This is a genomic window from Streptomyces sp. NPDC050738 (assembly GCF_040654175.1).
GTDB lineage: Bacteria > Actinomycetota > Actinomycetes > Streptomycetales > Streptomycetaceae > Streptomyces.
The window spans coordinates 55,187-170,529 of record NZ_JBFAHN010000001.1 but is presented as its reverse complement, the minus strand read 5'-3'; the positions used below and the strand labels follow the sequence as shown (position 1 = coordinate 170,529).

The window sequence follows — 115,343 nt, the reverse complement described above, 5'->3', positions numbered from 1 at the left end:
AACGAGATCGGCACCCACTTCAACGGGCACTTCTGCGGGCCCGACGGCGGGGTCGGCACCTGGTCCGTACCGGAGTGGCAGAGCGAGATCCGCCAGGCCAAGTCCTTCGTGAAGACCTGGAAGTCCACCACCGGCCTGAAGCACGAGAAGCCGCTGCCCTTCGACTACGAGCGGGAGCTCGTCGGCGGCCGCACCCCCTGCCTGGAGGGCCAGCAGAACGAGATGCGGGCCGCCCGGACGCTGGGCTTCCGCTACGACTCCAGCGGCGTCGGCACCCAGATCTGGCCGCAGCGGCGCGAGGGCATGTGGGACATCCCGATGCAGACGGTCCCTGTGCCGGGACGGGCCTTCGAGACGCTCTCGATGGACTACAACTTCATGTTCAACCAGTCGGGGACGGTGCACGGCGACCCGTCGAAGCACGCCTACTGGGGCAACCAGATGCGCGACGGCCTGCTCCAGGCCTTCGACCGCGCGTACACCGGGAACCGCGCCCCGCTGATCATGGGCAACCACTTCGAGTCCTGGAACGGCGGCACGTACATGCGCGCCGTCGAGGAAGTGGTCCGCACGGTCTGCAAGAAGAAGGGCGTGCGCTGCGTGTCCTTCAAGCAGCTGGTGAACTGGATGGAGGCCCAGGACCCGGCGACGATCAAGAAACTGCAGCAACTCGCCGTGGCCCAGCAGCCGAAGGAGGGATGGGCGGCCTATCTGGCCGCGCATCCGCACCAGTTGGACGTCAAGAAGTCGCAGCACCACTGAACTCGACGAGTTTCCTTCGGGGTGCTGCGCCGGCCTCCGGCCGTCGGTTCGGGCCGACGGCCGTGGTGGTCATGACGCTTGTGCGGCCAGCAGTTTCTCGCCCAGCATGAACGCGGGGTCGACCTGGGCAGCCAGGCAGGTTCCTCTTTTTGCACCCCTCGCACTGTTCGGCGCTGAGGCGCCTCACAGGCTTCGGGGTGCTGCGCCGGCCTCCGGCCGTCGGTTCGGGCCGACGGCCGTGGTGGTCATGACGCTTGTGCGGCCAGCAGCTTCTCGCCCAGCATGAACGCGGGGTCGACCTGGGCAGCCAGGTCGGCCCCCGTTTTCTCGTTGCCCCAACTCTCCGCGTTCTTCAGGTGGAAGTGCACCATCTGGCGCGTGTAGCGCTCCCAGTCGCGCTGCTCGTACGAATCCTCCGCGGCGTCCTGAAGTGCCTGCAGGGCCAGCCTGTTGCCCGCCTCCAGGAGTTCGAAGCGGGGCGGGCGGCCCTTCTCCATCGCGCGCACCCAGTCGGAGTGGGCGACGGTGACCAGGAGGTCGTCGCCGACCTCGGAGCGCAGGAAGTCCAGGTCGTCCTTGTCGCGCACCTTGTTGCCGACGACCTTCAGCGCGATGCCGAAGTCCCGTGCGTACTCCTTGTACTGGCGGTACACCGAGACTCCCTTCCTGGTCGGTTCCGCCACCAGGAAGGTCATGTCGAAGCGGGTGAACATCCCCGAGGCGAAGGAGTCGGAGCCCGCCGTCATGTCGACGACCATGAACTCCTCGGGCCCGTCGATCAGATGGTTGAGGCAGAGCTCGACCGCGCCGACCTTGGAGTGGTAGCAGGCCACACCCAGGTCGGACTCGGTGAAGGGCCCCGTCGCCATCAGCCTGATCACGCCGTCGTCGAGCTGGACGGGGCGCGCGCAGGCGTCGTACACCGGATTGCTCCCGGTGATTTGCAGCAGACGCGAGCCCTCGCCGGGCGGCGTCGTCTTGATCATCGTCTCGGCGGAGGCGATCCGGGGGTTGGAGCCGCGGAGATAGTCCTTGATGAGGGGGAGGTGCGCGCCCATCGCGGGCAGCGCGGCGGTCTCCTCGTCGCTCAGGCCGAGCGCGGCGCCCAGGTGCTGGTTGATGTCGGCGTCGACGGCGACGACGGGGGCTTCATTGGCGGTGAGGTGGCGGATGAAGAGCGATGACAGCGTGGTCTTGCCGCTGCCGCCCTTCCCCACGAAAGCGATCTTCATGTTCACGAAGGGTAGCCGGATGACTGCGGTGCGTGGGTGCCCTCAGTGAAGAAGACCACTCCAAGGTGGGGCGGGTGGTAGGGGCGCGTAGCCTCCCTACTTATGAGTACGTCTTCATCGGGTCCGACGGATCCCCTTGCCGCCCTGGGTTCGCTGCCGGGTGTCGGCGAAGCTGTCGACTCCGTGCGCAAGGCCGTGGACCAGGTCTACGGGCACCGCGTCATGCGGCGCCGCAGCAACGAGGTCACGGCGGAGGCGGCGCTGCGCGGTTCGCGCGGGTCGGCCGCACTTTCGGGAGCGGACTGGGCGCTGGAGGAGGTACGGCGGCGCACCGACTTCAGCGGTGAGGACGAGGCCCGTACGGTCGGCGCCGCCTTGCGGCTGACCGCCGAGGCGGGTCAACTGCTCTCCATCTGGCGGCAGTCGCCCCTTCGCGTCCTCGCGCGGCTGCATCTGGTCGCCGCCGGCGGAGTGAGCCCGGAGGGCACCGTGGGCCGCCCCCGGCTCGCGGGCGAACCGGTGGACGAGCCGCTGGTCGAGCTCGCGGTGCCCGACTCGGCCGAGGTCGCGGGACGGCTGGACGGGCTCGCGGAGCTGATCATCGCCGGGAGTTCCGCGCCTGCGCTGGTCACGGCCGCGGTCGTACACGGTGAACTGCTCGCGCTGCGGCCCTTCGGTTCGCACAACGGCCTCGTCGCGCGTGCTGCCGAGCGGATCGTGCTGATCGGCAGCGGCCTGGACCCGAAGTCCATCTGCCCGGCCGAGGTCGGCCACGCGGAACAGGGGCGGGCGGCGTACGCCGCGGCGCTCGACGGCTATGCGTCGGGGACCCCGGAAGGTATGGCGGCCTGGATCGCGCACTGTGGTCGCGCGGTGGGTCTCGGGGTGCGGGAGTCGACTGCCGTCTGCGAGGCGCTGCAGCGGGGCGCGGCCTGACAGGTTCCGTGTCCGGGGATCAGGCCCCGGAAAGGGTTGCGGCGGTACCGGATTCGGTACCGCCGCTGGCATGTCTGCCGAGTTACCAAGCGTCCTCGAATATTGCCCATCAGGTCGGGTTCTTTATGCCCGTTACCTGGTGCGGCTGGCCCGTAATCGACGGGTCGACGTCGCGTGGGTGCTCAACTTCCATGCTCGGTCCGTGGGGCCTTACTGCGTCTTCAGGTGATCCTCTCGGATGTCCTTGGTCTCGCGGGCCGTTGAATCCTTTGTACTCCTGATGCCGGGGAAGCGGAACCCCTGGCCGCACTTCTTTACTTTTAGGTTCAAATACGGGCAAATGCACTGCGTCGCCGACCTGCCCGGTTCACGTACCAGACAAGGCCTGCGGTTGCCGCGGCAGCACCGACCGCGGCAGCCGCGACGAGGGCCGGCCGGGGCGGGATCCGGAAGCCGGGCAGTCGCTGCTTCAGCCTGACCGGACGGTTGAAGACGAGAATCGGCCAGTCGCGGGCCGTCGCTTCGCGGCGCAGCGCGCGGTCGGGATTGACCGCGTAGGGATGGCCGACCGATGCGAGCATCGGGACGTCGGTGGCCGAGTCGCTGTACGCGTAACAGCGCGCCAGGTCGTAGCCCTCGGAGGCGGCGAGCTCCTTGACCGCCTCCGCCTTGGTGGGCCCATAGGCGTAGTACTCCACCTCGCCGGTGAAGCAGCCGTCCTCGCCGACGACCATCCGCGTGGCCACCACGCGGTCGGCGCCGAGGAGATCGCCGATCGGCTCGACGACCTCGGCGCCGGAAGTCGAGACGATCACCACGTCGCGGCCGGCGGCGTGGTGCTCCTCGATGAGGGAGGCGGCCTCGTCGTAGATGATCGGATCGATGAGGTCGTGGAGCGTCTCGGCGACGATCTCCTTGACCTGCTGGACGTTCCAGCCTTTGCAGAGCGCGGAGAGGTACTCGCGCATCCGCTCCATCTGGTCGTGGTCGGCGCCTCCCGCGAGGAAGACGAACTGTGCGTACGCGGTGCGCAGCACAGCCCTTCGGTTGATCAGTCCGCCTTGGTAGAAGGACTTGCTGAAGGTCAGCGTCGACGATTTGGCGATGACCGTCTTGTCGAGGTCAAAGAAGGCTGCGGTACGCGGAGAGGAGTGGTTTTCCACGACGCCGAGCATAGGCGCCCACCATTCGGCGTACTCTGTGGCGCGTGGGTTTGCCTGAGAAGGCCTTCGGGTACACCATGGAAGTCACGGATCGTTCGCGACCGTGCTACCCCGGTTCGGCTCCTCCCCCCCCGAGTCGACCGTGGGGACGACCCCAGCTCTCCCCCCCGGCTGGGGTCGTCGCATGTCCGGACGCATTTTCGGCTCCGGTATCTGATCTCGTCCTGTCGGGTCCCCTCCTTGCGTGCCGCGCCGGCGTCTTCCTCTGACCACCAAGACTCGTCACCGTGTGTAGTGGTTGCGCTGCGCTCCGGAAGTCACTGGTATGAGTGGCGGACATATTCACAACCGTTCGCTTGTCCACAGTTTTTAAGCAAGATCCACTCAATTTCCCGGATCCCTGCACGGTGATTGCGAGCCCGAACTTCGCGGCTCGAATCAATCGCAGTGAGAAGGGGGGCGGAGATCGTGGCTGGATCCTTCACGCCTGATCGTCTGTCGACTGCCGGGGAACGCAGGGGCGGACCGCTGATCGTCACCGAGGATGCGGAACTTCTCGACGACCTGCTTCGCCTGTGCGCCGCGGCCGGAGCGGAACCGGAAGTCCATCACGGGGTGCCGGACCGGAAGGGTGGCTGGGAGGGTGCGCCGCTGATTCTGGTCGGCGGCGACGCGGCGCCCCGGGTGCGCGGTGCCGTGCGCAGACCCGGGGTGTATCTCGTGGGCAAGGACCAGGACGACCCCGATGTCTGGCGTCGTGCCGTGGAGATCGGCGCCGACCATGTGCTGATGCTGCCCGACGCGGAGAGCTGGCTCGTCGAGCGCATCGCCGATGTGGCCGAAGGGGTGGGGAAGCAGGCGCTGACCGTAGGGGTGATCGGAGGGCGGGGCGGGGCCGGGGCTTCGACACTTGCCTGCGCGCTGGCGGTGACCGCCGCACGCGGTGGGCAGCGCACCATGCTGATCGACGGGGATCCGCTCGGCGGCGGTCTGGACGTACTCCTCGGCGGAGAACAGGCCAAAGGGCGGCGCTGGCCGGATTTTGCCCGGTCCAAGGGGCGGGTCGGCGGGGTCGCGCTCGAGGAGTCGCTGCCGCAGATGCACGCCCTGCGTGTGCTGAGCTGGGACCGCAGGGATGCCGTGACGATCGCGCCGGATGCGATGCGCACGGTGCTGGCCGCCGCGCGCAGGGGTGGCGGGGTGGTCGTGGTGGATCTGCCGCGGCGGGTCGACGAGAGCGTGGCGGAGGCGCTGGCGCAGCTGGATCTGGGGCTGCTCGTGGTGCCGGGCGAGCTGCGGGCCGTCGCCGCCGCGGGGCGCGTGGCCTCGATGGTGTCGATGGTGCTCACGGATCTGCGGGCGGTGGTGCGCGGCCCTTATGGGGCGGGGCTCGACGAGGAGTGGGTCGCCCGGGCGCTTGCGCTTCCTCTTGCGGGTGAACTTCCGTTGGAAGAGGGCTTGTTGGAGGCGCAGGGCAGTGGTGCCCCGCCGGGCAGCAGGGTGCGGGGGCCGCTGGCGCGCTTCTGTACGGCCTTCTGGGAGCAGGCGCTGGCGGGCGGTGGGGTGGCATGAGTGCGGGGCTTCTGGAGGCCGTACGGCAGCGGCTGGCGGAGAGCGGGGCCGAACCGACACCGGCCAGGGTGGCCGCGGCGTTGCGCGAGCAGGGGCGGCTGCTGGGGGACGCCGAAGTGCTGGGCGCGGCCGACGAGTTGCGCTCGGAGCTGGTGGGGACGGGGCCGCTTCAGGCGCTGCTCGCCGATCCATGCGTGACGGATGTGCTGGTGGCAGCACCTGACCGGGTGTGGGTGGACCGGGGTGCCGGGCTCGAACTGACCGGGGTGGTCTTTCCGGACGCGGCCGCCGTACGGCGCCTTGCGCAGCGCCTGGCGGCGGTGGCGGGGCGGCGGCTCGACGATGCGCGGCCGTGGGTGGATGCGCGGCTGCCGGACGGGACACGGATGCATGCGGTGCTGGAGCCGGTGGCCGTCGGGTCGACGTGCCTCTCGCTGCGGGTGGTGCGGCGACAGGCTTTCACACTGGGCGAGTTGGTGGCGGCGGGGACGGTCCCGCCGGCCGGCGAGGAGGTGCTGCGGGCGCTGATCGGGGCCCGGCTCTCCTTCCTGGTCAGCGGCGGGACGGGCAGCGGGAAGACGACGCTGCTGTCGTCGCTGCTCGGTCTGGTCGGCCCGCAGGAGCGGATCGTGCTGGCCGAGGACTCGGCGGAACTGCGGCCCGATCACCCGCATGTCGTGCGCCTCGAGGCGCGGCCGCCCAACCAGGAGGGCGCAGGGCGGGTGACGCTGCAGGATCTGGTGCGCCAGGCGCTGCGGATGAGACCCGACCGGCTGGTGGTCGGGGAGGTCCGGGGAGCCGAGGTGACCGAGCTGCTGGCCGCTCTGAACACGGGCCATGAGGGCGGTTGCGGGACGGTCCATGCCAATGCGGCGGCGGACGTGCCGGCGCGGCTGGAGGCGCTGGGGACGGCGGCGGGGCTCGATCGGGCAGCGCTGCACAGCCAGTTGGCGGCCGCACTGGCTGTGGTGGTCCATCTCGTACGGGACCGGGCCGGGCAGCGGCGGATCGCGGAGGTCCGGGTGCTGGACCGGGATCCGGCGGGGCTGGTCGTGACCGTACCGGCGCTGCGGTGGGGTGCGGAGGGCTTTGTGCACGAGCGGGGCTGGGAGCGGCTGCGCTCGATGATCGCGGGAGGTGCGGGATGAACGGGGTGATGTTCGCAGCGGTGTTGTGTTCCGGGCTGGCCGTGTGGCTTTTCGCGGGGCGTGACCAGGGGTTGCGGAGAGCCCGGCTGCTGTTCGCCGACGGGGCGGCGGTGGCGGCTGCGGGGCCGGTGCGGAAGGCGCCGGTGTGGGCGGACTGGCGACGGCTGCCTCGCGAGTGGCTGTGTCTGCCGGTGGCGGCGGTGGTGGCCGTACTGGGCGTGTCCGTACTGCCGTTGATCGCGGGAGCGGTGGCGGTGCCTCTGGTGGGGCGGCGGTTGAGGAAGGCGGCTGCGGCGCGGATACGGCTTCGGCGGACCGATGCGGTGATCGCCCTGTGCGGGGCCGTGGCGGGCGAGCTGCGGGCGGGGCGGCAGCCGGGGCAGGCGCTGCTCGCCGCCGGGCGGGGCTCGGGGGCGTTCGGCGGGGCGGAGGCCGCGGTGCTGGCGGCGGCCCGGTTCGGCGGCGACGTGCCCGGTGCGCTGCGGCTGGCGGCGCTGGAGCCGGGGGCCGAGGGGCTGGTCGGGGTGGCTGCCTGCTGGCGGGTCTCGGTGGACGGCGGGGCGGGTCTCGCTGCCGGGCTGGACGGTCTGGAGCGGGCGCTGCGCACGGAACGGGACCAACGTGCGGACCTGCATGCCGAATTGGCGGGGGCGCGCTCGACGGTCGTGATCCTTGCGGTGCTGCCGGTGATGGGGCTCCTGCTGGGGACGGGGCTGGGCGCGGACCCGCTGCGGACGCTGCTGCACTCGCCGGCGGGCCTCGGTTGCCTGGTGGCGGGCGGGGTGCTGGAAGGGGCCGGTCTTGTGTGGGCCGGGCGGATCGTACGAGCGGGGGAGGGCGCGTGAGCGGCGAAGTTGTCCACAGGCTGGGGGCGGTCGTGTGCGTAACGTCCGCGCTGGGGTGGCTGGCCTTCGAGGTGGAGGCGCGCCGCAGGGACCGGCGGGTGCGCAGGCGGGTTGCCGCTCTGCTGGCCATGGAGCGTGCGAGGCGGTCGCGGTGGCGGCCCGCGTACGGAGTGTGGGGGCGCCGCTGGGGCGGACCGGCGGGGGCCCTGGTCACCGGCTATGTGCTGGTGGGCGGTGTGGCCGGGGTCGTGGTGGGTCTCGGCGCAGCCTGTGGGGTGTGGCGCTGGCAGCGGCGGCGCAGGCCGTCCGCGGGCGCGGACAGGCTCGTTAGCGGTGAACTCCCTCTTGCCGCGGATCTGTTGTCGGCCTGTGTCGCAGCCGGGGCGAGCCCGCGCGAGGCGGCCGAGGCGGTGGGGGAGTCGCTCGGGGGCCGGGTCGGCGAGGTGTTGGCCAGGGCGGCAGCGGAGCTGCGGCTCGGCGGTGAACCGGCCCAGGCGTGGGGGCGGTTCGGGGCGATACCGGGGGCGTCCGCGCTGGCCCGCTGTCTGGAGCGATCCGGGTCCACCGGGGCTCCGGCCGCCGAAGCGGTGGCCCGGCTGGCCTCGGGTCTGCGGGCCGAGCAGGCGCGGGCGGCCAGGGCCCGGGCGCAGCGGGCATCCGTACGGATCACGGCTCCGGTGGGGCTCTGCTTTCTGCCGGCCTTCCTGGCGGTGGGGGTGGCGCCGGTGGTGATCGGTCTGGCGAGTCATCTGCTGCGCGGCAACTGAAGCAGGACAACTGAGGTTCGAATTCAAGGGGGTTGATGGCATGTGGAACTGGATGCGGGCCCGTGTGAGCGCGGGCGCCAGGGACGCGGGGATGTCCACTTCGGAGTACGCCATGGGGACGATCGCGGCGTGCGCCTTCGCCGCGGTGCTCTACAAGGTGGTCACGAGCGGGCCGGTGGCGGCCGCGCTGCAGGCGGTCGTGGAGAAGGCCCTCCATGCGCAGTTCTGAGGCGGACAGGGGCTATGTGACCGCGGAGGCGGCGATGGTCGTCCCGGCCCTGGTGATGTTCGTCCTGGCGCTGGTGTGGGCGTTGATGGCGGCCGCCGCGCAGATCCAGTGCGTGGATGCGGCGAGGGCCGGGGCGAGAGCGGCGGCGCGGTCGGAGCCGGAGGCCGCTGCGGTGGCCGCCGCTCGGTCGGCGGCGCCGCGGGGCGCTTCGGTCACGGTCGCGCGGGCCGGGGACCTGTGGCGGGTGCGGGTCGCTGTGCGGACTCCTGGGCCGGGGCCGCTGGGACTGACCCTGAGCGCCGGGGCCGCGGCGCTGGCGGAGGACGTGGTGGGGGTGGAGCGGTGACCGGGGAAAGTCGGTCCCGATGCGCGGGGGACCAGGGTTTCGCGACCGTGTGGGGCGTCATGGTGACCACCGCGCTGGGCGCCGTGTTCGCCGTCGTACTGACCATGGGCCAGGTGGTCGTCACCCGGCACCGGGCCGGCGGAGCCGCCGATCTGGCGGCGCTCGCCGCGGCCGACCGGGCGCTGCGGGGGCAGGTGGATGCCTGTGCTGCCGCCGGGCGAGTGGCCTCGGCACAGGGGGCACTGGTGGTGCGGTGCGCGGTGGACGGGGAGATCGCCGATGTGACCGTAGGGGTCGGGTTCGGTCCGTACGCACCCGAGGTCAGGGCCCGGGCGGGGCCTCCTTCAGCAGTTCCGTGAGGAGGCGGATGGCGCCCCGCTTGTGCAGGGGGTCGTTGCCGTTGCCGCACTTGGGGGACTGGATGCACGACGGGCAGCCCGCGTCGCACTCGCAGGAGGCGATGGCCTGGCGGGTCGCGGTGAGCCACTCCCGGGCCGTGTGGAAGGCGCGTTCGGCGAATCCGGCGCCGCCGGGATGGCCGTCGTAGACGAAGACCGTGGGCAGGAGGGTGTCGGGATGGAGCGGGATGGAGACGCCGCCGATGTCCCAGCGGTCGCAGGTCGCGAAGAGCGGGAGCATCCCGATGGAGGCGTGTTCCGCGGCGTGCAGGGCGCCGCCGAGGATCTCCGGGTTGATGCGGGCGGCGTCGAGCTGGTCCTCGGTGACCGTCCACCAGACGGCGCGGGTGCGCAGGGTGCGGGGCGGGAGGTCGAGCTTGGATTCGCCGAGCACTTCGCCGGTGATGAGTTTGCGGCGCAGGAAGGAGACGACCTGGTGGGTGACCTCGACGGAGCCGTAGCAGAGACGGCCTGAGCCCCAGGGGATCTCGGTGTCGGTCTCCAGGACGGAGATGGCGGTGGTGTCGCGGGCGGTCGTGGAGTACGGCGGGTTGGCCTCCTCGACCAGCGCGGCGGAGTCCTCCAGGTCCAGGTGCTTCACCAGGTACGTACGGCCCTGGTGGAGGTGGATCGCGCCGTCGTGGACGGCGGTGTGGGCGGAGCCTTCGTCGACGGTGCCCAGGAGACGGCCCGTGGCGGCTTCGACGATCTGGACGGGGCGGCCGCCGTCTCCCCGGATGTCGGTGAGGTCGGCGGCCCGCTCGCGGCGGGTCCAGTACCAGGACGGGCCGCGGCGGCGGAGCAGTTTCGCCGCTTCGAGCTGCGGCATCAGGTCGGCGCTCGCCGGGCCGAACAGCGCGAGGTCGGCCTCGGTGAGCGGGATCTCGGAGGCGGCCGCGCAGAGGTGGGGGGCCAGCACGTAGGGGTTGTCGGGGTCCAGGACGGTGGATTCGACGGGCTGGTCGAAGAGCGCCTCGGGGTGGTGGACCAGATAGGTGTCCAGGGGATCGTCGCGGGCGATCAGGATCGCCAGCGCGCCCTGGCCTGCCCGGCCCGCCCGGCCGGCCTGCTGCCAGAGCGAGGCACGGGTGCCGGGATAGCCGGTGATGATCACGGCGTCCAGGCCTGAGACGTCGATGCCGAGTTCGAGTGCGGTGGTGGCGGCCAGGCCCAGGAGTTCGCCGGAGTGCAGGGCGCGTTCCAGGGCGCGGCGTTCCTCGGGGAGGTAGCCGCCGCGATAGGCGGCGACGCGGCGGGCCAGGCCCCGGTCGATCTCGGAGAGGCGTTCCTGGGCGATGACGGAGATCAGTTCGGCGCCGCGCCGGGACCGTACGAAAGCGACCGAGCGGACGCCCTGGACGGTCAGGTCGGTGAGGAGGTCGGCGGTCTCGGCGGTGGCGGTACGGCGTACGGGGGCGCCCTGCTCGCCGTGGAGATCGGTGAGCGGGGGCTCCCAGAGGGCGAAGACCAGCTCGCCGCGCGGCGAGGCGTCGTCGGCGACCTCCTTCACCGGCAGGCCGGTGAGGCGGCCCGCGGCGATCGCAGGGTCCGCGGAGGTGGCCGAGGCGAGGAGGAAGACGGGGTCGGAGCCGTAGCGCGCGCAGAGGCGGCGCAGGCGGCGCAGGATCTGGGCGACGTGGGATCCGAAGACGCCCCGGTAGGTGTGGCACTCGTCGATGACGACGTAGCGCAGCGCGCGCAGGAAGGAGGCCCAGCGGGGGTGGGAGGGCAGGATCCCGCGGTGCAGCATGTCCGGATTGGTGAGGACGTAGTTCGCGTACTGGCGCACCCATTCGCGTTCTTCGACGGGGGTGTCCCCGTCGTACACCGCGGGGCGGATCGCGTTGCCGAGCGGGGCGGCGAGCTCCTTGACCGAGCGGCGCTGATCGGCGGCCAGCGCCTTGGTGGGAGCGAGGTAGAGGGCGGTCGCACCCCGGCCGTTGGGCGCCTCGGAGCCGTCGAGGAGGGCCGAGAGCACCGGGGCGAGGTAGGCGAGGGACTTGCCGGAGGCGGTGCCGGTGGCGATGACCACGGATTCGCCGTCCAGCGCATGCTCGGCGGCGGTCGCCTGGTGGGTCCAGGGGTGCTCGATGCCACTCGACTGGATGGCGTTGATCACTTCCGGCCGGATACGGTGCGGCCAGACGGCATGGGTTCCCGTACGCGGGGGCAAGTGCTCCGTATGAGTGATGCGCGCAGACCGGCTCGGCCCCGACGCGAGCCGGTCGAGAACCTCACGGGGGGTAGGGCGAACGCCTGTGCCCGCAGTGGGTCGTCTGGGACGGTGATTCGTGGCCATCGGCACCGAGTGTGTCACTGGCGTGACGGACAATGGTCCCAAGGCGTCGTGCATGGCTGCTGGTAAGTGATTGAATGCCATCGCGGCTGGCGATCCGTTCCCTGGCTCCGCCGGGGAGTTCCTTAGGGGACGGCCGCTCGATAGCAAGGTGCTGGAGGATCCGTGGACCTGTCCCTGTCGACTCGCAATGTGTCCGGCCCTGGTGGCGACCGTACGGTCGTCGAGGTCGGTGGCGAGATTGATGTATATACCGCGCCCAAGCTGCGCGAGCAGTTGGTCGAGTTGGTGAACGACGGCAGCTACCACCTGGTCGTCGACATGGAGGGCGTGGACTTCCTCGACTCCACCGGACTCGGCGTGCTCGTTGGCGGCCTGAAGCGTGTGCGTGCCCATGAGGGCTCGCTGCGCCTGGTCTGCAACCAGGAGCGCATTCTCAAGATCTTCCGCATCACCGGTCTGACCAAGGTGTTCCCCATTCACACCACGGTCGACGAAGCCGTCGCAGCTACTGACTGACGGCTTCCGGAAGAGAACGCAGGGGTGCCGGGCTTCCAGCCCGGTCCCCTGGGATGCACTTTCGTACCACCCGCACGTCGGGACGTCCGCAGGTCTGAGGGGGATCGCATGGCAACCGTTGAACTCCGCTTCAGCGCCCAGCCCGAACACGTCAGGACCGCCCGTCTGGTGGCGGCCGCCGTGGCACGCAGGGCAGGGGTGGACGAGGCGGTCCTCGACGAGGTCAGGCTCGCGGTCGGAGAGGCGTGTTCCCGAGCGGTGGGGTTGCACCGTTCCCACGGCATCACGGCGCCCGTACGGGTCGTGCTGACCGAGGAGGAGAAGACGTTCTCCATCGAGGTCGGGGACGAAGTCCCGGACCACGCCGGAGAGTCCGCCTCGGTCCCCGGTGCGCGCACCGCCTCGGATCCCTCCGCGCCCGACGCGGACGTGGACGAGGACGGCGAGGACGAGATGGGTCTCGCGGTCATCAGCGGTCTCGTCGACGACGTGGAGGTCACCTCCGGTGAGTCCGGGGGCGTCATCCGCATGAGCTGGCCGACAACTCCTGCGACGGTTCTTCCGTAAACCCCCACGTTTCTTGATTCTTTTTATGGCCCTGCTGAGCAGGGCCTTTTTCTTTTCTCCTAGATCCTTAATGGGTGGGAATGGTTCTGGCCCATTAAGTCGAAGGTCAATTCCATTTGCAGCACACTGTTTTGATCAGGATCCGCTCCCTACAATCCGTCCACATCTTGAGCTTCGCGCGTCAAGCGTCAAGGAGGACGAATGGCGGTACTGACCCACGACAACCGCATCATCGTGATCGTCATCGCTGTGGTGGCTGTGGCGGCCCTGCTCGTCGCCCAGCTGCTGGTGCGCCAGGTGCTGGCGGCAGGCGAGGGCACCGACTCCATGAAGAAGATCGCGGCAGCCGTGCAGGAAGGCGCGAATGCCTATCTGGGACGGCAGTTGCGCACACTCGGCGTCTTTGCCGTGGTGGTGTTCTTCCTGCTCTTCCTGCTCCCCTCGGACAACTGGTCGCAGCGCATTGGGCGTTCGCTGTTCTTCCTGGTGGGCGCGGTATTCTCCGCCGCCACCGGCTACATCGGCATGCGTCTGGCCGTACGGGCAAATGTGCGCGTGGCCGCTGCCGCGCGAGAAGCGACCCCCGGGGAGGGTGAGCCGGAAAAGGATCTCACCGCCGTTTCCCACAAAGCGATGAAGATCGCTTTTCGTACGGGCGGCGTGGTCGGCATGTTCACGGTGGGCCTCGGTCTGCTCGGTGCCTCCACCGTCGTGCTCGTGTACGCGGCCAACGCCCCCAAGGTCCTTGAGGGCTTCGGTCTGGGAGCCGCCCTCATCGCCATGTTCATGAGGGTCGGCGGCGGCATCTTCACCAAGGCCGCAGACGTCGGAGCCGACCTGGTCGGCAAGGTCGAGCAGGGCATCCCCGAGGACGATCCGCGTAACGCCGCCACCATCGCCGACAACGTGGGCGACAACGTCGGGGACTGCGCGGGCATGGCGGCCGACCTCTTCGAGTCGTACGCCGTCACCCTCGTCGCCGCCCTCATCCTCGGCAAGGCCGCCTTCGGCGACTACGGTCTCGCCTTTCCGCTCATCGTCCCGGCGATCGGCGTGGTCACCGCGATGATCGGCATCTTCGCCGTCGCCCCCCGGCGCGCCGACCGCAACGGAATGTCCGCCATCAACCGCGGATTCTTCATCTCCGCCGTGATCTCGCTCGTCCTGGTGGCGATCGCGGTCTTCGTCTATCTGCCGTCCTCCTACGCCGACTTGAAGGGCGTCACCGACACCGCGATCAGCGGCCACAGCGGCAACCCGAGGGTTCTCGCGCTCATCGCCGTCGCCATCGGCATCGTGCTGGCCGCCCTGATCCAGCAGCTCACCGGATACTTCACCGAGACCAGCCGGCGCCCGGTCAGGGACATCGGCAAGTCCTCGATGACCGGTGCGGCGACCGTCGTGCTCGCCGGGGTCTCCCTCGGGCTGGAATCCGCCGTCTACACCGCGCTGCTGATCGGCCTCGGGGTGTACGGAGCCTTCCTGCTCGGCGGTACGTCGATCATGCTCGCACTCTTCGCCGTGGCCCTGGCCGGCACCGGCCTGCTCACCACCGTCGGCGTCATCGTCGCCATGGACACCTTCGGACCCGTCTCCGACAACGCCCAGGGCATCGCCGAGATGTCCGGGGACGTCGAGGGCGCGGGCGCGCAGGTGCTCACCGACCTGGACGCCGTCGGCAACACCACCAAGGCCATCACCAAGGGCATCGCCATCGCCACGGCCGTGCTCGCCGCCGCGGCGCTCTTCGGTTCGTACCGAGATGCGATCGCCACCGCGGTGCAGGACGTGGACGCCAAGTCCGGCGAGATGGGGCTGAGTCTGGACATCTCCCAGCCCAACAACCTGGTGGGGCTGATGTTCGGCGCCGCGGTCGTCTTCCTCTTCTCGGGGCTCGCGATCAATGCGGTGGCGCGCTCGGCGATGGCCGTGGTCTACGAGGTGCGCAGGCAGTTCCGCGAGCACCCCGGGATCATGGACTACAGCGAACAGCCGGAGTACGGACGCGTCGTCGACATCTGCACCAAGGACGCGCTGCGCGAACTCGCCACGCCCGGCCTGCTCGCCGTGATGGCGCCGATCGCGGTCGGATTCACGCTGGGCGTGGGCGCGCTCGGCTCGTTCCTGGCGGGCGCGATCGGCGCCGGCACCCTGATGGCCGTCTTCCTGTCCAACTCCGGTGGCGCGTGGGACAACGCCAAGAAGCTCGTCGAGGACGGGCACCACGGCGGCAAGGGCAGCGAGGCCCATGCGGCGACCGTCATCGGAGACACGATCGGCGACCCCTTCAAGGACACCGCGGGCCCGGCGATCAACCCGCTGCTGAAGGTGATGAACCTGGTGGCGCTGCTGATCGCGCCCGCGGTCGTCAAGTTCAGCTACGGCACGGACTCCAGCGCCGGGGTACGTGCGGTCGTGGCGACCGTCGCCATCCTCGTCATCGTGGGCGCGGTGTACGTGTCCAAGCGGCGCGGCATCGTCGTGGGTGACGAGGGCAACAGCGAGCGGGTGGCCAAGTCACCGGACCCGGCGGTGGTTTCGTAGCCTCGCCGGCCTCTTCGCACCCTCACCTCACCACCATTCCGCGGCAGCACAGCGGGGTGGTGGTGAGCCTTGTCTCCCCCCATTCGCTTGGTGCAAATGGCTGCAATACCGGACGGAACGGGTGTGCGACACGCGAATGCAGCCCACTTGGCGTGTATGTTCCGGGGCCGAGAGCCTTGGAAGGGACCAATCCGGTGAACAAGAAGCTTGCTGCCGCACTGTCCGGCGGTGCGGTACTCGTCCTGTCGCTGTCTCTGTCGGGATGCAGCAGCGATGACGGCAACAAGAAACTCGACGACTGGGCCAAGTCGCTCTGCGGGCAGATCCAGCCGCAGTTGGCGAAGAGCACGAAGGCGAACCAGGCGATCGTCTCCACCGCGGCGGACGGGAAGCCCGCGGACATCCAGAAGGCCGACGCGGCCGCGTTCCAGGATCTGTCCGACGCCGACAAGGCCATCGCCGCGGCTCTGGACAAGGCGGGCCCGCCGCCCGTCGACGACGGCGAGACCCTCCAGAAGAACGCCGTGAAGGAGCTGAACACCGCTTCGGCGGCCTACGCGGCGCTGGTGAAGCAGGTCAACGCGCTGGACACCGGCGACCAGCAGAAGTTCGCCGACGGTCTGGCCAAGGTCTCCGACGGCCTGGACGCCATCAACAAGTCCGGCAGCGGAGCGGTCGAGAAGCTGCAGCAGGGCGACGTCGGCAAGGCGCTCGCCAAGCAGCCCGGCTGCAAGGTGCAGACGTCGTCGGCCTCGCCGTCGGCCTCCAAGTCGTAGCGGCTTTCTCCGTACGCCCACACGTCCACGGCCCGGCACCCATGGGGGGTGCCGGGCCGTGGTGCTGTGCCTGTCCGCCGTTGTCAGTGCGTGCGGACACAATGGAGTGGTGAGTACGACCAGCAGTCTTCCCGCGTCCGACCGTTCCTCCGAGCTGCGCGAGGCCCTGCTCGCCGCCGCGTTCACCGCGGACGGGCTGCTCGATCTGCTCGGGGCGCCCGCGTACGCCGCGCTGGCGCGCAGCGAGACGGTGCCCGCGCTGCGCGCCACGCGCGGCGACAGCCCGCTGGAGACGCTGGTGCGGCTGTTCCTGCTGCAGGAGTCCGTGGAGGCCGGGCGGGCCGCCGCGGCGCTCCCGCTGGAGCTGTGTCTCGACGGTGGGTGGCTGGCGCGGGAGGAAGGCGGGGGCGCGGGTTCCGGTGTCGTACGGGCGACCGTGGACGTGCGTCCGTACGGCGGGCCCGAGGGGCAGGACTGGTTCATCGTCTCCGACCTGGGGTGCGCGGTCGGCGGGGCCGGCGGGGCGAGCGGGCATGGCGAAGGGGTCGTGCTCGGCGTCGGCGGGGCGTCCACCACACTCGCCGGAATCACCGTGCGTACGCCTGTCGGGAGGGCCCTCGACCTCGGTACGGGCTCCGGGATCCAGGCGCTGCACGCGGCCCAGCACGCGACGAGCGTGACGGCCACGGACCTCAATCCGCGGGCGCTGGACTTCACCCGGCTCACGCTCGCGCTGTCGGGGGCCGGGGAGGCCGATCTGCGGACGGGCTCGCTCTTCGAGCCGGTCGAAGCGGAGACGTACGACCTGATCGTCTCCAACCCGCCCTTCGTGATCTCGCCGGGAGCCCGGCTGACGTACCGGGACGGCGGGATGGGCGGGGACGATCTCTGCCGCTCGCTCGTTCAGGGGGCAGGGGAGCGGTTGAACGAGGGGGGCTATGCGCAGTTCCTCGCCAACTGGCAGCACGTGGACGGCGAGGAGTGGCAGGAGCGGCTGCGGTCGTGGGTGCCGCGCGGGTGCGATGCGTGGATCGTGCAGCGCGAGGTGCAGGACATCACGCAGTACGCGGAGCTATGGCTGCGCGACAGCGGGGATCACCGGACGGATCCGGCTCAGTACGCGGCGCGGTACGAGGCGTGGCTGGACGAGTTCGAGGCGCGTAAGACCAGGGCCGTGGGCTTCGGGTGGATCACGCTGCACAAGTCGGGCGCCGAGCAGCCTTCGATCGTGACGGAGGAGTGGCCGCATCCCGTGGAGCAGCCCCTGGGCGATGCCGTACGCGCCCACTTCGCGCGCCAGGACTATCTGCGGGCGCACGACGACGCGGCGCTGCTCGCGGACCGGTTCCGGCTCGCGGAGGAAGTGGTCCAGGAGCAGGTCGGTCTTGCGGGGGCGGAGGACCCGGAGCATGTGATCCTCCGTCAGAACCGCGGTATGCGGCGGGCGACGAAGGTGGACTCGGTCGGTGCCGGTTTCGCCGGGGTGTGCGACGGCACGCTGACGGCCGGGCAGATCCTGGACGCCATCGCGCAGTTGCTGGAGGAGGACCCGGTGGTGCTCAGGGACCGGACGCCTCAGGCGATCCGGCTGCTGGTGGAGGAGGGCTTCCTGGAGTCGGTGGGAGGAGCGGGGGTGGAGTGAGCTGGTTTGCCCGCGCAAGGGGTCCTGTGAGGGGTGGCTTCGCGGCTACCTTCGTAGAGACGCGGGGAGCGACGCGCGGAGTGCTGCCTCGGGGGAGGCGCCATGGTGGGGGAGACGCCGTATCAGGGTGAGGGCAGGATCGTCGCCGGGCGCCACCGGCTGCTGCGCAAGCTCGGTTCGGGCGGGATGGGGCGGGTTTGGCTCGCGTACGACCAGGAGTTGGCGTGCGAGGTCTCCATGAAGGAGATCGCCGTGACGGACGGCGTGGTCATGGACGCGGGCGAGCTGGACTCGCGGATCGCGCGGGCCCGCAGCGAGGCCCGGCACGCGGCGCGGCTGCGCGGGCATCCGTTTGTCGCGACTGTCCATGATGTGGTGATTCACGATGAACTCCCTTGGATCGTCATGGAGTTCGTGCCCGAGGCAGTCGATCTGCAGGCGCTGGTGCGGCAGTCGGGGCCGCTGCCGCCCGCGGAGACGGCCAGGATCGGACTCGCTGTTCTTGACGCGCTGATGGCCGGGCGCCGGATCGGGATCCTCCACCGGGATGTGAAACCGGCCAATATTCTGCTGGCACCCGATGCATCGGGTGTGCCGCACGGGCGGGTGCTGCTGACCGACTACGGAATCGCGCTGCAGCCCGAGTCGCGGGAGCCCAGGCTGACTTCGACCGCGGGGATCCTCGGTACACCGGGCTTCCTGGCCCCGGAACGGGCACGCGGTGAGCCGCCCACGCCCGCGGCCGATCTCTTCTCGCTCGGCGCGACCCTGTATCTGACGGTCGAGGGGCGCGGCGCCTTCGACAGGGACGGCCAGTTCGCCACCCTGAACGCGCTGCTCACGGAGGATCCGGCCCCGCTGGTGCGCGCCGGTGAACTCGGTCCCGTACTGCACGGCCTGCTGAACAAGGATCCGGTGCGGCGGCTCGCGCCCGAGGCGGCGGCGCGGGAGCTGGAGCGGGTGGCGCGGGGCCCGTCGTGGGCTTCGGACCCGCGCCGCCGATGGGGATGCCGCCACCCGGTGCCGGTGCGGTTCCTGGCGCCGGGACGCCGCCTGCGAGTACACCGGCGGGCACCCCGCCGCAGGGGCTGCCACCTGCGGTGACACCACATGCGGCGTACGACGGTTGGAATCCGTACCGGGCGCCGGCCGTGCCGCCGGAATCCGCTCGTCCGGCACGGCGGAGGCCGATCCGGGTGGGGGCGGGGGTGGCGACGCGGGCGCGCAGGGCGGCAAGTCGCCCAGTGGCGGGGCCGGTTCGGGGTCGGCCTCCGCTTCGGCTTCGGCCACCGGCCCCGTCTTTCCGTACGGGAGCACGACAGGGCTGACCGGCGCGCTCTCGGCGTGCCAGTGCGTCAGCGCGGTCTGGCCGGGCGAGGCCTTCAAGGGGACGCCCAATCCGGGGGTGGTGAATTGCGCGGATGCCTGGCCGGACGGTCAGGCGATGGCGCTGGAGAAGTTCGCCGACGCCGACGCCGACGCCGACGCCGCCGCCGCGGGCCGGGAGGGGGCCGACCGCTGCAGGACCCGGACCGCCAAGGATGTGGCGGCACTTCCCGACGCGGGCGTCTACGCGCTCATACCGACGACGGACGGCTTCGACGCGGCCGGCGGGCAGGTCGTCTGCCTGGTTCTCGGCCGCCACGCGGCGATCGGCAGCGAGGTCGGGGCCTTCCGCGATCCGGGGCTCGACCTGCCGCCGCAAGAAGGCCGTCGACAGCGGCACCAAGCTCTGCGGCAATGCCTACGAATCCAGCTGGGCACCCGGCGCGGACAAGGTGATGCTCGGCTGGCTGCCGTCGGAGGACGACTGGAACGCCGGGTTCACCAAGGTGATCTGCACGGTGGCGCGGGCGGACGGGAAGAACGCGACGGTGGCGCAGGCGCAGGCGCAGGCGCAGGCGAAGGCGCAGGCGCAGGCGCAGGCGCAGGGGTGAAGGGGCTATGACTTCGGCGCCTGTCGTTCACCCGCAGTTCGTGCCTGCGCCGCCTTGTCGTGTCCCTGGCGCGTCCCTGGGCTGTCAGCCTCGCGTTCCTGGGCATCAGGGGGACGGGACGGATGGGGTGGGACAGATCATGGAGAGCACGCCAGCGATCTTCGCCGGAACGGTGTTCGTGCTGTTCGGCGGCGCACTTCTGCTGTGGACGGGGGCGCGCACACTGCACCGTGCGCCGGTGGCACACGGAGTGAGCCCTGCGGCCTCCGCCGTACTCGCCGCGCTCTTCGGCGTGGCCTTTCTCGCCCTCGGAGTGTGGTGTTTCGCCCGGATCTGAGACAAGGGCCTCTCCGGAGCGTCGATACTGCGGGCACGGGGTGTCACCTGAGGCGGTGGATCGGTCCGGGCGGCAGAAATGGCGGTAGTCGGGTTACCGTTCGAGTGGCCGTTGCGGGCTTTAGCCGTTTGACACGGGGGCGGGTTGTACCGTCACACTCCGCAGCGTCACCGCACGAATGACCGCAGAGTGCCGACCGGAGAGAAGAGCCACGTTGTCCCCGACCAGCGAGACCGCACACGGCGGACGCCGACTCGTCATTGTCGAGTCGCCCGCCAAGGCGAAGACGATCAAGGGCTATCTCGGCCCGGGTTATATCGTCGAAGCGAGCGTCGGGCACATCCGCGACCTCCCGAGCGGCGCCGCCGAGGTGCCGGACAAGTACACCGGTGAGGTACGCCGCCTGGGCGTGGACGTCGAGAACGACTTCCAGCCGATCTACGTCGTCAATGCCGACAAGAAGGCCCAGGTCAGGAAGCTCAAGGAGCTCCTTGCCGAGTCCGACGAACTCTTCCTCGCCACCGATGAGGACCGCGAGGGCGAAGCCATCGCGTGGCACCTGCAGGAAGTCCTCAAGCCCAAGGTCCCCGTCCACCGGATGGTCTTCCACGAGATCACCAAGGACGCGATCCGGGAGGCCGTCGCCAACCCGCGCGAGCTGAACACGCGCATGGTCGACGCCCAGGAAACCCGCCGTATCCTCGACCGCCTCTACGGCTACGAGGTCTCGCCGGTCCTGTGGAAAAAGGTCATGCCGAAGCTGTCCGCCGGGCGTGTCCAGTCCGTCGCGACACGACTTGTCGTCGAGCGGGAACGCGAGCGCATCGCTTTTCGTTCTGCTGAGTACTGGGACCTGACCGGGACGTTCTCAACAGGCCGTACGGGCGATGTATCCGACCCGTCGACCCTTGTCGCCAGGCTGAATACGGTGGATGGCCGCCGGGTCGCCCAGGGCCGCGACTTCAACTCAACAGGGCAGCTCAAGAGCGAGGTGCTCCACCTCGACGAAGCGAATGCCCGCGCGCTCGCCGCCGCGCTGGCCGATTCCTCCTTCGCCGTGCGTTCGGTGGAATCCAAGCCGTACCGCCGCTCGCCGTACGCCCCCTTCCGTACGACGACGCTGCAGCAGGAGGCCTCCCGCAAGCTGGGCTTCGGGGCCAAGGCCACCATGCAGGTGGCGCAGAAGCTGTACGAGAACGGCTTCATCACCTACATGCGTACGGACTCCACGACGCTCTCCGAGACGGCGGTCTCGGCGGCCCGTGCGCAGGTCACGCAGCTGTACGGCGCCGAGTACCTCCCGGACAAGCCGCGCACGTACGCCGGGAAGGTCAAGAACGCCCAGGAGGCGCACGAGGCGATCCGTCCTTCGGGCGAGCGTTTCCGCACTCCGGCCGAGACCGGGCTCAGCGGGGACCAGTTCCGCCTGTACGAGCTCATCTGGAAGCGGACCGTCGCCTCCCAGATGAAGGACGCCGTCGGCAACTCGGTCACCGTCAAGATCGTGGGCACCTCGAACGACGGCCGGGTCGCGGAGTTCTCCGCCTCCGGCAAGACGATCACCTTCCACGGCTTCATGAAGGCGTACGTGGAGGGGGCCGACGACCCGAACGCGGAGCTCGACGACCGCGAGCGGCGGCTGCCGCAGGTCGCGGAGGGCGACGCGCTGTCGGCCGGCGAGATCTCGGTGGACGGGCACGCCACGAAGCCGCCGGCCCGCTACACGGAGGCTTCGCTCGTCAAGGAGCTCGAGGAGCGCGAGATCGGGCGTCCTTCGACGTACGCCTCGATCATCGGAACCATCCTCGACCGCGGGTATGTCTTCAAGAAGGGCACGGCGCTGGTGCCGTCCTTCCTGAGCTTCGCCGTGGTCAACCTCCTCGAGACGCACTTCGGGCGCCTCGTCGACTACGACTTCACCGCCAAGATGGAAGACGACCTCGACCGCATCGCGCAGGGCGAGGCGCAGGCGGTGCCGTGGCTGAGGCGCTTCTACTTCGGTCAGGGCGACGCGGACGCGGGTGCGGCTTCCGCCGCCGGCAACGGTGACGGGGACCACCTGGGCGGGCTCAAGGAGCTCGTGACCGACCTGGGCGCCATCGATGCCAGGGAGATCTCCTCCTTCCCGGTGGGCGACGGGATCGTGCTGCGGGTCGGGCGTTACGGCCCGTACATCGAGCGCGGCGAGAAGGACTCCGAGAACCACCAGCGCGCCGACGTCCCCGACGACATGGCGCCCGACGAGCTGACCGTCGAGTACGCGGAGGAACTGCTCGCCAAGCCGAGCGGTGACTTCGAGCTGGGCGCCGACCCGGTCACCGGGAACCAGATCGTGGCGAAGGACGGCCGGTACGGGCCGTATGTGACCGAGGTGCTGCCCGAGGGCACGCCGAAGACCGGGAAGAACGCGGTCAAGCCGCGGACGGCCTCGCTCTTCAAGTCGATGTCGCTGGACACGGTCACCCTCGACGAGGCGCTGAAGCTGATGTCGCTTCCGCGGGTGGTCGGGACCGACGCCGAGGGCGTCGAGATCACCGCTCAGAACGGCCGGTACGGCCCGTATCTGAAGAAGGGCACGGACTCGCGGTCGCTGACCGAGGAACCGCAGCTCTTCACGATCACCCTCGACGAGGCGCTCGCCATCTACGCCCAGCCGAAGCAGCGGGGCCGGGCCGCGGCCAAGCCTCCGCTCAAGGAGCTGGGTACGGACCCGGTGAGCGGGGCGCCGGTCGTGGTGAAGGACGGACGCTTCGGCGCGTACGTCACCGATGGCGAGACCAACGCCACCCTGCGGACCGGGGACAGCGTCGAGGAGCTCACGCCCGAGCGCGGGTACGAGCTCCTGGCCGAGAAGAGGGCCAAGGGTCCGGTGAAGAAGAAGACCGCCGCCAAGAAGGCTCCGGCCAAGAAGGCGACCGCCAAGAAGACCGCGGCGAAGAAGACCGCGACGGCGACGGCGGCCAAGAAGACAGCGGCGAAGAAGACGACGGCCAAGAAGGCTCCGGCCAAGAAGGCGGCCGCGAAGGCGACGGCGTCCGCGGCTTCGTCCGCTGCGGACGAGTAGTAGGGCGTACGTCACGTCCTGGCTGCGGGCCGGGGGCCTGGGGGATCGCTCCCGGCCCCCGGCTCGCGGCTTGATCGGGCTTGGTTTGCACAGTCGTTGAGGACAACTGTTCGGGTGCGCCCCACAGGGAGGTGCACGCTCCGGATAGGCTGGGCGGATGACGCGAGCCGAGCAGCCAACGGTCGTGAGCCCCAACTCCGACGAACTAGCCGCAGACTCACGCGAGCGCGCCGTACGGGCACTGCTGCGCTTCCCCCCGCTCAGGCGGTTGTGGAGTGCACACCTCGTCGGCGCAACCGGCGATGCCCTCGCCCTTCTCGTGCTGCTGCTGCTTTCGTTGCAGGCGGCCATCACGCAAGGATCATTCGGGGGCGGATACCGCGGTGTCGCCCTCGCCGTCACCGCCGTCTTCGGCGCCCGCGTGCTTGCCACGCTGCTCTTCGGGGCGGTGCTGCTGGGACCGGTCTCCGCGCTGACCGCGCCGGGAGGGCCGCTGGACCGGCGCTGGACCATGATCGGCGCCGACGGGATCAGGCTCGCGCTGCTCGTCGTCGCACCGCTGTGGATCGACTGGACCCCGGACAAGGCCCTGGCCTTCCTCCTGGTCACGGTCTTCGTCGGCGGAGTCGCCGAACGCTTCTGGACGGTGGCCAAGGAGAGCGCGGCACCCGCCCTGCTCCCGTCCCCGCCGATAGAGGGCGCCGCCGTGCGCCCGCTCCCCGACCACCTGGACGCGCTGCGCCGGCTGTCCCTCCGTACGGCCTTCGCGGCGATCCCTCTCGCGGCCGCGGCCCTTCTTGTCGCCACGCTGATCGGGCGGCTGCTGGGGACGGGCATCGACTGGTTCTCGCTGCACCAGGCGGCGCTCGGCTCCTATGTCGCGGCGGGACTCTTCGGGGCCTCCGTATCGACCCTGTACTTCCTGGAGCTTCCCGGCGGCCAGACGCCCCGGCCGCGCTCCCCGCTGGAGGGCCTGCGCCGGCCGTCGACCGGGAACGGCCCCGACTCCGGCCGCACCGGCGCGACCCCGCTGCTCGTGCTGGCCGCCGCGGCCGTTGCCGGTGCGATCGCCTCCGCCGCGGCCGTCTCCGTGCTGCACGCCATCGACCTGGGCGGCGGTCCTGTCGCCTTCTCGCTGCTGGTCCTGGTGCTGACCGGCGGCGTGGGCGCGGGCATCCGCAGCGCGGCCGCCGTGCTGCCCGCGCTCTCCCGCCGCCGCCTGCTCGCCATCGCCATCGCGCTCACCGGTGTGGCGCTCCTCGCCATGGGTCTCGTACCCGACCTGGCGACGGTGCTGCTCATCGCGGTGCTCGCCGGTTACGCGGCCGGAGTCGCGGCCGCCACCGCGCACACGCTGATCGACCTGGAGACCGAGGAGTTCCGCCGCGCGCGGACCACCGAGCACCTCCAGGCCGTCGTACGGGTCGCGATCGCGCTCGGCGCGATCGTCGCCCCGCTGCTCGCCGCCGCGATCGGCCCGCACCACCTCGGCAGCGGCACGTTCGTCTTCGCCCACGGTGGGGCCGCGTTCACGCTGATGCTGGTCGGCGCACTGCTCCTGCCGGTCGCCGCGCTCGTACTCTCCAAGACGGACGACCGTTCGGGCGTTCCGCTCCGCCGCGATCTGCGCGATGCGGTGCGCGGCGGCGACGACCCGGCGCAGGCCCTGTCGTCCACCGGCTTCTTCATCGCCCTGGAGGGCGGCGACGGGGCGGGCAAGTCGACGCAGGTCGAGGCGCTTGCGGAGTGGATCCGGGCCAAGGGCCACGAGGTCGTGGTGACGCGGGAGCCGGGTGCGACGCCGATCGGGAAGCGGCTGCGGTCGATCCTGCTCGACGTGTCGAGCGCGGGTCTGTCGAACCGGGCCGAGGCACTGCTGTACGCCGCCGACCGGGCCGAGCACGTCGACTCCGTCGTGCGCCCCGCCCTGGAGCGCGGCGCGATCGTCATCAGCGACCGCTACATCGACTCGTCCGTGGCGTATCAGGGTGCGGGCCGCGATCTGTCGCCGACCGAGATCGCCCGGATCAACCGCTGGGCGACGCATGGTCTCGTACCGCATCTGACGGTGCTGCTGGACGTGTCGCCCGAGACCGCGCGAGAGCGCTTCACGGAGGCGCCGGACCGGCTCGAGTCGGAGCCGATGGAGTTCCACCAGCGGGTGCGGACCGGGTTCCTGACCCTTGCCGCCGCTGATGCGGGGCGCTATCTGGTGGTGGACGCGGGGCAGGAGCCGGAGTCGATCACGACCGTCGTACGGCACCGGCTCGACCAGCTCCTCCCGCTCTCCGAGGCCGAGGTCAAGGCCAAGGAGGACGCGCGCAAGGCCGCCGAGGCGGAGGCCAAGCGCCTCGCCGACGAGGAGGCCGCGCGCAAGGCCGAGGAGGAGCGCCTGGAGCGCGAGCGCCAGGCCCAGCTGGAGAAGCTCCGCGCCGAGGAAGAGGAGCGCAAGCGCCTCGAGCTGGAGGAGGCGCGCCGCCGCGAGGAGGAGCGCCAGGCCGAGGAGGCCAGGCTGCGGGCCGAGGAGGCACGTCGTCTCGCCGAGGAGGAGCGGCTGCGCCGCGAGGCCGAGGAGCGGGCGCGCGCTGCAGAGCAGGAGCGGCTGCGTCGGCAGAAGGAAGAAGAGGAGCGGCTGCGCGCGGAGGCGGAGGAACGCCGCCGCGAGAAGCAGCGCAAGGCCGAGGAGGCGCTCCTGCGGGCCGAGGAGGCACGGCGTCTCGCCGAGGCTGCTGCTGCCGCTTCGGCGGCGAAGGCCACGGCAGCCACGGCCGCTGTGGAGGCCTCGGCCGCCGAGACCACGGTCGAGACGCCGGTGGTCGGTGCGAACGAGGTCACCCAGCCGGTGCGGAGTCCTGCGGGCGACGCGGAGGAGACCACGGTCATGCCCCGGATCGTGGACGCCGAGGAGACCACGGTGATCCCCAAGATCCAGGACGCTCCGGCTGTTCCGGATGTTCGGGACGTGGAGGAGACCGCGGTGCTCCCGCCCGTACGGCAGGAGTCCGCGCCGGAGTCCGCGAACGAGCGCACCCGGGAGATCCCCCAGGTCGACCCGAGCAAGCCGCGGCCCCGCTCGGACTGGGCGGAGGAGACTCCGCTGGACGATCTGCCGTCGCTGGCGGACGAGTTGCTGGGTGAGCACGACGAGGACGAGGGCGACGGACGGGGCGGACGCGGGGGCCGGCGGCGCTAGCCGGGGCGGGGCGGAGCCCCACCAGGGCTCCGCCCCGGACCCGTTGTCAGACCTCTGCCTCACAATGGGTCCGTAGCACCGCACAAGCCACCACCAAAGGGGCGACCACCATGGCCGTATGGGACGACCTCGTCGGGCAGGACCGGGTTCAGGCGCAGCTGGCCTCCGCCGCTCGCGATGCCGACGCGCTCGTCACCGCCGCGGCCACCGGCGGCGACGCCCCGGACGTGTCCAAGTCGACGATGACCCACGCCTGGCTCTTCACCGGGCCTCCGGGGTCGGGGCGCTCCACCGCCGCCCGTGCCTTCGCCGCCGCGCTGCAGTGCGTCAGCCCCGACCGCGCGCTGGGCGGCGCCCCTGGCTGCGGTTTCTGCGACGGGTGTCACACCGCCATGGTCGGCAGCCACGCCGATGTGCAGGTGGTCCGCACCGACCTGCTCTCCATCGGTGTGAAGGAGACCCGCGACCTGGTCCGCCGTGCCCAGCTCTCCCCGGCCACCGGCCGCTGGCAGGTCATCGTCCTGGAGGACGCCGACCGCCTCACCGAGGGCGCGGGCAACGTCCTCCTCAAGGCCGTCGAGGAGCCCGCTCCCCGCACGGTCTGGCTGCTCTGCGCGCCCTCGCTGGAGGACGTGCTGCCCACCATCCGCTCACGCTGCCGCCATCTCACCCTCCGTACGCCACCCGTCGAGGCCGTCGCCGACCTCCTCGTGCGCCGTGACGGCATCGACCCGCAGGTGGCGCTGTCCGCATCGCGCGCCACCCAGGGGCACATCGGCAGGGCCCGCCGCCTGGCCACGGACGACCGTACGAAGGCCCGACGCGCCGCCGTGCTCAAGATGCCGCTCCGCATCGACGACATCGGCGGTTGTCTCAAGGCGGCCCAGGAGCTGATCGACGCGGCGAGCGACGACGCCAAGCAGATGGCGGAAGAGGTCGACGGGAAGGAGACCGAGGACCTCAAAGCGGCGCTCGGCGCGGCTGCGGGCGGGCGGATGCCGCGTGGCACCGCAGGGGCGATGAAGGAGCTGGAGGACCGGCAGAAGCGCCGCAAGACCCGTACGCAGCGCGACAGCCTCGACCTCGCGCTGACCGACCTCACCGGCTTCTACCGCGATGTCCTGGCCCTGCAGTTCCGCTCCCGGGTGGCCATCTCCAACGAGGACCTGCGCGACGCCCTCGACCGGATCGCCCGCGCGTCGGGTCCCGAGCGCACCCTGCGCCGCATCGAGGCGATCAGCGCCTGCCGCCGGGCACTGGACAGGAACGTGGCCCCGCTGCTGGCCGTCGAGGCGATGGCCGTGGCCCTGCGCGCGGGTTGACCGTCTCACTCGTACGAGCGCGGGAGCACACCGCCCGTCAGCGGCCGACTACGCTCCGGGGATGGACACCAGGCGCCTGCTCTCCACACTCGCGACCACGCTGGCCACCGCCGGCCTGCTCATTTCGGGCTGTACGTCGGGGAGTTCGGCCCCCAGCGCCTCGGCGTCCTCGACCGCCGCGTCGTCCAAGGCGGCTCCGGCCGCCGCCCTCGCCACGTACTACGCGCAGAAGCTGACCTGGCGCTCCTGCGGGGCGCCCGGTTTCGAGTGCTCGACCATGAAGGCCCCGCTCGACTACGCCAATCGCTCCGCGGGCGACATCAAGCTCGCCGTCTCCCGCAAGAAGGCCACCGGACCCGGCAAGAGGATCGGCTCACTGCTGGTGAATCCGGGCGGCCCCGGCGGTTCCGCGGTCGACTATCTCCAGGGGTACGCGGGGATCGGCTACCCCGCCCAGGTCCGGGCCCGCTACGACATGGTGGCCGTCGACCCGCGCGGTGTGGCCCGCAGCGAGCCCGTCGAATGTCTGACGGGCAAGGAGATGGACGCGTACACCGAGGTCGACCAGACCCCCGACGACGCCGCCGAGACCGCTCGACTCGCCACCGCGTTCAAGGACTTCTCGAAGGGCTGCGAGAAGCGCTCCGCCACCGTCCTGCCCCATGTCTCCACGGTCGAGGCGGCCCGCGACATGGACATCCTCCGGGCCGTTCTCGGCGACGAGAAGCTCAACTACCTCGGCGCTTCCTACGGCACCTTCCTCGGCGCGACCTACGCCGGGCTCTTCCCGAACCGCACAGGGCACCTCGTCCTGGACGGCGCGATGGACCCCTCGCTCTCCGCCGTCGACATGAACCGCGACCAGACGGCCGGCTTCGAGACCGCCTTCCAGTCGTTCGCCGCGGACTGCATCAAGCACAAGGACTGCCCGCTGGGCACCACGTCCGTGGCGGACGCCTCCGCCGACCTGAAGAAGTTCTTCACCACGCTCGACGCGCACCCCGTTTCGACCGGCCAGTCCCGCAAGCTCGGCGAATCGCTCGCCACCACCGGCGTGATCGCCGCGATGTACGACGAGGCCGCCTGGCCCGAGCTGCGCGCCGCCCTCACCCGCGCGATGAACAACGACGGCGCGGGCCTGCTCTCCCTCGCGGACTCCTACTACGAGCGCCAGGAGAACGGCAGTTACTCGAACCTGATGTACGCCAACGCGGCCGTCAACTGCCTCGACTCGCCCCCCGCCTTCACCGGCCCCGACGCCGTCACCCTCGCCCTGCCCTCCTTCGAGAAGGCCTCCCCGGTCTTCGGCGAGGGCTTCGCCTGGGCCTCCCTGAACTGCACGTACTGGCCGACTCCCGCCACCGGAACCCCGCACCGCATCGCGGCCGACGGAGCCGCCCCGATCGTCGTGGTCGGCACGACCCGCGACCCGGCGACCCCGTACAAGTGGGCCAAGTCCCTTGCCTCGCAGCTCTCTTCCGGCACGCTGCTCACGTACGAAGGGGACGGCCACACGGCGTACGGCCGCGGCAGCGACTGCATCGACACGGCGATCAACACCTACCTCCTGGAAGGCGCGGTTCCGGCAGCAGGGAAGACCTGCCGGTAAACGGCGGCCTGCGGGCCCCCGACATTCTCCGGAACTCCCGTGTCCAGGGCCTTCGTTGCCCCTGGTGCGGGAGTTCCCGCGGTTACCGTCAGCCCTCCGGTCCTCGGGGGGATGGCAGATGTCGACGGAACTCACCCAGGCGCTCTGGGCGGTCATCGCGACCGTCCTCGCCTCGGCCTGCACCGGCCTGTGGCAGTACTACCGCCTGCGCCACCGCATCGCGTACCGCATCCAGCTCAACATCCCCATCAGCATCGTCCGTGACGGCCCCGGCGGCGCGGTCCGCCTCCGCCCGCCCGGCACGGGCCCCTCCGACGGATCGCCCGGCGAGTCCGCCAGCCTGGTTCTCCTGCGCATCGAGAACGTCGGCTTCCAGGAGCTGCGCACCGAGGACATCGAGCACGCGCTGTACGTACGCTTCCCCGGCCGCACCCTCATCCACGTCGAGCCGGTCGAGGTCGAGCGCGACGTCCTCCTCGACACCCTGCGCCGGCCGCCCGGCCTGCACGCGACCGGCGAACGCCTGCCGATCCCGCGCTTCGCGATGAAGCGCAAGGACCACTTCAAGCTCCTCATGCTCCTGGACGGTCCGCATGGCAGCGACATCCGCCTCAACGGCCACATAGGCGGCGGCGACATCGTCCGCGGCCACGCCCGCCTGGAGCGCGCCAAGGCCTTCCGCAACTCCGCCCTGCTCCTCACCCTGGGCCTGGGTTTCCTCGCGGGTTACGTGGCCGCCCCGCGCACCTCCTCCCCGGCGTCCGCCGCCGCCTGCCCCTCCGGCCCCCTCACGGTCACCGGCTCCACCGCCTTCGAGCCTGTCCTCGACCGGGCGGTGAGCTCCTACCGCTCCGCCTGCCCCCGCGCCGCGAAGATCAAGGTCGAGCTCGACGGCAGCGCGGCGGGCACCCGGTCGGTCACCTCTTCCGCCCGGATCGCCTTCAGCGACACCCGGCTGCCCGGCGACGAGTCGGGCCTGACCGGCGCCCCGGTGGCGGTCACGGTCTTCCGGGTGGTGGTGAACCGTTCCGCCAAGATCGACAACCTCACCCTCGCCCAGCTCCGCGACCTCTACGCGGGCCGTATCCGGAACTGGTCGGCGCTGGGCGGAGCCGATCTGCCCGTACGCCTGGTGGGCCGCAACGGCGACTCGGGCAGCCGCCAGATCTTCGAGTCCAAGGTCCTCGCCGACCATCCGGAACCCCCGACCAACTCGGGCGACTGCCGTACGGCAGACCGCGGCCTCTCCACCCCCACGATCCGCTGCGAGCGCCCCACCACCGGCGAACTCCTCACCGCCGTCGACACGACCCCCGGAGCCGTGGGCTACGCCGACGCCGGAGCCGCCGCCTCCACCGCGCACGGCAACACCCTCGCCGTCCCCCTGGACCACGTCACCCCGACGCTCGACGCCCTGAAGTCCGGCCGCTACCCGTACTGGTCGGTCGAGTACGCGTACACCCGCGGCCGCCCGCCCGCCGGCTCCCCGGCCGCCGCCTTCCTGGACCACCTGGCGGGCCCGCACGGCGCGGCGGCGATCACCGCGGCAGGCAATTACCCGTGCGATCCGGGAGCCCGGGGCCTCTGCGGCTGACCTGGGGCGGAGGCGGTCCGGAGGCGATCGGGAGGTGATCCAGCGGTGATCCGGGGGTGGTCCGGAGCACGGTGCTAAACCCTGTAGACTTGGCTCCGCTGCTGACCGCACCATGGGTCGTACAGCATGCCGCCTTAGCTCAGCTGGCCAGAGCAACGCACTCGTAATGCGTAGGTCTCGGGTTCGAATCCCGAAGGCGGCCCGGATCAGCCCCAGGACTCACTCGCCGTGACCTGGGGCTTTTTCATGCCGGAACGTGGCGAGGCCGGAACGCGATGATCTTCGCATCCTCGTGTGCGGGTGCTGCCCCGCGATGACGCGGACGAGTGCATGCGCGGCGTGCGGCGCGGAACGATGGCGGCCGTCGCCTCGGCGGCATTGCGAGCAGCCTTCGGTCGGTTCCCGAACACCTTTCAATATGGGCAATCCACATTGTGGTCTTGACGCGCAAGGGGAACAAAGGTGTCGCACGGCTTCGAATGTGGAGACGAGGGCTCTGGGGTGTGCGGAAATGCTGCCATGAAAGACTACTTGGCCCGGCTCAAGGCAGCCCGATAGGATTCCGGCAGTTTTCCCTCCCATAAGGATCTGCGCGCATGACCGACCCGCTGACCCGAGCCATGCTGGACACCGCGTTCGAACCGCACGAACTGCTCACCCCGCCGGTCGACATCCTCGGACCCGCGACAGACCCGGACGCCAAGGAAGTACTGCACACGCTGGGCATCCCGTCCTGGGACAATCCATGGTTCGACGTGGACGACGAGATCGGCCGGCGACTCGAACCGGTCTCGGAGTGGGACTACGAGCTCTCCGACGTCTACCAGGACGTTCCCGAGGGGGCGGAGAACTGGGTCGCCCTGGGAATGGTCCCGTACGACGACATCGCATTCGATCCGGCCACGGGAAAGGTCTACTGCCTGCCCCAGGACGCCGAAATCTATCTGCTCAACAGCTCACTGCGGAGCTTTGTGTATTTCCTTTATCTCCTCAAGGTCGACTGCCCCCGCATGGACTCCGGGGACGACCAGAGCGAATGGGCCGGATATACGGCGGCCGAGCACGAGGAAATCAGGCTCCACATTTGCGAGAAAATGAGCGCCGTCGACCCGGTGGCTCTGGAGAATCCGAAATCCCTGTGGTTCGGTATCCTCACCTACATCGTGGACCCGGAAGCTCACTTTGGTCGAGGCTGAGCCGATCTGGCGCAGCACGCGGCGCACCTGAGCGCTCGTGTCGTGTACGAGCACGGCATACGCCGAAGGTGTGCTCACCGGCGAGCAACAGACCGCGGTCGGCGGCCCGGAGGATCGCCTCGGATACCGCGCCACTCGCCGTGGACTGGGGCTTTCGCGTGTTTCGGTGTGGCGCAACAGGCCCGGCGCGGTGCTCAGTTCGAGCGCTGCAGGGCGGGCAGGTCCGCGCACAGCGCGGACGGGAAAGCGGGCTCGCTGCGGTGTACGTCGGTGCAGCCGGCCGCCGTACCGCGGGCGATGGGCTTCCAGCCCGACTTCTCGGCCCGGAAGAACCACCGGTCGCCGAGGCTCGCCCCGCAGCCCGGTGTCTCGCCCTCGGAGCAGGCCGGGCCCATGCGGGAGGAGACGTCGAACACCAGCCACTTCCCGTCGCATTGCTCCTCGCCGCGGGAGGTGTGGTTGGGCACGTCGAGTGCCGCCACCGCCTGGTCGTAGGAGGCGGGGGTGCAGCCGGTGGGCGCCGGGTGGCAGCCGAGGTCGCCGCACAGGCGCAGGTCGGGCAGGTCGGCGTCGTCCGCGGTGAACGTCGTGTCGTTGTCCACGGACAGTTCGCGGTGGCCGAGCGCGGACGGCAGGCGGACCTGCGCCGTGCCGGTCGCGGTCTTCGAGCAGTCGGCGTGCGGGTCGCCGGTCAGGCCCGAGAAGGTGACCTGCACCCACACGGTGCGCTCCGACGTGGAGGTCACGACAGCCTTCAGGCCGCGCGCGCAGGTCTTCCCCTTGCCGGGCACCTCTGCGACGACGCTGAGCGCGCGCCCTCCGTCGGAGAGTTGGGCGGCGGTGACGCGGAACGGCGCGAACGTCTGCCAGTGCGGTGTTTCCGCCGTGGTCGGCGCATCGGCCCCGATCCGCTGGGTCCCGCAGGCGCCGAGCAGCAGCATGGCGACGGCGCTCAGCAGGACGGCGGCCGGCGATCTCCTGGACTGCATGCGTTCCGTACCCCCCCATGAAAACGGTCGACCCGGGCGACTATAGAGCGCCGCGTACAAGGGGCACGGGGGCGAGGGGGGCGGGGGGCGTGGGACCCCACCGCCGGCCACCGATCACATCGGATGGTGTGGAGCGTCGCGCCCCAGGCGCCCATGGACTCCCCTTCGACCGGGGAAATCGAGGATGGGGAGCGCCGCCCTCGTCGCACGCGGTGGGAGGGTCGAGTCCCTGTGCGGGCATCCGCGGCTGATCGAAGCCATGACGGGCGCCGTGGTGCGGAGTGGCCCTGCGGGAAGGTGGCTTCCAGGGATGGCAGTTACGAGGTCACGCACATCCCGACGTCCGTAGCGGCCGTGCATCCCGACGGAACGTTCCTGGCCGTCGCTCAGCCGGGAAGAGTCGCACTCATCGACCGTCTCTGACGGGCCATCCTTTCAACTCCTGTAGAGAATGAGGGATTTGGGGTGTACGTGCGCGGGACTGCCCTGTTGAGCTGAACGCACAGGTCAGGGCAAGTGGCGTCTTGTTTCCGAGAGTTGACGCTTTATCTGCCAGGAAAGTTTCCTGTCAAAAATCTTGACGACATGTCGTGTACACGCGCAGACTCCACAGCTCCGTACCCCAGCTGGACCAGAGAGGGGCACATCCATGATCAGACCACTGCCCGGGGCGGCAGCCGCAGCGCCCGGACACCCGTTACGGGCGATGCTCGTACGGCTGCTCGTCGTCGTTGCCGTCGTCGCCGCCGCGCTGGGGGTGCAGACCGCTCCTCCCGCGCACTCCGCGGAGGCGGCGGTCACCCCGTACAAAGTGCTCGCCTTCTACGACGGGACCTACGACGCCGCGCACATCAGCTTCGACCATGAGGCCAACGTCTGGTTCCCGCAGCAGGGGGCCACCCATGGGTTCACATACACCGCCACCACCGACTGGAATCAGCTCAACAGCGCGAATCTCGCGAAGTACCAGGTGGTGATGTTCCTCGACAACTACCCGCAGACCGCCTCCCAGCGCTCGGCGTTCCAGACGTATGTGCAGAACGGCGGGGGCTTCGTCGGGTTCCACGTCTCGGCCTTCAATACGGACACCAGCGACTGGCCCTGGTACCACAACACGTTTCTCGGGACGGGAACCTTCCAGAGCAACACCTGGGGTCCCACTCAGGAGACCCTGCGGATCGAGGACAGCAGTCATCCGGCCGCCGCCGGGCTTCCTGGTGCCATCACCTCGTCGGTCAGCGAGTGGTACAGCTGGCAGAAGGATCTGCGGACCAACCCCGCCATCGACATCCTGGCCTCGATGGACCCCTCGACCTTTCCCATCGGCACCGACCCGAACCAGACCTGGTACAGCGGCTACTACCCGATCGTCTGGTCCAACCGCGACTACCGCATGGTCTACAACAACTTCGGCCACAACGCGATGAACTACTCGACGAACACCGCCCTCTCGTCGACCTTCGCCAGCGCCCAGCAGAACCAGCTCCTGCTCCAGGAGATCGCGTGGGCGGCAGGTCGGTCCGGGCCCGTCGACCCGCCGCCCGGCGGCGGTGCGACCGGTCGGATCACCGGGTACGGCGGAAAGTGCGTGGATGTCGCGGGGGCGAGCTCCGCGAACGGGACTGCCGTGCAGCTGTACGACTGCAACGGGAGCGGTGCCCAGCAGTGGACGGTGGGTGCCGACGGGACCCTGAAGGCTCTGGGGAAGTGCCTGGACGTGACCTCGGCCGGAACCGCGAACGGTACGAAGGTGCAGCTCTACGACTGCAACGGGTCGGGCGCGCAGGGCTGGCAGGCCCGGACCGGCGGGGGGTTGGTCAACGCCGCCTCGGGCAAGTGCCTGGACGCGACCGGCAACAGTTCCGCCAACGGCACCCGGCTGCAGATCTGGACCTGCGCCGACAGCACCAACCAGCACTGGATCCTGCCCAGTTGAGACAGGTGGATCACGGATGCCGTCCGGTCGGCGTAGGCGAGGCCCCCTCCCTACGCCGCCTTGCGGTAACGCCCCGGTGAGGTCCCGTACTCCCGCTTGAAGGCCGTCGCGAACGAGAACTCCGAGCCGTAGCCCACCTTTTCGGCCACCGCGCTGATCGGCTCCTGGGTGCCGCGCAGTGCACGGGCCGCCGTCGTCATCCGCCACCAGGTGACGTACGCCAGAGGGGTGCTCCCCACCTGGGAGGTGAACCGGCGGGCGAACGTGGCCCGTGAACTGCCGGCCTCCGCGCCCAGATTCTCCACCGTCCAGGGATGGCCGGGATCGCGGTGGATCGCGTGCAGGGCGGCGCTCACCACGGGGTCCTTGAGCGCGGCGGCCCAGTCGGCACGGCCGCTGTTGACGGGCTCTTGGCCCACCTCGCCGTCGAAATAGGCGCGCAGGATGTACAGCAGCAGGGTGTCGAGGAGCGCCGGCACCACCGCGTCCGCGCCCAGCCGGGGCCGCTCCAGCTCGCGGGCGAGCAGCTCCACGGCGCCGCGGATCTCGGGATGGTGGCCGAGCCTGGCCGGGAGATGGAGGTGGTTCGGGAGCCCGGCGAGCAGGGGGTGCGCCCGCTCCTGGGAGAGCTGGTACGAACCGCAGAGTGTGACCGCGTCGGGTGCCTGCTCGTGGGGGAGGCCGCCGTCGGGCGCCGCGTACCGCTGCTCGTAACGGGAGTCGTCCGGGGGCTCGCAGGACGGTTCCGCGAGCGGCGTCGTGGGCTGGTCGGCGAGTCCGTATCCCTTCCCGTACGGCAGGAACACGACGTCGCCGACTCCCAGTGCGATGGGCTGGGCGCCGTCCGGTGGGATCAGCCAGCAGGTGCCCTGCAGTACGACCTGGAAACCGGCCCCCGGACCCTCGGCGAACCGCTGTCCCCAGGGCGACTTCCACTGGACGCGGGCCGAACGGGGCTCGCCCGTACGCATGGTGGCGATCACGTCGCTGAGTACGTCCATGCGTCCACCGTACGGGAATTCAGGCCGAGTGAGACGATCGCGAAGAAAATAGAGACCCAGGAACATTGGCCGTCTCACAGGCGGGTCATACGGTCATGTCAGACGAGGGCCGAGGCAGTTGGTGTCCTCGTGTCCTCGTGTCCTCGTGTTCACGTCCCTCACCTCAGGAGACCGTTATGACTGCCGAGATCACGCCCACCACATCCGCGGCCCCCGTTTCCGTATCCGTACGGCGTCTCCGCAGCCTCGCGGTCGGCGCCGCAGTGCTCACCGCCCCGGCCCTCTGGGCGATCGCCCGGGCGGCCGGGGCCGATCTGGTCGTCCCGCAGGGGGATGGCAAGGACTCCATGACGGTCGGCCCTGCGGCCGTGATCGCCACCGCCCTCGGAGTCTCCCTGCTGGGCTGGGGGGCCTTGGCCCAGCTGGAGCGCCGGACGACGCCGTCCCGGGCGCTGCGCGTATGGACCTGGACCGCAGTGACCGTGCTGCTGCTGTCGCTGCTGCCCGTACTGACCTCGGAGGCGGGCGCGGCCGCGAAGACGGTGCTTCCCGCGTTGCACCTCGCGGTGGCGGCGGTGCTGATTCCGCTCATGCGGCGCAGCGCGAGTGCAGACGGGACGACGACCAGTGCGCTCGTTCGGTAACCGGTCGCCGGTCAGAGGTGCAAGCGGTAGAAGCGCCGGCCCTCGGGGTCGTCGTACGGCTGCGCGCCCAGGCCGGCCGCGATCCCTTCCGCGAAGCCGGGTTCCGCGGGATTCCAGCGCAGTTGCGCGTAGCCCGCCTCCCTGGCCCGGTCCGCCGCCTCGGCGGCGAGGGCGGTGAGAGCCTCGATCTCCGCGGGGGTTCCCGGGTGCTGGGTGTTGCGGCCGCCGGTGATCCGTTCGCGTTCGCGCTCGGTCATCAGCCACTGGAGCGCCGCCGTGCCGCCGCCCGCCTCTTCGGCGAAGTACACCACCCAGCCCACCAGCGCGCCGTCCCGGCGTCCGGCGACGATGCCGTACGGCGGTCGCCAGTGCTCCCCGTCGCCGCCCAGCTCGGGCATCGGGACGGGGAGCCCGGCGTACAGCTCGCGGTAGAGGGCATCCTCGGATTCCGCTGTGACCTGCTCCAGTGCGAGCACCGTGCCTCCTGTGACAGCCCCCACTGTCACCATCGGCCGTGCGCACCCGCGTCGCAACTCTGCGACCCCGGGCTGACCCTCGTCATGCGGAGCCGGTCCTGCCGTGTACCTGCCTTTGGCGCAGAGGATACGGTTGCCGCCACCAAATTTGGCGGCGTACGGGGTGGATCGTTCCCCTGAGGGAGTGGGAATGAGGCTCACGGAGGTGGATCACACCGGGCTGGTTGTCATGGCGCAGGCAGGTGACGACCAGGCCCGCGAGGAACTGGTCGCCGCGTACCTGCCGTTGCTCTACAACATCGTCGGGCGGGCACTGAGCGGACATGCCGACGTCGACGACGTCGTCCAGGAGACCCTGCTGCGCGTGGTGCGCGACCTGCCCGACCTGCGTGCCCCGGAGAGCTTCCGGTCCTGGCTGGTGTCGATCGCGCTCCGCCAGATCAGTACGCACAGGGACCGGCAGCGCACTTTCGCCCGCCGGACCGCGGTCATCGACGAGGCACGCCAGATACCGGACACCGGCGGCGCACCCGAGGACCTGACGATCCTGCGTCTGCACATGTCGGACGAGCGCCGCCAGGTCGTCGAAGCGGGCCGCTGGCTCGACCCGGATCATCGGGCGCTGCTGTCGCTGTGGTGGCAGGAAGGCGCGGGCTCGCTGAGCCGTGAGGACCTCGCCGCCGCGACGGGTCTCACGGTCGCCCACGTCGGTGTGAGCCTCCAACGCATGCGCGAGCAGCTGGAGTTGAGCCGTACGATCGTCGGCGCGCTGGACGCCGATCCGCGCTGTCCGCAGCTGGAGGAGACCGTCGCCGGCTGGGACGGCCTCCGTACGTCGGTGTGGCGCAAGCGGATCGCGCGGCACACCCGCACATGCCCGGTCTGCGCGGCGACGACGGCGGAACGGGTCCCGGCCGAACGCCTGCTCCTCGGCCTCGCGCCGCTGGCCGTCCCGGCCGGGCTCGTCGCCGCGCTGGTCGCCAAGGGCTTGCTGTCCGGTACGGCCGCGAGCGCAGCGGGGCTGGCCGCGGCGCCCGTCGCCGCCGCGGCGACTGCTACCGCGACCGCGACTGCAACCGCGACCGCGACCGCGACGGGGGGAGGCGGTCTGCACGGCCTGCTGTTCGGCAAGCTCTCCGTGGTGACCGCTCATCCGCTGGTGAGCCTGGCCGCCGGCACGGTGCTCGTCGCCGGGACGGTCACCTACGCCGCCTGGCCCGAACCGGCGCACCGCGCGCCCGGCGTCACCGCCGCTCCCACCGCCGCCGCACCCACGTCCGCCGCCCCCACGTCCGGCCATCAGGCGCCGGCCCCGTCGCGCACCCCTACGTCGCCCGCGTCGTCCCCGGTGAGTCCGTCCCATGTCGCAGGCCTGGTTCCGCTGGGCGCACAGTCGCTGGAGTCCGTGGACGAACCCGCCCTGTACCTCGCGTACGCCGGCGACTTCGCGACGCTCGGCCCGCAGGTCACCTTCTCGGCCGTCCGGGGGCTGGCCGACGCACGCTGCGTCACCTTCCGCGCCGCCGACGGCCGCTATCTGCGCCATCGCGATCTGAGGCTGCGGCTGAGCGCCGAGGACGGCAGCCGACTGTTCCGGGAAGACGCCACTTTCTGCCCGAGCCCCGGGGCGACCGCGGGCTCGGTGACCCTGCACGCGCACAACTATCCCGGTTCGGTCCTGCGCCACCGCGACGGCGGGATCTGGCTCGACGGGTCCGACGGCACCCGGGCCTTCGCCGGTCAGGCTTCCTTCATCACGCGCAAGAAGTAGCGAGGACCGGACCGCAGGGGTCGGCATAACGCTTTTTGCCTGCGAGATGCATCACGGGGCAATCGTCCGGGTGGCGCGGCTTTTCTGTTACGAGAATGCGAACGCGGAGGCCTCCCTTGTGTGGGGCGCTTTCCCCGCCGATCACCATGGCGTGTCGGCGCGGCAGGTTCCCCGCTTCCCCCAAGGACGAATCCCCTGAAGAAAGCCGCTCCCATGTCGCATCACACCCCCAGAGTGACCCGCGGTCCGCGAGGACAGTCATGAAGGGCCTGCACCGGCTCGGCCGGCGCCGCCGGACAGCGGCGATAGGCATCTCGGCCGCGGCGCTCGTGGCCGGTGTCGTGACGCTGCTCCCGAGCTCCGCGGACGCCGCGAGCCTGGGTACGCAAGCGAGCCCCTCGGGCCGGTACTTCGGCACCGCCGTGGCCGGTGGAAGGCTCGGCGACTCGACGTACGCCACGATCGCCGACCGTGAGTTCAACATGGTCACCCCGGAGAACGAGATGAAGTGGGACGCGATCGAACCGTCCCGAGGCAACTTCAATTTCGGACCCGCCGACACGATCGTCAGCCATGCCCTGGCACACGGCCAGCGCATGCGCGGGCACACCACGGTCTGGCACTCCCAACTGCCGTCCTGGGTCAGCTCCATCGGCGACGCGAGCACGCTGCGCAGCGTGATGAACAACCACATCACCACCGAGATGAACCACTTCAAGGGCAAGATCTACGCCTGGGACGTGGTCAACGAGGCCTTCGACGACGGAGGCAGCGGTCAGCTCCGCAGCTCGGTGTTCCAGAAGGTGCTGGGCAACGGCTTCATCGAGGAGGCGTTCCGTACCGCACGTACGGCCGACTCCTCGGCCAAGCTCTGCTACAACGACTACAACATCGAGAACTGGTCGGACGCCAAGACCCAGGGCGTCTACAAGATGGTGAAGGACTTCAAGTCCCGCGGCGTGCCCATCGACTGCGTCGGCTTCCAGTCCCACTTCGGGGCCGGCGGCCCGCCCGCGAGCTTCCAGACCACCCTGTCGAACTTCGCCGCCCTCGGCGTCGATGTCCAGCTCACCGAGCTGGACATCGCCCAGGCCTCGCCCACCCAGTACGCCAATGCGGTCAACGCCTGTCTTTCCGTGGCCCGTTGCACCGGCATCACGGTATGGGGCGTCAGGGACAGTGACTCCTGGCGCAGCAGCGAGAGCCCCCTGCTGTTCGACAACAACGGCAAGCCCAAGCCCGCGTACACCGCCGTCATGAACGCCCTCCAGTCCGCCCCCGGCACGACCCCCACCCCGGGGTCGACCGGCGGGACCGGGACCGGGACCGGTTCCGGAGAGATCAAGGGGGTCGCCTCCGGCCGTTGCCTCGACACCACCGGCGCCGGCACCGCCAACGGCACCCAGGCGCAGCTGGCGGACTGCAACGGCAAGGCCACGCAGAGCTGGACCCACACCTCCGGCAAGCAGCTGATGATCCAGGGCAACAAGTGCCTGGACGCCAAGGCCAAGGGCACCACCAACGGCACACAGGTGGTCGTCTGGGACTGCAACGGCGGCACCAACCAGCAGTGGAACGTCAACACCAACGGCACGATCTCCGGCGTCCAGTCCGGCCTGTGCCTCGACGCCGTCGGCGCGGCCACCACCAGCGGAACCAAGATCCAGCTGTATACCTGTGTGGCCGCCGGCAACCAGAAGTGGACCGGACCGTCCGGGACTTCGACCCCTGCGCCGACGGGCAGCACCTGTGCCCTTCCGTCGACGTACCGGTGGACATCGACGGGTGCGCTGGCCCAGCCGGCGAACGGCGGGACCGCGCTGAAGGACTTCACCACCGTGACGTACAACGGCAAGCACCTGGTCTACGCGTCGAAGGTGGCGGGATCGTCGTACGGCTCGATGGCGTTCACCCCCTTCACCAACTGGTCGGACATGGCGTCTGCCGGTCAGACGGCGATGAGCCAGTCCACGGTGGCACCCACGCTGTTCTACTTCGCGCCCAAGAAGATCTGGGTCCTGACGTATCAGTGGGGCGCGTGGCCCTTCATCTACCGCACGTCCAGCGACCCCACCAATGCCAACGGCTGGTCCGCGCCGCAGCCGCTGTTCACCGGCAGCGTCGCGGACGCAGGGAACGGTCCGATCGACCAGACCCTGATCGGTGACGACCAGAACATGTACCTGTTCTTCGCCGGTGACAACGGCAAGATCTACCGGGCGAGCATGCCGATCGGGAACTTCCCCGGAAACTTCGGCTCGTCGTACACGACGGTCATGAGCGACACGGTGAAGAACCTGTTCGAGGCGCCGCAGGTCTACAAGGTCAAGGACAAGAACCAGTACCTGATGATCGTCGAGGCCAGGGGCGCCAGTGAGCAGCGGTACTTCCGCTCGTTCACGGCCACCAGCCTGAACGGTTCGTGGACCCCGCAGGCCGCCAGCGAGAGCAATCCCTTCGCGGGCAAGGCCAACAGCGGTGCCACCTGGACCAACGACATCAGCCACGGCGACCTGGTCCGTAACAACCCTGACCAGACGATGACCATCGACCCCTGCAACCTGCAGCTCCTCTACCAGGGCAAGTCCCCCACGGCGAGCGGTCCTTACGACCAGCTGCCGTACCGCCCGGGTGTCCTCACCCTGCAGCACTGACCTGAACCGCGACGTCACCCCGACCACGCTCGTGGCCGGGGTGACGTCGTCTCTCCACCTGCTCAACGCGCTCGCCGGGGCGCCAGGAAGAGAGCCGCGAGCACCGCCCCTGCCAGTACGAGTGCGGAGTTGACCAGGATCGCGACGCCCACTCCGGACAGGACCGCGTCGGGGCCGGAAGCCGTGCCCATCCGGGCGGTGGCGATCGCGCTCATCACCGGGATGCCGAGCGTGATGCCGACCTGCTGGGTCATGGTCGCGAGTCCGGTGGCCAGGCCCTGCTCCTCGTCGGGGAGGCCGGAGGTCGCGGTGACCATGAAGCCGACGATCATCAGCATGTTGCCGATGCCGCCGACGAAGGTCGCGGCGAGCAGCAGCCAGATCCAGCCGCCCGCGGTGCCCAGCGCGAGGAGTGCGGCGGTGGCGGCGGCCTGGATCAGGGCGCCGGACACGATGGTCGTACGGTTGCCGAAGCGGCCCACCGCCCGGCCGCCGAGCGTGCCGCCGATGACGGTGCCCAGGCCCAGGACGCCGAAGGCGAGGCCGGTGGCGAGCGGTGAGTAGCCGAGGACTTCCTGCAGGTAGAGGGTGAGCAGGAAGACCAGGGACGTCTCCGTGACGAAGGCGATCAGGCCGGTGACGTTGCCCCAGATGACGCTGCGGCGCTTGAGGATGCGGACCGGCACGAGGGGCGCGGTCGCACGCTTCTCCACGAACCAGAATCCGACGAGCAGGGCCAGTCCCGCGAGGAGCGCGGTCAGGGTGGTGGGGGTGGTCCAGCCGGTCTCGCCCGCCTGGGTCAGTCCGTAGACCAGGAGCAGCAGGCCGCCGGTGACGGTCGCGGCGCCGGGTACGTCGAGCCTGGGGCGCACGGCGGGGCGCGAGTCGGTGATCAGGGACGGGGCGAGGGCGACGACCAGGGCGGCCACGGGCACGTTGATGAAGAAGGCCCAGCGCCAGGAGAGCAGGTCGGTGAGGAGGCCGCCGAGGATCGCGCCGGCGGTGAATCCGGCGGACATCAGGGCCCCGTTGAGCCCCAACGCCCTTTCCCGCAGGGGGCCTTCGCGGAAGGCGGTCGTGAGGAGCGCGAGTCCGGCGGGGGTGACCGCAGCCGTCGCCAGGCCCTGCAACACCCGTGCGGTGAGCAGGACTTCGGGCGTGGTGGCGAGTCCGCCGAGCGCGGAGGACAGGCCGAGGACGACCATGCCGCCGATGAACAGGCGCTTGCGGCCGATCAGGTCGGCCACGCGGCCGAAGAGGAGGGTGAATCCGGCGGCGGCGAGGGCGAATGCGGTGGCGATCCACTGGAGGTGGGAGAGGGAGAAGCCGAGGCCTTCGCCGACGACGGGGAGTGCCACGTTCAGGATCGAGAAATCCACGGCGATCATGAACTGGGCACCCAAGAGGAGCGTCAGGACGAGCTTTTGACGACCCGTCATGGATGACGGACTCGGCTCCGCGAGGGGCTGCGGGCGGGTCTGGGCAGGAGCGGACATGGCGTGGCCTCCTGAGGCGAGTGCATTAACGGATCTGTGGTGCCGTTAAGCAAGCTCACCGTAACAGGGTCGGCGCTCTAATGGAACCGTGGATCCATTTAGGAAGAGGTGGGGTGCTGTCAGGTACACCCCTGACCTGGTGTGTACGGCCATCGTGGCGATCGCCCCCGCTCCGTAGCGTCGATGACGACAGCACAGCCCACGTGCCACAGGGGAGTTGACGAAGATGTTCGGCCACAAGAACCAGGCGCAGACCAGCAGGGCCGCCGAGGCCCTGCGCCTCGTATCGGTCACCAAGAGCTACGGAACCGGCGACAGCGCCGTCACCGCCCTCGACGGCGTGACCCTCAGCCTCCGTGCCGGGACCTTCACCGCCGTGATGGGCCCCTCCGGCTCCGGCAAGTCGACGCTCCTGCAGTGCGCGGCCGGCCTCGACCGGCCCGACGAGGGCATCGTGATGGTGGACGGCGCGGAGATGACGGGCGGCAGCGAGGCCGAACTGACCCGCTTCAGGAGGCGGCGGATCGGCTTCGTCTTCCAGCAGTACAACCTGCTCCCGACGCTCACCGTCGCCCAGAACACCACCCTCCCGCTGAAGCTCGCGGGCCGCCGCATCGACCGCGAGCGGGCCCGGCAGATCCTCACCCAGGTCGGCCTCGGCGAGCGCCTCGGACACCTCCCCGACCAGCTTTCCGGCGGTCAGCGCCAGCGCGTGGCCATCGCCCGCGCCCTGGTCACCGAGCCCGCCGTAGTCTTCGCGGACGAGCCGACCGGGGCGCTGGACACCCGCAGCGCACGCGACGTACTGCGGCTGCTCCAGGACGCGGTACGCACCCACGGGCGGACCGTGGTGATGGTGACCCACGACCCGGTGGCCGCCTCGTACGCCGACTCCGTGCTCTTCCTCGCGGACGGCCGGCTGGCCGGCGAGCTGCGCAACCCGACCGTGGACGCGGTGGCCGAGCGCCTCGCGCACCTGGGCGACGACACGTTCGCGGGGGTGTGAGCCATGTTCACTCTCGCCATGCGCTCGATCCGGATGCGTCCGGGCCGCTTCGTCGCCACCCTGCTGTCCGCCTTCCTGGGGGCCGCGATCATCATGACGTTCAACTCGATGCACGACACGGCGGGCGCTCCCGGCGTCGACTCCGTCAGCTCGGATTCGCTCTCCACGTCGGCGTACGTCGTCGGCGGATACGGCTCGCTGCTCGTCTTCTTCGCGATCGCCTCGACCCTGACGGTCGCGGTCCGCCAGCGCCGCTCGGAGATCGAGCTGCTGCGCTCGACCGGAGCAACTCCCGCGCAGATCAAGCGGATGGTGATCGGCGAGGCGGCCGCGGTGGGCGTCGTCGGCGCGCTGCTGGCGATCGGCCCGGCGATGCTCGCGGGCCATGCGCTCCTGGGGATGTTCCAGGACAGCGGCCAGGTGGCGGACAGCGTGGACTACACCTTCGGCACGATTGCGCTCTCCTCGGGAGTCTCGATCGCGCTGCTCGCCTCGGTGGGCGCGGCGCTCCTGGCGGTACGGCGGGCGACGCGGGCCGCCGCCGGAAAGCGTATAACCCCGGGCAGGGGACGGAAGTTCGCGGGTTACGGAGCGCTCGCGCTCGGCGCCGCCGCGATCCTGACCACCTTCACGATGGACTCCACCGACCAGATGGCCATGGCCCCCGCCGCGTACGGCTCGATCCTCCTCGCGGTCGGCTTCGCCGTCTTCGCGCCGACGCTGCTGCGCGCGACCCTGGGCGTACTGGAGCGGCCGATGACCGCGCTCGCCGGAGCGAGCGGCTATCTGGCGGCGGTCAACCTCCGCCGCAAAGCAGGGGAGTTGTCCGGAATCCTGATGCCGCTGATCCTCTTCATCGGAATGGCGACGGCGACGCTCTACATGCAGGCGGTCGAGAGCGACGCGATCAAGGCGTCGGGCCTGAAGAAGTCGGTGGAGGACAAGAACCTGGAGACGCTGAACCTCGTGGTCGTGGGGATCATCGTGGTCTTCGCCTGCATCATGCTGATCAACAGCCTTTACGCGGCGACGAGTTACCGCGCGAGCGAGTTCGGCCGGCAGCGGCTGGCCGGGGCGACACCCGGGCAGGTGCTGGGAATGGTGGGCTGCGAGAGCCTGGTCCTGACGGTGACCGGCGTCCTCTTCGGCACCCTCTCGGGCCTCGCGGGGATCGTGGCCTTCACCTCGGTACGTACGGACGAGATGATCCCCGACCAGGGCCTCGGGATCTGGCTGGCCGTGGTCGCGATCGGCGCGGCGGCGACCCTGGTGACCAGCCTGCGGACGGCGCGGCGGGTGCTGCGGGCCCCGGCGGTGGAGGCGGTCGAGCTCGCTGCCTGACACCAGACTGCGCTTTAATGGTCCTACTGTCCCGTTAGAACTGGAGGTGCGTCATGGAACCGACGACCGTGGAGCCCGGCACGGTCCGCCCCGGCGGACGCACCGCACGAGTCCGGGCCTCCGTACTGCAGGCGACAGGCGACGCGATCGCCGAGCACGGCCTGATCGGCCTGGACCTCGCGGACGTGGCGGCCCGCGCGGAGGTGGGCAAGACCACCGTCTACCGCCGCTGGTCCTCGACGTACGGACTGATCGCGGACCTCATCGCCTCGATGGCGGAGGACTCCTCGCCGCGTACGGAGACGGGCTCCCTGGAGGGCGACCTCAAGGCCAACGCCCGCCTGGTCGCCAAGACCCTCGCCGACCCGCGCCAGGGCCCGATCTTCAAGGCGGTCATCGCGGCGGCAACGTGCGACGACCGCACGGCGGAGGCGCTGCGCCGCTTCTACGAGGTACGGATCGCGGAATGGGCCCCGTGCGTGACGCAGGCGATCACCCGAGGCGACCTCCCGCCCGGCACGGACGCCCGCGAGGTGATCGCGGCGGTCTCGGCCCCGCTCTACTACCGCCTCCTCGCCAGCGGCCTCCCGCTCGACACCGCGACGGCGGACCGGGCGGCGGAGGCGGCGGTGGCGGGGGCGCGGGCGGGGGTCTACGCGTAGAGCTGCTTAGGGGCCCGGGGCGGTGAATCCGTCTCGGGCCCCTCACTGCGTCTCAGCGCATCTCAGTACAGCCCCTTGAAGCTCTGCCACCCCGTGCTGATCTTCACGCGGCCGGCGAACGACCCCTTGCCGTTGCCCGTGCTGCGCCACAGGACCCCGCTGGTGTCCCGCGTCACAAAGTCCGCCTTGCCGTCGCCCGTGATGTCGCCCGTGCCGATGATGGCGTTGTACGAGGCCCCCCAGGCGGACGCCAGCTGTACGCGGGGCTTGAAGCCGCCCGTGCCGTTGCCGTCGTAGCGCCAGAGGATGTTGTTCTGGTCCTTGCCGAGCAGGTCGCCGTACCCGTCGCCGTTGAAGTCGCCGATGCCCGCGAGCTGCCGGTAGTTCTTCCAGTTCGACGCGATGCGCACCTTCGCCGACAGCCCGCCGGTGCTCGTGCCCTTGTAGAGGTAGGTCTCGCCGGTCGCGGCCACGCGCGCGATCAGGTCGGGGCGGCCGTCGCCTGTGATGTCGCCCGGCGAGGTCATCAGGTTGTACTGATTCCAGCCCTTGCCCAGCGACTTGTACGGGGTACCGCTGCCGAACGCCTGCCCCAACATCGTCTGGTAGACGCGGAGTTCACTGCTGCTGAGCCGTACGAGGATGTCATTGCGCCGGTCGCCGTTCAGATCCCCGAAGGGGACGAGCGTGACCGTGGAGGGCCAGCCCACCGCCGGCATCGAGCCGTTGAAACCGCCCGCCCCGTTGCCCGGCCGGTAGGAGATCGTCCCGCTCGACGACAGGGTCAGCAGGTCGCCGATCCCGTCGGGAGCCCACGAAGCGCTGTTGGAGAAGTCCCGGCATACGGCGGCCCCGACAGCGACGCGCACCGCGTATCCGGCACTCATCACGGCCCCCGAGCCGTCGGCGGGCTTCACCGTCACCGTGACGGTGTACGCACCATTGGGGACCAGCGCGCCCGCCGTGTTGCGGAGGTTCCAGCGCGCGGTCAGGTTGCCGTTGACCGGGCCGCCGGAGAGCGTGCGCACCACGGCGCCGGTGGCCTTGCTGGTGACCGTGGCCGTCCAGGAGGCCGCGGGCTTCGACAGGAATGCGCGCACCTGCCACCACGGATCGGTGGCGGCGCTGCTCTCCCACTGGTTGTTGCCGATCTCGGACTCGATGGTGCCGATCGCCCCGCCGGGCACCCCGCTGGGCACCAGATGGATCTGCTGGTCCGCGTCGACGTACGCGGCGGGCCCGCCGAACCTGTCCACGGTCCACGTCACCCCGCGCGTGCTCTCGCCGCCGGTGAAGGCGCCGATCGACCGGGTGGTGGCCTTGCCGTCGGCGAAGGCGGTGAGCTTCAGGTCCCCGGCCGCGGTGTCGTTGCGTACGAGATAACCGTCGCTGACCAGGGCCGGACCGGCCGGGACGGAGATGGACTTCTTCGTCGTACGGTCATAGACGCCGGCCTGGGCGGTCGCACCGCAGGACCAGTAGACCCAGCGGCCCACGGACTGGAGCTCCTTGGGGATGCAGGGGGCGCCGGTGCTCACGGTTTCAGTCGTCTTGCGGGTCTTCAAGTCCATGGCGGTGACGACGCCCGCGGTGGTGCCGGGGGTCCACAGCCAGGTGCCCCAGATGGAGGCGGCGGTGACGGAGCGGGTGAGTATGGGCTCCAGGTCGGTGTAGACGCCGAGGTCGCCGATGTACTGCTTGGTGGGCGAGGCGCCGTTGACGATCGCGTACCGGCCGGAGACCTCCAGGGCGGACCCGGAGGCCGAGGGCGTACGGAAGTAGCCCTCCGTGTCGCCCGGGATGATGGAACGCACGGCCGTCTCGGGTTCCGAGGCGACCGACGAAAGCGAGACCGCGCGCCCGTCGCCGCTGGAGTACGGGCCTGTCGAGTCCATGCTCCACGACTGCGAGGTCGGGGCGGACGGAACGTAGGACGTCCCGGTCGCGTCGATCGTACGGGTCCGGTAGGTGCCCAGGAAGCTGCTGTCCGTCTCGCGGGTCGCCAAGTGGCCGTTCTGCAGCGAGAGTTTCTCGATCTTGGCGGCGATCGGCGGCACAGCGGCCACCTCGGCGAGGACCGGGGTCTGCGACCCCGCAGCGGTGACCCTGCGCACCGCCCAGTGCCCCGAGTCGGCCCCGCCAACGGCCAGCAGGCCGCCGTCGGGAGCGGGGACGAGCGAGCTGTTCGCGTGCCGCAGCAGGGTGACCGGGTCGCCGCCAGCCAGGGGAACGGCCATGAGGCGTTCGCCCGACTTGTCGACGTAGTCGGAAGGCTCATCCGGCACGGACCGGGCGACCAGCAGCCAGCCGCCGGCGATGCCCAGGGTCGGGGTGCCCTCGGTGCCGGGGAGCGTCAGCGTCGTTTCGGCGGCGGAGAGGTCGGCACGGTCCAGGACGTGGGCGGTGGTGCGGTTGGAGGCCCAGACGACATGATCGGCGCTCAGCAGGGCGGAGGTGGGGTAGCCGGATACGGCGACGGTACTGGTGAGCTTCGCGGTGGCGAGGTCGACCAGGCCCAGTCGGTATGTGCTGCCGAAGGCGAGGCGAACGACAGCGGTGGTGCTGTCGCCGCCCAGGACCGCGACGGTGGAGGTGGTCTCGGCAGGGATGCCCGTGACCAAGGTTCCGTCGGCATCGGCATCCACGCCGTAGAGCCAGAACCTGGGCTCCAGGCTCGGAGTCAGACCCACCGTCAGGACATGGCCCCCGAAGGTCCCCGCGTAGCGCCCGTGGGTGAGGGCGACATCGGTGCTGGTATCGGCGGCCAGATCCCGCAGGACGACCTTCGCGGTGGGCGAGACCACATCGGCCACGATGTCGGACGAGGACCCGAGATAACCGGGCGAGTCGACACGGGCGAGGCTGCCCAACTGGGTCGTCGCTCCGGTGGCGTACGAGGTCCACAGATACCCCGAACTGCCCTCCTGCGCATGCAGATACCCGGTGGGCCCGGCCGAGTAGAGGGCATCGGAGCGAGGAACGTAGCGATCCGACTGGAAGACCTTCTCCGCCGATACGCCGGTGGTGCCGGCGAGAGCGACCGGGACGGAGGCAAGGCCGAGGCCTGCGGTCACGCTGAGGACGACCAGAGCGGCAGTGACGCCACGGGCGGTGCTACGACGGGCCAACGCGATCTCCAGAAAGGAAAAGGTCGTGGCGGGACGGGCGGCGGCAACGGAATCACCCGCAGTCGGAATGCGGATCACGAAATGCGGACCACGCAAAAGAAAACACGGCCCACGAGACGTGACGCATGGCAAGCGGTACTGCGAAGAATCCCCAGCCCTCCGGCTGCCCCCCCAAGCAAGGAGCGCTGAGGCTAACAGCAGCCACACGCATTCCAGCAGGCCAGGCGGTCACAATCGCAGGAGGCAATTGCAGTCCCCGGGGACAAAACCTGCCAGGGCTGGGCAGATCGGAGAATGCGTGGTGTTGGCATAGCCTCCAGGGCGCGGTTCTGGAGACCTCGCTCAGACCTTGTGCCTCAATGCCCTTCGAAGTCCGACAGCAGCGAAGTGACACGCGCTGGAATCTTGTTGAGGAGGAAGTCGTCGATGAAGACGACATCCGATACCCCGCGGCTGTCGGAGGATGCAGCTTGCCTCACGCGGGCGACCCGGAGCGATTCCGTACTTCCGTCGGCGGTCTCGAAGGGGCTCTTCGCGGCTACCCATAGCCGTTCTTCGTATAGAACGGCCGGACCGGTCCCTCCCAGGTTGGGTACGAACTCGGCGTCGCCGTGCGGGAAGTCGCTCGCCCAGTTCCGCAGGAACTGGCTGGCCTGGCGGGGCTTGATGCCTCTACCAGAGGCCCGGCCGGTGAGGATGGAAAGGAGGTCTTCGGCGAGACGCCAGTCGAGGAGTGAGTGGTAGGCCATGTTGGTGTAGTCGCGAAGACACTCGTAGCACGAGCCCCGGCACTCAAGTCCGTGATTGCCCGTGTGGAACTTGGCCAGCATGCGGTCAGTGGAGGCCATCAGCTCTTTGAAGACCTCAGGCTCAGCAAGGTGCGTGCAGTAGCCGGCACCGTTGTCGAGAGTGTCGGAGAGGAAAGCGAACGTTCGGGCGTGGCTGACTGCCGAGCCAGCCCCGTGGATGCCTGCCGCGATCTCGTTGGGCTGGACTTGCAGGATGTCGCCGGCGGCTACCCGGAGGAGCGCCGCGAGTGAGTACCAAGCGGCACGGCGTCCAGAACGGTTGTCTGGGAAGCCAGTCACCTGTGGGACAGAGGCAAGACTCAGGCGGAGCCCTTGCTCTGGAAGTTCGCCAGAAGCCGGGCCGAGCAGGAAAAGGTCCGTGTGCTGGACAGCACCGATGGCAGTGCCGACGGAATTGCTGTCTGCTCCCGTGTCGGTTGCCAGCCGGGGGACGTAAGCCGCAGCCGCCTCGGTCTCGACGAAGGCGCCAGACCACCAGTCGGCTGCCTTGACGGAGGAGAAATTGAAGAGGCGTCCGCCGTTGTCGTTCACGGCGTAACGGCGGCCCTTGCCCGCATGGACTACCAGGCCCGCCTCGGTGTGGCGGAGAGGTGCTCCCGTCTCCAGGTCGGCTGCGGTACGGGGAGAGAGCGCCCGAGCGCGCCAGGCGAAGTTGCCGTCGAAATCACGGGACTTGCCGCCGGTGAAGAACCCAGCTGGCTGGCGAAGCGGGATCTCGCGGTATGACCCGTCATCGGCCTTGCACGCAGGGCAGAGCGAGGACTGTTCTTCGCCGTCGTTGGGGGCCGCAGCTTCAGGACTGGGCTTCACTTCTTCGTCGAGATGGCCGCAGGCACGGCACATACCGATGTGCTGAGCTTTGCCAAGCGGATCAACAACTGCCTTTGGGGTCCGGCCAGTTGGCTCGTACGCCACGATGCCGACTGCAGTGTGAACCTTTCCGTCCTTCACCGTTTCCGCGCCAGGAGCAAACTGGGAGATGGCGATGTCGAGGGACCGGTCCACAGAGCCGGCTGGAGGCCAGGGGTAGGACACAGCCGGCTTGCGTGTGTAGAGATAGCGGGCTGAGGTGGGGAAGCCGAACATGGGCAGGATTCCTGCTTCGGCCAGTCGCTGGCTGAGGTCACGGTGGCCTCGGTGTGAACCTGCAACGGTGCTGACACAGGAGATGAGATCTTCCGCCACCCATCGGAGTGTGGCCGCCGCATTGCCCTCTCCTCGGGTGAGTTCCGCCAGGGCCGCAGCGATGGCACTGATTTGATCCGACTCTGTGGCGATCCACGCCGTCATTGCAGGGCGTAGCGCTGGCCAGTCCTGGGCCAGTCCGAACTGCCCGTGGACATTACGCGTGGGGTCGAGGCCTGAGTCGTCCGGCTCGGTCTGCCGAACCGACACGAACGCACGGCGCAGAACCTCGGAGGCGAGCACGCGTCGGTAGATATCCGCCATCTCAGTCGAGAGATAGGGAGCCGGGGTCGGCGCATTGGTGATGCGCTTAGGGTCCTGGAAGTAGTGCTCGTCGTGACTTCGGCCGCGGCAGACCGTGAGGGCCAGAGCTACGGGTGATCCGCGGCGGCCTGCCCGCCCCACCCGCTGCTGGTAGTTGAAGCGCGTGGGGGGCATGTTCGCCATCAGCACGACGGAGAGAGGGCCGATGTCGACACCGGCCTCCATGGTGGTGGTCACGGACAGGACATCGAGAGTGTCGGGTCGGGCGTGCTCCGTGTCATCCAGTAGGACTCCCTGGAAGCGAGCCTGACGACCCTGGGCCTCAGTCCGGTCCGTCTGGCCGGTGAGTTCTGCAGTGTTGAGCCGGAACCTCCCGATCCCGCCCGCGGCCATCCAGGAGTAGTAATCGTCGTCTGGCGCGCTGAAAAGAACAGCGTCGGGGGGCAAATCCCCTTTGCACTTCGTGCAGATCCCGGTACCAGGGTGAAGGTGCCGCCGTTGGCACTGGTTGCAAGTCCAGGTCATGCCGCTACTGTGGCGAAGGGCGACGTGCTCGGGCTGGATGACGTATTTGATGACGGCCGGGCCCCATGCCCTTTCTGCGCGGAGTTGCACGTCTTCCTCTGTAACTCCGGACACTTCGGCGATCTTCTCCCAGTAGTCGCGCAGAGGCCGGGGCGGAGTGTCAGCAGAGGTGCGCAGTCCCGTGAACCGGCGCAGATGCCCCAGTACGCGCAGACTGCCGCGAACGAGCGCAGTGTCCGAGGAGCGAGTGGTATCGAGGGGAGCTTGATCTGAGGAGAGGGCGAGCCAGCCGAGGCCGAGGGATTCGAAGTCCCTACCTGCACTTCCGAAGAGGCCCATCAGGAGCTCCTTCCTGAGGGATTCCCAGATCTCGTCGCGGAGGCTCCGCTGGCTTTCACCAAGCTCGCGCGACGATGTGTCACTGACCTTCCCGTTGGGGTCGTCCGGCCATCGGTAGAGCGACGACCAGGATGTGGGCGGTGAGCCCTGCTGGCTGCGGGTCATCTGGAGCGACGCGCTTGGTCCGCCCGGGTTGACGCCAAGGAAGGCAAGGTTCTCTCTTACGGCGGCAGCATGACTGTCCAGGCTCGGCGCCCGGCAGAGGGCCGCATAAAGCTCGGCTTCCTCCTCAGGGCCGGGAAGGTCATCGAGATCGTCCGGCGATGCGGTCTGCTGCAGCTTCCTCCAAGCCTGGTATGCCTCAGGATCACGAGAGTTGAGGCGCTTGTGTGCCTCCAGGGCGTCCGCTCTGTCGACCGGGGGTTGTACGTCCTTGCGGGAGAATCCACGGATTGCAGTGAGATCCGCTACCGGGTCGCCCTGCCCGTTGACCTCTTCAGCGAGCAGGAGGCGCAGGAGGTCCTGGTAGTGGCGCAGCCCGAGACCCGCCGCGAGTTTGGCTGCGTCCTGGCGGCTGTCGGAGAAGACGACTGCCTGGCGGTGCGGAAGCTGAGAGAGGATGCCAGTGGTGAGTACCTGGTTGACCTTCTCGAAACCGGTGCGCATAGACCGCACGGGAGTACGGAGACGGCGTGGGTCGCTCAGGCTGAGGTGATCGCTGCCAATCCTGCGGAGCTCCCAATTGTCGCCGCAGCCCGGGCACTGCGTTGGGGCGGCGGGAAGATCCTCAGGGTTGAGCCGTCCACGGCCGTGCTTGGTTTCCGGGACGCTGACGTGGAAGGACCAGCCGGTGTGGTCCCGGTGGTTGCGCAGCATTCCGGTGCGCGGGTCATAGGCACTGCGCTTGAACCCGAACCCGGCGCTCATTGTGCCGTTGTCGGAGGTGGAGTCCCACTCCATCTTGTCCACGGAGGGGTTGCGCTTGCGTGGCCAGTAGACGATGTAATTCGCGGCGCTGCTTCCGAGAGAGACTCCGTCGGGCAGCGAGTCGAGGTCGGGTAGGTCGGCAAGCAGCCCGGCCTTGAAGGCCTTCCCCTTGCGGTGCTTGAAGGCTGATTCGGGGGCGTATCCACCGAGGAGCACGTCTCCGCAGTTCTGGCAATAGAGCAGTTCCAGGACTCTGGATCCGCAGTCGCAGCGGGGAGTGGGGCGGGAGTAGAGCTTGCCGACAGTCCTGTCGTCGGCCCGGCCTACTACATTCGTGCACATAGGGTCCGAACAGGCCCACACACCCGGGATGTTACGGAAGAAGAGGTGCCCACGGAGACGAGGTACGTTCGTCAGCGTGGTGCGGCGCAGGGCGGCGAGGACGCCGGCCATTGCCGCTGCCTGCTGGTCGCAGTCGAGTGCCTCTGGGAAGAGCTTGGCGGCTACAGCGGTGTCGAAGTCAGCGGTCAGCCGGTCACCTTCCCGCAGGGCATTGGTGAGTGCGTCTCCAGCTCCTGAACGAGTGAGGAGCTGGTCGGATTCGGCGGGGTCCGGTGCCTGCCCGAGGGCAGCGAACTCAGCTGTGTACGGCGAAATGTCCGCGGTGGGGGTGCCAGGAAGGACTAGCCGGCCTCCGAGTACCTCGAAGCGGTCGCGCTCGACGCCGAAGAACTCCTCAAGGAAGTCCAGATCGCGGGGAGCTTCCAGCGAAGCGGACGCTGCGAGCACGCGGAACTTGTCCGGCCTGCCATCAAGCCCCAGCCGGTGCCGGAGGTTTCTCAGCAGGTAAGCGATCTCCGTGCCTGCAGTGCCCCGGTACATGTGGAGTTCATCGACAACCAGCGTGAACCGGGCATCGGGCACCTCCTCAAGCCAGCGGCGCGTCTTCTCGAATACGGCGGCCTCACGGGACCGCATCAGCATGACGTTCAGCATGCTGTAGTTCGTGATCATGATATCCGGGGGAGCCTGGAGCATGTCCCAGCGAGACCGCATCTCAGCCCCGTCGAGACGCGGGATGAAGAACTTGCTGTCCCCTTCGAGGGCCTGGGCGCGGCGGGAGCGCTTCTCGGTCTCAGTGAACTCCGAGCGGAGCGTCCGGATCCCAGCGGGCGAGGCGCAATCGCCCGGGACCGGCGTGGCACCGGTGTAACGACCGAAGTAGAAGCGGTGCCCGGGACGGCGCCGAGAGAACCAGCCCCGAACCTCGTCGCTGTCCAGCGCTTTGCGGAGGCGCATCATCTGATCGTCGACCAGCGCGTTCATTGGGTAGAGGACCAGAGCGCGCACTGCCGCGTGCCGCCCGCGCTCACCCGTCCTTTGAGCCTGGAACGCACCGGTGGGCGACGACCACCACCTGTTGGATGGCAGGGAGGCGGGCGCCCATGCCTCGGATTCGCGTACGAGGTCAGCGAGAATCGGCAGCAGGAACGCTTCGGTCTTGCCTGATCCGGTGCCCGCGGTTACGACTACATCGCGCTGGTCTCGAACCGCGGCGGTAAGCGCGCGGTGCTGGTGTTCGTGCAGGGATGGGACGCCCTGGAGCAGTCCGATCCGGGCGAGTTCAGCGAGCTGTGGGTGGGCGCCCGCTTCCTGGATGGATTCCGTGATGCCCATTCCGGAAGAGACGTACTGGGGGCGCACCTCGATCATCGGCCGACGCCAGGCTCCGCCATCGCGATTGAAGAGGTCCTCCCGCTCGCGCTGGAGCTGTTCGTCGGCGAGCCCGAACGGTGTGTTGTAGTACCGGAAGAGAGCGTCCCTCAGATACTCGAAGGAGCCGATGACATCAAGATCCGGCGTCTGCTCACCTGTGGGCTGCGGCGTGGCGGTGTCGGTCACTGCTGGTCTCCGAGGTTCTGTCCGAGCGAGCGTGCGATCTTGGTAGCGACGACTTCTGGAACGTTGTCGTACGCGAGGTTTTGTGCCCCATCGTTGATACGGGGTGCGAGGCCAGAGCACATAGCGGCAACCCTTCGGTGCAGGTCGGGGAGCGGGTAGCCCCAGTCCACGAAGAGCGTCCCGGTCCGGTCGCGCCCGCAGTCGTCCTCGGGTTTCCACCGCAGTACATCGGCGTCGCTGTTCTGCGTGGCGAGCACCGCATAGACGGCGTGCTCATGTGAGGTCTCGAACCAGGCGCCGTTGAGCAGGACCTGGCAGACCCGCTTGCTGTCTCTGCGCTTCAGCCGGTATAGACCGTCGCCCTGGGGGCGGTCGACCAGCCGGTACTGGGAGTGCTCGAGGAAGTACTGCTCTAGAGGCTCCCCGAACTCCGGCGCAGAGGTCCGCTCCGTCAGAGTGTTGTCAGGGAGCAGGGCCGCACCTTGATAGGCGAAGCACGGGGCGAGTATCGCGCCAAGGTCGGAGGCAAGGTCCTCAAGATCGCCTGTTTCACAGAAGCGGACAAGGAGCGAATCAGGGAGAGGGATGTCCTGCGGAGGACGCATGGCGGAGGACCGGTACAGCGTGACAAGGTCGTCGTCTACGAGATTGTCAAGACGCCGGGCGAAGGCCGCGGTGCGGCTTCCGGTGAGTACGGCGAGCCCTTGGGCCCTGGGCAGAGGAGTGATGACAGGCGGCGCGGCCGACCACCGTCGCTCACTCCAGTCGATGTCGAGATAGGCGAGGGACACGGCATCGCGTAGCCAGCGGCCCGGAGCACCCTGCCCAATTTCAGGGCGCTTCTTGGAGCCGAACCACCACAAGCCCTGCTTCACTTCGGCGAGTTCGCCCTCGCCCAACTCACTGAGCCAGCGCAGCAACAGATTGCCGGAGTCGTTCATTCCGCGCTCCCATCGCTGATGCGGGAAATCGCCCTGGCAGCCTCTACGTAACGAAACCAGCCAGCTGTCCCACATCGGCCGCCGGCGTCCGCGCTGAGCACGGCGTACGCCCAGCGGTAATCGTCCGGGGAGGGATCAGGGTCAGGAGCCTGCACACGGGGATCTACTGCTCTCACCCACCACCGCTGGGACGTGCGGTAGACGAACCACACTGCTTCCTGTGGCGCCTCGGCTTCGAAGATGTGTTCTGTGGCTGCTTCCGGAACACGATTCAGGACCCAGGGCGGAGGTGACTGGCTGCGGGCTGGAACGACACCTCCGTGGGGGGTGATGAAGTACGCCTCCAGAACCCTCTTCTTCACGATCAACGACCGCGGAAGGCCGAGCGTGGCCGGGGCAGCAGCGCCCTTGAGGTAGGTCAGTCCGTCATCCGAGGCGCTGACATGAGGTCCAGCGGAGGTGGAGTTGCACAGATAGCCGAGACGTCCGGTGCCTTGCGGAAGACCTTCGCTGAATCCATCGTGCACCGTGAAGATCTGGCTGCTAGACGCGGTACCTACCTCGTGCTGGCCTTCCTCCAAGGGGACTTGGTGGAGAGGGAACGGGGTCCTCGGGTCGGTCCGCAGACTGGAAGTGCGTCCATCCAGCGTGACTTCGACTGTGCCGCTGAGAGTGTGGGGTGTGGGCAAGACCAGGTCCGGCACAGCTCCGCGGAGGTAGTGGCCTGCGACGCCCGCCCCGGCACGGTATTCGCGTGCGATGCGCAGTCCGCCGATGAGCTCCGCGTCGTTCCTTACCTGCGGCTGCAGGACGTGAATGTGCTCGCCACCGGCATCCAGCGCGCGGGTGAAGGCAAAGCCGTCAGCGGCGCGGACGTTCTTGAAGAACCGCCACCCTGGCACGGCAGCTGCGGACTCCCGGACCGCTCCCCTACCGAGGGAACCAAGCATGGAGCGAACCTGCGCTGCCGCTGACAATGAGGCCAGGATGCAGTGCTGTTCGCCAGGTTCGAAGTACTCAGTACTCACCCACTCCCCGAGGTCTGGGTGCATACGGAGCAGGATGACCTCTTGGGGAACCCACTCGATGAAGAGATCGTCCCCCTCAAGCTTCACGCCTAGCCGGAGTTGAGGCTCTGACGGCTGCAGGGTCTCCAGTCCTGTGTACACGCCGCCGTAGTCGGTGCGCAGGGTGAACGCGGTGCCGTCGTGGAAGCTGACACTCGTTTCCTCGACACCTTCGGCGGCGTCTGCGAGCCACTCCAGGCGCCTTCCGTTATCCGTTACTGCGATGCGCAGGCCGACCGCCCGCCTCCGGTGTGCTCTTTCGGGCTCATGGAGCGTGCCGTCCCAGTCGTTGGCTAGCCGCTCTAGGAGCGAGACGATAAGCGGGGGGTTTTCGTCAGCGTTACTAGGATCGGCTGCGAACCGCAGCTCCTCCATGAACCGCTGGGACAGGTGCCGGTCCCGTCCTGCGCTCCAAGTGGTAAGACGGCGGAGAAGCTCCCGGCCAGGCATGCCGGTCGCGTTTCTGGGGTGGAGCCGTGTCGTGGCGAAGAAGCGGGTCAGTTCCTGACGGTCCGACCTCCGGACGAGCGCCTGCGAAACGGGGTAGCCAACGCGCCAGTAGAACGCATCGGTGCTCACCGTGCTCGCTCCATACAGGCCACCGGTCGCATCGAGCCAGGCGTCAAGGCCCTTCCACATCGCGGCTACATCGTCCAGCGCTCGGTCCAGCCGGTTGGCCTGGTGGCCCTTCTGCGGGACATCGAACAGTTGGTACCAGCGCCCGCGGAAGTTGGTCCGGCGCATGCCGTCTGACGTAACCATCCGGGTGGCGGCGAGTACTGAAGCCGCGAGCACCGGGAGGCTGGGAGGTGCGCCACTTTGTCCCCCAGACTTCCACAGACGACACCGCTGTACGATCCGGGAGAAGAGGGGAATGTCTGAACGGTCCCAGCACAGCTGGTCTGAGACCGCCTGTGCCAGCGGAACCTCGATCCCATACTGCTCAGCGAGCTCTCGCTCTACCTCGTCATCGACGTAGAGGACGGTGCTCTGCAGTGCGTGCGCAACTCCGAAGAACTCTTCGGACAGTGCCCGGCGCCACTGGTCGTACGGATCCCTCATCTGCCTACCCATGCCCACAGTTTCAGAAGTAGCTGGATTTTGTGGGGGGACGAGCGTTCGCCGTGAACCGGTTCCCAACCACCCCTGCATTAAAGATGGTTGTTGAATGAATGTTCATCGTCTGCTGAGTGGGGCTGGCAGGAATCGATGCGCATAGCGTCTGCACGTACACGGCTAACGGTACGTCAGTGGTGACCTGATGTCAGTGCGCCGCAGGGGGGGAATCGGCACAATGGCGTAATTGGCATTGCATCACTCTTCTCGCTGGGCATGTGCAGCGCCCAAACAGTGCCGATCATCCTGCGGGCGGTCAGAGCTCCGGTAGGGCATCGGTGTGCGGCGTCCACCACATCATCGTGGGCGGTGGGGAGCGGGATGCCTGATTGGTGGCCGTGGTCAGTGCGAAGCGGCGTTGCGTCCGCCCCATGGGTGCCACCGCCCCCCGTCAGCGCCGAAGTTGCATATGAACACAGGTCGGTGGAGCGGGTGTTGTGAAGACGTACCTCGCGCGCGGCGCGTATATGTGGCGGAGTGGCGAGGAACCCCGCCCAGGCCTCAGCTGAGATCCTCAGCTGAGGACCGTCCGGGCGCTTCGAGTCGCGCACGCGGACACCCGAGCCATCCACGCGGAACGCGGCCTCCACGCACTCGGTGGAATTGGCCCCGCTGTACGACGATTTGAACCAGGCGTGATGAGCGCTTGCGGCGGGTACTGCGGTCACTGCAACTCCTTGCGGACACGGTGGATCATTGAAGACGAGGCTTCCATGTCCAACGCTTGTGCGCGGAGGTAGTCGAACGCAAGCCGGTAGCGGTCCAGTTCCGCCTCCTTCTCCAGGAAGAGGGAGCCGGTGTGGATGTCGACGTACACGACATCAAGGGAGGCCTCGGCGTTTCCGATGATGACGAAGCTGCCCAGGGCAGCACCGTGGGCTCCCTTGGAGAAGGGCAGGATCTGGAGAGTGATGTGAGGCGACTCATTGGCCTCCAGGAGTCTGCCGAGCTGCTCTTTCATGATCTCGGGTGAACCGACGACTCGGCGGATCACGGACTCATCGAGGATCGCCCACAGCCGGGGCGGCGTAGGCCGGACCAGGATCTCCTGTCGCTTCATGCGGATGTCCACGAGCCGCTCGATCTCCAGCGGTGCGAGGCGGACCTCGTTGGCCTGCTGCAGGGCAGTGCTGTAACTGCGGGTCTGTAGAAGGCCTGGCACGTAGACGCAAGAGAAGTGGTCCTCGCGGACTGCGTCATCCTCCAGCGTGAGCAGAAGGTTCATGCTCTCGGGGATCGCGTCGGTGAAGGAGCTCCACCAGCCCTGCTGTTTCGCGTCCCTGGCGAGGCCAACAACTGCTGTGCGTTCAGCGTCGGTTGTGTCGTACTCGCGACAGAGTGCATCCACCACGAGCCACTTGACGGGGCCTGCCTGGGTCTCGTACCGGCTGACGGTCGCCTTTGAAATACCCACGAGGTTCCCGGCCTGCTCCAGGGTCAGCCCCTTGCGCGCACGCAGCTTGCGCATCATCGCGCCGAGCTGCCGACGGCGGGTTGTGGTCTGTACGGACATGCGGCACTCCCAGAGTGGGCCGGGCGCCTGCCCGGGGATCGCAATCAGGCTATGCAGTACGGAAGTTGCCGGACTACCGGATTCACTCGATGGATTCTCGTGAGAAGTTACATGGCGAGACTTCTCTGTGTCATGCTCGGTCACAGATCGCTACGCAGTGCAGCCGTTTGGATACGGCGGGCGCAGTGCTGCGTGGCTGCGGAGGGAGTTCGGCAATGACCGGCTACGAGAACACTGAACCCCAGCTTCGATGCGTCCTGCCGTTCGAGGCATCGCCGGCGGAGATGCGGCTGTTGCGCAGAGCGGTGGCTGCACAGTTCATGCAGTGGGGGGTCGCTGCTGCGGTCGATGAGGCGCAGCTTGCCGTCACAGAGCTGGCCACCAACGTCATCAAGCACGTAGGCGGGGGAGCTGCCGCAACGCTGATCATGACGTTGCACGGGGGCCGCATCCGGCTTGAGATGCACGACAAGAGCCACGTGGTTCCGTCACCCGCCCCGGTAGGGGTGCATGAGGAGGAATGCGGGCGAGGCCTGCACCTGCTCGTGCACTTGGCGGCGGACTGGGGGACGCTCCTCACGGCAACCGGGAAAGTGGTGTGGTGCGAACTCGATGGAGCACCAGGCGACTTCAGCCGAAACGTCGAGCGGGCGGCTACGGTCCTGGAGGGGTATCAGGGGCGGAGCGAGCCTGGCGCCAGGGCTGGCGGGCCTCACTCAGCGGGGCTGCGGCTTACGGAGTCCGCCGTGGAGCTGATCACGGATCTGCTGCACTGGACTGCAGCGCGGGGTGACGACCCGGACGACATCCTGGACCGCGCTCAGATGCACTACGAGGCGGTGTCGGAGGTTGCCTAGCGCGGCCTATCGCCCTTCGTCGCCGGAATCCCGGATCTCGTCACGGAGCTCATCCGGTGTGCGCCAGGATTTCCCCCGATGGCTCCTGTGGCACATGCGGTGGCAATTGGCGCAGAGGAACGCGAGGTCGTCGAGCCTGGTCTCGGTCGGGCCGGAGACATGGAGAGGGAGGACGTGGTGCACCTCTATGTAGCCGTCGCCGAGCTGGCCGTATGTGCGGCGGAAGTCGAAGGTGCAGACAGCGCATTGGATGGCCTGTCCGCGCGAGAGAGCTCGCTTGATCTTGCGGTCGCGCAGGCCTCGGTCCCGCTCGCGGTACAACGCCCAGCGGGCCAGCAGTCGCCCCTCCGGGGCCGTCGTCATACCGTCGTCACCTGCCTCGTCCGGCTGCGGCGGAATGGCGTGCAGCTCTCCGGAGCCGATGCCTTCGCGGAGCGCTTTCGCCGAGGCCAGCATCTCGGTGGGGTGCTGTACGAACGCCTTCACTACTTCCCGGGTGAGGCGGCCGCCTCTGGTGGGAGTGCCCGGATAACTGGGGTGGGCCGTGCTGATGTCGGTGGTCTTGCGGCTCACGCTGTTAGGGGAGCGGAAGCGCGGGTCGTCGCCAGCTGCGTCGGCGTTGAGGGGGAGCGACCGGAGCAGGTCAGACAGATCGATCACGTCGGCATAATTCTGGCGCAGCTCGTGCCAGTCATTCTCCATGACCAGTGCGCACGCCAGCAGCAGTTCGTCCCAGGACCAATCAATCCTCGCCATGGGAATATCGTATGAGTGTTCGCCTTGGGATGTGTGGGGAACCGCGTGTTCCACGGGATGACGGATACTCGTGGAGGTCGCGTTGTCAGTGGGGTCTGTCACCCTCTGTGATGACTGGTTGCAACGAGTGCCAGTCGGGCACGTTTGGAAGGAGGGTGTATGACCAGCACTAAGAGGAAGCTGACCTCGGTTGAGATCTGCGCCGGGGCTGGTGGGCAGGCGCTGGGGCTTCACAACGCGCTGTTCAAGCACCTCGCGCTCATCGAGATCGACCCCAATGCAGTCGCCACGCTCAGGAAGAACGTGGAAGGCAGTGCAGAGTGGGGCAACTGCAAGGTGATGCAGGAGGATCTCACTCAGCTGGATCCGTATGCGCTGCGGAAGGAGCTGAAGCTGGAGCCCGGAGACCTTGACCTCCTGGCCGGCGGGGTCCCGTGCCCGCCGTTCTCCGTGGCGGGCAAGCAGCTCGGCGCGGACGACGAGAGGGACTTGTTCCCGACGATGCTCAAGCTCGTCAGGGAGCTGGAACCCAAAGCTGTAATGATTGAAAATGTCCGGGGTCTGCTGGAACCTGCGGAGAAGTTTCAGGACTACCGCGAAGAGATCCTCGACAGTCTTCATCTTCTCGGTTATGAAGTGTGCTATTGGGAGGTGCTTGAGGCTAAGAACTACGGAGTTCCGCAGCTCCGGCCCCGCGCCATTCTGGTAGCACTGAAGAAGGATTACGCCGAATTCTTCGTGAAGAAGAAGCCGAAGGAGCGAGCCCTCGTCACGGTTGGCGACGCGCTGGAGAAGACCATGCGCGAGAGGTACAACGCAGTAGAGGACCCTCGGGCTGACGAGTGGTTCGACCGCTGGCTAGAGAAGGCGTCGAAGGGTGTTGCCCCTACGCTAGTTGGTGGCTCCAAGAAGCATGGTGGTGCCGACCTCGGGCCTACGCGAGCCAAGAAGGCGTGGGCCACACTCGGTGTCTGCGGGCTGGGCGTTGCAAACGAGACGCCTGAAATGAAGCTCAAGGAGAGCGAGGACCGCGACCTGTTCTCGCCTGCCGGCCCCAAGCTCACTGTGACGCAGGCAGCGATGATTCAAGGCTTCCCTGAGGACTGGGAGTTCCAGGGGAAGAAGACCGCCGCGTACAGGCAGGTGGGCAATGCGTTCCCGCCTCCGGTTGCGGAAGCGGTTGGTGTGCAGATCCGAGTTGCCCTGGAAGCTGCGCGCAAGAACAAGGTGGTCGCGCCGGTACGCGAGTGGGAGAAGCGGGAGATCACTGGACAGCGGGACAGCGAGCTTCTGTTCAAGCTTTCAGATGTATCAACTCCGGTGACTGCGGAGGCGGTTAACGGTGTCCGTGATCGTGAGAGCGCAGTCGTCGGGTGACTCGTGCTCCCAGAAGCGCAGCACGGTCCAGCCCGACTCGGTGAGTTGGTGGTTGGTGTCGACGTCGCGTGCGATGTTGCGGGCGACCTTGTCCGACCAGTAACCGGAGTTGGTTTTCGGGGGTACATAGTGCTCCGGGCATCCATGCCAGTAGCAGCCGTCGATGAAGACTGCCACTTTCGCGGGGCGGAACACCATGTCGGCAGTTCTGCGAAGGCCGGGTAGCGGCGTGGCCGCTACCCGGTAGCGCAGACCGTTTGCGTGTATAAGTCGCCTGATCAGACGCTCCGGCTGGGTGTCCCGGCTCCGGATTGCCTGCATATTCCGGCGGCGAGCTGCAGAGGACGCCCAGGACCCTTCAGGGCGATCCCAGCCCGTCTCAGCATTCACTTTAGCGGGACCCCTACGTTCTTCATTCAGCGCTTGAGAGCGCCGCTCGACGACGGACGGATGGGAGAGCACAGGCGATAACGCGGTGCTCTTCGTGAGGCATGGCGGCCTGGCTGGTTGATTTGCCAGGCAATCGAGATGTCTGAATGGGTAGCTATCGGGTGAAAATGAGCTTGGAGAGGCTCTACCTGTCGATCTCTTGATTGTCAGGAAGGTCGGGTGCCGGCTCGGGCTCAGAAGGCCGCTCATCCTCACGAGCACGCGCCCAGAAATGTCCTTTCAGTGAAAACTTCGGTCGCGCATCGTCAGATGAGACGGGTACGAGACGGGTGGAGATCCACTCGCCCTTGATCGGTACCGGCAACCTGAGCGCGTGGGCGACGTGTGGGTGTGATCCTTGATGACCCAGCACCACAATGCCCTTCGGACGCAGAGCTTTACGGGCGTCGCGGGCTCGCTTCGGGGCGTCGTCCTGCTGACCGACGGTCAACACGGTCTGTCGGCCGACGAGACGGTCCTGCACCTCAAGGAATAGCTGGTTCAGCCGCTGCTGGCCCGACGAGGCTCGGCGAGGCAGCGACGCAGTGAGAATCCGCTGGCGCGTCTCGGTATCTAGATGGAGCAGCAGGTTAGTCGGCAGATCTGTCTGGAGCCCGCCCCAGAGCCAGTAGACCTTGGAATGGGCACCGTCGATGAGCTTGCGCTTGTTGTCTCGGTTGTATGCACGGACAGGGTCGCCGTTTGCATCCCGTGCCCTCTTCCAGCGCAGTCGTTCATCGGTGATCCGCACGATGCCCGCGGCCCACTGGCTTTTGTCGTCGTTCATCCAGGTCACGACTGCAGCGTGGTCGTCACGACCACTCCGCTCTCCATGGTCAGCGCACAGGTACATTTCCATAGGGATCTCCCAGCCGCCGAGATCCTTGGAAAACTTGCAGTCGATGTCGAAGCCAGCGATGGACCAGTCGAGGTCTGCACCATTGTCAATGGCGAACTCCTTGGTGAGGTTCACCTCGACGGCAGTACCGAGATACGTCTTTTCAGTCTTCGTCAGGTGCTGGTATGCCCAGCGTCCCGTCCGCTGGCCATCGAGCAGCTCATCGAGGGAGTCGCGGAGTGCCCATCGGAAGCGCTCTCGCGCCTCCGGCTGGTTGTTGAACCACTCCACGAACGGGGCAAGGTCATCGGGGACTTGCTGCGTAAGGCCGGGCTGGATTCGCCACTCGTGCGGCATCTTGCTCATGGCTTCGCGCGGGGGATCCCAGGTGTGGAATGTGTTGCGGCGCGAGTGCTTCGCAGCGAGTGCGCGGGACTCCTGCATGTCAGCCTGTGTAACATTCTGTATCCAGGTGGCTGCTCTGATGTCGTCCTCAAAGGGAAGCAAATCGGTTACCTATCCGGTGAGTTGCTGGTGCACAGGCCAGCATCGCTCTTACTGAGCATTGACGATAGCTGCGTTGGGGTCGTTCGAGTCCTTGGTCCGGAAACGGACGAGCTGGCGAGTGGAGTCGATCGCTGCGGTCGGCGGGATCAGGGTGAAGGCCATGATGACTTCGGAAGGCGCCACGGTGCCGGTAGTTGCGACGGCCTGCACTTCGGCGTCCGTTGAGGCCTCCACGACGGGGTAAAGCAGGATCATTCCGCGGTGCTGGCTCAGTGTGTGCGTGTCGGCCTCGGTCGTGCCGGAGTGTGCCAAGTCGTTCAACTGCTGCGCGTATGCGCGGTGTTCCTTACCGGAGATGCGGCCGAAAGAGGCCTTGCCCGCCTGCCGGCTGCGTCGGGCCAGGGAGAAGGGTCCGCTGCCCATGATGGACGCTTCGATGCGATTGCGTTCCGTGCGGTGAGGTGCGATGACAAGCCAGTCATCGACCCTCCCGAGGCGCCCATCCAGCTGGGCGAGGTAGGCAAGGTGCGGTGCGAGGATCTTGCCGCCCTCCCACTCAAGTCCGCTCAGGATGCCGAGGAGTTCGGAGTGTGCGACCACGGTCGTCGCGGCCTGGAAGGTGCGCGGGAGAGGCGTAGCGCTGTCTGGCTGCAGGCGGCAGAGTGTTGATTTTCCGCTGAGAGCGCTCAGCACTGTCTGCCAGCGCTCCGTGTTGCGGGATGTGACCCTGGGATCCGTGGGATAGGCGGCAGGTTCGATGGGCTTGCCTGGCGAACGGATTTCTACCAGTTCCGCGTTGAACATCTTGTTGCGGGCCGACGGCTTGATCCACGGGAGGTGCTGAGAGACCAATGGAGGGATCTGGGCCGGAGTTACCTGCGGGACGCCGTCCACCAGGGTCGCATACGTGGTGAGTTGGTCGCGGAAGGCCTCCTCGTCGCGGCACACCGCCTCGAACGCCTCGTACAGGTCCACCGTCGTTCGGCCGTGGATCTCCTCGCGGCCGATATAGAGGCGGACCAGGTCGCGGTAGCCCTCGCGGAAGCCGAACCAGCGGCCCATCTGCATGAGAGTGTCCGCCTGTTGGGTCCTGCGGCGGTAGTACGTGACCGTCAGGCCCTCCACCGTGAAGCCTCGCGAGAGCTTAGTGCCGCCCACCAAGATCTTCCACACGTTAGGGGTGCGGTCGAAGTCCAGGTCGTCTTTCGCGTAGTCGCTCTCCTTGTCGCCGTTGACCACGATCACCGGGCTCGCGCCCTTGTTGATCAGGCTGCGGGCGGTGGAGATGTACGGCTTCAGTTCCTCGTATGTCGCCGGGGTCGGCAGGTCCGCCGCTCGGGCCGCGCTGACCGTCGTGAAGTCCGACTCGTACAAGGCGCGCAGGCGGTCATGGTTCTTGTGGCTCATGGGGGCCGACTTGTGCCACATCGTGCTGACGCGCAGGGCCAGTTCGGCGTGTTCCGCCATACGTACCGACTCGTGGATCAGCATCGTGTGGTGGCGGAAGCGCCGCTCGGGGACGCCGTGGTCCGCGCGGTAGAGCTTCACCGCTCCTGCCAGGAGGAAGGCGTCCAGGGCTTCCTGGAGGCGGTCGTCGCCGGTGGAGTCCTCGTAGACGCCTCGGACGTGGGCCAGTTCCTGGGAGTTGGCGAACGTGCGGTCCTCGGGGTCGATCGCCGAGTCCAGGTCGTGGAAGTCCTGGACGCCCATGTAACCGTCGGGGCGGCGCAGTGAGATCAGGTAGTCGTTGGGGAACAGGTCCGCGCCGTCGCCCGGGTCGATGAAGACGTTGGCGAAGGGGGTCGCCGTGTAGCCGACGTACTGGGCGCGGGGGAGCAGGCCGAGCAGTTGGGAGATCAGGGCGTTGATCGCGGTGCGCTTGGGGTCGCCGCCTTCCCACTTCTTCGGGTCGGTGGTGTTGACCGAGGCCTGGTCGGACTCGTCGTCGATGATCAGGGCCGGTATCTCGGAGAGGAGGCCCTGGGCCTGGATCTGCTTGAGGTTGGTGACCAGCTTCTCGAGGACGGCCTTGTTCTTCTTGACGACCATGATGCGGGCCGCCGTGTGGTGCAGATTGTCCGGGTGGTGGAGCGGAAGCCTTCGGTCGCGCTTCTCGAACTCCAGCGCGCGGATGCCCTGTTGGAGGCCCGCGTAGTCCTTGTCGCGGGTAGTGAGGCGGTCGATGTCGGGGTGGCCGAGGAGGGACGGGCGGGCGCCGTACGACACGAAGTCGTCCCACTCGTCGTCGTCGCCCACGTAGTCGATGCCGATGACCGAGTCGAGGTCGGCGGGGTCGGCGCCGCCGAGGATGTTCTCCTGGCCGACCAGTTCCTTGTCGAGGCGGCGCTGGGTCTGTGCGCGCAGGTTGTTCAGAGTGCCGCCGAGCACGATGACCAGGCGATAGCCGGCGTCGATCGCCTTCGCCGTGACACCGGTGAAGTTGGCGGTCTTGCCGGACTGTACGTAGCCGACGACCAGGCCCTTCGACTGGCGTGGGGCGTCCTGTTCCGGGTCGGCCAGGCGTTCGACGACGGAGTGCGTCGCGTCGTCCAGGTGGCCCACGGCGGCGGCGGACAGACCCTTGGCGGCGAGCAGGTCCCGGTACTTGGGCCAGTAGAAGGCGCGGTCGGCGGCTCGCTGCGGGGTGTACCAGGGGGTGAAGCCGGGGCGGGCGATGACCGTCGTGCCCGGCTCCTTGTGGACCGGGGCGGCCGCGTCGAGCGCCTTGCGCAGGTCATCGGCGAAGCCGAGACGGTCGTACGTACGGGCGCGGCGTTCGTCGGTGCGCGGCTGGGTGCCCGCGGCCCACTTGGGGTCCCTGTCGAAGTCCCAGTGGGTCAGCTTCCCCGTCCACAGGGAGGCGAGAGGCGAGTCCCCGGCGGCGAGGTGCGCACGGAACGATTCCTCGTCCTGGACGACGTCCGGGTCCAGCTCCGCGTGCTCGTCCTCGGCTATCAGCACCGCCCACTTCGCGAAGGGCTGCGGGCCTCGCGTCATCCCGTCCAGCGCCCCCGAGTGGATGTCCAGGAGGACATCGGGGGTGATCGCGGCGCTGCTGTCGGCGGTGGTCACGTGGTCTCCTGGCCGTCGAGGTGGCGGTCGCGCTGGGCGTGCACCGCGGTGAGCATGATCGTGTTCCAGTAGTCGAGCTTGTCCTGGCGTCGGCGCTCCCAGCGGCCGAGGGCGAAGCAGTCCTCCAGGAGGAGATAGAGCATCGTCTTGAGCACGGGCGCATCGTTGAGGCTGTTGCGGTGGCCTGCGTTGAACGCATCCCGGTAGCTCTTGTTCAGCTGGATCGTGTGCGCCTCGCGGTCGATCTCGAAGAAACGGTCGGCCGGCAGCGGTACCCAGCCAAAGGTAATCGGGTCCGCGCCGCCCCGCTCGGGCAGTTCCTGCCGTACGGCACGGCGGACCTTCGGATCGAGCCCCTTGCCCGGGTAGATGACCGCCTTGCGCTCGATCTCGGCGCGCGAGGCGCCCTCGCGGTAGACGCCCTGGGCCTCGCTCAGATACGTGGCGAAGGTCCGGCCCGTGGCGTCGGCCGCCTTCTCCAGGCCGCGGGTGAAGGCGGGGGTGGCGGTGACACCCTCCTTCTTCACATCCAGGCTGAAGACGGCGTTCGGCGCGGTGGGGAGGTCGATGGCGACACGGGCGAGGCTGAGGTGGTTCTCCGGCGTACGGTGCCCGTTCCAGCCTCCCGCCTGCACGAGCCGGTCGTTGCGGTAGAAGTAGAAGCCCTGACGCAGGGCGGGCGAGCCGATGTCGCGGTATCCGGGGAGCTTGGATTTCGACGGCCAGATGTGCGCCTGTACGGGGAGATCGCCGAGCCCCTCGACCGGGGCGGTCAGCCCGGCCGGATAGCCGGCGCGGCCAGGCAGGCGGTAGCCGAAGGGGTCGAGGGGATCGACCGCGAGGTGGTCCAGTTCGTCCCCGGGGTGCTCCACGTGCTCCACGACGATGTCGAGGTGGAAGTCGTCGCGGGCCAGGAAACGGTGCAGGTGGAGGCCGAGGTGCCGCTCCAGGCGGTTGATGGCCTCGGAGAGATAGCGCTCGGTCTGGCCCGGCGCGACCGTCTCGAAGGTGCGGACCCGGTCCCAGCGCACGATCGTGCCCTGCCACTGGATCACACCGTCGTAGCGGTCGGTGAGCTGCTGGGCGTACGACGGGTCCACGGTGTCGCAGCGGAAGCCGTCCTCGATGCCCGCCGAGGTCAGGCGGCGTCCGGCTGTGCGGCTGCGGCGGGTGCGGCTGATCACGGTGAGTGCGTCGGCATGGGAGAGCGAGGCGGCTTTGAGCCCCGTGCCGTACATGCCGAGCGCGTTCTCGTCGTAGTCGCGGCGGCGGCCTACCGTCATCGCGGCGTCCAGCCCCGGCTCGTCCATGCCGCGTCCGTCGTCGACGATCAGCAGGCTGGTGACGTGGGTGTCGTCGCGCAGAAAGTGGACGACGACGTTGTGCGCTCCGGCGTCGATGGAGTTGTCGATCAGGTCGGCGATCGCGACCTCGAAGCCGTATCCCTGATTGGTGAGGGCCTTGCCGTAACCGGCGTCCGGCGGCAGTCGCTTGCTGCCGGTGGTGGGGACCTCGTACTGCCAGTCGCCGGTGGGTACTTGGGGCATCGTCCGTCCTCCGCATGGCCATTGCAGGCCCGCGTGAAGTGGGGGAGGCCCGGCAACTCAAACAATTATTGTGACGTTACTGCGAAGGTCGGACATAGGGGTCGGGAGTCCCGGTACTGGTGTCGAAAGTCCCTTATCTCCTCCGACCGCACTGTGGGCCTTGGTGGGAATCGATTTCCCAGGTCGGGGTCGAGTGACGTAGTGTCGTGTTCACCGACGCGGGGTGGAGCAGCTCGGTAGCTCGCTGGGCTCATAACCCAGAGGTCGCAGGTTCAAATCCTGTCCCCGCTACTAGCAAGATCGAAGGCCCAGTGCGAAAGCACTGGGCCTTCGGTGTTTTCCGGTGGGTGAAGGGGTGCCGTGAGCGGGTGGGGCGATGTGGTGGGGGACACCGCGCTGACCATCAAGGTGCCCGAGGCCGATGCGCTCGTGCGGGCCGGGTTTCCCGCTCATGTGACCGTGCTCTATCCGTTTCTGCACGAGAGCCTCATCGGGGAGGGTGTGCGGCGCGAGCTGGGCGGGATCTTCGGGGCGCGGGACGCCTTTGAGGTGGAGTTCCGGGAGTTCCGGCGGTGGCCCGGTGTGCTGTATCTGGCGCCCGAGCCGGGTGGTGCCGTGCGGGCGCTCACCGATGACGTGGTCGCGCGCTGGCCCGAGGCCGTTCCGTATCGGGGCGTCTTCGGGGACGACGGGCTCGCACCTCATCTCACCGTGGCCAATGGGGAAGGGCCGGAGACCTGGCGTGCCGCCTATGACGTACTGGAGCGCGAGCTCGCGCCCCGGCTGCCCCTCGTCAGCAAGGTGCGCGAGGTGCAGTTGATCGTCTGGGACGGGGCGCGGTGGTGCGACCGTGAGGTGTACGCGCTCGGGTGAGACCAGCGCACGTCAGTGGCCGTGGTGGTCGTGATCGTGCAGGTGGTGCGGGGTGAGGCGGGTGTCCTGGAGGGGCAGCTCGTTCGAGCCCGGCCGTGCCTGGACCTCGCCCGGCGGCCTCTGCGGGTCGGCCGGGTAGTGGGGGTGGTCCGCCGGGGACGGCGGGGTCGGGCGGTGGGCGGTGCGGCGTATGCCCCACCAGACTGCCGCGATCAGCGCGGCGGCGACCACCAGGCCTATGGGGATCAGCGTCAGTGCGTTCATAGGGGTTCGGGTACCCGGTGGGTCGGCCCGCAGTCACGGGGACGGTGAAGCGCCCCGGCGGAGAACCTCTGCGGTCTCCGGCGGGGCGCCGTCGGGGCGGGCGGGTGAGCCGCCGTCAGCGGATCTCGTACGCCGCGTGCACCGTCTGCGTCACCTTGCCGCCCTCGCGGTTCTGCGCCGTGACGCGCAGGGAGGCGAAGGGGATCAGCGACGCCGGGTCCTTGGAGTTGGTGACCGTCGCCGTCCAGGTGCCGTTCGCGTTACGGGTGACGGGCGCCGCCGTCCACGTCGTACCGTCGTCGAAACTGACCTCCGCCGTCAGGGACTTGACCCGGGGGCCGCCCTCCGCGCGCACCGTGACCGGGGTGGTCGCCGCGCCCACGGCCGTGGCGTTGCCGAGGCCCAGGGCCTCGGGGGTGATGCGCAGCGTGTTGAGCGGCAGGTCCCGCGCCTGGCGGGTGGCGGTGTGCCGCGAGCGGAACGTCCAGTCGGTGGTGACGCGGCTGGACGTCGGCAGCGACCAGCCGTCGCGGGTCTGGTCCAGGCTGAGCGTGTACGTGCCCTCGTCGTACGGGAGTTGGGCCGTGAGTGCCGGTGCGGTGCCCGTGCCTGCGGAGGTGGCGAGCTCGGTGCCGGCGCCGTTCGTCAGGGTCAGGGTGGAGTTGCCGGTGGAGAAGCCGTAGCGGCCGGGGGTCGCGTCGACGAACCAGTTCGGGACCGAGACCGTCGCCGTGTCGCCCTGGCGGACCGCGTTGCCTTCGGCGAGCACCGGGCCGAAGGCGGACGCGCCGAACGCCTCCTGGGCGCCGTCGGTCAGTTCCCTGACGTCGATGAAGCCGGTCGCCCCGCCCCGGGAGCTGTTCAGGCCGACCGTGCGCTCCCACTGGAGGCCCGGCACGGCGTTCTCCACGTAGTGCGTGAGGGTGATGCCCGCGCCGAGGTTGGTCCGCAGCAGCCGGATGGCGTCGGAGTCCGGGTAGACCGGGCTCATCTGGAACGCGATGCCCTGCGAGCTGTAACCGGTGCTCCGGTACTGCGTCTCGGTGTGCGTCAGCTTCGCCAGGCTCGCGTGGTGCGTCAGGTCCGCGGGGACCTCGTCCTTGCGGACGTCGAGGGTGTCGGCGCGCCAGTTCTTGGTGGCGCTCTTGGTGGTCGGGAGGAACGCCGAGTGGTGGTGGTAGACCAGGCCGGACGCCTTCGCCGGCGGGACCATGGTGGTCGTCGACGGGGTCACGCTGGTCTGCCAGTCGACCTCGATGTCACCGATCCCGCGGGTGAGGTCGAGGGTCTGCTGGACGAGCTTGGCGTTCGGGTCGTCGTTCAGGACGGCGTCCAGTTTCGACGTCGTACGGGAGTCGACGGTGACCGTCTGGGCGCCCGCCTTCACTGTGACCGGGACGTTCGCCATGACAGCCACGGACTTTCCGGTCAGGTCCTTGATGCGCATGTACACCGGCATCGCGTACTCGCCGGCGGGCAGGTGGACCGTGCCGGTGCCGTCTGCCGCGACGACCGCGTCCTGCTCGCCCGTCTTCATGTTGATGATCGGCCAGGCCTGCCCTGGGACCGGATTCCCCGCGAAGTCCAGGAAGTTGACGGTGACGTCGCCCGCCTCCGGCTCGATGTACGCGCCGATGACCGTACGGACCGTCTCGCCGCCGCCCTTCGCGGTGAGGACACCGCCGTAGGCGCCGGGCTTCGTGCCCCGGCCGCCGATCTCCAGCTCTGCGGTCGCCGTGCCGTGCGCCGAGACGCGCACCGTGCGGTCCTCGGCCCTGATCGCCTGCGCGTCCTCGGTCAGGTGCAGGGTCACCGGACGGTTGGAGGCGTTGGTGTAAGTGACCTTCTTCTTCGCCGACTTGGTGCCGTACTTCACGTACGTGCTCGCGTTGGCCGGGTCCGCCGTGACCGTCGCCTCGGTGGCCGCCGCCACGTCCAGCTGGCCCGCGCCCGTCTGGAAGGGGGTGTGGTCGTCGGAGGACGCCGAGCCCGTCAGGGCGTCCTTCAGCTGCCGTCCGGTCCAGGCGGGGTGCTGCTGGGCGAGGATCGCGGCCGCGCCTGCCACGTGGGGTGTCGCCATCGAAGTGCCGGAGAGCGACGTGTAGTTGGCGTCGATGGGGGTGCCGAGCGAGGTGCCGGTCGCGCGGGCCGCGACGATGCCCACGCCGGGGGCCGCGATCTCCGGCTTCACGCCGTAGTCGCCGATGCGCGGGCCCCGGCTGGAGAAGTCGGCGAGCGCTCCGGTGGAGTCGACCGCCCCGACGGTGAGCGCGGCGTCCGCGCTGCCGGGGGAGTCGATCGTACGGTCGCTGGTGCGGCCCTCGTTGCCTGCGGCGATCACGAACAGGGCGCCGGTGGACTGCGACAGCTCGTCGACGGCTGCTTCGAGGGGGTCGGTGCCCTGGGTGTCCGTGCCGCCCAGCGACATGTTGACGATCTTCGCCTTGACGTCCTTGGTCGCCCACTCCATGCCGGCCAGAACGCCTGAATCGGTGCCCTGGCCAGCCGAGTTGAGGACCTTGGCGATCGCGAGCGAGACGCCGGGGGCGACCGAGGGGTACGCGCTGCCGCGGCCCGCGATGGTGGCGGCGACGTGCGTTCCGTGGCCGTTGGCGTCGCCCTCGCCCGTGCCGGTGAAGTCCTTGGACGCGACGATGGCGCCCGCCAGGTCGGGGTGCGTCGCGTCCGCGCCCGAGTCGACGACGGCGACCGTGACGCCCTTGCCGGTCAGGCCCTTGGCCCACGCCTTGTCGGCGCCGATCTGGTGCGTGCTGGTGTCGTCGAGCGCCTTGCGCCTGCCGTCGAGCCACAAGCGGCTGTCGTCGCTCTTGAGGGTCTGCGACCAGACCGTGTCGAGGTCCGACTTCTTCACCGCGCCGGTGGTGAAACCGAGCGCGGGCAGCGTACGGGCCGCCGCGGGGCTCGACTTGGGGGCGTCGTCCGCGATGAGCGGGAGGGTGGTGCGGTCCTTGTCGCCGTACTGCATCGCGAGGAGCGCGGTGACGTCGAACAGGCGCGGGTCCAAGCGCTGTTCGGCGATCAGGGGCTGCGCGTCGGCGGGCGTGACGGAGGTGTGGCCGTCCTTGCCCCGTACGGTCGCGAAGGGGATCTCCTCGCGGCCCTCGGCCGGTTCCACGGACGTCAGCTTCCGGCCGTCCGGGCCGGGGTGGACCGTCACCTTGTCGCCCGTGACCAGGGTGACCGTGCGGGAGCCGGCCGGTCCGGCGGGTATGTTCTGGGTGTTCTGGGTGTTCGGCACGTCGTCGGCTATGGCGAGGCCGGGCGGGAGCGCCGTACTGCAGACGACCGCGGCAGCAAGTGCCGCGCGTATGAGGGGTCTCAAAACGTCCTCCGGGGACAGGTCCGGGCAGGTCGGGGTGGACTGACCCTTCCATGTGCTCTGCACGGACAGCCGCGCACGGCGTGGCGGGAACCTGCCTGGCGGGCTTCCGCCGCCGCAAGATTCTTGGGGTGGGGTGAAACATTTCCCGGGGGCCGGAGCATCAGAGAGATGTAGGGCCGCACAGGGGTGCCACAGGGGGAGGACAGAGAGCGTATGAGGCGAGCAGCGCGCGCGGAGGAATTCCGTGAGTTCGCGGCCGGCCGGGCCAGTCACCTCTACCGGTCCGCCTGCCTGCTCACCAGCGGAGACACGCACCTCGCCGAAGACCTCGTGCAGGAGACGCTGGGCCGGATGTACACGCTGTGGGGCGGCCGGATCACGCGGATCGACAACCCTGCGGGCTATGCGCAGACCGTTCTCGTACGGACCTTCCTCGCCCATCAGCGCCGGCGGTCGGCCACGGAGCGGCCGGTCGGGGAAGTGCCCGAGGGGGCGGTGCCTGCGGCCGGGGACGATCCGACGCTGCGGGTGGCGCTGCTGGGCGCGCTGGCACGGCTCGCGCCGAAGGACCGGGCGGTCGTGGTGCTGCGGTACTGGGAGGACCGCTCCATCGAGGAGACCGCCGACGCGCTGAACGTCAGCTCGGCGGCCGTACGGACGCGGGCGGTACGGGCGTTGGCGAAGCTGCGCGAGCAACTGGGCGGGAGTCTGGCCGAGTTCGCGGCTCACTGACCTCTGCCTTCTGCGCTCTGCCCTCTGCCCTCTGCTCCGGATTGACTGAAGCTTTCACACCGTAACTACGCGAATGGGTAGGTTTGCCATGCCATTTGAGGACCAGCTGGGTGACTCGCTCCGCCGCACCGGCGAGAGCTTCCACCCCGACGACAACCCCGCCCTGGTCGCCGGTGGCGAGCGCCGTGGCCGCCGTACGGTCAGGCGGCGGCGTACGGCCGCGGTGACCGGGAGCGTGGTGGCGCTGGCGCTGGTGGGGTTCGGCGGGGCGTACGCGGGTGGGGTGTTCGACGCGGACGGGGTCAGTGGCGGGGCCAAGGGTGCGTCGGTGGCGGCGCCTGCCAAGCCGTCGCCCGTCGCGTCCCCGGGGGGCGTCACCAAGGAGCAGGTGCTCAAGATCTTCAAGGGGCTGCTCCCCGACGGGAAGACCACGCAGGAGACCGCATCGGGAGCGGACCCGGACGCGGGCCCGAAGTCGGTCTCGCCGGGGGCGTCTCTCGTCTTCGACGACGGCCACGGCAAGGCGGGGATCGGGATCAGCATCTCCGCCGTGGGCAAGGACCCCGACGTCGTCGACGGGTACGTGACCTGTCCTTCGAAGGCGATGGTGAACTACGACAGGTGTGCGGCCGGGAGTCTGCCGAACGGCTCGCGGTTCATGGTCATCCAGGGGTACGAGTACCAGGACCAGCCCGACGGCACCAAGAACTGGCGCGCCTCTGTGGTCACCGCCAACGGCATCCTCCTCGACGCGAACGAGTACAACGCGCCCACCGAGAAGGGCTCGGCGACGACCCGGACCAACCCGCCGCTCTCCATGACCCAGATGAAGGCGCTCGTCACGTCCACGGCGTGGAAGCCGGTGATCGCCAGCGTGAAGCCGCTCGACGAGAAGCCCAGGCGCTCCACGGAGCCGAGCGCGGCTGACGTGCAGTCAGTGCTGATCGCGTTGCTCCCCGCCGAGGTCAAGGTTGCCGACAAGGGCGGCCAGAGCGGCTACGGCTTCGTGGTCGTCAATGACGGCAAGGGCGACAGCCTCGTCCAGATCAACGTCCAGCGGAACATGCAGGACGTCACGCCCGTCGGCGAGATCACGACGCTTCCCGACGCGAGCCTGCTGGGGCTGAACGAGGGGGTGGGCGAGAAGGGCGGTTCCGGGGTCGTGCAGCGTACGGCCGACGTGGTGGCTCCCGATGGGTTCCGGGTGGTGATCTCCGCGTTCAACACGGGGAATCAGGCCTCGGCGGCGACCCGGGCGAAGCCGGCGCTGACGCTTGCGCAGCTCAAGGCGATCGCCCTGGACCCGAAGTGGCGCGCGCTGAAGTAGGGACGGGGATGTTCCCCCACCCCGCCCCTTCCCGAAACCGGGGCTTGCAGCCCCGGCCCCCGCAGGGAAGGGGTTGCGCCCCGTACGCGGCCTTCGGCCGCGTGTCCTCAATCGCCGGACGGGCTTGATTTTGCTGATCTCGGCTTGATTCTGCGGGTGCGGGTGCGGGTGCGCGGGTGGGGGCGCGCCTTCCCGGCCCCTCACTTCGCGTCGGCGTAACACCCCACCACCGCCACCGTGAACGGAAACCTCACCGGCGTCTCCCCGAACGCGATCCGGCCGGCCAGGTCACCCGCCTCGCGGATCAACTCCGTCACGGCCTCCGCCTCCGCCAGGGGGCAGTGCACGATCACCTCGTCGTGCTGGAAGAACACCAGCTCCGCCCGCAGCCCCGCCCCTGCCAGGGACTGCCGCAACGCCGCCAGCATCAGCAGCGCCCAGTCCGCCGCGCTGCCCTGCACCACGAAGTTACGGGTGAAGCGGCCCCACGCCCGCGCGTCGTTCGACGCGAAGCCGGGTGCAGGGCCGTCCGACGCGTCCTGGGGAATCCCCGCCTCGTCGGCCTCCTCCGCCCCCGTCGGGCGCGGGCTCGTGCGGCCCAGCCAGGTCCGCACCAGGCGGCCCTCCTCGCCCGCCTTCGCCGCGTCGTCCACGTACGCCACCGCCTGCGGGAATCTGCGCCGCAGCGCGGCGAGGTTCTTCAGGCCGTCCCCGGACGTCTGGCCGTACACCGCCCCGAGCAGCGCGATCTTCGCGTGGTCGCGGTCGCCGCTGAACGCCCGGTCGGAGAGCCGGGTGTAGAGGTCCTCCTCGCTCCCGGCCACCTCCATCAGGCCCCGGTCGCGCGAGATCGCGGCCAGCACGCGCGGCTCCATCTGGTCCGCGTCGGCGACCACCAGGCACCAGCTCTCGTCGGCGACGACGGCCCGGCGGATGACCTTCGGGATCTGAAGTGCCCCGCCGCCGTTGGTCGTCCACCGTCCCGAGGCCGCCCCGCCCGGCTGGTACTCCGGTCTGAAGCGCCCCTCGCGCACCCAGTCCTGCAGCCAGCCCCAGCCGTGCGCCGTCCAGATGCGGTAGAGCTTCTTGTACTGGATGAGGGGTGCCACCGCCGCGTGGTCGATCCCCTCGATCTCCCATCTCCGCGTCGACTTGACCTTGATCCCGGCCTGTCCGAAGGCCTTTATGACATCGGCGGGCAGCTCGGGCCGCACCCGCCGCCCGAAGGCCGCCGACACCTCGTCCGCGAGCTCCGCCATACGGCGCGGCTCGCCCCCGCCCGCGTACCGCTCGCCCAGCAGCTCGTCCAGGACGCGGCGGTGGACCTCCGCCGACCAGGGCAGCCCGGAGGCGTTCATCTCGGCGGCGACGAGCATCCCCGCCGACTCCGACGAGGTCAACAGGCGCATTCTGTCCGGGTGTTCGGCCTTGTCGTGCCGGCGCAGCTGGTCTGCGTACACCTCCAGGAGCGCCTCGAAGGGGACCGTGACCGGCTGTGGTTCGAAGAGGGAGGACTGCGAGCCCGGTTCGGCGGCGCGCGGCGGCGGATCGGGGGGTACGGGACCGCCCCGCAGCCGGGCCCAGGCGGCGGCTGCCGAGCGCGGTTCGCCCAGGCGGCCCTCGTGGCCGAGCAGCAGGAGCTCCGCGTCCTCGATGTCGTAACACCGCTCGACGCGCACCCCGGCGGCGAGCAGCCGCGGATAGATGTCGGCGGTCGAGCGCCACACCCAGCGGGCGACGCCGGGGCGGGAGCGGACCGCCTCGACGAGGTCCGCCTCGTGCAGGACGGGGCCGCTGGGCAGCCCGTCGGAGCCGAGGGGTGCGAGGTGGGCCCCGCCGCCCTCGGCCGCCGCGACGGCCCAGCGCTCGATCATGCAATCGAGTCTGGCACCCGCCACTGACAATCGGGCGTATCCCTCAGGGCCCTCAGGTCCCTCGGAGCCCTCAGGCAGCCGAGCGGAACCTCGCCGCCGCCTCGCCCCGCGAGCCGACCCCCAGCTTGGTCAGGATGTTCGCCACGTGGAACTTCACCGTCGATTCGCTGATGTGCAGCTCCTCGGCGATCGCCCGGTTGCGGTGCCCCTGCGCGAGATGGCCGAGCACCTCCAACTCCCTTGTCCCCAGCTCGCCCAGCGGATCGACGGCAGCGGGCGCCGGCGTCCCCAGCGGCACGACCGCGGTGACCGTCGTCCCCCAGCCGGGGACCGCGTCGATCGTCACCTTTCCGCCGACCGCGCCAAGCCGCTCGTTGACCCGGTGCACGGACAGCGAGCAGTAGGACAGCTCGCCGGGCCCGTCGTCCCGTACGGTCGCGCGCAGCTCACCGCCCGCCACCTGCCAGCCCACGTGGATGCGCTGCAGCGGCGCCTGCTCCAGGACGGCGAGGACCACGGCGCGCACGACCGCCCGCAGCGCGTGCGCCTCGTTCGCGGGTACCGGGCGGCCGCTCTGCTCCACCGGAGGCCCGAGTTCCAGTCGTACGGGACTGTGCCGCAGCAGCGGCGCGAGGGAGGCGGCCAACCGGTCGAAGGCCTCACCTGCGGGTTCCTCCGTCAGCGCCTGGTCGCGTTCGGCCGCAGCGCGCTGGTCCAGGATGGCGGTCACCGCGTAGTCGACGGCCTGTGTTCTGGCCGCCGCGTCGTCCAGGTCCCGGCTGCGCAGCACGCCGAGCAGCCCGGTGAGCGCGGCCGTGTGCGCGTCCCCGAGCTCGGCGATGATGCGGGCCCGCTCGGACGCGGTGGCCCGCGACCGGAGCAGGGCCGCGGGCACGGCCTCCACGGAGAGCCGGTCGGTGTGCGCGGTGATGAGATCCCAGAGCGCCTGTACGTCGTCGAGGCCGGTCACCAGGGGTGCGCCCTCGTCCCGTACGAGAACGAGCGTCGCCCTCTTGGGCGTCCGGTCGCTCGCGACGACCACTACCGCCCGCTCCTCCCCGCCGATCAGTGCGGTCCCCGTCCAGGGCTCCCCGGCCGTCGCCGATGCGGCGATCCGTTCCATCTCGGCGCCGGTGACCCGGCGGGTGACGGTGGGATCGCCGGAGAACTTGAGGGGCGTGTGCGTGCAGTGAGGGGAGAGCTCTACCGCGGTGTGGTGCGGTACGAGGCCGGTGAGCAGGGCGGATGCCCGCGCCAGCATCTCGGGGAGCGGCGCCTCGATGACAGGCACGACGTCGGCGAGCGTGATGCGGTCGATGCGGTCCATGCGGTCGATGCGGTCCATGCGATCCCGGTCCATGCCGACCAGCGTACGACCGGCGGCCAGGTCGGGTCCCTGTCCTTCCGGACAGGCGGAACCGTCCTAAAGGCGGGCCGGGCGACGGCCGCCGGCGCTCAAAGCTGGACCTCACCACCCCACCGCCCCACGGAGGCACAGCATGGAAGCGATCGTTTTCGAAGAGTTCGGCGGCGCCGAGGTCCTGCACCTGAAGGAGATCGACGAGGTCCACGCGGGCCCGGGCCAGGTCCGCCTCAAGGTGGCGGCAGCCGCGGTCAACCCGGTCGACTTCAAGATCCGGTACGGCTGGATGCAGGCCGCGTTCCCCACTCCGTTCCCCGCCACACCCGGCCTGGAGGTCGCCGGCACCGTCGATGAGATCGGCGAGGGCGTCACCGGAGTCGCGATCGGCGACGAGGTCTTCGGCTGGAGCGTGACCGGCGCCTACGCGCAGTACGCCCTCGCCGAGCACTTCGCCCCCAAGCCCGCCGCGGTGTCCTGGGAGTCGGCGGTCGCCCTGCCCGTGGCCGGCGAGACCGCCCGGCGCGTCCTCGGCCTCCTCGCCGTGCGCGAGGGCGAGACCCTGCTGGTGCACGGTGCGGCGGGCGCGGTCGGCTCCGTCGCGGTGCAGCTGGCGGTGGCACGCGGCGCGAAGGTCGTCGGCACCGCGTCGCCCGCCAACCACGAGGCGCTGCGGGCGCTGGGCGCGATTCCGGTTGCGTACGGAGAAGGCCTGGCCGAGCGGGTACGGGAGGCGGCCCCCCAGGGCGTCGACGCGGTCTTCGAGGCGGCGGGCCACGGCGATCTCCCGGCGCTGATCGAGGCGCGCGGCGGGTCGAAGAGCCGCGTCGTGACGATCCTGGACCCGATGTCGGCCGCCGAGCACGGGGCGGTCTTCTCCGGGGAGTACTCCGCCGACCGCGTGGCGGGCCTCGCCGAACAGGCCGGGCTGCTCGCGGACGGCAGGCTGAAGGTCCAGGTCGCGGAGGTCTTCCCGCTCGCGCTCGCCGACAAGGCGCAGCAGCTCAGCGAGGACGGGCACGGGCGCGGCAAGCTGGTGATCAAGCCGTAGCGGAAGGCACTTGTCGTGACCGGTGCGTTCCGACGACGATGGCGCGATGCCTACCTTCACCGCACCGGACGGAACCGAGCTCGCCTACCACCTGGTGGGCGAGGGCGAGCCGCTGCTCTGCCTGCCCGGCGGCGCCATGCGCGCCTCCGCCTACCTCGGCGACCTGGGCGGCCTCGCGGCCCATCGCCGGCTGATCCTGCTGGACCTGCGGGGCACGGGCGACTCCGCGGTCCCGGCGGACCCGGCGACGTACCGCGCCGACCGGCAGGTCGCCGACGTGGAGGCGCTCCGTGTCCAACTGGGCCTGGAGCAGGTCGACTTGCTCGCACACTCAGCCGCCGGCGACCTGGCGCTGCTGTACGCGGCCGCGCACCGGGAGCGCATCGCCACCCTCACCCTGATCACGGCACGGGGCCGTGCGCTCGGCGTCGACTTCCCCCTCGTACACCGCCAGGAGGCGGCCGATCTGCGGAAGTCCGAGCCCTGGTACGACGGTGCGCGCGAGGGGTTCGACCGGCTCTGGGCGGGCACGGCGACCGACGCGGACTTCGACGCCGCCGTCCCCTTCTTCTACGGCCGCTGGGACGCGACGGCCCAGGCGCACGCGGCCCTGGACGTCGCGCAGACCAACGAGGCGGCCTCCGCGGCCTACGCCTCCGAGGGCGCCTTCGACCCGCCCGCCACACGCGCCGTCCTCGCCGGTCTGGAGGCCAGGGTCCTGCTCCTGGCAGGCGAGCTGGACAGCGGCCCGCGCCCCCAAGTGTCAGCCGCGATGGCCGAGTTGTTCCCTGCGGCCGAGCTGGTGGTCCAGCCGGGCGCGGGTCACTTCCCCTGGCTGGACGACCCGGACTTCTTCGTCCGGACCGTCACGACGTTCCTCGGCTGAGGCCGGGACGGGGGTTCTTGGGGTTCTTGGGGTTGCCGGGGGCGCCCACCTGCGCCGCGTCGGCCGCCGCCGTGCCGTGCTCCCAGCCCTCGTAATCCGTCGCGCCGCGCACCCGGGTCGTGGTCGTCCGCGGGAACATCCGGTCCGCGCCCGCCTCGACCGCCACGTCCCGCGCGGCCAGGACCGGCAGCAGGCTGCCGTCCGCCTCGGCCGCCGTGACCTGCTGCGCCGTCTCCGCCAGCCGCTGGCCGAGCCGACTCGCGTACGCCATCAGGAAGGACTGGCGGAAGGTCTTCGTGCGCTTGCGGCCGCCCGCCCGCTGCCCCGCTTCGGCCCGCGTCATGGCCGCGGTGCCCTGGACGAGGAGTGAGGTGTAGAGCAACTCGACGACTTCCAGGTCGGGTTCGAAGCCGACGACCGTGGAGAAGGAGTACGCGCCGTTCCAGACGGCGCGGCAGTGGTTCGCGCCCGCGACCGCGTCGAGGAGGATCGCCTTCGCCGTCTCGTACGGTGCGTCGACGCCGATACGGCACGCGGCCGGCGCATCCGGATCGTGCCCCTGAGCGGAGAGCCGCGCCTCGTCGATGCTGTGCCGCGCCATCAGCTCCTGCGCCTTCGCGCTGAGCGCCTCGGCCTCCTCGGGGAATCCGGTCGCCTCGGCCTTGGCGAGCAGCGCCCGGATCCGCCCGAGCATGCGCGGCTCCGCGTGGTGATGCGGCTGCGATACGAGGAACGAGGCGCCGGGGGCCGGGCCGACCGGCTCGATCGAGGGGAGGCGGAGCAGCAGCCGGTAGAGCTCCAGGGTGGCGGTGGCCCCGGAGAAGCGGTCGCCCGCGCGGTACGGGGCGGGGTCGAGGGCGTCCAGCTGGGGCTGCCAGCGCGGCGGCAGCCGGTCGTACGCCGCCACCTCCGAGGTGATCAGCGAGCAGAGCAGCTGCTCGTGCCCGGGCTCCAGGTCGCGGCGGACGACCCGTACGAGATCGGCGGGCTGCCAGCCCCGCTCCCAGGCCCGCCGTACGAACTCCTCGCCGCGCCGGCGCAGCGCCTCGTCGGCGGTCGGGTCGGCGGCGAGGAGGGAGGCTCCGGTGTCCAGGCCCTCGTCACCGTCGGTGTAGAGCGCGGCTGCGAACGCCTGGTCGATCACCTTGTGCATAGGTCCAGGGTAGGGCTGGGCCTACCCCGCAGACGCCCGCTGGTGGTCGTGATCGGGCGGGCCTGCGGCGGTTGGATTCGATGCATGGAAACAACTGCCGTACGGCTCACCGCCGTCCGTCGCCTCTACCGCGACGTCGCCGCTCTGGACGGGGTCGATCTCGACTTCGGGACCGGGACCTTCACCGCTGTGATGGGGCCCTCAGGGTCCGGGAAATCGACCCTCCTCCAGTGCGCGGCCGGCCTCGACCGCCCGACCTCGGGGGTCGTGGAGGTCGGCGGCACCCCGCTGACCGGGCTGAGCGAGCGGCGGCTGACGCTGTTGCGGCGGGAGCGGATCGGCTTCGTCTTCCAGTCCTTCAACCTCATGCCGTCGCTGACCGCCGCACAGAATGTCGCGCTGCCGCTGAAGCTGGCGGGGAAGCGGCCCTCGAAGGCGGAGATACGCGACGCGCTGGGACGGGTGGGTTTGGAGGGACGGGCGGGCCACCGCCCGGGGGAGCTGTCGGGCGGCCAGCAGCAGCGCGTCGCGCTCGCGCGGGCGCTCATCACCCGGCCGACGGTGCTGTTCGGGGACGAGCCGACGGGAGCGCTGGACACCACGACAGGGGCCGAAGTGATGTCCATGCTGCGGGAGTTGGTGGACCGCGACGGCCAGACGATCGTGATGGTCACGCACGATCCGGCGGCAGCGGAGTACGCCGACCGGCTGGTGCGCCTCGTCGACGGGCGGGTGGCGTCGTGCTGACGGTCGTACTGGGCGGGCTGCGCACGCGGTGGACCACGCTGGTGGGGAGTTTCGTCGCGCTCGCGGTCGGGGTGGGGCTGATCGCGACGGCGGCGCTCGGGCTGGCGGCGGCGCTGGATCCTCCCGTACGGGAGCCGGTGCGGTTCGCGGCGTCGCCGGTGGTGGTGAGGGGGACGGACACGCTCACGGTGGGCGGCGCGACGCAGAAGCTTTTTCATCCACAGCCTGTGGACAAAGATCTGGTAAGTGAGCTGCGCGCGCTCGGCCCGGTGGACGACGGCGGCGACGCGGTGGGCGTGGGCGCCCCGGCCGACCAGGTCCGCAGGACGGTCGGCCATCGTGCACAGGTCCTCACCGGGGACGCACGGCGCCGCGCCGATCCCGAGGCCGCCCGGGACGAGGAGGCCGTGGTGACGGTGGTCTCGCTGCTGGGGACGGCGGGCGGGGTCACGGCGTTCGTCTCGGTCTTCGTGGTCGCGTCGACCTTCGCCTTCTCGGTGGCGCTGCGCAGGCGGGAGTTCGGGCTGCTGCGGACGGCCGGGGCGACGCCGGGGCAGGTGAGGCGGCTGTTGCTGGCGGAGGCCGGTGTGGTGGGCGTGCTCGGGTCGGTGGCCGGCTGCGTACTGGGGGAGTGGTGCGCGCCGCTGCTGGCACGGGAGTTGGTGGACGCGGGGATGGCTCCGCACTGGTTCGCGATCGGTCAGCAGAACTGGCCGCTCCATCTGGCGTTCTGGACAGGGCTGTTGGTGGCGGTGACCGGCGCATGGGCGGCCTCGCGGAGGGCGGGGCGGATCGGCCCGGTGGAGGCGCTGCGGGAGGCGTCCGTGGATGTGGGGGTGATGCCCTGGAGCCGGAAAGTGATCGGCTCCGCACTGCTGGCGGGCGGGATCGGGATGGTGGCCTGGACGCTGGCGACGGACCCTTCGGAGCTGCTCCACCGCAAGACGTACATGACGCAGCCGATGGTCCTGATCACCGGTGCTGCGCTGCTGACTCCCTTGGTGGTGGGGCGAGTTGCGCGGGCGGTACGCATCCCCGGCGCGGTCGGGATGCTCGTACGGGAGAACACGGCAGCCTCCGTACGCCGCACGGCGGCCATCGCCGCGCCGGTGTTGATGACGGTGGCGCTGGCGGGGACGGTGCTGGGGACGACGGCGACGAAGACGGAGGCGAAGGCGGCGGAGGTGCGGGCCCGTACGCACGCCGAACTGGTGGTGACGGGGGGTGACTTGAGAGTCCCGCCCCGGATCCCGGGCGCGACCCTCGCGCCTTCCGCGTCGACGGAGGTGTACACGCTGGAGGACCGTGTGGCGCTCGTGAAGTCGCAGGCGCGGGCGGTGGCGCCGGGCACGTACCCCGGACTGGACGACGGCTCGATCGTGGTGAACGAGGAGTGGGCGCAGCACACGGTGGGCGAGAGGGTGAAGGTCTGGCTGGCGGACGGCCGGGCGGTGACGCTGCGGATCGCAGGGGTCCAGCCGATCGGCACGGGCGACAACGGCGCGTACGTCACCCCCGCGAACGCGGGCTCCGCCCCGGTGGACCGCATCGAGGTCACGCTGCGCCCGGGGGCGGACGGCGCGGCGGTGGCGCAGGCGCTCCGCGCGGGGACGGGCGGCGAGGTGCGGACGACAGCCGAGTGGCTGTCGGCGACCCACCCGCGCACGAATGCGCAGACGCGCCTGGGCTTGTGGATGGTGCTGGGGATCGCACTCCTCTATACGGCGATGGCCCTGGCCAACACGCTGGTGATGGCGACATCGGCACGCAGGGAGGAGCTCAGGTCCCTGCACCTGGCAGGTGCGACCAGAGCCCAGATCCTCCGGACGGTGACAGGGGAGGGGCTCGTGGCGGTGGGAATCGGGGCGGCACTCGGCACGGCGGTGACGGCACTGAACCTGGCGGGAGCAACGGCGGCCCTCGCACGCCTCTCGGCGCCGACGCCGGTGGCGGTGCCCTGGCAGGAGATGGCGGGAGCGACGGCGGCGTGCGCGCTGATCGCGGTGACGGCATCGGCTGTGGCGTCGACGCGACGCGGAACATGAGGTGCGGGGTCGGTCACCCGCGATGGGCGCTACGCGAGGCGCTACGCGAGGCGCTACGCGATACGCGCGGGCACGTCGTGGCTGGCCGCGCCCACGCGGCGGAGCCGCATATGTCACAGCCCCGCGCCCCTAACCCCGCCCCCGAGGCCCCCGCGCAATTCGAGCCCGCACCGGCCAAAACCCAGCCCGCACCGGCCAAAACTCAGCGGCCACATCCAAGCGCGAACCAGCCACATCCAAGCTCACACCGGGCAAATTCAAGCCCCTCCGGCGATTGAGGAGCGGGGGTCCGGGGGCGGAGCCACCGAAACCACCCGCGCACCCGCGCAGTCCGAGCCCGCACGAGCCGAATTCAAGCCCCGCCGGCGCTTGAGGAGCAGGAGTCCGGGGGCAGCGCCCCCGAAACCCCCGGCCCCACCCCCATCCCCCCACCCATAAGTCCCGGTTTGCCCAATAACCCCGCTACCCTCGACCCCATGAGCTGGCGACGCGCGCTGAAGGAGGCAGGTCGCTCGGGCCTCAAGATCGAGCGCCGCCGCCTGGAGCCCCTCATCGCCATCCGCGCAGCCATCGGCCTCGCCGCGGTCATCGCCCTGGCCCTCACCATCTCCACCCCGGCCGCCGCCGCCAGCTCCGCATTCGGCGCGTACTCCGCCGCCATCGCCACCTTCCAGCGGAGCTGGCGCCCCCGCCCCGTCCTGGCCCTGGTCTCCGGTGCCAGCCTCGCCGTCTCGACCTTCGTCGGGTATCTCGTCGGCACCCAGGGCGCCCTGTTCATCGTGCTGCTCGCCGCCTGGACCTTCCTCGCCGGCCTGGCCTGGTCCGCAGGCCCCACCGCCGGCATCATCGCCTCCTCCAACGTGGCGATCATGCTGGTCACGGTCACCCTCCCCACCGACGTCCTCAGCGCCGCGGGCCACGCGGGGATGATCGCGCTGGGCGGTCTCGTCCAGGCCGCGCTGATCGTGCTCTTTCCCGTACGCAGATGGGGCGCCCAGCGCGACGCCCTCGCCGACGCCCTGGCCGCCGAAGCCGACTACGCCCGCCGGCTCCGCCAGGACCCGCACGCCGCCTTCGACTCCGTCCACTTCATGACGGCCCGCAGCGCCGCGGCCGTCAGCGCGCGCCAGGCCCGCCGCCGCCCCGCCGAACTGCACGGCACCCGCGGCCTCGCCGAGCGCATCCGCCCCGTGCTCGCCTCCCTCGCCGACCCCTCCGTCGGCGCCCCCGCCGAGGGCCCCGAGCGCGACAGGGCCCGCGAGATCCTGGCCGCCGCGGCCTCCGTACTGGACGCCTCGGCCCGCGCGATCCGTCACGGCAAGCCGATGGTGGTCCCCGACACCGCGCTCGCGGCCCTGCGCACCCCGGAGTCGGGCCAGGTCCTCACCGGCCCCGCCCACCGCTCGGCCGTACGCCTGATCGCCCTGCTCAGGGACGTGGTCGAGACGGCCAGAGGCGCGGGCACCACGGAGGAGACCACCACCAACGACCCCGCCGCCCCGCTCCTGCGCCCCAGCCTCGCCCGCCTCGCCCCCGTCGTCGTCCGCGGAATGCGCAAGGAAGCGACCCGCCGCGACTCCCCGATCCACCGCCACGCGCTGCGCGTCGCGGTCGTCGCGACCGTCGGCTATCTGATCGGCGAGGTCCTCCCGTTCGGCCACGGCTACTGGGCCCCGATGGCCTCCGTCATGATCATGCGCCCGGACTTCTCGCAGACGTACAGCCGCGCGATCGCCCGCTTCGGCGGCACCCTCGTCGGCGTCGCGCTGGCCACGGCGGTCGTGCAGCTGGCCCACCCCGGCATGTACCTGTCGGCCGCCCTCGCGGCCCTCTGCGCAGGCCTGATGTATCTGCTCATGCGCACGGGATACGCCGTCGCCCAGGTCTTCGTCGCCGCCTACGTCGTCTTCCTGCTCGGCATGGGCGGCCTGCAGTGGACCCAGACCGTCCCCGACCGCGTCATCCTGACCCTCATCGGCGGGCTGCTGGCGATGGCTTCGTACGCCCTTTATCCGGCCTGGGAGACCCCGCGTCTGCGTACCCGCCTCGCCGACTGGCTGACCGCGACGGGCCGTTACGCCGCCGAGGTCGTCTCGCACTACGCGGACCCGGCAGGCGCCCGCCGCTCCGACGTACGCCAGGCGCTCCTCGCCGTACGGGAGGCCGACGTGGCCTGGCAGGAGGCGCTGGCCCGGGCGGCGAACGAGCCCGTACGCCACCGAGGCCTCTCCCGCGCCGCGGCCGACGACGCCGCACACGCCCTGGACCGCCTCGGCCGCGTCGCCATGCTGATGGAGGCGCACCTTCCGGAGCGCTCCACGACCCCGGTCCCTGCCGCCGAGGCCTTCTCCGACGCACTGCGCCGCTCCACGGAGGAAGCGGCAAAGGCCGTACGGGACAGGCGTGTTCCCCAGTGGGACGCGGTGCGCGAGGCCCTCGCCGCCTGGGACGGCGAGGGCGTGCCCGACCGGGTGGTGCGCAAGGGAGCGGGCCTCGTCCTCACCTCACTGGAGGAGTTCTCCGAGGCCCTGGAGCCCACCGACCCCTAGGGGGTGTCCGGCGGATCATGCCGCGGTCGCGCCGGTCTGGCACGCACATCTGCCGCGTTGTCGTCAGTTGCCAACGCTCCGCGTTGCCGCCCTCCTCCGCCTTGCAGCTGCACGCACCAGACCACCGCTCACCAGCAGTGAAGGGTTCGACGCCGAGCAAGGGCGACCTGATCCGCCGGACACCCCCAAGTGCCCTAGTCCTTGGGCGGAACGAGCCCGGTCGGCATCTTCATGTCGTCGGCCTTGGTGAAGCTGTCCTTGATGCCCGCGTCCCACGACACCACCAGCGAATCGCCGTCGGCCGACTCCACCGAGCCCATCGTGCGGTCGGAGTTCCCGTCGACACACTTCAGCGACAGCATCTGCTTGCCCATGTCGGCGACGGTGCCCGTGCAGACGTGCTCGCCGGCGATGGCGACGATCTTCCCCTGGATCGACAGGGCGATGGTCTTGCCGCCCGTGGTGGCCACCCAAGTGCCGTCGATGCCGCCGGACTTACCGCTTCCCCCGCCGGTGCTGCCCGCGTCACCACTGTCACCGGTTGCTCCACCCGACGCTGTGGTTTTGGACGCATCGGGGGTATGCGCTCCCGTGTCGGACGTGCCGTCGTCGCTGCTGGAACACCCCGCGAGTGTCAGTGCGGCAGCGGCGGCCACGGCCGTGAGAGTGCTTTTCCTTACGAACCTGTGCACTGCTGAATCCCCCTGGATCGACTATGCGAGCGCGCCAAGTTACCAGGAGTACCGAATCGGTTGGAGCCGGAAGTGTGCAGGGTGCGTCTCAGTCTGCGTACGGACTCACGCGGAGCTGTAGCGGGTTGACCACCCCCCGTGCACGTGCATCTTCCCGTGCAGCGGCACATGAACGCAGCTATGATCCGGAGCAGTTGACATCTGTACTACCAGGGAGCTTCCTGTGCACCACGCGTACAACGGCATGGCGGCAACGGAGCTTCACGGGGTTGTCTGGCAGAAGTCGGAGCACAGCAACTCGCAGGGTTCCTGCGTGGAGTTCGCGCGTCTGCCGGGCGGGGAAGTGGCGGTACGGAACTCACGCCACCCCGAGGGACCCGCCCTGATCTACACCCCGGCCGAGATCGAGTCGATGCTCATCGGCGCGAAGGCCGGGGAGTTCGACCACCTCATATCCGGGCCCGGCCAGGAGTAGCGAGCGACTACGCCTCCGCCTGCAGCCGGAACAGCGCCCAGACCACCTTGCCGCGCAGCGACCCGGCCAGCGGGTGCCAGCCCCAACTGTCCGCGAAGGCCTCGACCAGGAAGAGCCCGCGCCCCGACTCCGCGGCGAAATCGCCGCTCTCGCGCGGCTCGGGCGAGGCATGGCTGGGGTCGCGCACCGCGCACACCAGCCGTGAGGTCCACCGCATCAGATGCAGCCGTACCGGAGGCTCGCCGCAGTCCTCGCGCGGAGTGTCCGCGGGCAGGGCATGGCGCAGCGCGTTGGTGACCAACTCCGAGACGACCAGGGCGACATCGTCGAACCGCTCACTGAGATCCCAGCCGGCCAGCGTCGACTTGGTGAACTGTCTCGCCCCTCCGACCGCTTCGTAGCGGGTGGGCAGCGCGCACGAGGCGGAGCTGGAAACGGCTGCGGGGTCGATAGGAGGAAGCCCCTGCCTTAACGGCTCGAGCACGGTCGATCCATTCGTCCCCATGCGAGGCACTCCCGGGATTCGCGGCCGTGGCAGACAAGTGTGCCGTGGCGAGCGGTCGGCGGTACGAGAACGCAGGTGCGCGGGGACCATGGTTCCGAATGCGCAGAGCAGATGCAAGGGCAGATGCACGTGCACGCGCCCGACTTGGCCCCCACAGTGACGGTTCTTGCTCATTTCTTCCGTCAAGGTTCTTCCGCTTCCTACCCACGAGTTTTTCTCTTTTGCCATCTCCGTAATCGTTTGAGTACAGGCTGAAGCGTTTTGGTGGCAGACTGCGGCATCGCACACACCATCGGTAAGGGGAGGGATGACGCAGTGTCGACCGGAGAGAACGGATCCGTCGTTCGGCGCATCCTGCTGGGATCTCAGCTCAGGCGACTGCGCGAATCGCGCGGCGTCACCCGAGAAGCGGCCGGCTACTCGATCCGCGCATCCGAATCCAAGATCAGCCGCATGGAGTTGGGACGGGTGAGCTTCAAGTCCAGGGACGTCGAGGATCTGCTCACGCTGTACGGCGTCACGGACGACGCCGAACGCGAGCCGCTGCTCGGCCTCCTGCGGGAGGCCAACATGTCCGGCTGGTGGCACAGTTACGGCGACGTCCTGCCCGGCTGGTTCCAGACATATGTCGGTCTGGAGAGCGCCGCCTCGCTCATCCGCATCTATGAAGTGCAGTTCGTACACGGCCTGTTGCAGACCGAGGCGTACGCACACGCCGTGGTCGCCCGCGGCAACCCCGGAGCCTCCGCGGCCTCCGTCGACCGCCGGGTCGCCCTGCGCCTGGAGCGCCAGAAGGTCCTGTACGACGAGCGGGGCCCGAAGTTCCACGCCGTACTGGACGAGGCGGCGCTGCACCGCGCCCCCGACTCCGACCGGGCCCTGATGCAGGGCCAGTTGAGGCATCTCCTCGAAGTCTCCGAGATGCCGAACGTGACGCTCCAGGTGATGCCGTTCGCCTCCGGCTGGCACGCGGGCGAGAGCGGATCCTTCGCCATGCTGCGCTTCACCGAGTCCGACCTCTCCGACCTCGTCTACCTGGAGCAGCTCACCAGCGCGCTCTATCTGGACAAGACCGAGGACGTCGCCCAGTACGAGCGGGCCTTCGGTCAGATACAGCGCGACTGCGCGACCCCGGAGAAGAGCCGCGAACTGATCAAGGACCTCCTTCAACTCCCCTGAAACACAAGTACGATGACGCGACATCAGGCCCAGGGGATGCCCCCTGGCTTCGCGCATCTGTTTGCGTCAAGGGGATCTCATGTCCTTCTTCAGTGACCTGGACCGTCAGTACATCGACGGCGAGTGGAAGCCCGGCAGCGGCTCCTGGGACATCATCGACTTCAATCCGTACGACGAGACCAAGCTGGCCTCGATCACGGTGGCCACCGCCGACGAGGTGGACCAGGCCTACCGCGCCGCCGAGCGCGCCCAGGTCGCCTGGGCCGACACCAACCCTTACGCCCGCCGCGCCGTCTTCGAGCGCGCCCTGCGCCTCGTCGAGGAGCGCGAAGGCGAGATATCCGACGCCATCGTCGCCGAACTGGGCGGCACCCGGCTCAAGGCGGCCTTCGAGCTGCACCTCGCCAAGGAGTTCCTGCGCGAGGCGGTCCAGCTCTCCCTGCGCCCCGAGGGCCGCATCATCCCCTCGCCGGTCGACGGCAAGGAGAACCGCGTCTACCGCGTCCCGGTCGGCGTCGTAGGCGTCATCAGCCCCTTCAACTTCCCCTTCCTCCTCTCGATCAAGTCGGTCGCCCCGGCCCTGGCGCTGGGCAACGGAGTCGTCCTCAAGCCGCACCAGAACACCCCCGTCTGCGGTGGCACCCTGGTCGCGAAGCTCTTCGAGGACGCGGGCCTGCCCGGCGGTCTCCTGAACGTCGTGGTCACCGACATCGCGGAGATCGGCGACGCACTGCTGACCCACCCCGTGCCGAAGGTCATCTCCTTCACCGGCTCCGACAAGGTGGGCCAGCACGTCGCCACCGTCTGTGCCGCGAACTTCAAGCACGCCATCCTGGAGCTCGGCGGCAACAGCGCGCTGATCGTCCTGGACGACGCGGACGTCGACTACGCGGTCGACGCGGCGGTCTTCAGCCGCTACGTGCACTCGGGCCAGGTCTGCATGGCCGCCAACCGCATCCTGATCGACCGCTCCGTCGAGGCGGAGTTCACCGAGAAGTTCGTCGCCAAGGTCGCGACGCTGAAGACCGGCGACCCGGCCGACCCCACCACCCACATCGGCCCGCTGATCAACAACTCGCAGGCGGAGGCGGTCGGTTCGGTGGTCGAGCAGGCGGTGGCCGCAGGCGCGACGGCACTCCTGCACGGCACCACCGAGGGCAATCTGGTCTCCCCGTCCGTCCTGACCGACCTGCCGGCCGACTCCCCGGTCCTCCACCAGGAGATCTTCGGCCCGGTGGCCCTGCTGATCCCCTTCGACGGGGAGGAGGAGGCGGTACGGATCGCCAACGACACTCCGTACGGCCTGAGCGGCGCGGTGCACACCGGCGACGTGGAGCGCGGCGTCCGCCTCGCCAAGCGCATCCGCACCGGCATGATCCACATCAACGACGGCACCGTCCACGACGAGCCGATCGTCCCCTTCGGCGGCGAGAAGCGCTCGGGCCTGGGCCGGCTGAACGGCGACGCGATGGCCGATGCCTTCACCACCCAGCAGTGGATCTCCATCCAGCACGGCCGCAGTGGATTCCCCTTCTAGTACGCGGGTGAGTTCGTCCGCCGCTACGGGCCCTTGAGGACAGAAACTGTCCTCAAGGGCCCGTAGCGTCGTACTCACACCAACCGGGAGGAACACCATGGTTACGCATGTGAACGCAGAGGCCCAGGGCGACGAGCGCGGCGCGCTCCTGGCCTTCGTGGAGGCGCAGCGCGGCGCGCTCCGGCGCTCCGTGCTCGGCCTGACCGAGGAGCAGGCGGCGAGCCGCCCCAGCGCCAGCGAGCTTTCGCTCTCCGGGCTGCTGAAGCATGTGGCGGAGATGGAGCTGAGCTGGCTGCGGATGGCCCAGCAGCAGCCCAACGAGCGCGCCCGCACCCAGGAGACCTGGGGGGACAGTTTCCGCGTGGTGGACGGCGAGTCGATCCCGCAGCTGCTCGCCTTCTGGGCCGAAGTCACGGCGGAGACCGAGGAGTTCATCCGCTCGGCACCCAGTCTCGACGTCACGTTCCCGCTGCCCGAGGCGCCGTGGTTCCCCAAGGACGGCAAGGTCTCCTACCGCTGGCTGATGCTGCACCTGGTCGAGGAGATCGCCCGGCACACGGGCCACGCCGACATCGTCCGCGAGTCGCTCGACGGGAAGACCGCGTTCGAGCTGGTGGCGATGGGCACCCCCTAATCTGGGCCGTATGTCTGCCATCCGTCTGCTCGTACTCGGAGCGATCCGCCAGCACGGGCGCGCACACGGCTACCAGGTCCGCAACGACCTGGAGTACTGGGGCGCGCACGAGTGGTCCAACGCCAAGCCGGGCTCGATCTACCACGCCCTGAAGCAGATGGCGAAGCAGGGCGTGCTCCTGGCCCACGAGATCGCCCCGAGCACGGCAGGCGGCCCGCCGCGTACGGAGTACGAGCTGACGGAGGCGGGCAGCGAGGAGTACTTCCGTCTCCTGCGCGAGGCGCTCGTCGCGTACGACCAGAAAATGGACGTGATGTCGGCGGCGCTCGGCATGATCGTCGACCTGGAGCGCGCGGAGGCCGTCGACCTCCTGCGGCAGCGGATCACCGCCATCGAGGCCTGGCGCTCAGCGGTCACCGAGCACTACGTGCCCGAGGAGGGCCCGGAAAAGCTCGGCCACATCGGCGAGATCATGAACTTCTGGATCCATACGGCGGACGCCGGCGCCGAGTGGACGCACGGCCTCATCGGGCGCATCGAGTCCGGTGCGTACGTCTTCGCGGGCGAGGGCGAGCCCTTCGTCGGAGTCCTGGCGGACGGCCAGGAGAACCCGTACGCGACCGTCGAGTCGAGCCCGGAGAGAGAGGGCTGAGGAGGGCGACCTCCTAGTGGTGGAACCCGGTCGCCTCCGCCTTGCTCCGCTCCGACGGCCCGCTCTGCCGCCGCAGTTCGGGCAGCAGCGAGCCGAGATCCTCCATCAGGAGCTCCGCCAGATCGGCGGAGAAGCCGTTGCGGCAGACGATCCGGAGCGCGGCGAGATCCTGCCGGTTCTCCGGGAAGGTGTACGCGGGGACCAGCCAGCCCCGCTCCCGGAGCCGGCGGGACACGTCGAAGACGTCGTACGCGGTCACATCGTCCGCGGTGGTGAAGGCGAACACCGGCAACTCGTCGCCCCGGGTGAGGAGTTGGAAGTCCCCCAGCGCCTCGATCCGTGTCGCGAGACCCCGTGCGACGTCCCGCGTCGACTGCTGGACGGCCCGGTAGCCCTCGCGCCCCAGCCGCAGGAAGGTGTAGTACTGCGCGACGACCTGAGCTCCGGGCCGGGAGAAGTTCAGCGCGAAGGTGGGCATGTCCCCGCCCAGATAGTTCACCCGGAACACCAGCTCCTCGGGCAGCTCGGCGGCGGTCCGCCACAGCGCCCACCCCACCCCGGGGTACACCAGCCCGTACTTGTGCCCTGAGGTGTTGATCGACGAGACGCGCGGCAGCCGGAAGTCCCACACCAGGTCCTCGTCGAGGAACGGCGCGACCATGGCGCCGGAAGCCCCGTCCACATGGACCGGCACATCGAGCCCGGTCCGCTCCTGCAGCGCGTCAAGTGCCGCGCAGAGATCGGCGATCGGCTCGTACGACCCGTCGAAGGTCGACCCCAGGATCCCGACGACACCGATGGTGTTCTCGTCGCACAGCTCGGCGGCGGCCTGCGGATCGAGATGGAAGCGGTCGCCCTCCATGGGCACCTGCCGCGCCTCGACCTCCCAGAAATTGCAGAACTTCTCCCAGCAGACCTGCACATTGACGCCCATGACCAGATTCGGCCGGGCGCCCGCCCCCGGATACCGGCCGGCGTTCTTCTTCGCCCAGCGCCGCTTCAGCGCCATCCCGGCGAGCATGCAGGCCTCGCTCGACCCGGTGGTCGAACAGCCCACGGCGGCACCGGGATCGGGCGCGTTCCACAGATCGGCGAGCATCGACACGCACCGCCGCTCCAGCTCGGCGGTGCGCGGGTACTCGTCCTTGTCGATCATGTTCTTGTCCCGGCACTCCGCCATCAGGACCCCCGCCTGGGGCTCCATCCAGGTGGTGACGAAGGTGGCCAGGTTCAGCCGCGAATTGCCGTCCAGCATCAGCTCGTCGTGCACCAGCTGATACGCGATCGAGGGCGCAAGCGGCGCATCGGGCATCCGGTGCTTCGGCGGTGCGGTGGCCATCCCGCCCACCGGATTGGCCTCACCGTAGAAGGGATTGAGGGAGAGCGACTCGCGCTCCTTGTCGGGCTTTCCCTTGTGCAGTGCCATGGCCGCTGCTCCTCAACTCGCAAGCTTGCGTGCGTACTTCACGACCCGCTCAGCCTGCACCCTGGCGGCCGTCAGTGTCTGCTCGGCGACCGGGATGTCGCCCTGCCCCGATACGTGCGAGGTGCCGTACGGATTGCCGTCGGCGAACTTCGAGGGGTCGGTGTACCCGGGCGCGACGAGGATCCCGCCGAAGTGATGGACGGTGTTGTAGAGCGCGAGGAGCGTGGACTCCTGCCCGCCGTGCGCCGTGGCGCTCGCGGTGAAGCCGCTGTAGACCTTGTCGGCGAGCTTCCCCTCCTGCCAGAGGCCGCCCAGGGTGTCGATGAACTGCTTCAGCTGGGAGGCGATGTTGCCGTACCGCGTGGGCGAACCGAAGATCACCGCGTCCGCCCAGACCATGTCGTCGGGCGAGACCTCCCCGACGTCCGCGGTCGCGGCGGCGTTGGCCGCCCAGGCGGGGTTGGAGTCGATGGCGGCCTGGGGAGCGAGCTCTGCCGCCTTACGGAGCCGGACCTCGGCGCCCGCCGCCTCCGCGCTCTCGGCGATGGCCTTGGCGATCGTGGCGACGGTCCCGGTGGCCGAGTAGTAGATGACGGCGACCTTGACGGATGCAGACATGGACGTACCTCCGAATAGCAGGCCCCCCGAGGCGACGATACGGACAAAACACCCTCACCGCACCGGGGAGCCGTCCTCCCGCAACTGCATCTGCACCCGCCCGGTGACCACGAGCCAGGCGGGCAGGATGCCGATGCACAGCAAGGCCAGGATCGCGGGCGACGCCACCAGGACCGCCGCGGTGAACAGCGCGACCCAGCCCGAACGCGTGATCGCGAGCAGTACGCCCAGAACCCCCGCCGAGACCCCGACCGCAGGATGGACCCCGGGCACGAGAGCGTGCGCGCAGAGCCCGAAAGCGGCCCCCACGAACACCGCGGGGAAGATCCGCCCGCCCCGGAAACCACAGGACGCGGCGATGAGCAGCGCCGCCAGCTTCACGACGGTCATCAGCGCGAACTGACCGGCCGAGTGCCCGTCGGGATCGGCGGCGATCTCCCCCACCTCGTTCAGCCCTTTGAAGAGCGTCAGATGCCCGCCGAGCGCCCCGAGCAGCCCGAGCACGAGACCGCCCACCGGCAGCATCAGCATGGGGTGCCGAAGCCGCGCGAAGGCTCCATGGACGTACGGAAAGGCGTAGGCGGCCAGCATCCCGAGCACCGCGGCGGCGGTGGCGACGACCATCACGGCGAGCACATCGCCCCAGCCGGGCCTGGACAGCGCGGGCAGCCCCAGATCGAAGCTGGGGTGCGCGACGAGCGTGGTGGTCAGCGCACCGGCGGCGGCCGCGACCAGGGACGGGAACATGGTGTCCCACAGCGAGTTCTTCATCGGCTTGCCCGCCAGGGACTCGGAGATGACGAGCGCGGCGGCGACGGGCGTACCGAAGAGCGCGCCGAGCGTCGCCGCGGTGGCGAGCGAGATCCACAGCTCGCCAGGAGCGCGCGGCAGCAGCTTGCGCCCGACCCAGAAGGCGAGCGCGACGTTCACCGCGATGATCGGGTTCTCGGGCCCCAGACTCGGCCCGCCGGCGAGCATCAGCGCGGCCGCGACGGCCAGCCCCGGCAGCACGTACAGCGGGAGCGGCTCCTCCCCGCCCAGCCCCATCGTGGCGGGATCGGGCCCCGCGTGCCCCGGCGCCTTCCACACCACGAGACCGACCGCGACGCCGGTGGCGGTGAGCATGACGATCATCCACAGCGAGGAGTACCCGCCGATGCCGAGAGCGTCGGGCAGGTCGGTCCACAGGACGTCCAGCAGCTTCTCCGCCACCTCGCTGATGCCGAGGAAGAGGAGGCTGGCCCCGATCCCGACGCCGAGCGCGGGCAGGATCATCGGGAGCAGGGTGCGCGCGGAGGCGGCGGGGGCGGGGGTCTGCACTTCGGTGGCCACGGCTCACCATAGCCACGCAAAAGCCCCAAAACCGCCTACTTCTTGGCGATCACGACCGCCGTGCCGTAAGCGCAGACCTCGGTCCCCAGATCAGCGGCCTCGGTGACGTCGAACCGCATCATCAAGATGGCATTGGCGCCACGCGCCCGCGCCTGCTCGACCAGCCGCTCCATGGCCTGGTTCCGGGTCTGCACCAGGGTCTTGGTCAGCCCCTTGAGCTCGCCGCCCATCATGGACTTCAGCCCGGCACCGATCTGACTGCCGAGGTGCCGCGACCGCACGGTGAGTCCGAACACCTCGCCGATGACCTGCTGAACCTCGAAACCGGGTACGTCGTTCGTGGTCACGACCAGCACATCGGCCTGTGCGGCCTGCCCGCCGCCGAAATCCTCGATGCTCATCCGGCATCACCTCCTGAGGCTCAGCTTTGTCCTGATCCGTACACATCGCACCTCCGGTACGGCGACGGAACCAGGGGATCGCCGCAGGCGTTGATAACTTTGGCGAGTCATTACCCATGTACACCCCACCTGCAGACGCACCCAGGAGCCCGGAACCCCGTGAACACTCTCGCGCTCGGACCGAGCTGGCTGGACCCCGACCACCTGATCAACACGTTCGGCCTGATCGGCGTGCTGGTCATCGTCTTCGCGGAGTCCGGCCTGCTGATCGGCTTCTTCCTGCCCGGCGACTCGCTGCTCTTCACGACGGGCCTGCTGGTCACGACGGGCAAGCTGGACACGCCGCTGTGGCTGATCTGCGTCCTGGTGGCGCTCGCCGCGATCGCGGGCGACCAGGTGGGCTATCTCTTCGGCCGCAAGGTGGGCCCCTCGCTCTTCAGCCGCCCGGACTCCAAGCTGTTCAAGCAGGAGAACGTGGAGAAGGCGCACGAGTTCTTCGAGAAGTACGGCCCGAAGTCCCTCGTCCTGGCGCGCTTCGTGCCCATCGTCAGGACCTTCACGCCGATCATCGCGGGCGTCTCCCGGATGAACTACCGCTCGTTCGTGATCTTCAACGTCATCGGCGGCACGCTGTGGGGCGTGGGAGTCACCCTGCTGGGAGCGGGCCTCGGGAAGGTCGAGTTCGTCAACAAGCACATCGAACTGATCCTGGTGGGGATCGTGCTGATCTCGGTGGTCCCGATCGCGATCGAGTTCCTCAGGGCCCGATCAAAGGCAAAGAAGCAGCCCCGCCAGGAATCCCCCGGCCAGCCCCCGTCCCAGCCCCAGTCCCAGTCCCCGGAACGCGGCCGCCACGCGAAGCGCTGAAGGAAGCCCCGAAAGGGGCGGGGCCGGGGCGCGGCCCCGGTTTCGGGAAGGGGCGGGATCGGGGAAGGCCCCCTAGAACCCACGGGTCCGCTTCGCGGCCCTCCGCTGTCCCCCCAGCACCCCCGGCGCCTGCATGAACAGCCGGGAGATCTCGCCCCCCAGATTCACCCCGATAGCGATCGCCAACGCCAGCGCCGCCGCCTTCGACAGCGAAGCCATCCCCTTGTCGATGTCGTTGTGCGCGATGTACAGCATCCCGAAGTACGTCGCGGACCCCGGCAGCAGCGGCCCGATCGCGGCAGTCACGTACGGCAGCGCGGACGCGTACCGATACCGGGACAGCAGCTGTCCGAAGAGCCCCACGAGACCCGCCGCGATCGCCGTGGCCGGCACCGCCGAGAACTTGGCCCCGTAGGTCAGCGCCCCGTAGATCACCCACGCGACACCCCCGTTCATCGCGACCAGCAGCACGGTCGACCGGTCCTGCTGCAACAAGATCGCGAACGCGAACGAAAGCATCACCGAGGCGATGATCTGCACCACGGGCCGCGAGACGATGTGCAGCCCGGCCTCCGCGTCGAGGTTGTCGGTCCCCAGCTGCAGCCCGACGTACAGCATCACCAGCACGCCCGCGACGATCGCGATGAAGAAGTACATGACCTCCAGCAGCCGGGCCGAAGCGGTGATGTAGTACCCGGTCAGCCCGTCCTGCACCCCCGCCACGAGCGCCCGCCCGGGCAGCAGCGCGAACAGCCCACCGGTGATGACGGCCGAACCGCTCACATCCACGTCGGCCAGGGCCAGGGCGACGCCCATCGCGGCGGGCGGCATGCCGGCCACGGCGAACTGGTAGAACTCCGGCAGCCCGCGCCCCGCGAGGAGCCAGGCGAGCCGGTCGCCCAGCATCGCGCCGATGGCCGCCGCGATGAACACCAGCGGCCCACCGCCGACCAGCACGGAGGCCGCGCCGGCCAGCAGCCCGCTGGCGCCGGTCAGCGCCCAGCCCGGATAGGGGTGGCGGTTTCGCCGGATCGAGGCGAGACCTCGGTAGGCCTCCTCCAGCGAGACGTCGACGTCCTCCGAGGTGATGTCGTCGATGAGGTGGTAGACGGCGGCGAGACGCGTGTAGTCGGTCCCGCGCCGCCGTACGGTCCGGTTCGCCGAGACGGGATCGTCGACGAGCGAGGGCTGATGCGAGATCGACAGCAGCGTGAACGTCACATTGGGCTCGCACCGTTCGAGCCCGTACGCATGGGTGACGGCGAACATCGCCGCCTCCACGTCCTCGGCGCCCTCGCCGCCCGCGAGCAGCAACTCACCGATACGCAGCGTCAGGTCGAGCACGCGCGGCACCGCGGGCCCGGCATCGTCATGCTTCTGCGCGGGCTCCAGCGCGGGCCGCTCGCTGACCGGCATCCGCAGCACGGTGCGCATCCGGTCCTGCCAGGGCGCCTCCTTCGCCAGCTTGATCATGGGGAAGCCATGGGCCGGCGTGAAGGCGGTCGGGGAGTCACGGGCGCTGTACGTACGCGGGGTGGTGAACGCGGACCCCTCGGGCTCCGCGGCGCTCTCGGCGGCGAGCCCGGCGGGCACGGCGAACTCGGAGGTGGTGGAGGCCTCGCCCTCGGCCAGACCCGGCAGGACGGCACCCGTGTCCACGCCCGCAGGCGCGGAAAAGGCGCTCCGCGCCTCGTCGGACGCGGGTTTGCGGTCCTCGGGACCGTCCGTCTCAGCCACCGACCCTCCTCACACCAAGCTCTCGTATGCCCAATCTGATCACGCTCATGACCCGCCCGCCCGCTCCGTACGCCTCACAACGCAGGACGGGCGGCACACCCCGAAGGGTGCGCCGCCCGTACCAGGCGATCAAGCTCGGCAACAGCGCGTCAGTGCGCGCCGCCCTGCGCCTCGAGGCGCTTGTAGGAGGCGCGGACCTCGTCCTCGGCCTCGGTACGGCCGACCCAGTCGGCGCCCTCGACGGACTTGCCGGGCTCCAGGTCCTTGTAGACCTCGAAGAAGTGCTGGATCTCCAGGCGGTCGAACTCCGACACGTGGTGGATGTCGCGCAGGTGCTCGACGCGCGGGTCCGAAGCCGGGACGCACAGCAGCTTGTCGTCGCCGCCGGCCTCGTCCGTCATACGGAACATGCCGATCGCGCGGCACTTGATGACACAGCCGGGGAAGGTCGGCTCGTCCAGCAGGACAAGGGCGTCCAGCGGGTCGCCGTCCTCGCCGAGGGTGTTCTCGACGAATCCATAGTCCGCGGGGTAGCTGGTCGAGGTGAAGAGCCGACGGTCCAGACGGATCCGGCCGGTCTCGTGGTCCACCTCGTACTTGTTCCGCGAACCCTTCGGGATCTCGATGGTGACGTCGAACTCCACGGGTGGCTCCTCCATGATCAACACAATAGTCTGGTGGTGCTGCATCTCCAGGGGGACGGCCCCCGTACCCCCGGCCGGATGGCCGGAGCGAGCTGAGCGGTGCCCTGTCAAGGACAGAGCGAATGATTAAGTGTCCCTCACGCAGGTGTGTGATCGCGAAAGGGGCTGCTCCGAGGTGCGGATGCCGATGCCGAAGCTCACGACATGGCAATTCATCGCGGGCTCCACAGCCATCGGTCTCGTCATTGCGACCGGAGCAGTGGCGCTGGCAGGACCCTGGGACTCAGGCCAGCGTAAGGCTGAGCGGGACCAGTCGGCGCCCAAGGGTGGCGCACATCACCCGGCCCCGGCGCGCCCCAAGGCCCCCGCGCCCGCCCCCAGCGCCCCCGGCGTGCTCACGGCGCTGGGCGCCCCCGGGAACGTACCCGCACAAAAGGCGCTCTCCGCCACCCTCGGCCCGCTCCTCGCCGACCCCGCTCTCGGCTCGGTCCACACCGCCGCCGTGATCGACACCGCGACGGGGAAGCTGCTGTACGGTTCCGGCGCCGACCTGGCCATGACCCCCGCCTCCACCGTCAAGCTCGCCACCACGACCGCCGCCCTGGCGGCCCTCGGCCCCGACCACCGCATCGCCACCACGGTCGAGGCGACCGCGGACGGCAAGCACCTGACGCTGGTCGGCGGCGGCGACCCCACGCTCTCCAAGGACCGCCTGCGCGCCCTCGCGGACGACACCGTCCGTGTCCTGCGCGACCGCGGTGTCACCTCCGTCGACCTCGCGTACGACACCTCGCTCTACTCGGGCCCCGAGATCCACCCCATCGGCATCAACGACAACATCGCCCCCGTCGTCGCCCTGATGACGGACGAGGGCCGCGTCGACGGCAGCGACCACGGCCCGGCCCCGCGCACCGGCGACCCGGCGGGCGACACGGCCCGTACGTTCGCCGGCATGCTCGCGGACCGGGGCGTCACCGCGAACCCGGGCTCCACGCCCGCCCGGCCCGCCGCCCACTCCACCCCCCTCGCCCGTACGTACTCCGACCCCCTCTCCGCCCTCGTCGAACGCGCCCTGACCAACAGCGACAACGACCTCGCCGAGGCCCTGGCCCGCCAGACGGCCCTGGCCGCGGGCCGGCCGGCCAGCTTCGAGGGCGCGGGACGTGCGGTGAAGGACCAGCTGGCCAAGCTCCGACTCCCGGTCTCCGAGGCGCAGTTCGCGGACGGCAGCGGCCTCGACCGCAACGACAGGGTCACCGCGACCCTGCTGGCCACCGTCCTGGCCCGCGCCTCCGAACCGGCGAACCAGCGCCTGCGCCCTGTCCTCACCGGACTGCCCATCGCCGGTTTCAGCGGCACGCTCGCCGACCGCTACACGGGCAGCGCATCGGGCACCGGCCTGGTCCGGGCCAAGACCGGCACGCTGACCGGGGTGAACACCCTGGCCGGCACGGTGGTGGCGGCCGACGGGCGGCTGCTCTCCTTCGCCTTCCTCGCCTCGAACACCACCTCGCCGTACGCGGCCCAGTCCGCCCTGGACCGGCTCGCGACGGCACTGGCCACCCGGAAACTCACCTGACCCACGGCGCCACACGGCGACCAACGGCCCCCAACACCCCACCGCCGGGTGAGAAGGCAACGTACGGTTGACCGCATGACGCGTATCGGTGGTGCTGGTACATCGGGGATGGTCGACTGGAACCTCGCGGTGGCGACCGCGACCCGCTTCGTGCGGCCGGGTCCGGACGTGAGCCGGGACGAGGCCCGGGCCGTCGTCGCGGAGCTGCGCCGGCACGCCAAGGCGGCCGAGGAACACGTGCGCGCCTTCACGCGGATGATCCCGGAGGGACACGAGCCGGAGGACACCCCGGTCCTGGTCGTGGACCGGGCGGGCTGGGTGAAGGCCAATGTGGCGGGCTTCCGCGAAGTGCTGAGGCCGCTGCTGGAGAAGATGCAGGAGCGGCGCGGCAACACCCCGGGCGGAGCCGTCCTCGGGGCCGTCGGCGGCAAGGTCACCGGCGTCGAGCTGGGCATGCTGCTCTCCTTCCTGGCTTCCCGGGTCCTCGGGCAGTACGAGACCTTCGCGCCCGCCACCCGCGACCTGCCCGCCTCCGAGACCGGCGGCGGACGACTGCTCCTGGTGGCGCCCAACATCGTCCACGTCGAGCGCGAACTGGGCGTGGATCCCCACGACTTCAGGCTCTGGGTCTGTCTGCACGAGGAGACCCACCGCACCCAGTTCACCGCCGTGCCGTGGCTCCGTGATCACCTCGAGGGCGAGATCCAGTCATTCCTGGAGCAGACCGAGGTCGACCCGATGACGGTCCTGGAGCGGCTGCGCGAGGCCGCCCAGTCGCTCACCGGCAACAAGCCCGAAGGCGATGAGGACGAGGGCGGACGTTCGATCGTCGAGCTCGTACAGACCCCCGCACAGCGGGAGATCCTCGGCCGACTGACCGCCGTTATGTCGCTTTTGGAAGGGCATGCCGACTACGTGATGGACGGGGTCGGCCCGCAGGTCGTGCCGTCCGTGAACGAGATCCGCGAGAAGTTCCAGCAGCGCCGCGCCAAGGGTGCGTCCCGCCTTGACCAGGCACTTCGCAAGCTGCTCGGGCTGGACGCCAAGCTCCGTCAGTACCGCGACGGCGAGCGGTTCGTACGGGCTGTGGTGGAAGAGGTCGGGATGGACGGCTTCAACCGCGTCTGGACCTCTCCGAACACGCTCCCGACCAAGGCGGAGATCGCCAAACCGGCGGACTGGGTCGCGCGGGTGCACCGTAAAGCAGACTCGTGATCCCGTCGTGACCGACGGCAGAAGAACGCCCCTCGAATCACCCATCTGAGGGACCGTGGGCCGGGGGTAGGCGTGCGATGCTCGGGTAACGGCCCGGTTCTGTCACCATCTACGCACTCTGTGTGACGGAAGCGCACCCCCCAACTCCCCGAAGGGCACCGGACATGGGTCCCCATCCTGCGGTCGCAGCGATACGCCTGGCGGTTCGCCGCGTACTGAACGACGTACTCAACGAAGCACTCGCCCAGCCCGCCGCGCACGACGGGCCCCCCACGGCGCACGAGGCGCCCCCCACACCCCTCGTGCTCGTCGCCTGCTCCGGCGGCGCCGACTCCATGGCACTCGCCTCCGCCCTCGCCTTCGAGGCGCGCAAGCTGCCCGTGCGGGCCGGCGGCATCACCATCGACCACGGCCTCCAGGACGGCTCGGACATCCGCGCCGCCGAGGTCGTCTCCCGGCTGTCCGCGATGGACCTCGGCCCCGTCGAGTCCGTCGCCGTGACCGTCGGCCGCGAGGGCGGCCCCGAAGCCGCGGCCCGCGACGCCAGGTATGCCGCGCTGGACGCCGCAGCCGAGCGCCACGGCGCGGCCGCCGTCCTGCTCGGCCACACACGCGACGACCAGGCCGAGACGGTCCTGCTCGGCCTCGCCCGCGGCTCGGGCATCCGCTCCCTGTCCGGTATGGCGGCCGTCTCGGGGGCGGCCGGACGCTACCGCCGCCCCTTCCTCCAACTGGACCGGCAGACCGCCCGCAAGGCCTGCCTGGTCCAGCAGTTGACGGTCTGGGACGACCCGCACAACACCGACCCCTCCTACACCCGCTCCAGGCTGCGCCACGAAGGCCTGCCCGCCCTGGAGAAATCTCTGGGCAAAGGTGTCGTCGAAGCTCTGGCCCGCACTGCTCAGCTCTCCCGCGACGACGCCGACGCCCTGGATTACTGGGCGGCCGACGCCGATCGTTCCGTACGGGACGAAGCCGGCCGGCTGGAGTGCGCGAAGCTCTACGCGCTGCCCCCCGCGGTACGCCGCCGGGTGCTGCGCCGCAACGCGATCGCGGCCGGATCCCCGGCGGGTTCGCTCTTCGCCCGGCACATCGAGGAGATGGACCGCCTGATCACCGGGTGGCGCGGGCAGGGAGGCATCAACCTGCCCGGCCGAGTCGAGGCCCTCCGCCAGGGTGGCAGACTGGTCATCCGGCAAGGCTGAACTGCGCATCCCAAGTGCGGCTTCCCCCGGGGGCAACCCCCGGACCCCCGGCCGAACCGCCAGTCCGATCGCAGCATCCCAAGTGAAAGTAGCCCGGGTGAACGAGAAAGACATGGGCACCGACCTCCAGTCGGTGCTCATCACCAAGGAAGAGATCGACGCGAAGCTCGCGGAGCTGGCCGCGAAGATCGACGCGGAGTACGCGGGCAAGGATCTGCTCCTGGTCGGTGTCCTCAAGGGCGCCGTGATGGTGATGGCGGACCTGGCGCGCGCGCTCTCCTCCGACGTCACGATGGACTGGATGGCGGTGTCCTCGTACGGCGCGGGCACCCAGTCGTCCGGAGTCGTCCGGATCCTCAAGGACCTGGACACCGACATCAAGGGCAAGCACGTCCTGATCGTCGAGGACATTATCGACTCGGGTCTGACGCTCTCCTGGCTGCTGTCGAACCTGGGCTCGCGCGAGCCCGCCTCGCTCGAGGTCTGCACCCTGCTGCGCAAGCCGGATGCCGCAAAGGTCGCGATCGACGTGAAGTGGATCGGCTTCGACATCCCGAACGAGTTCGTCGTCGGATACGGCCTGGATTACGCCGAGAAGTACCGCAATCTCCCGTTCGTCGGAACGCTCGCCCCGCACGTGTACGGCGGCGCGTGACACCATCCGGCTCCGCCGGGTGCGTTCATCACCTGACGGGAACCCTCACACCGACCCCACCGTTGGAGCAGGGGAAGGCGGTCGCGGTTGGCAATGCTGGGGTACCGTCCGAAGAACAGTCTTTACTCACAGTGGCATTTACCTACGGGCAGGAGGGACGGGGCGTAAGTCCGCCCCGTATGGATGGACGTGAAGCGATACTTCCGTGGGCCGGTCATGTGGATCGTGCTGGCCGTCCTGGCCGTGGTCGTGCTGATGCAGGTCGTCGGCTCCTCCGGCGGCTACAAGTCAGTGGACACCTCTCAGGTCGTCCAGGCGATCACTGACAAAAAGGTCGAGCAGGCGAAGATCACCACCGGTGATCAGAGTGTTCTCAAGATTCAGCTGAAGGACGGCCAGAAGATCGATGGCGAGTCCGGCAGCAAGTTCCAGGCCAACTACATCGGCGACGCGCAGGGCACTCAGCTCGCGGCGCAGCTGCAGACCGCATCGAGCGCTGGGGACATCCCCAAGGGCTACACGGTCTCTGTAGAGAAGCAGAACGCCTTCCTGGGCATCCTGCTCTCGCTGCTGCCGTTCGTCCTCATCGTCGTGGTCTTCCTCTTCCTGATGAACCAGATGCAGGGCGGCGGCTCCCGCGTCATGCAGTTCGGGAAGTCCAAGGCCAAGCTGCTCACCAAGGACACCCCCAAGACGACCTTCGCCGATGTGGCGGGGTCCGACGAGGCCGTCGAGGAACTCCACGAGATCAAGGAGTTCCTGCAGGAGCCGGCGAAGTTCCAGGCCGTCGGCGCCAAGATCCCCAAGGGTGTCCTGCTGTACGGACCTCCCGGTACGGGCAAGACCCTGCTGGCCCGCGCCGTCGCGGGCGAGGCGGGCGTCCCGTTCTACTCGATCTCGGGTTCCGACTTCGTCGAGATGTTCGTCGGTGTCGGTGCCTCCCGTGTGCGTGACCTCTTCGAGCAGGCCAAGGCGAACGCCCCGGCGATCGTCTTCGTCGACGAGATCGACGCCGTCGGCCGGCACCGCGGTGCCGGTATGGGCGGCGGTCACGACGAGCGCGAGCAGACCCTCAACCAGCTGCTGGTCGAGATGGACGGATTCGACGTGAAGGGCGGCGTCATCCTGATCGCCGCCACGAACCGTCCCGACATCCTCGACCCGGCACTGCTGCGCCCCGGCCGTTTCGACCGCCAGATCGCGGTCGACCGCCCGGACATGCAGGGCCGTCTGGAGATCCTCAAGGTTCACCAGAAGGGCAAGCCGGTCGCCCCGGACGTCGATCTGGCCGCAGTGGCCCGTCGTACGCCCGGCTTCACCGGTGCGGACCTTGCCAACGTGCTGAACGAAGCCGCGCTGCTCACCGCACGCGGCAACCAGAAGCTCGTCGACAACAACGCGCTGGACGAGGCGATCGACCGCGTCGTGGCGGGCCCGCAGAAGCGGACCCGGATCATGTCCGACAAGGAAAAGAAGATCACCGCGTACCACGAGGGCGGACACGCCCTGGTCGCGGCGGCTTCCCCCAACTCGGACCCGGTCCACAAGATCACGATCCTGTCGCGCGGCCGTGCACTCGGCTACACGATGGTGCTGCCGGACGAGGACAAGTACTCCACGACGCGCAACGAAATGCTCGACCAGCTGGCATACATGCTGGGCGGGCGCGCAGCCGAGGAGCTCGTCTTCCACGACCCGACCACGGGCGCGGCCAACGACATCGAGAAGGCCACGGCCACCGCTCGCGCGATGGTCACGCAGTACGGCATGACCGAGCGTCTGGGCGCGATCAAGTTCGGTGGAGACAACACCGAGCCGTTCCTGGGCCGTGAGATGGGGCATGCCCGCGAGTACTCGGAAGAGGTCGCGGCGCTCGTCGACGAAGAGGTCAAGAAGCTCATCGAGACGGCGCACAACGAGGCCTGGGAAATCCTGGTCGAGAACCGCGACGTCCTCGACAATCTGGTTCTGGCGCTCCTCGAGAAGGAGACCCTGAACAAGGAGCAGATCGCCGAGGTCTTCGCCGGCATCGTGAGGCGTCCGGCCCGCCCGGCGTGGACCGGATCGTCCCGTCGTACGCCCTCGACGCGTCCGCCGGTGCTCTCACCGCGGGAGCTGGCGCTCACCAACGGTGCCGCAGGCACCAACGGTGCGGCCCCGGCCGCCGTGGAGGCAGCCCCCGAGCCGGTCCCCGAGGACCGTCCCGAGAGCTGAGCAGCCCGGCAGCCCCGGAATGCATGCCGCGCCCCCCAGGTTCTAGCCTGGGGGGCGCGGCACTTTTTGTTGACGAGGAGCGAGGCACACCACGATGACCGACCCGATAACGCTGGACGGCGAGAGCACGATCGGTTCCTTCGACGAGAAGCGCGCCGAGAACGCCGTGCGCGAGCTGCTCATCGCGGTCGGGGAGGACCCGGAGCGCGAGGGCCTTCTGGAGACCCCGGCGCGCGTGGCACGGGCGTACAAGGAGCTCTTCGCGGGGCTGCACCAGAAGCCCGAGGACGTCCTGACGACGACCTTCGACCTCGGCCACGACGAGATGGTCCTGGTGAAGGACATCGAGGTGCAGAGCCACTGCGAGCATCACCTGGTGCCGTTCACGGGTGTCGCCCACGTCGGGTACATCCCGTCGGTGGACGGGAAGATCACCGGCCTGTCGAAGCTGGCCCGGCTGGTCGACGTCTATGCCCGGCGGCCGCAGGTGCAGGAGCGGCTGACGACGCAGGTCGCCGAATCGCTGATGAAGATCCTCGAACCGCGGGGCGTCATCGTCGTCATCGAGTGCGAGCACATGTGCATGACGATGCGCGGGGTCCGCAAGCCGGGCGCCAAGACCATCACCTCGGCGGTGCGCGGACAGCTGCGCCACCCGGCGACGCGTGCCGAGGCGATGAGCCTCATCATGGCCCGCTAGGCGGGCGCGCCCTGGCTGTTGTCGTCCTCGTCCTCGGGGAGCTTGCAGACACGCTCCAGGAAGAGGGCAGCGGCGACCACGGCGATCCCTGCGACCACGGAGAAGGCGGCGTAGATCGCCTGGTCGCGGCGGGCCGGGACGTCGAGCTGGCCGAGCAGGAAGACGCCGGTGCCGCCGTACATTCCGCAGACCAGCGAGGCGACCAGCGCGCTCGCCTGGCCGAAGACCACCGCGCGGGCCGCCATCAGCGGCTCCACGCCCTTCGCGCCCGGGCGGCGCTCCCGCTGGGCGCGCAGGCGCGCGCGCAGCGAGAGTGCCGTCGCGAGCAGCGTGACCGCGATCAGCGCCAGCACGATCGGCGCGGCCAGCGGCACGCTCGGGAGCGTGCCCACCGAGTCCCAGAGCCGGGCGCCGGCCCAGGACAGGACGCCGGCCACGACGAACAGGCCGGCCAGTACGCCGAGTCGTAGTTGCTTCACAGGTTTCTTGCCTCCCAGAGGGCAACGTCACTCGGGCAGGCGGAGTTCCAGGTCGGGGCGGAACAGTACGCCTTCGCTGCCGATGCCGTTCAGGAGCTCGGCCACCGCGCCGCGGCCGGGCAGCTGGGCCTCCGGCTCCACGTCGTGCCACGGCACCAGGACGAAGGCCCGCTCGTGGGCGCGCGGGTGCGGCAGGGTGAGCACCGGGTCGTCCGAGAGAACGTCGGCGTACGCCACGATGTCGACGTCGATCGTGCGCGGGCCCCAGCGCTCGTCCCGTACCCGGTCGAAGGCCTCTTCGATGGCCTGACCGCGCTCCAGGAGCGAGGAAGGGGGGAGGGTCGTCTTCACGACCACGACCGCGTTGAAGTACGACGGCTGGGAGTCCGCGGCCACGCCCCACGGCTCCGTTTCGTACACGGGGGAGACCGCCTTGACGCGCAGTCCCGGAGTGTCCTCCAGGGCGTCGATCGCGCCCTGCAGCGTCTCCAGGCGGTTGCCCAGGTTGGAGCCGAGGGAGATCACGGCACGCTTGGGGTTGGAGAGGGTCACGTCCGCGGCGTCGACCTGCTCGGTCACGGAGGCGGGCACCGGCTGGACCGTCGGGTCGCTCTGCGAGCCCCCGAGGAATTTGGCAGTCATGCGCGGCTCCGGGTGATGGTGATGGTCACGTCGTCGAAGGGGACGGTGATCGGTGCGTCCGGCTTGTGGACGACCACCTCCACCTCGTGGACACCTTCGTGCTTCAGGCACTGCTGGGCGATCCGCTCGGCGAGCGTCTCGATCAGGTCGACCGGCTCGCCCTTGACGACGTCCACGACCTCCTCGGCCACGATGCCGTAGTGCACGGTCTTCGCCAGGTCGTCGTCGGCCGCCGCGGGGCGGGTGTCGAGGCTGAGCGTCAGGTCGACGATGAAGGTCTGGCCCTCCTCGCGCTCCTTGGGGAAGACGCCATGGTGTCCACGGGCCTTGAGGCCGCGCAGCGCGACACGATCCACGCGAATCACTCCTGCTTCAGTCGGTGAGTAGGGCGTGCGCACCGAGTGCGGTCGGTACGACGTCCTCATTCGAATCTACCTGCGAGCACTGACAGCGCCTGCCCGTGGGGGCTATGGACAGAAGTCCGGGCGGATGGTACCCGCCCATACCCCTGGTGTTCGGCTTCAATCCTCGCTGCGGTCGTCTTCGTCGGACTCGTCCGATTCGGCCAGCACCGGTGATCCGTGGTGCGACCAGAGCTTCCAGCCGTCCATGGTGCGGCGGAAGACGTTCGTCGCCACGACCAACTGGCCGACCAGCGGGCCCAGCTCACCGCTCTCCTCGGCGGGGCCGCCGCTGAGGATGTTCTCCGTGCAGGTCACCAGGGCGGTGTCGCCGGCGAGCGCGACCTTCACATCGGTCAGGAAGAACTGGATGTATTCGGTGTTCGCCATGATCAGGGCGTACGAGCGGAGCACTTCGCCGCGTCCGGTCAGCACCGGCCAGCCGGGGTGGATGCAGGAGATCTCCAGCTCTTCGTCCCCGCTCAGCCACAGGTCGCTGAGTTCGTCGAAGTCGCCGCGCTCCATCGTCTCGTAGAAGGCGGTGTTGGCGAGCTCGACCGCTTCGAGGTCGGCCGGGGCGGTCATCGGGCACCCTCGACGGCACGGGCGACGCGGACGGCGTCGGCCGTCGCCCGCACCTCGTGGACGCGCACCGCCCAGGCGCCCTCGTGGGCGGCGATCGCGGAGATCGCGGCGGTGGCCGCGTCGCGCTCGCGGGCGGGCGGCGGGGCGGCCCCCTCGTGCGCGAGCACATGGCCGAGGAACCGCTTACGGGAGGCCGCCACCAGCAGCGGGCGGCCCAGGGCGCCGAGGTCCGCGAGGTGGGCGACCAGGGCGAGGTCGTGCCCGGCCTGCTTGGCGAAGCCGAGGCCGGGGTCGATGACGATCCGCTCGGGGGCGATGCCGCCCTCGATGACGGCCTCCATGCGGGCGCGGAGCTCCGAGGCGACCTCGGCCACCACGTCCTCGTACACCGCACGGCTGTTCATGGACTCGCTGAAACCGCGCCAGTGCATGACGACGAAGGGGGCGCCGGTGGCGGCGACCGCGGGGATCATCGCGGGGTCGGCGAGGCCGCCGCTGACGTCGTTGACCAGGACGGCTCCGGCGGCGACGGACTGCTCGGCGACCGTGGCGCGCATGGTGTCGACGGAGACGGTGACGCCTTCGGAGACCAGGCCTCGTACGACGGGGAGCACCCGCCGCAGCTCCTCGTCCTCGTCCACCCGGGAGGCGCCGGGGCGCGTCGACTCACCGCCGACGTCCACCAGGTCGGCGCCCTCGGTGACCAGGTCGAGGCCGTGTTTGACGGCGGCCGTGGCGCTGAACCAGCGACCGCCGTCGGAGAAGGAGTCGGGGGTCACGTTCACGACCCCCATGACCGCACAGCGGTCCCACTCCGGCAGCCCCTCGACCGTGCCCCGCCCGCGCAACGTACTCATGCGTCCAGCCTAGGGCCGGACGGGGGGTCCTTACGCCGCGTTGAACTCGGCATCCTTGGTCTGGGACGGGATGTGGGTGCAGGGGCGGCGGACCGGACCCCTGCGGCGGGCGAAGGGCCGGGGGAGCGCGAGGTTCACGAATCCCTCGGCCTGCATGGCGGCGATGCCGATCCGGGGGAGGTCGCCGTTGTTGCGGAAGACCACGAAACGGGGCTCCCAGCGCGGCTGGAATTTGGCGTTGAACTTGTACAGGGACTCGATCTGGAACCAGCGGGACAGGAAGACGAGCAGCCCGCGCCAGCCGCGCAGGACCGGGCCCGCGCCCAGCTTCTCGCCGCGTGCGAGCGCCGCGCGGAACATCGCGAAGTTCAGAGAGACCCGCTCGATGCCGAGGGCGGGCGAGGCCTGGAGGGAGGCGACGATGAGGAGTTCGTTCATGCCGGGGTCGGCGGAGCGGTCGCGGCGCATCAGCTCCAGGGACATGCCGTCCGGGCCCCAGGGGACGAAGTGGATGATCGCCTTCAGGTCGCCGTACGGGGAGTAGCCGCCGTCGGCCTTGTGCGCGGTGGCGATCACGCAGTCGCCGTCGCCCGGGTCGCCGATCCGGCCGAGCGCCATGGAGAAGCCGCGCTCGGTGTCCGTACCGCGCCAGGCCTCGGCGGCACCGCGGATGCGGGTCAGCTCGGCCTCGCCGAGGTCACGGACGCGCCGGACGCGGGTCTCGTAGCCATTGCGCTCGATGCGCTTCACCATCTGGCGTACGTTGCGCATCGCGCGCCCGGCGAGAGAGAAATCCGCGACGTCGACCACCGCTTCGTCGCCCAGTTCCAGTGCGTCCAGGCCGGTCTCGCGGGTCCAGACCTCGCCGCCCGTCTCGCTGCAGCCCATCACGGCGGGTGTCCAGGAGTGCGACTTGGCCTCGTCCATGAAGCGCTCGATCGCGCCGGGCCAGGCCTCCACGTCGCCGATCGGGTCGCCGGAGGCCAGCATCACGCCGGAGATCACCCGATAGGTGACGGCCGCCTTGCCGCTGGGGGAGAAGACGACGGCCTTGTCGCGGCGGAGCGCGAAATGGCCCAGCGAGTCGCGGCCGCCGTGCTTGGCGAGCAGGGCCCGCAGGTGCCGCTCGTCCTCGTCCGTGAGGCGGGCGGCCGGGTGCTCGGGGCGGAAGGCCAGGTAGATGGTGGTGACGGCGGTCAGCAGACCGAGCGCGCCCAGCGAATAGGCGACGGTCCATGAGGTGTCGCCGATGTACTCGACCGGGCCCTCGAAGCCGAACATTCCGTACAGCACATGCTGCAGACGGTCCGCGACGCTGGGGCTGCCCATCGTGCGCTGCGGGTGGACGCTCACGATGACCAGGCCGAGCGCGATCGAACCGGCGCCCAGGAGCACGAAGTTGGCCAGTGCCTTCCAGCGGCTGCGCGGGTCGGGCAGGGCCACGAACTCGTCGCGGTGGCGCAGCAGAAGGAAGAGCAGGACGAGCGAGATCACCGAGCCCACGATCGAGTGACGCCACGCGAACTGCGCGACGGCGCCGGCGGGCAGCAGTATCACCGCAGCCCGCCAGGCCCGGCGTTTGTGCCGCTTGAGGCCGTGCGCCAGGAGCAGCAGCAGGACGCCGGCGCTCATGGCCAGTGCGGCCGTGAACGGGCCGAGCGCCCCGGGCAGCACCTCCGCGAGCGCGTGCATCCTGCTGTGCCTGAAGCGCGGGAACACCCCGGCGGCGATGTCGAGGAGGCCTACGACAGCGCAGGCCGTTCCGACGAGCGAGGGCACCTTTTCGGGGCGGGGGCCGTGTATGGCCCGTCGCACACGAATCGGAACCGTTACTGATTTATCCCCATCTAGCCTGACAGACATCGCTTCCCACGGCTCCGCAAGAGATCCGGACATTTTGTGCTCACTAGGACGGCGCTTCCGGGGAGCCGGTTCACCCGTTTCCCGGAAAATCTATGGAAGAAAGCTTGATCTCCCCATGGGTCTCACCAGTCACAAGGTTCTCGCGCTGGCGATAGCGCTGGCGGTCGTGCTGTTCGTCGTGACGGTGGTGTTCTGGGGGCGGCTCGCGCGCAGCAACTGGCGTGCCGTGGTGGGCCGGATCGGTCTGCTCCTCGCGACCCAGCTGGCCGTCTTCACCATGGTCGGGCTCCTTGCCAACAACTCGTTCCTCTTCTACGCGTCCTGGGCCGACCTCTTCGGTCAGGAGCAGACACCCGGCGTGGTCGTCGACCACGCAGCCGGAACGGCGCGTTCAGGAAGCAGGAGCGTACAGGTGCTGAGGAAACAGGAGTTGGACGGTACGGGGGCGCGCGGCCGACGGGCGGGTGGACAGATCCAGGAGGTCCTGATCGGGGGAAAGGCGTCGGGGATCGCGAGTCCCGCGTACGTATATCTGCCGCCCGAGTACTTCGAGCATGCGTACGCGAAACGGACTTTCCCGGCGGTGGTGGTGCTCACCGGCTATCCCGGTGTCGCCAGGAACCTGATGAAGGGGCTGGCCTATCCGCAGACGGCGTTGAAGCTGGCCAGGGCGGGCAGGACGCAGCCGATGGTGCTCGTGATGATGCGGCCGACGGTGGCGCCGCCGCGTGACACCGAGTGTGTGGACGTGCCGGGCGGACCGCAGGCCGAGACCTTCTTCGCCAAGGATGTTCCGCAGGCGGTGCAGGCTTCGTACCGGGTCGGGAAGACGGCGCGGAGCTGGGGTTTCGTCGGTGACTCGACGGGTGGTTACTGCGCGCTGAAGATCGCGATGCATCACCCGAACGTGTACGGCGCGGGTGCCGGGCTCTCCGCGTACTACAAGGCCGCCGAGGACATCACGACCGGCGACCTCTTCCACGGCGACGCGAAGGCGCGGCAGCGGGCGGACCTGCTGTGGAGCCTGGAGCATCTGCCCCCGCCCGACACCTCGTTGATGGTGACCACCAGCAGGCAGGGCGAGGGGAACTACAAGAGCACCATGAAGTTCCTTGCGAACGCGAAGCCGCCGACCCGGGTCTCGTCGATCGTGCTGGAGAGCGGCGGGCACAACTTCAACACCTGGCGCCGTGAGATACCGCCGAGCTTGGAGTGGCTGAGCGGGCGTCTCACCGGCTGACGGTCTCCAGCTCCACTTCGGTACGGGGGATGGCGCGGGCATCGGCGGCGGTGGAGCGGCGCAGCGCTTCGTGCAGGCGGGCGGGGGTGAGGGCGCCGAGGAAGCGGCCGACGCTGTTCTCGTCGATCACCGCGATCCAGCCGGCGTCGTGCTGGAGCATGGTGGCGAGGGCCTGCTTGAGGGAGGCGCCGACGGGGAGCCAGGCCTCCATGCGGCGGGCGTGGTCGCGTACCAGACCCTTGGCGGACGCGGCCTGTTCGGCGGAGATCCAGCCGTGCAGATTCTCTTCGCTGTCGAGAACGACCGCCCAGCGGTCGAGGTCGGCGGGCAGCGGGTCGTCGAGGTGGACGATGGGAGGCTGCTCCAGGTCGCCGGGCTCGATGGGGGTGACGGAGAGGCGCTTGAGGCTGCGGTCCGCGCCCACGAAATCAGCCACATAGGGGGTCTGGGGCGCGCCGAGGACGGCGGCGGGGGCGTCGAACTGCTCGATGCGGCCCTGTCCGTAGACGGCGATGCGGTCGCCGAGGCGGACGGCCTCCTCGATGTCGTGGGTGACGAAGAGGACGGTCTTGCGCAGGGACTTCTGGAGCGCGAGGAACTCGTTCTGGAGGTGCTCGCGGACGACGGGGTCGACTGCGCCGAAGGGCTCGTCCATGAGGAGTACGGGCGGGTCCGCGGCCAGGGCTCTTGCCACGCCCACGCGTTGGCGCTGGCCGCCGGAGAGCTGGTCGGGGTAGCGGCTGCCGTAGACGGACGGGTCGAGGCCCACCAGCTCGAGGAGTTCGGCGGCACGGGCCCGGGCCTGGGTCCTCTTCACGCCCAGGAGGTGGGGGACGGTCGCGGTGTTGTCGAGGACCGTCTTGTGCGGGAAGAGACCGACCTGCTGGATCACATAGCCGATACGGCGGCGGAGCTGGACCGGGTCGATGCCGGATATGTCGTCCCCGTCGAGGAATATCCGGCCCCCCGTCGGCTCGATGAGGCGGTTGACCATCTTCATCGTGGTGGTCTTGCCGCAGCCGGACGGGCCGACGAGCGTGACCAGTTCACCCTCGGCGACTTCGAAGGAGAGGTCGTCGACGGCGGTGGTGCCGTCCGCGTACCGCTTGGTCACGTGCTCGAAACGAATCATGATTCCCCATTGTGCCGGGCCGATTGTGAAGGCCATGTTGCTGCCGTGAGACGGCCCTCGTTGATTGTCAGTGCTCAGGGATAGGGTCGGCCAGACATTAGTTCGGGGGAGGTGGTGCGGGTGAGCGGTTCCAACTGTCTGGTGACCAATGACTGGATCTGCGGGGAATATCTCCGCACCCGCCAGCAGGAGTTGATCGACGCGACGGTCCAGCATGTGTGGATCACCGCGATCTCGGTCGCGATCGGGTTGGCCGTCGCTTTCCCGCTGGCTCTGCTCGCGCGGCGGGGGCGTGGGTTCGCCGGGACGATCCTCGGGATGACGACGATCCTTTACACCGTGCCCTCACTGGCGATGTTCGCGCTGCTGCTGCCGGTGTTCGGGCTTTCCGCCGGGCTGGTGATCACCGGACTTGTGCTCTATTCGCTGACGATTCTCGTACGGAACATCCTGGCCGGCCTGGAAGCGGTCCCCGAGGACGCCAAGGAAGCGGCGCGCGGGATGGGATACGGCCCGGCACGGCTGCTCTGGGAGGTCGAACTGCCGCTCGCCCTGCCCGCTTTGCTGGCCGGGGTACGCATAGCGACCGTGTCCACGGTGGCGC

The 115,343-nt window shown here is 69.5% G+C and carries 91 protein-coding genes, 2 tRNA genes and 1 pseudogene (2 of these 94 running past the window's edge); 56 read left to right on the top strand and 38 right to left on the bottom strand.

The annotated features are described in order from the left end of the window. Positions 1-762 carry the 3' portion of a hypothetical protein gene (locus tag AB0H78_RS00745; RefSeq protein ID WP_363232004.1) on the top strand. 495 nt of this gene lie to the left of the window's left edge, so only the last 762 of its 1,257 coding nucleotides appear in the window; the start codon falls outside the window, past its left edge; it ends in the stop codon at positions 760-762. A gap of 245 nt (positions 763-1,007) precedes the next feature. Here the strand turns inward: AB0H78_RS00745 and AB0H78_RS00740 are convergent, their stop codons facing one another. Continuing rightward, positions 1,008-1,994, bottom strand: a complete 987-nt coding sequence (locus tag AB0H78_RS00740) for an ATP-binding protein (RefSeq protein WP_363232003.1) — start codon at positions 1,992-1,994, stop codon at positions 1,008-1,010. Positions 1,995-2,096: 102 nt separating this feature from the next. Here AB0H78_RS00740 and AB0H78_RS00735 point away from each other — a divergent pair, with 102 nt between their 5' ends. After that, positions 2,097-2,930 (top strand): oxidoreductase, encoded by an 834-nt coding sequence (locus AB0H78_RS00735; RefSeq protein ID WP_363232002.1) that lies wholly within the window; start codon positions 2,097-2,099, stop codon positions 2,928-2,930. 326 nt (positions 2,931-3,256) lie between these two features. Here AB0H78_RS00735 and AB0H78_RS00730 read toward each other — a convergent pair whose 3' ends face one another. Further along, positions 3,257-4,105, bottom strand: a complete 849-nt coding sequence (locus AB0H78_RS00730; RefSeq protein ID WP_363232001.1) for an HAD-IB family hydrolase — start codon at positions 4,103-4,105, stop codon at positions 3,257-3,259. Between the two features lie 456 nt (positions 4,106-4,561). Here AB0H78_RS00730 and ssd point away from each other — a divergent pair, with 456 nt between their 5' ends. From ssd to AB0H78_RS00695, 7 genes are all read left to right on the top strand, one after another. Next, a complete protein-coding gene (gene ssd / locus AB0H78_RS00725) occupies positions 4,562-5,665 on the top strand; it encodes a septum site-determining protein Ssd (protein WP_363232000.1) in 1,104 nt (367 codons plus the stop codon). After that, the gene (locus AB0H78_RS00720) at positions 5,662-6,813 is read left to right on the top strand and encodes a TadA family conjugal transfer-associated ATPase (RefSeq protein ID WP_363231999.1); all 1,152 of its coding nucleotides are present in this window, start codon (positions 5,662-5,664) and stop codon (positions 6,811-6,813) included. The genes ssd and AB0H78_RS00720 overlap by 4 nt, the downstream gene beginning before the upstream one ends. Then, the gene (locus tag AB0H78_RS00715; RefSeq protein WP_363231998.1) at positions 6,810-7,658 is read left to right on the top strand and encodes a type II secretion system F family protein; all 849 of its coding nucleotides are present in this window, start codon (positions 6,810-6,812) and stop codon (positions 7,656-7,658) included. The genes AB0H78_RS00720 and AB0H78_RS00715 overlap by 4 nt, the downstream gene beginning before the upstream one ends. Then, entirely contained in the window at positions 7,655-8,425 is a 771-nt protein-coding gene (locus AB0H78_RS00710; RefSeq protein ID WP_363231997.1) for a type II secretion system F family protein, read from the top strand. Before AB0H78_RS00715 ends, AB0H78_RS00710 begins: the two co-directional genes overlap by 4 nt. Before the next feature lie 91 nt (positions 8,426-8,516). Next, on the top strand, positions 8,517-8,654 hold the full coding sequence (locus AB0H78_RS00705) for a DUF4244 domain-containing protein (RefSeq protein WP_363231996.1): 138 nt from the start codon (positions 8,517-8,519) through the stop codon (positions 8,652-8,654). After that, positions 8,641-9,000 (top strand): TadE family type IV pilus minor pilin, encoded by a 360-nt coding sequence (locus tag AB0H78_RS00700; protein ID WP_363231995.1) that lies wholly within the window; start codon positions 8,641-8,643, stop codon positions 8,998-9,000. Before AB0H78_RS00705 ends, AB0H78_RS00700 begins: the two co-directional genes overlap by 14 nt. Continuing rightward, positions 8,997-9,359, top strand: a complete 363-nt coding sequence (locus AB0H78_RS00695) for an Rv3654c family TadE-like protein (RefSeq protein ID WP_363231994.1) — start codon at positions 8,997-8,999, stop codon at positions 9,357-9,359. The genes AB0H78_RS00700 and AB0H78_RS00695 overlap by 4 nt, the downstream gene beginning before the upstream one ends. Here AB0H78_RS00695 and AB0H78_RS00690 read toward each other — a convergent pair. Beyond that, a complete protein-coding gene (locus tag AB0H78_RS00690) occupies positions 9,322-11,778 on the bottom strand; it encodes a DEAD/DEAH box helicase (RefSeq protein ID WP_363231993.1) in 2,457 nt (818 codons plus the stop codon). The two genes, AB0H78_RS00695 and AB0H78_RS00690, sit on opposite strands and share 38 nt — an antisense overlap. Positions 11,779-11,859: 81 nt before the next feature. Here AB0H78_RS00690 and AB0H78_RS00685 point away from each other — a divergent pair, with 81 nt between their 5' ends. From AB0H78_RS00685 to AB0H78_RS00615, 15 genes and pseudogenes are all read left to right on the top strand, one after another. Beyond that, on the top strand, positions 11,860-12,213 hold the full coding sequence (locus tag AB0H78_RS00685; RefSeq protein ID WP_003967428.1) for an STAS domain-containing protein: 354 nt from the start codon (positions 11,860-11,862) through the stop codon (positions 12,211-12,213). Between the two features lie 108 nt (positions 12,214-12,321). Next, a complete protein-coding gene (locus AB0H78_RS00680; protein WP_363231992.1) occupies positions 12,322-12,780 on the top strand; it encodes an ATP-binding protein in 459 nt (152 codons plus the stop codon). Positions 12,781-12,981: 201 nt separating this feature from the next. Next, positions 12,982-15,324, top strand: coding sequence for a sodium-translocating pyrophosphatase (locus AB0H78_RS00675; protein WP_363231991.1), 2,343 nt, complete (start codon positions 12,982-12,984; stop codon positions 15,322-15,324). 194 nt (positions 15,325-15,518) lie between these two features. Further along, complete coding sequence (locus AB0H78_RS00670) at positions 15,519-16,100, top strand: small secreted protein (protein ID WP_363231990.1); 582 nt, start codon at positions 15,519-15,521, stop codon at positions 16,098-16,100. Positions 16,101-16,209: 109 nt separating this feature from the next. Next, positions 16,210-17,742 (top strand): class I SAM-dependent methyltransferase, encoded by a 1,533-nt coding sequence (locus AB0H78_RS00665; protein WP_363231989.1) that lies wholly within the window; start codon positions 16,210-16,212, stop codon positions 17,740-17,742. A 102-nt stretch (positions 17,743-17,844) separates the two neighbouring features. After that, positions 17,845-18,669, top strand: a pseudogene (locus AB0H78_RS00660) (serine/threonine-protein kinase); the annotation flags it as partial. Positions 18,670-18,868: 199 nt separating this feature from the next. Further along, a complete protein-coding gene (locus AB0H78_RS00655; protein WP_363231988.1) occupies positions 18,869-19,690 on the top strand; it encodes a hypothetical protein in 822 nt (273 codons plus the stop codon). Positions 19,691-19,818: 128 nt separating this feature from the next. After that, the gene (locus AB0H78_RS00650) at positions 19,819-20,016 is read left to right on the top strand and encodes a hypothetical protein (RefSeq protein ID WP_363231987.1); all 198 of its coding nucleotides are present in this window, start codon (positions 19,819-19,821) and stop codon (positions 20,014-20,016) included. 214 nt (positions 20,017-20,230) lie between these two features. Next, a complete protein-coding gene (gene topA, locus AB0H78_RS00645) occupies positions 20,231-23,080 on the top strand; it encodes a type I DNA topoisomerase (protein WP_363231985.1) in 2,850 nt (949 codons plus the stop codon). A gap of 157 nt (positions 23,081-23,237) precedes the next feature. Next, on the top strand, positions 23,238-26,273 hold the full coding sequence (gene tmk, locus AB0H78_RS00640; RefSeq protein WP_363231984.1) for a dTMP kinase: 3,036 nt from the start codon (positions 23,238-23,240) through the stop codon (positions 26,271-26,273). 110 nt (positions 26,274-26,383) lie between these two features. Beyond that, positions 26,384-27,595, top strand: coding sequence for a DNA polymerase III subunit delta' (locus AB0H78_RS00635; RefSeq protein ID WP_363231983.1), 1,212 nt, complete (start codon positions 26,384-26,386; stop codon positions 27,593-27,595). Positions 27,596-27,656: 61 nt separating this feature from the next. Then, positions 27,657-29,204, top strand: coding sequence for an alpha/beta hydrolase (locus AB0H78_RS00630; protein ID WP_363231982.1), 1,548 nt, complete (start codon positions 27,657-27,659; stop codon positions 29,202-29,204). A gap of 118 nt (positions 29,205-29,322) precedes the next feature. Further along, on the top strand, positions 29,323-30,798 hold the full coding sequence (locus tag AB0H78_RS00625) for a substrate-binding domain-containing protein (protein ID WP_363231981.1): 1,476 nt from the start codon (positions 29,323-29,325) through the stop codon (positions 30,796-30,798). A gap of 128 nt (positions 30,799-30,926) precedes the next feature. After that, positions 30,927-31,000, top strand: a tRNA-Thr gene (locus tag AB0H78_RS00620). A 394-nt stretch (positions 31,001-31,394) separates the two neighbouring features. Then, a complete protein-coding gene (locus AB0H78_RS00615) occupies positions 31,395-31,994 on the top strand; it encodes an SUKH-4 family immunity protein (RefSeq protein ID WP_363231980.1) in 600 nt (199 codons plus the stop codon). Between the two features lie 194 nt (positions 31,995-32,188). Here the strand turns inward: AB0H78_RS00615 and AB0H78_RS00610 are convergent, their stop codons facing one another. Continuing rightward, a complete protein-coding gene (locus tag AB0H78_RS00610; protein ID WP_363231979.1) occupies positions 32,189-32,983 on the bottom strand; it encodes a hypothetical protein in 795 nt (264 codons plus the stop codon). A gap of 649 nt (positions 32,984-33,632) precedes the next feature. On the opposite strand from AB0H78_RS00610, the gene AB0H78_RS00605 reads away from it, so the two are divergent. Then, positions 33,633-34,919 carry a ThuA domain-containing protein gene (locus tag AB0H78_RS00605; protein WP_363231978.1) on the top strand — a complete coding sequence of 429 codons (1,287 nt, stop codon included), beginning with the start codon at positions 33,633-33,635 and terminating at the stop codon, positions 34,917-34,919. Positions 34,920-34,969: 50 nt separating this feature from the next. Here the strand turns inward: AB0H78_RS00605 and AB0H78_RS00600 are convergent, their stop codons facing one another. Continuing rightward, positions 34,970-35,920: an AraC family transcriptional regulator gene (locus AB0H78_RS00600; protein ID WP_363231977.1), complete on the bottom strand. Its 951-nt coding sequence runs from the start codon at positions 35,918-35,920 to the stop codon at positions 34,970-34,972. Between the two features lie 176 nt (positions 35,921-36,096). Between AB0H78_RS00600 and AB0H78_RS00595 the strand changes: the two genes are divergently transcribed. Then, on the top strand, positions 36,097-36,564 hold the full coding sequence (locus tag AB0H78_RS00595) for a DUF6069 family protein (protein ID WP_363231976.1): 468 nt from the start codon (positions 36,097-36,099) through the stop codon (positions 36,562-36,564). A gap of 11 nt (positions 36,565-36,575) precedes the next feature. Here the strand turns inward: AB0H78_RS00595 and AB0H78_RS00590 are convergent, their stop codons facing one another. Continuing rightward, a complete protein-coding gene (locus tag AB0H78_RS00590; RefSeq protein WP_363231975.1) occupies positions 36,576-37,040 on the bottom strand; it encodes a hypothetical protein in 465 nt (154 codons plus the stop codon). Positions 37,041-37,230: 190 nt separating this feature from the next. Here AB0H78_RS00590 and AB0H78_RS00585 point away from each other — a divergent pair, with 190 nt between their 5' ends. Both AB0H78_RS00585 and AB0H78_RS00580 read left to right on the top strand, forming a co-directional pair. Continuing rightward, positions 37,231-38,811, top strand: a complete 1,581-nt coding sequence (locus AB0H78_RS00585; RefSeq protein WP_363231974.1) for a sigma-70 family RNA polymerase sigma factor — start codon at positions 37,231-37,233, stop codon at positions 38,809-38,811. 260 nt (positions 38,812-39,071) lie between these two features. Next, entirely contained in the window at positions 39,072-41,465 is a 2,394-nt protein-coding gene (locus AB0H78_RS00580; RefSeq protein WP_363231973.1) for a non-reducing end alpha-L-arabinofuranosidase family hydrolase, read from the top strand. 62 nt (positions 41,466-41,527) lie between these two features. Here AB0H78_RS00580 and AB0H78_RS00575 read toward each other — a convergent pair whose 3' ends face one another. Beyond that, positions 41,528-42,961, bottom strand: coding sequence for an MFS transporter (locus tag AB0H78_RS00575; RefSeq protein WP_363231972.1), 1,434 nt, complete (start codon positions 42,959-42,961; stop codon positions 41,528-41,530). 226 nt (positions 42,962-43,187) lie between these two features. Between AB0H78_RS00575 and AB0H78_RS00570 the strand changes: the two genes are divergently transcribed. From AB0H78_RS00570 to AB0H78_RS00560, 3 genes are read left to right on the top strand one after another with little or no spacing between them, the layout of a single operon-like run. Then, entirely contained in the window at positions 43,188-43,967 is a 780-nt protein-coding gene (locus AB0H78_RS00570) for an ABC transporter ATP-binding protein (RefSeq protein ID WP_363231971.1), read from the top strand. 3 nt (positions 43,968-43,970) lie between these two features. Beyond that, positions 43,971-45,308: an FtsX-like permease family protein gene (locus AB0H78_RS00565; protein WP_363231970.1), complete on the top strand. Its 1,338-nt coding sequence runs from the start codon at positions 43,971-43,973 to the stop codon at positions 45,306-45,308. Between the two features lie 53 nt (positions 45,309-45,361). Then, a complete protein-coding gene (locus tag AB0H78_RS00560; RefSeq protein ID WP_363231969.1) occupies positions 45,362-45,970 on the top strand; it encodes a TetR/AcrR family transcriptional regulator C-terminal ligand-binding domain-containing protein in 609 nt (202 codons plus the stop codon). A 62-nt stretch (positions 45,971-46,032) separates the two neighbouring features. Here the strand turns inward: AB0H78_RS00560 and AB0H78_RS00555 are convergent, their stop codons facing one another. The 6 genes from AB0H78_RS00555 to AB0H78_RS00530 all read right to left on the bottom strand — a co-directional run bounded on the left by AB0H78_RS00555 (position 46,033) and on the right by AB0H78_RS00530 (position 59,686). Further along, a complete protein-coding gene (locus AB0H78_RS00555; RefSeq protein WP_363231968.1) occupies positions 46,033-49,098 on the bottom strand; it encodes an FG-GAP-like repeat-containing protein in 3,066 nt (1,021 codons plus the stop codon). A gap of 356 nt (positions 49,099-49,454) precedes the next feature. After that, a complete protein-coding gene (locus AB0H78_RS00550) occupies positions 49,455-55,049 on the bottom strand; it encodes a DEAD/DEAH box helicase (protein ID WP_363231967.1) in 5,595 nt (1,864 codons plus the stop codon). Then, a complete protein-coding gene (locus AB0H78_RS00545; protein ID WP_363231966.1) occupies positions 55,046-55,990 on the bottom strand; it encodes a hypothetical protein in 945 nt (314 codons plus the stop codon). The genes AB0H78_RS00550 and AB0H78_RS00545 overlap by 4 nt, the downstream gene beginning before the upstream one ends. Beyond that, entirely contained in the window at positions 55,987-58,131 is a 2,145-nt protein-coding gene (locus AB0H78_RS00540) for a hypothetical protein (RefSeq protein WP_363231965.1), read from the bottom strand. Before AB0H78_RS00540 ends, AB0H78_RS00545 begins: the two co-directional genes overlap by 4 nt. A gap of 173 nt (positions 58,132-58,304) precedes the next feature. Then, a complete protein-coding gene (locus tag AB0H78_RS00535; RefSeq protein WP_363231964.1) occupies positions 58,305-58,841 on the bottom strand; it encodes a DUF397 domain-containing protein in 537 nt (178 codons plus the stop codon). After that, complete coding sequence (locus tag AB0H78_RS00530) at positions 58,838-59,686, bottom strand: helix-turn-helix transcriptional regulator (protein WP_363231963.1); 849 nt, start codon at positions 59,684-59,686, stop codon at positions 58,838-58,840. The genes AB0H78_RS00535 and AB0H78_RS00530 overlap by 4 nt, the downstream gene beginning before the upstream one ends. A gap of 215 nt (positions 59,687-59,901) precedes the next feature. Between AB0H78_RS00530 and AB0H78_RS00525 the strand changes: the two genes are divergently transcribed. Continuing rightward, positions 59,902-60,543 (top strand): ATP-binding protein, encoded by a 642-nt coding sequence (locus AB0H78_RS00525; RefSeq protein ID WP_363231962.1) that lies wholly within the window; start codon positions 59,902-59,904, stop codon positions 60,541-60,543. 6 nt (positions 60,544-60,549) lie between these two features. Here the strand turns inward: AB0H78_RS00525 and AB0H78_RS00520 are convergent, their stop codons facing one another. Then, entirely contained in the window at positions 60,550-61,299 is a 750-nt protein-coding gene (locus AB0H78_RS00520; RefSeq protein WP_363231961.1) for an HNH endonuclease, read from the bottom strand. A gap of 159 nt (positions 61,300-61,458) precedes the next feature. Here AB0H78_RS00520 and AB0H78_RS00515 point away from each other — a divergent pair, with 159 nt between their 5' ends. Continuing rightward, entirely contained in the window at positions 61,459-62,676 is a 1,218-nt protein-coding gene (locus tag AB0H78_RS00515; RefSeq protein WP_363231960.1) for a DNA cytosine methyltransferase, read from the top strand. On the opposite strand, the gene AB0H78_RS00510 is transcribed toward AB0H78_RS00515, so the two are convergent. The 4 genes from AB0H78_RS00510 to AB0H78_RS00495 form a co-directional block, all read right to left on the bottom strand. After that, a complete protein-coding gene (locus tag AB0H78_RS00510; protein WP_363231959.1) occupies positions 62,611-63,066 on the bottom strand; it encodes a very short patch repair endonuclease in 456 nt (151 codons plus the stop codon). The two genes, AB0H78_RS00515 and AB0H78_RS00510, sit on opposite strands and share 66 nt — an antisense overlap. Positions 63,067-63,250: 184 nt before the next feature. Then, positions 63,251-64,387 (bottom strand): NaeI family type II restriction endonuclease, encoded by a 1,137-nt coding sequence (locus AB0H78_RS00505; protein WP_363231958.1) that lies wholly within the window; start codon positions 64,385-64,387, stop codon positions 63,251-63,253. Between the two features lie 111 nt (positions 64,388-64,498). Further along, a complete protein-coding gene (locus tag AB0H78_RS00500; protein ID WP_363232683.1) occupies positions 64,499-67,447 on the bottom strand; it encodes a Z1 domain-containing protein in 2,949 nt (982 codons plus the stop codon). A gap of 71 nt (positions 67,448-67,518) precedes the next feature. Then, on the bottom strand, positions 67,519-69,069 hold the full coding sequence (locus tag AB0H78_RS00495; protein WP_363231957.1) for an ATP-binding protein: 1,551 nt from the start codon (positions 69,067-69,069) through the stop codon (positions 67,519-67,521). Positions 69,070-69,286: 217 nt separating this feature from the next. Here AB0H78_RS00495 and AB0H78_RS00490 point away from each other — a divergent pair. Next, positions 69,287-69,360, top strand: a tRNA-Met gene (locus tag AB0H78_RS00490). A 69-nt stretch (positions 69,361-69,429) separates the two neighbouring features. After that, positions 69,430-69,942, top strand: coding sequence for a 2'-5' RNA ligase family protein (locus AB0H78_RS00485; RefSeq protein ID WP_363231956.1), 513 nt, complete (start codon positions 69,430-69,432; stop codon positions 69,940-69,942). Positions 69,943-69,954: 12 nt separating this feature from the next. Here the strand turns inward: AB0H78_RS00485 and AB0H78_RS00480 are convergent, their stop codons facing one another. Both AB0H78_RS00480 and AB0H78_RS00475 read right to left on the bottom strand, forming a co-directional pair. After that, positions 69,955-70,206 carry a DUF6479 family protein gene (locus AB0H78_RS00480; protein ID WP_363231955.1) on the bottom strand — a complete coding sequence of 84 codons (252 nt, stop codon included), beginning with the start codon at positions 70,204-70,206 and terminating at the stop codon, positions 69,955-69,957. 115 nt (positions 70,207-70,321) lie between these two features. After that, positions 70,322-73,549, bottom strand: a complete 3,228-nt coding sequence (locus tag AB0H78_RS00475; RefSeq protein WP_363231954.1) for a S8 family serine peptidase — start codon at positions 73,547-73,549, stop codon at positions 70,322-70,324. A gap of 213 nt (positions 73,550-73,762) precedes the next feature. Here AB0H78_RS00475 and AB0H78_RS00470 point away from each other — a divergent pair, with 213 nt between their 5' ends. Both AB0H78_RS00470 and AB0H78_RS00465 read left to right on the top strand, forming a co-directional pair. Then, positions 73,763-74,281, top strand: coding sequence for a SigE family RNA polymerase sigma factor (locus AB0H78_RS00470; protein ID WP_363231953.1), 519 nt, complete (start codon positions 73,763-73,765; stop codon positions 74,279-74,281). A gap of 88 nt (positions 74,282-74,369) precedes the next feature. Next, positions 74,370-75,608 carry a hypothetical protein gene (locus AB0H78_RS00465; RefSeq protein WP_363231952.1) on the top strand — a complete coding sequence of 413 codons (1,239 nt, stop codon included), beginning with the start codon at positions 74,370-74,372 and terminating at the stop codon, positions 75,606-75,608. 200 nt (positions 75,609-75,808) lie between these two features. On the opposite strand, the gene AB0H78_RS00460 is transcribed toward AB0H78_RS00465, so the two are convergent. Together AB0H78_RS00460 and AB0H78_RS00455 are read right to left on the bottom strand one after the other, a co-directional pair. Beyond that, on the bottom strand, positions 75,809-77,482 hold the full coding sequence (locus tag AB0H78_RS00460) for a bifunctional 3'-5' exonuclease/DNA polymerase (protein WP_363231951.1): 1,674 nt from the start codon (positions 77,480-77,482) through the stop codon (positions 75,809-75,811). Positions 77,483-77,552: 70 nt separating this feature from the next. Further along, positions 77,553-78,842: a LuxR C-terminal-related transcriptional regulator gene (locus AB0H78_RS00455; protein ID WP_363231950.1), complete on the bottom strand. Its 1,290-nt coding sequence runs from the start codon at positions 78,840-78,842 to the stop codon at positions 77,553-77,555. Between the two features lie 139 nt (positions 78,843-78,981). On the opposite strand from AB0H78_RS00455, the gene AB0H78_RS00450 reads away from it, so the two are divergent. Beyond that, the gene (locus AB0H78_RS00450; RefSeq protein ID WP_363231949.1) at positions 78,982-79,893 is read left to right on the top strand and encodes an NADP-dependent oxidoreductase; all 912 of its coding nucleotides are present in this window, start codon (positions 78,982-78,984) and stop codon (positions 79,891-79,893) included. 46 nt (positions 79,894-79,939) lie between these two features. Then, on the top strand, positions 79,940-80,779 hold the full coding sequence (locus AB0H78_RS00445; protein WP_363231948.1) for an alpha/beta hydrolase: 840 nt from the start codon (positions 79,940-79,942) through the stop codon (positions 80,777-80,779). Here the strand turns inward: AB0H78_RS00445 and AB0H78_RS00440 are convergent. Beyond that, entirely contained in the window at positions 80,760-81,932 is a 1,173-nt protein-coding gene (locus tag AB0H78_RS00440; protein ID WP_363231947.1) for a DUF2786 domain-containing protein, read from the bottom strand. The genes AB0H78_RS00445 and AB0H78_RS00440 overlap by 20 nt on opposite strands. A gap of 84 nt (positions 81,933-82,016) precedes the next feature. Here AB0H78_RS00440 and AB0H78_RS00435 point away from each other — a divergent pair, with 84 nt between their 5' ends. The 3 genes from AB0H78_RS00435 (at position 82,017) to AB0H78_RS00425 (ending at position 87,273) form a co-directional block, all read left to right on the top strand. Further along, positions 82,017-82,679 carry an ABC transporter ATP-binding protein gene (locus tag AB0H78_RS00435; protein WP_363231946.1) on the top strand — a complete coding sequence of 221 codons (663 nt, stop codon included), beginning with the start codon at positions 82,017-82,019 and terminating at the stop codon, positions 82,677-82,679. Beyond that, entirely contained in the window at positions 82,673-84,724 is a 2,052-nt protein-coding gene (locus AB0H78_RS00430; protein WP_363231944.1) for an FtsX-like permease family protein, read from the top strand. Before AB0H78_RS00435 ends, AB0H78_RS00430 begins: the two co-directional genes overlap by 7 nt. Before the next feature lie 476 nt (positions 84,725-85,200). Beyond that, complete coding sequence (locus AB0H78_RS00425) at positions 85,201-87,273, top strand: FUSC family protein (RefSeq protein ID WP_363231943.1); 2,073 nt, start codon at positions 85,201-85,203, stop codon at positions 87,271-87,273. Positions 87,274-87,467: 194 nt separating this feature from the next. Here the strand turns inward: AB0H78_RS00425 and AB0H78_RS00420 are convergent, their stop codons facing one another. Further along, positions 87,468-87,929 carry a hypothetical protein gene (locus AB0H78_RS00420; protein ID WP_363231942.1) on the bottom strand — a complete coding sequence of 154 codons (462 nt, stop codon included), beginning with the start codon at positions 87,927-87,929 and terminating at the stop codon, positions 87,468-87,470. A 259-nt stretch (positions 87,930-88,188) separates the two neighbouring features. On the opposite strand from AB0H78_RS00420, the gene AB0H78_RS00415 reads away from it, so the two are divergent. Continuing rightward, a complete protein-coding gene (locus tag AB0H78_RS00415) occupies positions 88,189-88,440 on the top strand; it encodes a DUF397 domain-containing protein (RefSeq protein WP_363231941.1) in 252 nt (83 codons plus the stop codon). Between the two features lie 7 nt (positions 88,441-88,447). On the opposite strand, the gene AB0H78_RS00410 is transcribed toward AB0H78_RS00415, so the two are convergent. Further along, positions 88,448-88,945 (bottom strand): ATP-binding protein, encoded by a 498-nt coding sequence (locus AB0H78_RS00410; RefSeq protein WP_363231940.1) that lies wholly within the window; start codon positions 88,943-88,945, stop codon positions 88,448-88,450. A 315-nt stretch (positions 88,946-89,260) separates the two neighbouring features. Here AB0H78_RS00410 and AB0H78_RS00405 point away from each other — a divergent pair, with 315 nt between their 5' ends. From AB0H78_RS00405 to AB0H78_RS00390, 4 genes are all read left to right on the top strand, one after another. Continuing rightward, entirely contained in the window at positions 89,261-90,124 is an 864-nt protein-coding gene (locus AB0H78_RS00405; RefSeq protein WP_363231939.1) for a helix-turn-helix transcriptional regulator, read from the top strand. A gap of 79 nt (positions 90,125-90,203) precedes the next feature. After that, positions 90,204-91,661 carry an aldehyde dehydrogenase family protein gene (locus tag AB0H78_RS00400; RefSeq protein WP_363231938.1) on the top strand — a complete coding sequence of 486 codons (1,458 nt, stop codon included), beginning with the start codon at positions 90,204-90,206 and terminating at the stop codon, positions 91,659-91,661. A gap of 97 nt (positions 91,662-91,758) precedes the next feature. Then, positions 91,759-92,295, top strand: a complete 537-nt coding sequence (locus AB0H78_RS00395; RefSeq protein WP_363231937.1) for a DinB family protein — start codon at positions 91,759-91,761, stop codon at positions 92,293-92,295. 10 nt (positions 92,296-92,305) lie between these two features. Beyond that, complete coding sequence (locus tag AB0H78_RS00390; protein ID WP_363231936.1) at positions 92,306-92,947, top strand: PadR family transcriptional regulator; 642 nt, start codon at positions 92,306-92,308, stop codon at positions 92,945-92,947. A gap of 13 nt (positions 92,948-92,960) precedes the next feature. Here AB0H78_RS00390 and AB0H78_RS00385 read toward each other — a convergent pair whose 3' ends face one another. The 4 genes from AB0H78_RS00385 to AB0H78_RS00370 are packed head-to-tail and all read right to left on the bottom strand — an operon-like array spanning position 92,961 to position 96,724. Continuing rightward, complete coding sequence (locus tag AB0H78_RS00385; RefSeq protein ID WP_363231935.1) at positions 92,961-94,373, bottom strand: glutamate decarboxylase; 1,413 nt, start codon at positions 94,371-94,373, stop codon at positions 92,961-92,963. A gap of 12 nt (positions 94,374-94,385) precedes the next feature. Further along, positions 94,386-94,991, bottom strand: coding sequence for an NAD(P)H:quinone oxidoreductase (gene wrbA, locus AB0H78_RS00380; protein ID WP_363231934.1), 606 nt, complete (start codon positions 94,989-94,991; stop codon positions 94,386-94,388). Positions 94,992-95,045: 54 nt separating this feature from the next. Continuing rightward, positions 95,046-96,323, bottom strand: coding sequence for an ion channel protein (locus AB0H78_RS00375; RefSeq protein ID WP_363231933.1), 1,278 nt, complete (start codon positions 96,321-96,323; stop codon positions 95,046-95,048). Between the two features lie 35 nt (positions 96,324-96,358). Continuing rightward, complete coding sequence (locus tag AB0H78_RS00370; RefSeq protein ID WP_363231932.1) at positions 96,359-96,724, bottom strand: YbjQ family protein; 366 nt, start codon at positions 96,722-96,724, stop codon at positions 96,359-96,361. Between the two features lie 159 nt (positions 96,725-96,883). Here AB0H78_RS00370 and AB0H78_RS00365 point away from each other — a divergent pair, with 159 nt between their 5' ends. After that, positions 96,884-97,591, top strand: a complete 708-nt coding sequence (locus AB0H78_RS00365) for a VTT domain-containing protein (RefSeq protein WP_363231931.1) — start codon at positions 96,884-96,886, stop codon at positions 97,589-97,591. Positions 97,592-97,663: 72 nt separating this feature from the next. On the opposite strand, the gene AB0H78_RS00360 is transcribed toward AB0H78_RS00365, so the two are convergent. Further along, entirely contained in the window at positions 97,664-99,328 is a 1,665-nt protein-coding gene (locus tag AB0H78_RS00360) for a threonine/serine exporter family protein (RefSeq protein WP_363231930.1), read from the bottom strand. 149 nt (positions 99,329-99,477) lie between these two features. Then, entirely contained in the window at positions 99,478-99,972 is a 495-nt protein-coding gene (locus AB0H78_RS00355; RefSeq protein WP_363232682.1) for an inorganic diphosphatase, read from the bottom strand. Positions 99,973-100,159: 187 nt separating this feature from the next. Here AB0H78_RS00355 and dacB point away from each other — a divergent pair, with 187 nt between their 5' ends. The 6 genes from dacB (at position 100,160) to folE (ending at position 107,540) form a co-directional block, all read left to right on the top strand. Continuing rightward, on the top strand, positions 100,160-101,551 hold the full coding sequence (gene dacB / locus AB0H78_RS00350) for a D-alanyl-D-alanine carboxypeptidase/D-alanyl-D-alanine-endopeptidase (protein WP_363231929.1): 1,392 nt from the start codon (positions 100,160-100,162) through the stop codon (positions 101,549-101,551). Positions 101,552-101,626: 75 nt separating this feature from the next. Beyond that, complete coding sequence (locus AB0H78_RS00345) at positions 101,627-102,766, top strand: zinc-dependent metalloprotease (RefSeq protein ID WP_363231928.1); 1,140 nt, start codon at positions 101,627-101,629, stop codon at positions 102,764-102,766. Positions 102,767-102,930: 164 nt separating this feature from the next. Then, positions 102,931-103,971 carry a tRNA lysidine(34) synthetase TilS gene (gene tilS / locus AB0H78_RS00340; RefSeq protein ID WP_363231927.1) on the top strand — a complete coding sequence of 347 codons (1,041 nt, stop codon included), beginning with the start codon at positions 102,931-102,933 and terminating at the stop codon, positions 103,969-103,971. A 112-nt stretch (positions 103,972-104,083) separates the two neighbouring features. Continuing rightward, entirely contained in the window at positions 104,084-104,626 is a 543-nt protein-coding gene (hpt, locus tag AB0H78_RS00335) for a hypoxanthine phosphoribosyltransferase (RefSeq protein ID WP_363232681.1), read from the top strand. A 183-nt stretch (positions 104,627-104,809) separates the two neighbouring features. Next, the gene (ftsH, locus tag AB0H78_RS00330) at positions 104,810-106,840 is read left to right on the top strand and encodes an ATP-dependent zinc metalloprotease FtsH (protein ID WP_363231926.1); all 2,031 of its coding nucleotides are present in this window, start codon (positions 104,810-104,812) and stop codon (positions 106,838-106,840) included. Between the two features lie 94 nt (positions 106,841-106,934). Then, positions 106,935-107,540, top strand: coding sequence for a GTP cyclohydrolase I FolE (gene folE, locus AB0H78_RS00325; protein ID WP_363231925.1), 606 nt, complete (start codon positions 106,935-106,937; stop codon positions 107,538-107,540). Here folE and AB0H78_RS00320 read toward each other — a convergent pair. The 6 genes from AB0H78_RS00320 to AB0H78_RS00295 all read right to left on the bottom strand — a co-directional run bounded on the left by AB0H78_RS00320 (position 107,537) and on the right by AB0H78_RS00295 (position 112,367). Beyond that, positions 107,537-108,019: a DUF3180 domain-containing protein gene (locus tag AB0H78_RS00320; RefSeq protein ID WP_363231924.1), complete on the bottom strand. Its 483-nt coding sequence runs from the start codon at positions 108,017-108,019 to the stop codon at positions 107,537-107,539. The genes folE and AB0H78_RS00320 overlap by 4 nt on opposite strands. A 27-nt stretch (positions 108,020-108,046) precedes the next feature. After that, positions 108,047-108,661: a 2-amino-4-hydroxy-6-hydroxymethyldihydropteridine diphosphokinase gene (gene folK, locus AB0H78_RS00315; protein WP_363231923.1), complete on the bottom strand. Its 615-nt coding sequence runs from the start codon at positions 108,659-108,661 to the stop codon at positions 108,047-108,049. Further along, positions 108,658-109,017, bottom strand: a complete 360-nt coding sequence (gene folB, locus AB0H78_RS00310; RefSeq protein WP_363231922.1) for a dihydroneopterin aldolase — start codon at positions 109,015-109,017, stop codon at positions 108,658-108,660. The genes folK and folB overlap by 4 nt, the downstream gene beginning before the upstream one ends. A gap of 165 nt (positions 109,018-109,182) precedes the next feature. Further along, the gene (locus AB0H78_RS00305; RefSeq protein ID WP_363231921.1) at positions 109,183-109,647 is read right to left on the bottom strand and encodes a nuclear transport factor 2 family protein; all 465 of its coding nucleotides are present in this window, start codon (positions 109,645-109,647) and stop codon (positions 109,183-109,185) included. Then, positions 109,644-110,504 (bottom strand): dihydropteroate synthase, encoded by an 861-nt coding sequence (gene folP, locus AB0H78_RS00300; RefSeq protein ID WP_363231920.1) that lies wholly within the window; start codon positions 110,502-110,504, stop codon positions 109,644-109,646. The genes AB0H78_RS00305 and folP overlap by 4 nt, the downstream gene beginning before the upstream one ends. Positions 110,505-110,534: 30 nt before the next feature. Next, positions 110,535-112,367, bottom strand: coding sequence for a phosphatidylglycerol lysyltransferase domain-containing protein (locus tag AB0H78_RS00295; RefSeq protein ID WP_363231919.1), 1,833 nt, complete (start codon positions 112,365-112,367; stop codon positions 110,535-110,537). Positions 112,368-112,482: 115 nt separating this feature from the next. Here AB0H78_RS00295 and AB0H78_RS00290 point away from each other — a divergent pair, with 115 nt between their 5' ends. Then, a complete protein-coding gene (locus AB0H78_RS00290; RefSeq protein WP_363231918.1) occupies positions 112,483-113,607 on the top strand; it encodes an alpha/beta hydrolase-fold protein in 1,125 nt (374 codons plus the stop codon). Here the strand turns inward: AB0H78_RS00290 and AB0H78_RS00285 are convergent. Beyond that, on the bottom strand, positions 113,597-114,739 hold the full coding sequence (locus tag AB0H78_RS00285; protein WP_363231917.1) for a betaine/proline/choline family ABC transporter ATP-binding protein: 1,143 nt from the start codon (positions 114,737-114,739) through the stop codon (positions 113,597-113,599). The genes AB0H78_RS00290 and AB0H78_RS00285 overlap by 11 nt on opposite strands. Positions 114,740-114,859: 120 nt before the next feature. Here AB0H78_RS00285 and AB0H78_RS00280 point away from each other — a divergent pair, with 120 nt between their 5' ends. Then, positions 114,860-115,343, top strand: the 5' portion of a protein-coding gene (locus tag AB0H78_RS00280) for an ABC transporter permease (RefSeq protein WP_363231915.1). Its footprint extends 242 nt past the window's final position; 484 of the gene's 726 nt are visible here — the first part of the coding sequence; its start codon is at positions 114,860-114,862; its stop codon lies beyond the right edge, outside the window.

What these genes read in the sequence shown, in the direction of transcription:
- AB0H78_RS00740 (WP_363232003.1), bottom strand. Translation starts at nt 1,994, where the DNA reads ATGAAGATCGCTTTCGTGGGGAAGGGCGGCAGCGGCAAGACCACGCTG.
- AB0H78_RS00735 (WP_363232002.1), top strand. Translation starts at nt 2,097, where the DNA reads ATGAGTACGTCTTCATCGGGTCCGACGGATCCCCTTGCCGCCCTGGGT.
- AB0H78_RS00730 (WP_363232001.1), bottom strand. Translation starts at nt 4,105, where the DNA reads ATGCTCGGCGTCGTGGAAAACCACTCCTCTCCGCGTACCGCAGCCTTC.
- AB0H78_RS00720 (WP_363231999.1), top strand. Translation starts at nt 5,662, where the DNA reads ATGAGTGCGGGGCTTCTGGAGGCCGTACGGCAGCGGCTGGCGGAGAGC.
- AB0H78_RS00715 (WP_363231998.1), top strand. Translation starts at nt 6,810, where the DNA reads ATGAACGGGGTGATGTTCGCAGCGGTGTTGTGTTCCGGGCTGGCCGTG.
- AB0H78_RS00705 (WP_363231996.1), top strand. Translation starts at nt 8,517, where the DNA reads ATGTCCACTTCGGAGTACGCCATGGGGACGATCGCGGCGTGCGCCTTC.
- AB0H78_RS00700 (WP_363231995.1), top strand. Translation starts at nt 8,641, where the DNA reads ATGCGCAGTTCTGAGGCGGACAGGGGCTATGTGACCGCGGAGGCGGCG.
- AB0H78_RS00690 (WP_363231993.1), bottom strand. Translation starts at nt 11,778, where the DNA reads ATGGCATTCAATCACTTACCAGCAGCCATGCACGACGCCTTGGGACCA.
- AB0H78_RS00680 (WP_363231992.1), top strand. Translation starts at nt 12,322, where the DNA reads ATGGCAACCGTTGAACTCCGCTTCAGCGCCCAGCCCGAACACGTCAGG.
- AB0H78_RS00675 (WP_363231991.1), top strand. Translation starts at nt 12,982, where the DNA reads ATGGCGGTACTGACCCACGACAACCGCATCATCGTGATCGTCATCGCT.
- AB0H78_RS00650 (WP_363231987.1), top strand. Translation starts at nt 19,819, where the DNA reads ATGGAGAGCACGCCAGCGATCTTCGCCGGAACGGTGTTCGTGCTGTTC.
- tmk (WP_363231984.1), top strand. Translation starts at nt 23,238, where the DNA reads ATGACGCGAGCCGAGCAGCCAACGGTCGTGAGCCCCAACTCCGACGAA.
- AB0H78_RS00635 (WP_363231983.1), top strand. Translation starts at nt 26,384, where the DNA reads ATGGCCGTATGGGACGACCTCGTCGGGCAGGACCGGGTTCAGGCGCAG.
- AB0H78_RS00630 (WP_363231982.1), top strand. Translation starts at nt 27,657, where the DNA reads ATGGACACCAGGCGCCTGCTCTCCACACTCGCGACCACGCTGGCCACC.
- AB0H78_RS00625 (WP_363231981.1), top strand. Translation starts at nt 29,323, where the DNA reads ATGTCGACGGAACTCACCCAGGCGCTCTGGGCGGTCATCGCGACCGTC.
- AB0H78_RS00615 (WP_363231980.1), top strand. Translation starts at nt 31,395, where the DNA reads ATGACCGACCCGCTGACCCGAGCCATGCTGGACACCGCGTTCGAACCG.
- AB0H78_RS00610 (WP_363231979.1), bottom strand. Translation starts at nt 32,983, where the DNA reads ATGCAGTCCAGGAGATCGCCGGCCGCCGTCCTGCTGAGCGCCGTCGCC.
- AB0H78_RS00605 (WP_363231978.1), top strand. Translation starts at nt 33,633, where the DNA reads ATGATCAGACCACTGCCCGGGGCGGCAGCCGCAGCGCCCGGACACCCG.
- AB0H78_RS00600 (WP_363231977.1), bottom strand. Translation starts at nt 35,920, where the DNA reads ATGGACGTACTCAGCGACGTGATCGCCACCATGCGTACGGGCGAGCCC.
- AB0H78_RS00595 (WP_363231976.1), top strand. Translation starts at nt 36,097, where the DNA reads ATGACTGCCGAGATCACGCCCACCACATCCGCGGCCCCCGTTTCCGTA.
- AB0H78_RS00585 (WP_363231974.1), top strand. Translation starts at nt 37,231, where the DNA reads ATGAGGCTCACGGAGGTGGATCACACCGGGCTGGTTGTCATGGCGCAG.
- AB0H78_RS00580 (WP_363231973.1), top strand. Translation starts at nt 39,072, where the DNA reads ATGAAGGGCCTGCACCGGCTCGGCCGGCGCCGCCGGACAGCGGCGATA.
- AB0H78_RS00575 (WP_363231972.1), bottom strand. Translation starts at nt 42,961, where the DNA reads ATGTCCGCTCCTGCCCAGACCCGCCCGCAGCCCCTCGCGGAGCCGAGT.
- AB0H78_RS00570 (WP_363231971.1), top strand. Translation starts at nt 43,188, where the DNA reads ATGTTCGGCCACAAGAACCAGGCGCAGACCAGCAGGGCCGCCGAGGCC.
- AB0H78_RS00565 (WP_363231970.1), top strand. Translation starts at nt 43,971, where the DNA reads ATGTTCACTCTCGCCATGCGCTCGATCCGGATGCGTCCGGGCCGCTTC.
- AB0H78_RS00560 (WP_363231969.1), top strand. Translation starts at nt 45,362, where the DNA reads ATGGAACCGACGACCGTGGAGCCCGGCACGGTCCGCCCCGGCGGACGC.
- AB0H78_RS00545 (WP_363231966.1), bottom strand. Translation starts at nt 55,990, where the DNA reads ATGAACGACTCCGGCAATCTGTTGCTGCGCTGGCTCAGTGAGTTGGGC.
- AB0H78_RS00540 (WP_363231965.1), bottom strand. Translation starts at nt 58,131, where the DNA reads ATGGGTAGGCAGATGAGGGATCCGTACGACCAGTGGCGCCGGGCACTG.
- AB0H78_RS00530 (WP_363231963.1), bottom strand. Translation starts at nt 59,686, where the DNA reads ATGTCCGTACAGACCACAACCCGCCGTCGGCAGCTCGGCGCGATGATG.
- AB0H78_RS00525 (WP_363231962.1), top strand. Translation starts at nt 59,902, where the DNA reads ATGACCGGCTACGAGAACACTGAACCCCAGCTTCGATGCGTCCTGCCG.
- AB0H78_RS00520 (WP_363231961.1), bottom strand. Translation starts at nt 61,299, where the DNA reads ATGGCGAGGATTGATTGGTCCTGGGACGAACTGCTGCTGGCGTGCGCA.
- AB0H78_RS00515 (WP_363231960.1), top strand. Translation starts at nt 61,459, where the DNA reads ATGACCAGCACTAAGAGGAAGCTGACCTCGGTTGAGATCTGCGCCGGG.
- AB0H78_RS00505 (WP_363231958.1), bottom strand. Translation starts at nt 64,387, where the DNA reads ATGCAGGAGTCCCGCGCACTCGCTGCGAAGCACTCGCGCCGCAACACA.
- AB0H78_RS00500 (WP_363232683.1), bottom strand. Translation starts at nt 67,447, where the DNA reads ATGACGCGAGGCCCGCAGCCCTTCGCGAAGTGGGCGGTGCTGATAGCC.
- AB0H78_RS00495 (WP_363231957.1), bottom strand. Translation starts at nt 69,069, where the DNA reads ATGCCCCAAGTACCCACCGGCGACTGGCAGTACGAGGTCCCCACCACC.
- AB0H78_RS00480 (WP_363231955.1), bottom strand. Translation starts at nt 70,206, where the DNA reads ATGAACGCACTGACGCTGATCCCCATAGGCCTGGTGGTCGCCGCCGCG.
- AB0H78_RS00470 (WP_363231953.1), top strand. Translation starts at nt 73,763, where the DNA reads ATGAGGCGAGCAGCGCGCGCGGAGGAATTCCGTGAGTTCGCGGCCGGC.
- AB0H78_RS00465 (WP_363231952.1), top strand. Translation starts at nt 74,370, where the DNA reads ATGCCATTTGAGGACCAGCTGGGTGACTCGCTCCGCCGCACCGGCGAG.
- AB0H78_RS00460 (WP_363231951.1), bottom strand. Translation starts at nt 77,482, where the DNA reads ATGATCGAGCGCTGGGCCGTCGCGGCGGCCGAGGGCGGCGGGGCCCAC.
- AB0H78_RS00455 (WP_363231950.1), bottom strand. Translation starts at nt 78,842, where the DNA reads ATGGACCGGGATCGCATGGACCGCATCGACCGCATGGACCGCATCGAC.
- AB0H78_RS00450 (WP_363231949.1), top strand. Translation starts at nt 78,982, where the DNA reads ATGGAAGCGATCGTTTTCGAAGAGTTCGGCGGCGCCGAGGTCCTGCAC.
- AB0H78_RS00445 (WP_363231948.1), top strand. Translation starts at nt 79,940, where the DNA reads ATGCCTACCTTCACCGCACCGGACGGAACCGAGCTCGCCTACCACCTG.
- AB0H78_RS00440 (WP_363231947.1), bottom strand. Translation starts at nt 81,932, where the DNA reads ATGCACAAGGTGATCGACCAGGCGTTCGCAGCCGCGCTCTACACCGAC.
- AB0H78_RS00435 (WP_363231946.1), top strand. Translation starts at nt 82,017, where the DNA reads ATGGAAACAACTGCCGTACGGCTCACCGCCGTCCGTCGCCTCTACCGC.
- AB0H78_RS00425 (WP_363231943.1), top strand. Translation starts at nt 85,201, where the DNA reads ATGAGCTGGCGACGCGCGCTGAAGGAGGCAGGTCGCTCGGGCCTCAAG.
- AB0H78_RS00410 (WP_363231940.1), bottom strand. Translation starts at nt 88,945, where the DNA reads ATGGGGACGAATGGATCGACCGTGCTCGAGCCGTTAAGGCAGGGGCTT.
- AB0H78_RS00400 (WP_363231938.1), top strand. Translation starts at nt 90,204, where the DNA reads ATGTCCTTCTTCAGTGACCTGGACCGTCAGTACATCGACGGCGAGTGG.
- AB0H78_RS00395 (WP_363231937.1), top strand. Translation starts at nt 91,759, where the DNA reads ATGGTTACGCATGTGAACGCAGAGGCCCAGGGCGACGAGCGCGGCGCG.
- AB0H78_RS00390 (WP_363231936.1), top strand. Translation starts at nt 92,306, where the DNA reads ATGTCTGCCATCCGTCTGCTCGTACTCGGAGCGATCCGCCAGCACGGG.
- AB0H78_RS00385 (WP_363231935.1), bottom strand. Translation starts at nt 94,373, where the DNA reads ATGGCACTGCACAAGGGAAAGCCCGACAAGGAGCGCGAGTCGCTCTCC.
- wrbA (WP_363231934.1), bottom strand. Translation starts at nt 94,991, where the DNA reads ATGTCTGCATCCGTCAAGGTCGCCGTCATCTACTACTCGGCCACCGGG.
- AB0H78_RS00370 (WP_363231932.1), bottom strand. Translation starts at nt 96,724, where the DNA reads ATGAGCATCGAGGATTTCGGCGGCGGGCAGGCCGCACAGGCCGATGTG.
- dacB (WP_363231929.1), top strand. Translation starts at nt 100,160, where the DNA reads ATGCCGAAGCTCACGACATGGCAATTCATCGCGGGCTCCACAGCCATC.
- AB0H78_RS00345 (WP_363231928.1), top strand. Translation starts at nt 101,627, where the DNA reads ATGACGCGTATCGGTGGTGCTGGTACATCGGGGATGGTCGACTGGAAC.
- tilS (WP_363231927.1), top strand. Translation starts at nt 102,931, where the DNA reads ATGGGTCCCCATCCTGCGGTCGCAGCGATACGCCTGGCGGTTCGCCGC.
- hpt (WP_363232681.1), top strand. Translation starts at nt 104,084, where the DNA reads ATGGGCACCGACCTCCAGTCGGTGCTCATCACCAAGGAAGAGATCGAC.
- ftsH (WP_363231926.1), top strand. Translation starts at nt 104,810, where the DNA reads ATGGACGTGAAGCGATACTTCCGTGGGCCGGTCATGTGGATCGTGCTG.
- folE (WP_363231925.1), top strand. Translation starts at nt 106,935, where the DNA reads ATGACCGACCCGATAACGCTGGACGGCGAGAGCACGATCGGTTCCTTC.
- folK (WP_363231923.1), bottom strand. Translation starts at nt 108,661, where the DNA reads ATGACTGCCAAATTCCTCGGGGGCTCGCAGAGCGACCCGACGGTCCAG.
- AB0H78_RS00305 (WP_363231921.1), bottom strand. Translation starts at nt 109,647, where the DNA reads ATGACCGCCCCGGCCGACCTCGAAGCGGTCGAGCTCGCCAACACCGCC.
- folP (WP_363231920.1), bottom strand. Translation starts at nt 110,504, where the DNA reads ATGAGTACGTTGCGCGGGCGGGGCACGGTCGAGGGGCTGCCGGAGTGG.
- AB0H78_RS00295 (WP_363231919.1), bottom strand. Translation starts at nt 112,367, where the DNA reads ATGTCTGTCAGGCTAGATGGGGATAAATCAGTAACGGTTCCGATTCGT.
- AB0H78_RS00290 (WP_363231918.1), top strand. Translation starts at nt 112,483, where the DNA reads ATGGGTCTCACCAGTCACAAGGTTCTCGCGCTGGCGATAGCGCTGGCG.
- AB0H78_RS00285 (WP_363231917.1), bottom strand. Translation starts at nt 114,739, where the DNA reads ATGATTCGTTTCGAGCACGTGACCAAGCGGTACGCGGACGGCACCACC.